110 protein-coding genes, 1 tRNA gene and 2 pseudogenes (2 of these 113 only partly in view) are annotated in these 110,905 nt (G+C 68.8%); 63 read left to right on the plus strand and 50 right to left on the minus strand.

Translation table 11 applies throughout. The features are described 5' to 3' along the window. From ACMGFH_RS15980 to ACMGFH_RS15995, 4 genes are all read right to left on the minus strand, one after another. On the minus strand, positions 1–353 hold the start of the coding sequence (locus tag ACMGFH_RS15980; protein ID WP_415379441.1) for an ATP-binding protein. It extends 1,318 nt beyond the left edge of the window; only the first 353 of its 1,671 coding nucleotides appear in the window; it begins with the start codon at positions 351–353; its stop codon lies beyond the left edge, outside the window. Positions 354–473: 120 nt separating this feature from the next. Beyond that, positions 474–932 (minus strand): RDD family protein, encoded by a 459-nt coding sequence (locus ACMGFH_RS15985; RefSeq protein ID WP_415379442.1) that lies wholly within the window; start codon positions 930–932, stop codon positions 474–476. Positions 933–1,119: 187 nt separating this feature from the next. Continuing rightward, positions 1,120–1,518 carry an ArsR/SmtB family transcription factor gene (locus ACMGFH_RS15990; protein WP_415379443.1) on the minus strand — a complete coding sequence of 133 codons (399 nt, stop codon included), beginning with the start codon at positions 1,516–1,518 and terminating at the stop codon, positions 1,120–1,122. 109 nt (positions 1,519–1,627) lie between these two features. Then, entirely contained in the window at positions 1,628–2,068 is a 441-nt protein-coding gene (locus ACMGFH_RS15995) for a winged helix-turn-helix domain-containing protein (RefSeq protein ID WP_415379444.1), read from the minus strand. Between the two features lie 211 nt (positions 2,069–2,279). Here ACMGFH_RS15995 and ACMGFH_RS16000 point away from each other — a divergent pair, with 211 nt between their 5' ends. Continuing rightward, positions 2,280–2,846 (plus strand): response regulator, encoded by a 567-nt coding sequence (locus tag ACMGFH_RS16000; RefSeq protein ID WP_415379445.1) that lies wholly within the window; start codon positions 2,280–2,282, stop codon positions 2,844–2,846. A gap of 67 nt (positions 2,847–2,913) precedes the next feature. Here the strand turns inward: ACMGFH_RS16000 and ACMGFH_RS16005 are convergent, their stop codons facing one another. The 3 genes from ACMGFH_RS16005 to ACMGFH_RS16015 all read right to left on the minus strand — a co-directional run bounded on the left by ACMGFH_RS16005 (position 2,914) and on the right by ACMGFH_RS16015 (position 6,920). After that, positions 2,914–4,464, minus strand: coding sequence for a bacterio-opsin activator domain-containing protein (locus tag ACMGFH_RS16005; RefSeq protein ID WP_415379446.1), 1,551 nt, complete (start codon positions 4,462–4,464; stop codon positions 2,914–2,916). 24 nt (positions 4,465–4,488) lie between these two features. Beyond that, positions 4,489–5,691 carry a sensor histidine kinase gene (locus ACMGFH_RS16010; protein WP_415379447.1) on the minus strand — a complete coding sequence of 401 codons (1,203 nt, stop codon included), beginning with the start codon at positions 5,689–5,691 and terminating at the stop codon, positions 4,489–4,491. Between the two features lie 191 nt (positions 5,692–5,882). Then, positions 5,883–6,920: a Gfo/Idh/MocA family protein gene (locus ACMGFH_RS16015; RefSeq protein WP_415379448.1), complete on the minus strand. Its 1,038-nt coding sequence runs from the start codon at positions 6,918–6,920 to the stop codon at positions 5,883–5,885. A gap of 126 nt (positions 6,921–7,046) precedes the next feature. Here ACMGFH_RS16015 and ACMGFH_RS16020 point away from each other — a divergent pair, with 126 nt between their 5' ends. Both ACMGFH_RS16020 and ACMGFH_RS16025 read left to right on the plus strand, forming a co-directional pair. Continuing rightward, a complete protein-coding gene (locus ACMGFH_RS16020) occupies positions 7,047–7,565 on the plus strand; it encodes a hypothetical protein (RefSeq protein ID WP_415379449.1) in 519 nt (172 codons plus the stop codon). A 75-nt stretch (positions 7,566–7,640) separates the two neighbouring features. After that, entirely contained in the window at positions 7,641–8,105 is a 465-nt protein-coding gene (locus tag ACMGFH_RS16025; protein WP_415379450.1) for a hypothetical protein, read from the plus strand. Positions 8,106–8,334: 229 nt separating this feature from the next. Here the strand turns inward: ACMGFH_RS16025 and ACMGFH_RS16030 are convergent, their stop codons facing one another. The 3 genes from ACMGFH_RS16030 to melA form a co-directional block, all read right to left on the minus strand. Continuing rightward, a complete protein-coding gene (locus tag ACMGFH_RS16030) occupies positions 8,335–9,672 on the minus strand; it encodes a sulfatase-like hydrolase/transferase (protein ID WP_415379451.1) in 1,338 nt (445 codons plus the stop codon). Between the two features lie 66 nt (positions 9,673–9,738). After that, a complete protein-coding gene (locus ACMGFH_RS16035) occupies positions 9,739–10,518 on the minus strand; it encodes an IclR family transcriptional regulator (protein ID WP_415379452.1) in 780 nt (259 codons plus the stop codon). A 177-nt stretch (positions 10,519–10,695) separates the two neighbouring features. Continuing rightward, positions 10,696–12,042, minus strand: coding sequence for an alpha-galactosidase (gene melA / locus ACMGFH_RS16040; protein WP_415379453.1), 1,347 nt, complete (start codon positions 12,040–12,042; stop codon positions 10,696–10,698). A gap of 258 nt (positions 12,043–12,300) precedes the next feature. Between melA and ACMGFH_RS16045 the strand changes: the two genes are divergently transcribed. From ACMGFH_RS16045 to ACMGFH_RS16075, 7 genes are all read left to right on the plus strand, one after another. Next, a complete protein-coding gene (locus tag ACMGFH_RS16045; RefSeq protein ID WP_415379454.1) occupies positions 12,301–13,482 on the plus strand; it encodes an ABC transporter ATP-binding protein in 1,182 nt (393 codons plus the stop codon). 90 nt (positions 13,483–13,572) lie between these two features. Continuing rightward, complete coding sequence (locus ACMGFH_RS16050) at positions 13,573–14,955, plus strand: ABC transporter substrate-binding protein (protein ID WP_415379455.1); 1,383 nt, start codon at positions 13,573–13,575, stop codon at positions 14,953–14,955. A 21-nt stretch (positions 14,956–14,976) separates the two neighbouring features. Next, the gene (locus ACMGFH_RS16055; RefSeq protein ID WP_415379456.1) at positions 14,977–15,891 is read left to right on the plus strand and encodes a carbohydrate ABC transporter permease; all 915 of its coding nucleotides are present in this window, start codon (positions 14,977–14,979) and stop codon (positions 15,889–15,891) included. Next, positions 15,891–16,799, plus strand: a complete 909-nt coding sequence (locus ACMGFH_RS16060; RefSeq protein WP_415379457.1) for a carbohydrate ABC transporter permease — start codon at positions 15,891–15,893, stop codon at positions 16,797–16,799. Before ACMGFH_RS16055 ends, ACMGFH_RS16060 begins: the two co-directional genes overlap by 1 nt. Positions 16,800–17,581: 782 nt before the next feature. After that, entirely contained in the window at positions 17,582–18,922 is a 1,341-nt protein-coding gene (hemL, locus tag ACMGFH_RS16065) for a glutamate-1-semialdehyde 2,1-aminomutase (RefSeq protein ID WP_415379458.1), read from the plus strand. A gap of 79 nt (positions 18,923–19,001) precedes the next feature. Beyond that, positions 19,002–19,649 carry a hypothetical protein gene (locus ACMGFH_RS16070; protein WP_415379459.1) on the plus strand — a complete coding sequence of 216 codons (648 nt, stop codon included), beginning with the start codon at positions 19,002–19,004 and terminating at the stop codon, positions 19,647–19,649. A 93-nt stretch (positions 19,650–19,742) separates the two neighbouring features. Then, positions 19,743–20,549 (plus strand): hypothetical protein, encoded by an 807-nt coding sequence (locus ACMGFH_RS16075; RefSeq protein ID WP_415379460.1) that lies wholly within the window; start codon positions 19,743–19,745, stop codon positions 20,547–20,549. Between the two features lie 19 nt (positions 20,550–20,568). Here ACMGFH_RS16075 and ACMGFH_RS16080 read toward each other — a convergent pair whose 3' ends face one another. After that, positions 20,569–21,936 carry an endonuclease/exonuclease/phosphatase family protein gene (locus tag ACMGFH_RS16080; protein WP_415379462.1) on the minus strand — a complete coding sequence of 456 codons (1,368 nt, stop codon included), beginning with the start codon at positions 21,934–21,936 and terminating at the stop codon, positions 20,569–20,571. Positions 21,937–22,146: 210 nt separating this feature from the next. On the opposite strand from ACMGFH_RS16080, the gene prs reads away from it, so the two are divergent. Continuing rightward, positions 22,147–22,998 (plus strand): ribose-phosphate diphosphokinase, encoded by an 852-nt coding sequence (gene prs / locus ACMGFH_RS16085; RefSeq protein ID WP_415379463.1) that lies wholly within the window; start codon positions 22,147–22,149, stop codon positions 22,996–22,998. Positions 22,999–23,318: 320 nt separating this feature from the next. On the opposite strand, the gene ACMGFH_RS16090 is transcribed toward prs, so the two are convergent. The 3 genes from ACMGFH_RS16090 to ACMGFH_RS16100 all read right to left on the minus strand — a co-directional run bounded on the left by ACMGFH_RS16090 (position 23,319) and on the right by ACMGFH_RS16100 (position 26,119). Continuing rightward, positions 23,319–23,639: a HalOD1 output domain-containing protein gene (locus ACMGFH_RS16090; RefSeq protein ID WP_415379464.1), complete on the minus strand. Its 321-nt coding sequence runs from the start codon at positions 23,637–23,639 to the stop codon at positions 23,319–23,321. Positions 23,640–24,088: 449 nt separating this feature from the next. Then, entirely contained in the window at positions 24,089–25,840 is a 1,752-nt protein-coding gene (gene ilvD / locus ACMGFH_RS16095; protein ID WP_415379465.1) for a dihydroxy-acid dehydratase, read from the minus strand. 126 nt (positions 25,841–25,966) lie between these two features. Next, positions 25,967–26,119: a hypothetical protein gene (locus ACMGFH_RS16100; protein ID WP_415379466.1), complete on the minus strand. Its 153-nt coding sequence runs from the start codon at positions 26,117–26,119 to the stop codon at positions 25,967–25,969. Between the two features lie 163 nt (positions 26,120–26,282). On the opposite strand from ACMGFH_RS16100, the gene ACMGFH_RS16105 reads away from it, so the two are divergent. Both ACMGFH_RS16105 and priL read left to right on the plus strand, forming a co-directional pair. Further along, the gene (locus tag ACMGFH_RS16105) at positions 26,283–26,894 is read left to right on the plus strand and encodes a hypothetical protein (protein ID WP_415379467.1); all 612 of its coding nucleotides are present in this window, start codon (positions 26,283–26,285) and stop codon (positions 26,892–26,894) included. Between the two features lie 145 nt (positions 26,895–27,039). After that, complete coding sequence (gene priL / locus ACMGFH_RS16110; protein WP_415383270.1) at positions 27,040–28,263, plus strand: DNA primase regulatory subunit PriL; 1,224 nt, start codon at positions 27,040–27,042, stop codon at positions 28,261–28,263. Between the two features lie 54 nt (positions 28,264–28,317). On the opposite strand, the gene ACMGFH_RS16115 is transcribed toward priL, so the two are convergent. Next, positions 28,318–28,566 (minus strand): hypothetical protein, encoded by a 249-nt coding sequence (locus ACMGFH_RS16115; RefSeq protein ID WP_415379468.1) that lies wholly within the window; start codon positions 28,564–28,566, stop codon positions 28,318–28,320. A 234-nt stretch (positions 28,567–28,800) separates the two neighbouring features. On the opposite strand from ACMGFH_RS16115, the gene ACMGFH_RS16120 reads away from it, so the two are divergent. Further along, a complete protein-coding gene (locus tag ACMGFH_RS16120) occupies positions 28,801–29,463 on the plus strand; it encodes an SWIM zinc finger family protein (RefSeq protein ID WP_415379469.1) in 663 nt (220 codons plus the stop codon). 32 nt (positions 29,464–29,495) lie between these two features. Here the strand turns inward: ACMGFH_RS16120 and ACMGFH_RS16125 are convergent, their stop codons facing one another. Beyond that, a complete protein-coding gene (locus ACMGFH_RS16125) occupies positions 29,496–29,678 on the minus strand; it encodes a hypothetical protein (RefSeq protein WP_415379470.1) in 183 nt (60 codons plus the stop codon). A 132-nt stretch (positions 29,679–29,810) separates the two neighbouring features. Here ACMGFH_RS16125 and ACMGFH_RS16130 point away from each other — a divergent pair, with 132 nt between their 5' ends. Then, positions 29,811–30,704, plus strand: a complete 894-nt coding sequence (locus tag ACMGFH_RS16130) for a polysaccharide deacetylase family protein (RefSeq protein ID WP_415379471.1) — start codon at positions 29,811–29,813, stop codon at positions 30,702–30,704. Between the two features lie 41 nt (positions 30,705–30,745). On the opposite strand, the gene hjc is transcribed toward ACMGFH_RS16130, so the two are convergent. Continuing rightward, the gene (gene hjc, locus ACMGFH_RS16135; RefSeq protein ID WP_415379472.1) at positions 30,746–31,267 is read right to left on the minus strand and encodes a Holliday junction resolvase Hjc; all 522 of its coding nucleotides are present in this window, start codon (positions 31,265–31,267) and stop codon (positions 30,746–30,748) included. Positions 31,268–31,462: 195 nt separating this feature from the next. On the opposite strand from hjc, the gene ACMGFH_RS16140 reads away from it, so the two are divergent. From ACMGFH_RS16140 to ACMGFH_RS16170, 7 genes are all read left to right on the plus strand, one after another. Then, positions 31,463–32,101: a TetR/AcrR family transcriptional regulator gene (locus tag ACMGFH_RS16140; protein WP_415379473.1), complete on the plus strand. Its 639-nt coding sequence runs from the start codon at positions 31,463–31,465 to the stop codon at positions 32,099–32,101. Between the two features lie 122 nt (positions 32,102–32,223). Then, entirely contained in the window at positions 32,224–33,792 is a 1,569-nt protein-coding gene (locus ACMGFH_RS16145; RefSeq protein WP_415379474.1) for an MATE family efflux transporter, read from the plus strand. Between the two features lie 89 nt (positions 33,793–33,881). After that, the gene (locus ACMGFH_RS16150; RefSeq protein WP_415379475.1) at positions 33,882–34,529 is read left to right on the plus strand and encodes a TetR/AcrR family transcriptional regulator; all 648 of its coding nucleotides are present in this window, start codon (positions 33,882–33,884) and stop codon (positions 34,527–34,529) included. Positions 34,530–34,661: 132 nt separating this feature from the next. Further along, a complete protein-coding gene (locus tag ACMGFH_RS16155; protein WP_415379476.1) occupies positions 34,662–36,665 on the plus strand; it encodes an ABC transporter ATP-binding protein in 2,004 nt (667 codons plus the stop codon). Continuing rightward, positions 36,662–38,614 carry an ABC transporter ATP-binding protein gene (locus ACMGFH_RS16160; RefSeq protein WP_415379477.1) on the plus strand — a complete coding sequence of 651 codons (1,953 nt, stop codon included), beginning with the start codon at positions 36,662–36,664 and terminating at the stop codon, positions 38,612–38,614. The genes ACMGFH_RS16155 and ACMGFH_RS16160 overlap by 4 nt, the downstream gene beginning before the upstream one ends. A gap of 192 nt (positions 38,615–38,806) precedes the next feature. Next, positions 38,807–39,391 carry a homing endonuclease associated repeat-containing protein gene (locus tag ACMGFH_RS16165; RefSeq protein WP_415379479.1) on the plus strand — a complete coding sequence of 195 codons (585 nt, stop codon included), beginning with the start codon at positions 38,807–38,809 and terminating at the stop codon, positions 39,389–39,391. Positions 39,392–39,505: 114 nt separating this feature from the next. Further along, positions 39,506–39,578, plus strand: a tRNA-Gln gene (locus ACMGFH_RS16170). Positions 39,579–39,626: 48 nt separating this feature from the next. On the opposite strand, the gene ACMGFH_RS16175 is transcribed toward ACMGFH_RS16170, so the two are convergent. Next, positions 39,627–40,634 (minus strand): alcohol dehydrogenase catalytic domain-containing protein, encoded by a 1,008-nt coding sequence (locus ACMGFH_RS16175; RefSeq protein ID WP_415379481.1) that lies wholly within the window; start codon positions 40,632–40,634, stop codon positions 39,627–39,629. Between the two features lie 142 nt (positions 40,635–40,776). Here ACMGFH_RS16175 and ACMGFH_RS16180 point away from each other — a divergent pair, with 142 nt between their 5' ends. Then, positions 40,777–41,208 carry a universal stress protein gene (locus ACMGFH_RS16180; protein WP_415379482.1) on the plus strand — a complete coding sequence of 144 codons (432 nt, stop codon included), beginning with the start codon at positions 40,777–40,779 and terminating at the stop codon, positions 41,206–41,208. 93 nt (positions 41,209–41,301) lie between these two features. Here the strand turns inward: ACMGFH_RS16180 and glmM are convergent, their stop codons facing one another. Then, positions 41,302–42,681 carry a phosphoglucosamine mutase gene (glmM, locus tag ACMGFH_RS16185; RefSeq protein ID WP_415379483.1) on the minus strand — a complete coding sequence of 460 codons (1,380 nt, stop codon included), beginning with the start codon at positions 42,679–42,681 and terminating at the stop codon, positions 41,302–41,304. A 153-nt stretch (positions 42,682–42,834) separates the two neighbouring features. Here glmM and pyrE point away from each other — a divergent pair, with 153 nt between their 5' ends. The 5 genes from pyrE (at position 42,835) to ACMGFH_RS16210 (ending at position 47,980) form a co-directional block, all read left to right on the plus strand. After that, positions 42,835–43,374: an orotate phosphoribosyltransferase gene (gene pyrE / locus ACMGFH_RS16190; RefSeq protein ID WP_415379484.1), complete on the plus strand. Its 540-nt coding sequence runs from the start codon at positions 42,835–42,837 to the stop codon at positions 43,372–43,374. A 210-nt stretch (positions 43,375–43,584) separates the two neighbouring features. Next, a complete protein-coding gene (gene thrS / locus ACMGFH_RS16195) occupies positions 43,585–45,576 on the plus strand; it encodes a threonine--tRNA ligase (RefSeq protein WP_415379485.1) in 1,992 nt (663 codons plus the stop codon). 67 nt (positions 45,577–45,643) lie between these two features. Then, on the plus strand, positions 45,644–45,925 hold the full coding sequence (locus ACMGFH_RS16200) for a hypothetical protein (RefSeq protein ID WP_415379486.1): 282 nt from the start codon (positions 45,644–45,646) through the stop codon (positions 45,923–45,925). A gap of 53 nt (positions 45,926–45,978) precedes the next feature. Continuing rightward, positions 45,979–47,262, plus strand: coding sequence for a S8 family serine peptidase (locus ACMGFH_RS16205; protein ID WP_415379487.1), 1,284 nt, complete (start codon positions 45,979–45,981; stop codon positions 47,260–47,262). 109 nt (positions 47,263–47,371) lie between these two features. After that, positions 47,372–47,980: an ArsR/SmtB family transcription factor gene (locus ACMGFH_RS16210; RefSeq protein WP_415379488.1), complete on the plus strand. Its 609-nt coding sequence runs from the start codon at positions 47,372–47,374 to the stop codon at positions 47,978–47,980. Positions 47,981–48,235: 255 nt separating this feature from the next. Here the strand turns inward: ACMGFH_RS16210 and ACMGFH_RS16215 are convergent, their stop codons facing one another. Further along, complete coding sequence (locus ACMGFH_RS16215) at positions 48,236–49,693, minus strand: BGTF surface domain-containing protein (protein ID WP_415379489.1); 1,458 nt, start codon at positions 49,691–49,693, stop codon at positions 48,236–48,238. Positions 49,694–49,957: 264 nt separating this feature from the next. Here ACMGFH_RS16215 and ACMGFH_RS16220 point away from each other — a divergent pair, with 264 nt between their 5' ends. After that, positions 49,958–50,206, plus strand: a complete 249-nt coding sequence (locus ACMGFH_RS16220; RefSeq protein WP_415379490.1) for a glutathione S-transferase N-terminal domain-containing protein — start codon at positions 49,958–49,960, stop codon at positions 50,204–50,206. Positions 50,207–50,368: 162 nt separating this feature from the next. On the opposite strand, the gene ACMGFH_RS16225 is transcribed toward ACMGFH_RS16220, so the two are convergent. After that, on the minus strand, positions 50,369–51,796 hold the full coding sequence (locus ACMGFH_RS16225) for a UDP-N-acetyl glucosamine 2-epimerase (RefSeq protein ID WP_415379491.1): 1,428 nt from the start codon (positions 51,794–51,796) through the stop codon (positions 50,369–50,371). A gap of 554 nt (positions 51,797–52,350) precedes the next feature. Further along, positions 52,351–53,439, minus strand: coding sequence for a copper-containing nitrite reductase (gene nirK, locus ACMGFH_RS16230; protein ID WP_415379492.1), 1,089 nt, complete (start codon positions 53,437–53,439; stop codon positions 52,351–52,353). 157 nt (positions 53,440–53,596) lie between these two features. Here nirK and ACMGFH_RS16235 point away from each other — a divergent pair, with 157 nt between their 5' ends. Next, positions 53,597–54,706: a halocyanin domain-containing protein gene (locus ACMGFH_RS16235; RefSeq protein ID WP_415379493.1), complete on the plus strand. Its 1,110-nt coding sequence runs from the start codon at positions 53,597–53,599 to the stop codon at positions 54,704–54,706. A gap of 215 nt (positions 54,707–54,921) precedes the next feature. Here the strand turns inward: ACMGFH_RS16235 and ACMGFH_RS16240 are convergent, their stop codons facing one another. Next, positions 54,922–55,515, minus strand: a complete 594-nt coding sequence (locus ACMGFH_RS16240; RefSeq protein WP_415379494.1) for a hypothetical protein — start codon at positions 55,513–55,515, stop codon at positions 54,922–54,924. Positions 55,516–55,526: 11 nt separating this feature from the next. Further along, positions 55,527–58,082, minus strand: coding sequence for a hypothetical protein (locus ACMGFH_RS16245; RefSeq protein WP_415379495.1), 2,556 nt, complete (start codon positions 58,080–58,082; stop codon positions 55,527–55,529). A gap of 766 nt (positions 58,083–58,848) precedes the next feature. On the opposite strand from ACMGFH_RS16245, the gene ACMGFH_RS16250 reads away from it, so the two are divergent. Further along, complete coding sequence (locus ACMGFH_RS16250; protein WP_415379496.1) at positions 58,849–60,186, plus strand: BNR repeat-containing protein; 1,338 nt, start codon at positions 58,849–58,851, stop codon at positions 60,184–60,186. Between the two features lie 31 nt (positions 60,187–60,217). On the opposite strand, the gene ACMGFH_RS16255 is transcribed toward ACMGFH_RS16250, so the two are convergent. Continuing rightward, positions 60,218–61,186, minus strand: coding sequence for a transcriptional regulator (locus tag ACMGFH_RS16255; protein ID WP_415379497.1), 969 nt, complete (start codon positions 61,184–61,186; stop codon positions 60,218–60,220). Between the two features lie 144 nt (positions 61,187–61,330). Between ACMGFH_RS16255 and ACMGFH_RS16260 the strand changes: the two genes are divergently transcribed. Beyond that, a complete protein-coding gene (locus ACMGFH_RS16260; RefSeq protein WP_415383271.1) occupies positions 61,331–62,602 on the plus strand; it encodes a DUF1743 domain-containing protein in 1,272 nt (423 codons plus the stop codon). 63 nt (positions 62,603–62,665) lie between these two features. Here the strand turns inward: ACMGFH_RS16260 and ACMGFH_RS16265 are convergent, their stop codons facing one another. Continuing rightward, positions 62,666–63,082: a VOC family protein gene (locus ACMGFH_RS16265; RefSeq protein ID WP_415379499.1), complete on the minus strand. Its 417-nt coding sequence runs from the start codon at positions 63,080–63,082 to the stop codon at positions 62,666–62,668. 167 nt (positions 63,083–63,249) lie between these two features. Between ACMGFH_RS16265 and ACMGFH_RS16270 the strand changes: the two genes are divergently transcribed. Continuing rightward, positions 63,250–63,474, plus strand: coding sequence for a hypothetical protein (locus tag ACMGFH_RS16270; protein WP_415379500.1), 225 nt, complete (start codon positions 63,250–63,252; stop codon positions 63,472–63,474). Between the two features lie 4 nt (positions 63,475–63,478). Here ACMGFH_RS16270 and ACMGFH_RS16275 read toward each other — a convergent pair whose 3' ends face one another. The 4 genes from ACMGFH_RS16275 to ACMGFH_RS16290 all read right to left on the minus strand — a co-directional run bounded on the left by ACMGFH_RS16275 (position 63,479) and on the right by ACMGFH_RS16290 (position 67,292). Next, a complete protein-coding gene (locus ACMGFH_RS16275) occupies positions 63,479–64,033 on the minus strand; it encodes an NUDIX domain-containing protein (protein WP_415379501.1) in 555 nt (184 codons plus the stop codon). Continuing rightward, positions 64,030–65,112 carry a threonine synthase gene (locus tag ACMGFH_RS16280; protein WP_415379502.1) on the minus strand — a complete coding sequence of 361 codons (1,083 nt, stop codon included), beginning with the start codon at positions 65,110–65,112 and terminating at the stop codon, positions 64,030–64,032. The genes ACMGFH_RS16275 and ACMGFH_RS16280 overlap by 4 nt, the downstream gene beginning before the upstream one ends. 375 nt (positions 65,113–65,487) lie before the next feature. Continuing rightward, the gene (gene citZ / locus ACMGFH_RS16285) at positions 65,488–66,624 is read right to left on the minus strand and encodes a citrate synthase (protein ID WP_415379503.1); all 1,137 of its coding nucleotides are present in this window, start codon (positions 66,622–66,624) and stop codon (positions 65,488–65,490) included. Positions 66,625–66,983: 359 nt separating this feature from the next. After that, positions 66,984–67,292, minus strand: coding sequence for a hypothetical protein (locus ACMGFH_RS16290; RefSeq protein ID WP_415379504.1), 309 nt, complete (start codon positions 67,290–67,292; stop codon positions 66,984–66,986). Between the two features lie 167 nt (positions 67,293–67,459). On the opposite strand from ACMGFH_RS16290, the gene ACMGFH_RS16295 reads away from it, so the two are divergent. Next, a complete protein-coding gene (locus tag ACMGFH_RS16295) occupies positions 67,460–68,416 on the plus strand; it encodes a succinylglutamate desuccinylase/aspartoacylase family protein (RefSeq protein ID WP_415379505.1) in 957 nt (318 codons plus the stop codon). An 11-nt stretch (positions 68,417–68,427) separates the two neighbouring features. Here ACMGFH_RS16295 and ACMGFH_RS16300 read toward each other — a convergent pair whose 3' ends face one another. Both ACMGFH_RS16300 and ACMGFH_RS16305 read right to left on the minus strand, forming a co-directional pair. After that, complete coding sequence (locus tag ACMGFH_RS16300; RefSeq protein ID WP_415379506.1) at positions 68,428–68,913, minus strand: dihydrofolate reductase; 486 nt, start codon at positions 68,911–68,913, stop codon at positions 68,428–68,430. Positions 68,914–68,982: 69 nt separating this feature from the next. Then, positions 68,983–70,401, minus strand: coding sequence for an MATE family efflux transporter (locus ACMGFH_RS16305; protein ID WP_415379508.1), 1,419 nt, complete (start codon positions 70,399–70,401; stop codon positions 68,983–68,985). A gap of 439 nt (positions 70,402–70,840) precedes the next feature. Here ACMGFH_RS16305 and ilvA point away from each other — a divergent pair, with 439 nt between their 5' ends. Beyond that, entirely contained in the window at positions 70,841–72,052 is a 1,212-nt protein-coding gene (gene ilvA / locus ACMGFH_RS16310; protein WP_415379510.1) for a threonine ammonia-lyase, read from the plus strand. Between the two features lie 21 nt (positions 72,053–72,073). On the opposite strand, the gene ACMGFH_RS16315 is transcribed toward ilvA, so the two are convergent. Next, positions 72,074–72,292: a hypothetical protein gene (locus tag ACMGFH_RS16315; RefSeq protein ID WP_415379511.1), complete on the minus strand. Its 219-nt coding sequence runs from the start codon at positions 72,290–72,292 to the stop codon at positions 72,074–72,076. A gap of 281 nt (positions 72,293–72,573) precedes the next feature. Between ACMGFH_RS16315 and ACMGFH_RS16320 the strand changes: the two genes are divergently transcribed. Continuing rightward, positions 72,574–72,819 carry a BolA family protein gene (locus tag ACMGFH_RS16320; protein WP_415379512.1) on the plus strand — a complete coding sequence of 82 codons (246 nt, stop codon included), beginning with the start codon at positions 72,574–72,576 and terminating at the stop codon, positions 72,817–72,819. A 147-nt stretch (positions 72,820–72,966) separates the two neighbouring features. Here ACMGFH_RS16320 and ACMGFH_RS16325 read toward each other — a convergent pair whose 3' ends face one another. Further along, entirely contained in the window at positions 72,967–74,142 is a 1,176-nt protein-coding gene (locus tag ACMGFH_RS16325) for a hypothetical protein (RefSeq protein ID WP_415379513.1), read from the minus strand. Positions 74,143–74,146: 4 nt separating this feature from the next. Beyond that, the gene (gene hisI, locus ACMGFH_RS16330) at positions 74,147–74,515 is read right to left on the minus strand and encodes a phosphoribosyl-AMP cyclohydrolase (protein WP_415379514.1); all 369 of its coding nucleotides are present in this window, start codon (positions 74,513–74,515) and stop codon (positions 74,147–74,149) included. Positions 74,516–74,718: 203 nt separating this feature from the next. On the opposite strand from hisI, the gene ACMGFH_RS16335 reads away from it, so the two are divergent. Continuing rightward, entirely contained in the window at positions 74,719–74,982 is a 264-nt protein-coding gene (locus tag ACMGFH_RS16335; protein WP_415379515.1) for a hypothetical protein, read from the plus strand. Positions 74,983–75,006: 24 nt separating this feature from the next. Here ACMGFH_RS16335 and ACMGFH_RS16340 read toward each other — a convergent pair whose 3' ends face one another. The 5 genes from ACMGFH_RS16340 to ACMGFH_RS16360 form a co-directional block, all read right to left on the minus strand. Beyond that, positions 75,007–76,095: a prepilin peptidase gene (locus ACMGFH_RS16340; protein ID WP_415379516.1), complete on the minus strand. Its 1,089-nt coding sequence runs from the start codon at positions 76,093–76,095 to the stop codon at positions 75,007–75,009. Between the two features lie 172 nt (positions 76,096–76,267). Further along, positions 76,268–76,657: a ferredoxin Fer gene (fer, locus tag ACMGFH_RS16345; protein ID WP_415379517.1), complete on the minus strand. Its 390-nt coding sequence runs from the start codon at positions 76,655–76,657 to the stop codon at positions 76,268–76,270. Positions 76,658–76,802: 145 nt separating this feature from the next. Beyond that, positions 76,803–78,002 (minus strand): inorganic phosphate transporter, encoded by a 1,200-nt coding sequence (locus ACMGFH_RS16350; protein WP_415379518.1) that lies wholly within the window; start codon positions 78,000–78,002, stop codon positions 76,803–76,805. A 93-nt stretch (positions 78,003–78,095) separates the two neighbouring features. Further along, the gene (locus ACMGFH_RS16355; RefSeq protein WP_415379519.1) at positions 78,096–78,401 is read right to left on the minus strand and encodes a hypothetical protein; all 306 of its coding nucleotides are present in this window, start codon (positions 78,399–78,401) and stop codon (positions 78,096–78,098) included. Between the two features lie 51 nt (positions 78,402–78,452). Continuing rightward, positions 78,453–80,087, minus strand: coding sequence for a globin-coupled sensor protein (locus ACMGFH_RS16360; RefSeq protein WP_415379520.1), 1,635 nt, complete (start codon positions 80,085–80,087; stop codon positions 78,453–78,455). A gap of 149 nt (positions 80,088–80,236) precedes the next feature. Between ACMGFH_RS16360 and hisA the strand changes: the two genes are divergently transcribed. Together hisA and ACMGFH_RS16370 are read left to right on the plus strand one after the other, a co-directional pair. Further along, the gene (gene hisA, locus ACMGFH_RS16365) at positions 80,237–80,956 is read left to right on the plus strand and encodes a 1-(5-phosphoribosyl)-5-[(5-phosphoribosylamino)methylideneamino]imidazole-4-carboxamide isomerase (RefSeq protein ID WP_415379521.1); all 720 of its coding nucleotides are present in this window, start codon (positions 80,237–80,239) and stop codon (positions 80,954–80,956) included. Positions 80,957–81,225: 269 nt separating this feature from the next. After that, positions 81,226–81,528, plus strand: a complete 303-nt coding sequence (locus ACMGFH_RS16370; protein WP_415379522.1) for a hypothetical protein — start codon at positions 81,226–81,228, stop codon at positions 81,526–81,528. Between the two features lie 12 nt (positions 81,529–81,540). On the opposite strand, the gene ACMGFH_RS16375 is transcribed toward ACMGFH_RS16370, so the two are convergent. After that, positions 81,541–82,614 carry a TrmB family transcriptional regulator gene (locus ACMGFH_RS16375; RefSeq protein ID WP_415379523.1) on the minus strand — a complete coding sequence of 358 codons (1,074 nt, stop codon included), beginning with the start codon at positions 82,612–82,614 and terminating at the stop codon, positions 81,541–81,543. 137 nt (positions 82,615–82,751) lie between these two features. On the opposite strand from ACMGFH_RS16375, the gene ACMGFH_RS16380 reads away from it, so the two are divergent. Next, the gene (locus ACMGFH_RS16380) at positions 82,752–83,996 is read left to right on the plus strand and encodes an MFS transporter (protein ID WP_415379525.1); all 1,245 of its coding nucleotides are present in this window, start codon (positions 82,752–82,754) and stop codon (positions 83,994–83,996) included. Between the two features lie 87 nt (positions 83,997–84,083). On the opposite strand, the gene ACMGFH_RS16385 is transcribed toward ACMGFH_RS16380, so the two are convergent. After that, positions 84,084–84,257, minus strand: a complete 174-nt coding sequence (locus ACMGFH_RS16385) for a hypothetical protein (protein WP_415379526.1) — start codon at positions 84,255–84,257, stop codon at positions 84,084–84,086. Between the two features lie 171 nt (positions 84,258–84,428). Here ACMGFH_RS16385 and hisB point away from each other — a divergent pair, with 171 nt between their 5' ends. From hisB to ACMGFH_RS16410, 5 genes and pseudogenes are all read left to right on the plus strand, one after another. Then, the gene (hisB, locus tag ACMGFH_RS16390) at positions 84,429–85,016 is read left to right on the plus strand and encodes an imidazoleglycerol-phosphate dehydratase HisB (protein WP_415379527.1); all 588 of its coding nucleotides are present in this window, start codon (positions 84,429–84,431) and stop codon (positions 85,014–85,016) included. A gap of 77 nt (positions 85,017–85,093) precedes the next feature. Beyond that, the gene (locus tag ACMGFH_RS16395; protein WP_415383272.1) at positions 85,094–85,582 is read left to right on the plus strand and encodes an amino acid-binding protein; all 489 of its coding nucleotides are present in this window, start codon (positions 85,094–85,096) and stop codon (positions 85,580–85,582) included. Positions 85,583–85,649: 67 nt separating this feature from the next. Further along, positions 85,650–85,799: pseudogene (locus ACMGFH_RS16400) on the plus strand (YihY/virulence factor BrkB family protein); the annotation flags it as partial. A 29-nt stretch (positions 85,800–85,828) separates the two neighbouring features. Further along, complete coding sequence (locus ACMGFH_RS16405; protein WP_415383273.1) at positions 85,829–86,143, plus strand: amphi-Trp domain-containing protein; 315 nt, start codon at positions 85,829–85,831, stop codon at positions 86,141–86,143. Between the two features lie 25 nt (positions 86,144–86,168). Then, complete coding sequence (locus ACMGFH_RS16410; protein ID WP_415379529.1) at positions 86,169–86,789, plus strand: IMPACT family protein; 621 nt, start codon at positions 86,169–86,171, stop codon at positions 86,787–86,789. Between the two features lie 204 nt (positions 86,790–86,993). On the opposite strand, the gene ACMGFH_RS16415 is transcribed toward ACMGFH_RS16410, so the two are convergent. Then, positions 86,994–88,400 (minus strand): hemolysin family protein, encoded by a 1,407-nt coding sequence (locus tag ACMGFH_RS16415; protein WP_415379530.1) that lies wholly within the window; start codon positions 88,398–88,400, stop codon positions 86,994–86,996. Between the two features lie 117 nt (positions 88,401–88,517). Beyond that, the gene (locus tag ACMGFH_RS16420; protein WP_415379531.1) at positions 88,518–89,108 is read right to left on the minus strand and encodes a type IV pilin; all 591 of its coding nucleotides are present in this window, start codon (positions 89,106–89,108) and stop codon (positions 88,518–88,520) included. 89 nt (positions 89,109–89,197) lie between these two features. Between ACMGFH_RS16420 and ACMGFH_RS16425 the strand changes: the two genes are divergently transcribed. The 5 genes from ACMGFH_RS16425 (at position 89,198) to ACMGFH_RS16445 (ending at position 92,341) form a co-directional block, all read left to right on the plus strand. Further along, positions 89,198–89,467, plus strand: a complete 270-nt coding sequence (locus tag ACMGFH_RS16425; RefSeq protein ID WP_415379532.1) for a glutathione S-transferase N-terminal domain-containing protein — start codon at positions 89,198–89,200, stop codon at positions 89,465–89,467. Then, on the plus strand, positions 89,467–89,982 hold the full coding sequence (locus tag ACMGFH_RS16430) for a redoxin domain-containing protein (protein ID WP_415379534.1): 516 nt from the start codon (positions 89,467–89,469) through the stop codon (positions 89,980–89,982). Before ACMGFH_RS16425 ends, ACMGFH_RS16430 begins: the two co-directional genes overlap by 1 nt. A 554-nt stretch (positions 89,983–90,536) precedes the next feature. After that, complete coding sequence (locus tag ACMGFH_RS16435; protein ID WP_415379535.1) at positions 90,537–91,529, plus strand: ring-cleaving dioxygenase; 993 nt, start codon at positions 90,537–90,539, stop codon at positions 91,527–91,529. A gap of 75 nt (positions 91,530–91,604) precedes the next feature. Then, positions 91,605–92,192 carry an L-threonylcarbamoyladenylate synthase gene (locus tag ACMGFH_RS16440; RefSeq protein WP_415379536.1) on the plus strand — a complete coding sequence of 196 codons (588 nt, stop codon included), beginning with the start codon at positions 91,605–91,607 and terminating at the stop codon, positions 92,190–92,192. Beyond that, positions 92,189–92,341 carry a hypothetical protein gene (locus ACMGFH_RS16445; protein ID WP_415379537.1) on the plus strand — a complete coding sequence of 51 codons (153 nt, stop codon included), beginning with the start codon at positions 92,189–92,191 and terminating at the stop codon, positions 92,339–92,341. Before ACMGFH_RS16440 ends, ACMGFH_RS16445 begins: the two co-directional genes overlap by 4 nt. Positions 92,342–92,495: 154 nt before the next feature. Here ACMGFH_RS16445 and ACMGFH_RS16450 read toward each other — a convergent pair whose 3' ends face one another. The 3 genes from ACMGFH_RS16450 to ACMGFH_RS16460 form a co-directional block, all read right to left on the minus strand. Next, complete coding sequence (locus ACMGFH_RS16450) at positions 92,496–92,720, minus strand: hypothetical protein (RefSeq protein ID WP_415379538.1); 225 nt, start codon at positions 92,718–92,720, stop codon at positions 92,496–92,498. Positions 92,721–92,884: 164 nt separating this feature from the next. Then, a complete protein-coding gene (locus ACMGFH_RS16455; protein ID WP_415379539.1) occupies positions 92,885–93,538 on the minus strand; it encodes a hypothetical protein in 654 nt (217 codons plus the stop codon). 96 nt (positions 93,539–93,634) lie between these two features. Further along, positions 93,635–94,234 (minus strand): conditioned medium-induced protein 4, encoded by a 600-nt coding sequence (locus ACMGFH_RS16460; protein WP_415379540.1) that lies wholly within the window; start codon positions 94,232–94,234, stop codon positions 93,635–93,637. A gap of 175 nt (positions 94,235–94,409) precedes the next feature. Here ACMGFH_RS16460 and ACMGFH_RS16465 point away from each other — a divergent pair, with 175 nt between their 5' ends. Together ACMGFH_RS16465 and ACMGFH_RS16470 are read left to right on the plus strand one after the other, a co-directional pair. Continuing rightward, positions 94,410–96,575, plus strand: a complete 2,166-nt coding sequence (locus ACMGFH_RS16465; protein ID WP_415379541.1) for a heterodisulfide reductase-related iron-sulfur binding cluster — start codon at positions 94,410–94,412, stop codon at positions 96,573–96,575. A 155-nt stretch (positions 96,576–96,730) separates the two neighbouring features. Continuing rightward, the gene (locus ACMGFH_RS16470; RefSeq protein ID WP_415379543.1) at positions 96,731–97,477 is read left to right on the plus strand and encodes a competence/damage-inducible protein A; all 747 of its coding nucleotides are present in this window, start codon (positions 96,731–96,733) and stop codon (positions 97,475–97,477) included. Positions 97,478–97,523: 46 nt separating this feature from the next. On the opposite strand, the gene ACMGFH_RS16475 is transcribed toward ACMGFH_RS16470, so the two are convergent. The 3 genes from ACMGFH_RS16475 to ACMGFH_RS16485 form a co-directional block, all read right to left on the minus strand. Next, complete coding sequence (locus ACMGFH_RS16475; protein WP_415379544.1) at positions 97,524–98,096, minus strand: GNAT family N-acetyltransferase; 573 nt, start codon at positions 98,094–98,096, stop codon at positions 97,524–97,526. Then, positions 98,096–98,704 carry a GNAT family N-acetyltransferase gene (locus ACMGFH_RS16480; protein WP_415379545.1) on the minus strand — a complete coding sequence of 203 codons (609 nt, stop codon included), beginning with the start codon at positions 98,702–98,704 and terminating at the stop codon, positions 98,096–98,098. Before ACMGFH_RS16480 ends, ACMGFH_RS16475 begins: the two co-directional genes overlap by 1 nt. 63 nt (positions 98,705–98,767) lie before the next feature. After that, positions 98,768–99,415: a DedA family protein gene (locus ACMGFH_RS16485; protein ID WP_415379546.1), complete on the minus strand. Its 648-nt coding sequence runs from the start codon at positions 99,413–99,415 to the stop codon at positions 98,768–98,770. Positions 99,416–99,525: 110 nt separating this feature from the next. On the opposite strand from ACMGFH_RS16485, the gene ACMGFH_RS16490 reads away from it, so the two are divergent. The 11 genes and pseudogenes from ACMGFH_RS16490 to glyS form a co-directional block, all read left to right on the plus strand. Next, positions 99,526–100,275 (plus strand): helix-turn-helix domain-containing protein, encoded by a 750-nt coding sequence (locus tag ACMGFH_RS16490; protein ID WP_415379547.1) that lies wholly within the window; start codon positions 99,526–99,528, stop codon positions 100,273–100,275. 92 nt (positions 100,276–100,367) lie between these two features. Then, positions 100,368–102,782: a heavy metal translocating P-type ATPase gene (locus ACMGFH_RS16495; protein WP_415379548.1), complete on the plus strand. Its 2,415-nt coding sequence runs from the start codon at positions 100,368–100,370 to the stop codon at positions 102,780–102,782. Between the two features lie 63 nt (positions 102,783–102,845). After that, positions 102,846–103,826, plus strand: a complete 981-nt coding sequence (gene hemB / locus ACMGFH_RS16500) for a porphobilinogen synthase (protein ID WP_415379549.1) — start codon at positions 102,846–102,848, stop codon at positions 103,824–103,826. 545 nt (positions 103,827–104,371) lie between these two features. Further along, positions 104,372–105,898 carry an ammonium transporter gene (locus ACMGFH_RS16505; RefSeq protein WP_415383274.1) on the plus strand — a complete coding sequence of 509 codons (1,527 nt, stop codon included), beginning with the start codon at positions 104,372–104,374 and terminating at the stop codon, positions 105,896–105,898. After that, the gene (locus ACMGFH_RS16510; RefSeq protein ID WP_415379550.1) at positions 105,891–106,244 is read left to right on the plus strand and encodes a P-II family nitrogen regulator; all 354 of its coding nucleotides are present in this window, start codon (positions 105,891–105,893) and stop codon (positions 106,242–106,244) included. Before ACMGFH_RS16505 ends, ACMGFH_RS16510 begins: the two co-directional genes overlap by 8 nt. Before the next feature lie 6 nt (positions 106,245–106,250). Then, positions 106,251–106,721 carry a winged helix-turn-helix transcriptional regulator gene (locus tag ACMGFH_RS16515; RefSeq protein WP_415379551.1) on the plus strand — a complete coding sequence of 157 codons (471 nt, stop codon included), beginning with the start codon at positions 106,251–106,253 and terminating at the stop codon, positions 106,719–106,721. 398 nt (positions 106,722–107,119) lie between these two features. Next, positions 107,120–108,547: an ammonium transporter gene (locus tag ACMGFH_RS16520; protein WP_415379552.1), complete on the plus strand. Its 1,428-nt coding sequence runs from the start codon at positions 107,120–107,122 to the stop codon at positions 108,545–108,547. Positions 108,548–108,607: 60 nt separating this feature from the next. Continuing rightward, positions 108,608–109,060, plus strand: a pseudogene (locus ACMGFH_RS16525) (P-II family nitrogen regulator); the annotation flags it as partial. Positions 109,061–109,097: 37 nt separating this feature from the next. Beyond that, on the plus strand, positions 109,098–109,559 hold the full coding sequence (locus tag ACMGFH_RS16530) for a winged helix-turn-helix transcriptional regulator (protein ID WP_415379553.1): 462 nt from the start codon (positions 109,098–109,100) through the stop codon (positions 109,557–109,559). 132 nt (positions 109,560–109,691) lie between these two features. Then, positions 109,692–110,540: a CBS domain-containing protein gene (locus ACMGFH_RS16535; protein ID WP_415379554.1), complete on the plus strand. Its 849-nt coding sequence runs from the start codon at positions 109,692–109,694 to the stop codon at positions 110,538–110,540. Then, positions 110,537–110,905, plus strand: the start of a protein-coding gene (gene glyS / locus ACMGFH_RS16540) for a glycine--tRNA ligase (RefSeq protein WP_415379555.1). 1,425 nt of this gene lie beyond the right edge of the window; the window shows 369 of its 1,794 coding nt (coding positions 1–369); it begins with the start codon at positions 110,537–110,539; the stop codon falls past the right edge of the window. The genes ACMGFH_RS16535 and glyS overlap by 4 nt, the downstream gene beginning before the upstream one ends.

The following is a 110,905-nucleotide window of genomic DNA, read 5'->3' on the forward strand; positions in this document are numbered from 1 at the left end:
GCGCCGACGACCGGGAGCGCGATACCGACGAACATGAGGACCCGCCACCGGGTCAGGCCGGTCCCGCGACCGGTGTAACTGAGCACGTACACCGTCCACACCCCGGGCAGGAGCAGAACGATGCCGATCTGCGTGAAGACGACCGCCGTGGAGACCGGCGACACGTCCGAGATCACCGGTAGTTCCGACACGACCAGACAGCCCGCCCAGAGCGTCAGCCCGGCGAGCAGGGCGACGAACGGTCGCGCGCTGGGCCGGTCGCGGGCCTGTGCGGCGCCCCACGTCGTCCGGCCGAGAAGCGCGACTGCTGTGACGTCGAGGCCGACGGCGGCGATCGTCCCGACGAGTGTCATCGTGCTGTGCCTCTCAGTCCCCGGTACTCGGTCGGACGTAAAGAACGCGGTGGAGTCCGTACCGGCTGATCGCAGTGCCGTGCGGGGGTCGCCGCGACGTCGGAGAGGGGGACACGGGTGTCACGGTCGGACGACTGCCGTCCCGCCCAGTCGGTCACCGATCCGCCGCTGTTCGTCCGAGACGACGATCGCGGCGATGCCCACGAGGTAGACGAACGGGAGCCAGTCGACGAGGCGCGCGACGTTGCGGATCAGCGACGCCCCCAGCGACAGCGGCGCGCCGTCGTCGGCTACGACGCGGACGCTCACGAGCGCTTTCCCGATCGTCCTGCCGAACTGCCACTCCAGGAGCGTGTGATAGCCGATCCCGATCGCCAGCCACAGCGTCATCGACGCCAGCGCGGCCCCGCCTTCGAGGTCGGAGGTCACGCTCCCGGCGGTGGCCTCGATCTGTCCGGTCGCAGCGGCCACCGCGAACGCCGCGACGAACGACCCCGCGAGCCAGACGACCGAGTCGATCGCCATCGCGACGCCGCGGATACCGACCCCGCAGCGGTCGAGTCCGTCTGTATCTTGCATCTGTACGCCAAACTCCGCCGGGGACGGGCAAAGAGCCGCGTGCGGTGTTTCCGGCGCTGAGATCCCTTCGAACTGGGTTTCCGGCGTCGGTTCGGTCCGCGCTTCACTGCGCGCCCCTGCCGGCCGGCCCGGGCCCGGTGGCCGGTCCCTCGCCTCCGGGTTCGACTGTCGGGCGATCCGCGTCCGTCTATTCGGTCGCGCTCGCCGCCGAGCGGTCGACGCCGTCGGTCGCGCCGTCGGTCTCGCCGGACGTCTCGTCCGGGAGGGAGATTTCGACCTCGTCGAGGACGACCCGGAACTCCTTGCGGTGCTGGCCGTCGGGGTGGATCGCCATCGACGCCGAGACGATCCCGGCCCGTTCGAGGCGGTCCAGCCGCCGGTACACCGTCGGTCGGGAGACGCCCGACCGCTCGGCGATCGCGCGGGCCGGGAGCGACTCGTCACCCAGCGCCGACAGGACCCCTCTCGCGTACTCGTCGCCCAGTATCGAGAGGAGTCGGTCGCCGTCGACGGCCGGTTCGGTGTCTGATCCGCTCTCGGAAGGGTCGCTCGCGCGTGCCTGCTCGGAACGTCGGTGTTCTCGCATGGTGGGACGGGTCGACGTCCCCGCCGGCCCTGTACTGCGGTGCTATCACTCGCAACCGAAGCGGATCGACCGCTCTAGTAATACAGAGGGCGGTCGGCGAGGAGTCGGATCACGAGCGCGGACCGACCCGGACCGAGACGCCGTCCCGCCCGAACCGGAGGCGGAGCCGATCGGCGACTACTCGGAACCGTCGGCGGTGGTGGCCCTCGGCGCCGATCGACAGGCGACCCTCGACGAGGCCGGCCGATTCGAGCGCGTCGAGCCGTCGGTAGACGGTCGCTCTCGACGCGTCGACCCGCTCGACGAGTTGCCCCGCGGCCAGCGGCCCGTCGTCGAGGGCGCGCAGGACCGCTCGCGTGTGATCGTCGCTCAGAAGCGAGAGCACCGTGCCAGTTTCAGCCGTCGGACCGGACGCCGATCCGTCTCTGCGCTCGCCGCTCGTCGCACGTCGCGCGTCGCATCCGTCCCGTCTCTGCTCGTCCGAGACGGTCTCGGCGTCGCGTTCGACGGGCGATCGGTCGGGAGCGCGGAGGAGCTCTGACTTCGACATCGGTATCCCTGGGTTGTGACGGCGCGACTCTGTAGGTGGACGCTGCTATCCGGCATCGGAGGCGGATTGCGGCTCTAGTAATCGGCAGACTCCCGGAGCGGACCCGGCTCTCCCGGGTCGGGTCTCGCCGTCCACGTTCGCATCGCTTCACCGTGGCGTCGCGCCGTCGATGTATCGGGATATTAGTGCGACGGGCGGATCACACGGAGGTATGGGCGACGACATGCGCGTGGAGGACCCGCGGGTGCTGATGGTCGACGACGAGAAGCGGGTCGCCGACGCGTACGCGCTCCGGCTGGAAGACGTCGCCGACGTGGCCGTCGCGTACGGCGGTGAGGAGGCGCTGGCGGTCCTCGACGAGCAGCGGGTGCCGGACGTGGTCCTGCTCGATCGTCACATGCCGGGGCTGTCCGGCGACGAGGTCCTCGAACGCGTCCGCGAGCGCGACCTCACGACGCGCGTCGTCATGGTGACCGCGATCGATCCGGACCTGGGGGTCCTCGACATGCCGTTCGACGACTACCTCTCGAAGCCGGTCGAGCGCGAGGACCTCTGCGCCGCCGTCGACCAGCAGTGTCAGGTGCTGTCCTACGAGCTGCTCGGCGAGTACTTCAGCCTCGAATCGACGCGAGCGGTCTTCGAATCGGACGTCTCCACCGACGACCGGGAGCGAGTCGCCGAGATCGAGCGGCGGTGCGCGGAAGTCGAACAGCGGGTGCGCTCCCTGCTGCCCGAGGCCGACGAGCTGCTGTCGACGTTCTCGCGTATCGACCGGTAGCGGGGGTACCGGTCCGCGAACTCGGCCGTGCGGCCGACGGATCCGGCCAATCCAGTAGGGGCACGTATCAGGAGTCGGGCGCCGGCTGCGGCCCGTCGGCGGCGTCGTAGAAGGCCTCGGCCAGGTGTTGCTGCGCGCGGCGGAGGTGATAGAGCATCGTCGACCCGGCGATGTCGAGCGTCTCGGCCACCTCCTCGGACGTGCTCCCGCGGGGCGACTCGAAGTAGTCCGACAGGTACGCGGTCCGCAGGACCGTCCGCTGTCTGTCGGTCAGTCGCTCGTCCAGCGCGTCCCGGAACGCCTCGGCGGACTCCGGGGTGCGACGCTTCTCCGCTTTGGCAGCCAGGGACGTCTCTTCGACCGTGGCGTCGACGGCCTCGACGGTCCGGCGGACGTCGCCGTCCGGCGGCACCTCGACGACGAGTCGCGCCGACCGGGGACCGTACTCCGCCGCGCCGACCGCCCCACCCCGGGCGGCCAGTGTCGTGACCGGCGTCTCGCCGTCGACCGTCACCTGGACGAGCGGATCCTCCTCCCGCCGGATCCACCGCAGGTCCGCGACGGCCTCCGCCCCGGCCAGCGCCTCTCCGAACGCCCCGCTCGTCCCGTCCGGACTGAGGTAGCAGACGACGGCGCCGTCCCCGCGGGGGACGGCCCCGTCGAGGGACACCTCGCAGTCCGCCTCGCGGGCGGCCCGGACGAACGGCACTGTGCTGTCCCGGACATCGACGGTCACCTCGGTGACCGTGTCGGCGACCAGCAGGCCTTCCTGGCGGATCGCCCTGATCGCGAATCCGGCGACGCGGCCCAGGGTTTCGAGACCGGCCCGCTCCTCCTCGCCGAACCCGTCTTCCTGTCCCGAGTACACCGAGACGACGCCGTAGGTCGTCCCCTGGTAGGCCATCGGGACGACGAGACACGACTGGAGGCCGCGGCCGAACGCCGCGCGTCGGACCCGGCGAGGAACCCGCTCGTCGCCCGCGATGGCCTCGACGAGCCGCGACTCCCCGTCGGTGAGCGCCCGCTCTTCCGGGAGCGTCGCTCCGTCTGCCAGGGCGTCTTCGACCCGGTCGAGCACGTCCGGCGCCGACCCCGCCGAGGCGAGGACGCGCAGGCGGTCCGCGGAGAAGTCCCGCTCGCCGACCCAGACGAACCGGTAGAGGTCGGTCTCGCCCAGTCGGTCGCAGACCGTCTCCCCGACGTCGGCCCGCCCGGACGCGCCGAGGACGCGACGCAGGACCATCGTGACGAGCGCGTGAATCCGCTGGACGCGGTCGAGGCGCCGCCGGAGCCGGTCGACCGCCTCCTCCGTCTCGCGTCGTTGCGTCCGGTCCCGGACGTAGACGGTGACGGTCTCCTCGACCGCGACGTCGACCGCGAGCCACCGCTCGATCCGCGGGTAGTACTCCTCGAACGACCGGGGGGCCGGTGACCCCTCGAACGTATCGCGGAGCGTCCCGCTGGCCGACTTCGGGAAGCACTCGCGGACGTCCGCACCGTCGAGCGCGTCCGGGTCGGCCCCGATCGCCGCCGCCGCGGTCTCGTTGCTGTCTACGATCCGACCCTCGGTCGTCGTTTCGATGACGCCGAGGGGGGCCTGGCGCAGTTGTTCGTTCATAGCTGTGTGATTCCGTCGCTCCATTCAGGTCTCGCAGTCGGTCGCCGACCGGGGCCGAAACTCGAACCTGGCGCCGCCGGCCCGTCCGTCGGTGAGCGAGACGCACCAGCCGTGCGCCTCGGCGATCCGTTCGACGATCGTCAGCCCGAGCCCGGTCCCCTCGCCGTCCGCGGCGGAGTAGCCCGGCTCGAAGACGCGCTCGCGCTCGTCCGGCGGGACGCCGACCCCGTCGTCGGCCACAAAGAAGCCGCCGTCGACGCCCCCGACGGTGACGCGGAGGTCGCGGTCGCGCTCCCGACCCGCGGCGTCGCTGCGGTCCGTCGAGCACGGCTCGACGGCGTCCTCCGGAGCGTCAGCGACGGAGGGCTCGACGGAACTTGTTCCGTCGGCGTCCTGGCGAGCCTGCGAGCCAGGGCTCGTGGAACCGTGTTCCACGGCGTCCTCCGGAGCGTGCGACGGAGGGTTCGTCGAGCCGTGCTCGACGGCATTCCGGAAGAGGTTCTCGAACAGCCGCTGCAGGCGGTCGGCGTCGGCCGCGACGGTCGAGAGGTCGTCGGCGACCGCGAGCGACGCGTCGTCGGTCTCGACGGTCGCCCAGGCGTCGGTCGCCACGGACTCGACGGCGACGTCGGCGACGGTGTCGAGCGCCTCCGGGCCGCGGGCGAGCGCGAGGACGTCCCGGACGATCCGCTCCATCCGGTCGTGGGACCGCCGGACCTGGTCGAAGTGCTCCGGGTCACCCGTCTCGCGCGCCGCCCGGAGGTGAGCGTTCGCGACGTCGAGCGGGTTCCGGAGGTCGTGCCCGATGACGCTCGCGATGCGGTCGCTCCCCGTCCCGCGGGCGTCTCCCGACGGCGCGGTCAGCAACACGTATCCGTCGACCGCCCCGGTTGCGGCTCCGTCGAGGGTTCGGAGTCGGTGGTCGGCCGGACCGGCCGCCGACGCGTCCGCTCGACCGGTGCCGAGTTCGACGTCGACCGACCGACCCTCGGCGAGCGACGAACAGACGGCCGTCGCCGTCGCGTCCGTCGCGGCCGTCTCGCGCGGTAACCACCGCTCCAGCGGTTCGCCGGCGGCCTCGCCCCCGAACGACGCGTCGAAGGCCTCGTTGGTCACCGCGACGACCGGGTCCCCTTCGGGGCAGTCGTACCCTGCGACCGGGTCGGGGATCGAGTCGATCGGAACGGTGAGAGCGGCGGAATCGCCGTCCGCGCCGTCACTCGCCATCGGTATCAACGGCCCCCTGTGCGCGGGCGGGCGCGTCGGCGCGGCCCGCCGGACGGACCGGGCCGGTTCGCGATCGGCCGGGTCCGCGGTCACTCGTCTGTATCACAGTCGGGTGGTGCCGCTCCGAACCCATAGGTGCGTCCTCTAGCTATACCGAGAACCGGGGTGAAAATGTTGCGACCGAGAGGCGTTTAGACGCCGCGGACCGCGTCGAGCGGGACGCGGTCGCCGGTCTCCGACGAGCGGTACGCCGCGAGGATGATGTCGACGGCCGTGCGGGCCTCTCGCCCGGGGACCTCGGGTTCCCGGCCCTCCCGGACCGCGGTCACGAAGTCCTGGACGACGCCCGTGTGGTTCGCGCCGGCGTGGTGGGGGTCGCCCTCCACGGTTTGCTGTTCGGTCTCTGCGTGGAACCGCGACTCCTCGCCGGTGCCGACCTGAAAGTCGGTGATGTCGGTCTCGTCGAGCGCGATGGTCCCCTCGGTGCCGTTGATCTCGGTCCGGTCGGTGCCGCCCTTGGTGGCCGTGGTGACCGCGACGGTGCCGACGGCCCCGTTCTCGAAGCGCAGGACGAGCGCGCCGGTGTCCTCGCACTCCAGATCGCGGTCGAGCGCGTCCATCTCGGCCTGGACGGACTCGACGCCCCCCATGATCCACTGGAGCGCGTCGAGCGAGTGGATCCCCTGGTTCATGAACGCGCCGCCGTCCATCTCGCGGGTGCCTCGCCAGGCCGCGTCGTCGTAGTAGAACTGCGGCCGGAACCACTTGACGTGTGTGTCGCCCAGCACGGGCCGGCCGATCTCACCGTCGTCGACGGCCCGCTTCGCCCGGCGGAGCCCCGGTTCGAAGCGCCGCTGGAAGACGCCCGCGAGCGTGACGTCCGCGTCCTCGCACGCCGCGATCATCCGGTCGACGCGCTCGGCGGTCACGTCCAGCGGTTTCTCGCAGAGGACGTGCGCGCCCGCGTCGGCGACGGACGTCGTCACGTCGGCGTGGGTCCCGCTCGGCGTGCAGACGCTCACGGCGTCGATGTCCCCGTCGTCGACCATCGTCGCCGGGTCCTCGTAGGTCTCGGGCACGTCGTGGTCGTCTGCGAACGTCTCGGCGGCGTCGGCGTCGAGGTCGGCGCAGGCCGCGAGCGTGGCGCCCGACGCGTCGCGGACTGCCTCGGCGTGTGTGTTCCCGATTCCTGCGCATCCGACGATCCCGTATCTGAGCGGATCAGCCATGCACACGTGGCCCACGGCCAGCCGCAAGTATCTGCCGTCGCCGGAGAGAACGGCTGAGATCGCACGCCCCCTCCGGTGGTGTCGAACCACCAACACTTAAACCGGAGAGGGGCGAAGTCGCCGGCAATGGGGCTGTCGGACATCGCCGCGGGGATCGAGGTGGTCGACGAGCAGCGCGACTCGGGGGTCGCGACGGTCGACCGGACCGCCGATCCGCTCGCCGACCGGCTGGAGCCGTTCGCCGACGACCTCCCCTGCACGCCCGGGGGAGCCGCGACGCTCGTCGACGCCTACGCCGAGGGCAAGAGCGTCGGCGCGAGTTCGCGCGTCGCCGGGATCGCCCCCACCGACGGCGCGAAGGCGCTACACCTGTTCGGGGAGTCGGTCTCGCCGGTCGGCCCGATGGGTCGGGAGATCGTCGGCGACTGGCTCGCCGGGGAGCTGGCCCGGACCGAAGCCGTCGAACTCGCCGGCGTCTCCGACCAGGAGTTCGCGCTGGCGGCGTACGTCGAGACCCACGACCCGATCGATGGCGCGATGGAAGCCGTCGAGGGAGCCCTCTCCCTGGACGGCGACGGCTCGGTGGCCAAACGCGACGAACTGGGTGAGACGATGGACGGCCTCGGCGACCTGGGGAACTTCTGAGCGAGCTCCGTTCGATCCCAGTATCAGACAGAAGTAACCGTAACTTTCTATCCAGTCCGTGAAAAAGACGGGGCAATGGCGCGGCTGGAGAACGTCCCCGTGGAAGCGCTAGAGACCGCGCTGGACGGATCGAGCGGGGCGACGGAAGCCGAGCGGCTGGTGATGGCGGTCATCTACAAGCGAGGGCCGTCCGTGCCGATGATCGCGGAGTGGCTCGACGTCCGCGAACAGTCGATCTACCGGTGGTTCGGCCGGCTCGGAGCCGTCGTCGGCGTCGAATACACCCGCCGCCACGTCCGCAGACTGCTGAAAGACGCCGGCCTCAGCCGGGCCGAGCGGTCGAGGACCGAGGCAGTCGGCGCCGACGGCCGTGCCGAGTTCTGGAGCGCGACCGACGAGTGGCCCGACCGCTGCCGGTACGTCGGAACGCCCCCCGTTTCACCGAGAGATCCAGGTGAGCCGAGAGGGCCGGGAGAGCCGAGAAAGCCGGGAGAAACGGTACGATTCTGGCAGTGCCCGACACAGCGAGATCCGGTCTAGATCGGGGCGAAGAACCATATATTTTCACATATATCTATCCGATTATTTCTGTCTGGATCTGTTACACTGCGTCCCCTGTGTCCAGTGAGCGTCGCGCTGTCTCGGGATCGACACCTCCGAATAACAGACATATGGATGTAATCACAGATGGAGAGTCGGAGCAGCGGCGTCCACTCGTCACGTTCCCGGTGCCCGAAGGAACGGTGGTGCGACGACGGACGGCAGCTGACTACGGAAACCCCCTGTCTTGGGGTTTGATCCGCGGAGTTTCGCCCTCCACGTCGGCGATGTAGTCGAGCAGTCGCTCCCGGAGGCGGTCGGCCACGTTGCGATAAGACGGGCGGCCGGCGAGGTTCACGGACTCTTCGGGGTCCCGGCGGAGGTCGTACAGGTAGCGCTCGACGTACACGTCGCTGGACTGCTCGCTGCTCCCGCCGCGCCAGCCGGTCGTCGACGGGGCGGCGACGGCGTACTTCCACTGGTCGGTCCGGAGCGCTCGGCCGACCTGTGATTCGCTGATCTGGACGAACGCGTCGCCGTCGGCGTCGGGTTCCTCCCGGCGGACGACCGGGAGCAGGCTATCGCCGCGCATCTCCTCGGGGACGTCGATACCGGCGGCGTCGAGCAGCGTCGGCGGCAGGTCGAGGAGGCTGGTCACCCGCTCGACGGTCCCGCCGTTCCGGAATCCGGGGCCCGAGAGGATGGCGGGGACGCGGACGGCCGACTCGTGGGGCGTCCGCTTGTACTCGCCGGGTCGCGTGCGGAAGTGACAGCCGTGGTCGGCGGTGTACGCGAAGACCGTGTCGTCGCGGAGCCCGCGTTCGTCGAGGGCGTCCACGAGATCTGCGATGCACTCGTCGAGCCGTTCGACGATCCCGTAGTAATCGGGTAGCTCGCGGAACCACTCGCCGGGCCGGCCCTGCAGGTCGGGCGGGACGTACGGGTCGGTCTCGTGGTGTTCGGCGTAGCCGTCGGGCGCGACGAACGTCCAGAGCTCGTTCTGGTCGTGCGGTTCCAGGTACGAGACCATCAGGAAGAACGGCTCGGAGAGCTCGTCGAGCCCCTCGATGGCGTAGTCGGTGAACGCGTCGGCGCGGTAGCCGTTGAACTCGACGGCGTTCCCGTCGGCGTCGTAGAGGTGGCCCTCGTCGGGGCCGGTCGTGAACTCCGGGACGTCCGCGGCGACCCAGAAGTCGTCGTAGCCGCCGCGTTCCTCCGGGGGCACGGGCTCGTCGAACGTGCTGGCGAGCTGCCAGTTGCCGACGTAGCCGACGTCGTAGCCCACCTCCGCGAACCGGTCCGCGAGGGTCCGCTCGTCGGCGGGAAGCGGCGTGGAGCCGGTCCAGACCCCGGTCTCGGTGGCGTACTTGCCGGTCTGGAAGGCCGCGCGGAACGGCCCGCAGATCGGCTGGGGCGAGATGGCGCGCTCGACCCGCGTCCCCGTGGCGGCGAGGTCGTCGAGCGTCGGCGTCAGGTCCATCGGGTTGCCGTACGCGCCGACCGTGTCCCACCGCTGCTGGTCGGTCACTACGACCAGCACGTTCGGCGGGACGCCGTCGTTGTCCATACGTGCCCGCTGGCTCCGCAAGACCTTGTATGTAGCCCTACCCCGCCGGAGACTCCACAGTCGACGCTACAGCCGGCTCTCGATCGACGCGACGGTGCTGCCGACCAGACTGGCGAAATCGGCCTCGATGGACTTCTCGGTCATCCGGTCGGCCGGCCCGGAGACGGTCACCGCGCCGATGGCGACGTCGTCGGCGTCGACGATCGGGTTGGCGACGCAGTGCTGGTCCGAGCGGTACTCGCCCGTGTCGTTCGCCAGTCGGCGGTCGCGGATCCGGCGGAGCTCCTCGTCCAGCGCCTCGCGGTCGGTGATCGTCGCGTCGGTCATCTCCGGCAAGCCGTGCTGTTCGATGATGCGCTCGCGCTTTTCCTCAGGCGTGTACGAGAGGATCGCCTTCCCGCCGGCGGTCGCCGTGAGGGGGACGCTCTCGCCCTCGCGGATGTCCACGTCGGGTCGCCCCTCGTTGCTGACCCGGAGGACGTAGACGCCGTAGCCGTGTTCCGGGACCATGACGCTCGCGACCTCGCCCGTCGCGTCGGCGAGTTTCTCCAGGGGGTCGTAGGCGATCTCGTACAGGTCGAGATTCAGTCGCGCGCTCGTGCCGAGACCGAGAAAGCGGACGCCGAGCCGGTACTCGTCGCCCGCTTTGACCACGTAGTTCACCTCGCGGAGCGTCGAGAGGTGCTTGTGGACGGTCCCCTTCGCGAGATCGAGCTCGTCGGCTAAATCGCTCAGCCGCGCGCGTTCCCGGCGGTCCAGCGCCTCGATGATCCGGAAGCTCGTCACGGCCGTCTTGGCCGTCCGCTCGTCGAACGCCGAGGCCGGCGGGATGGGCGTCTCGTCCATGCCTCGAACTACGTCGTCCAGCGCCATAATCGTTCATATATTATGAACGCCCTCGCGAGGGAGCCCGACCGCGGCGGCCGCATCGGTCGATTTCCGCCGTCTCGCGAGCGAGTCGGCACTGGGCGGCGAGCGTGCGTTCATACATCGTGAAAAGGAGTGGGCGCCCGGTCGGTCGGCTCAGTCGTCGGCGGCCGCGGGCGGGTGGGCCCGTCCGCCGCCGTCGAGGTCCGGGATGTACGCCTCGTTGGCCTCGATGAGTTCCTCGGTCATCTCGTGGATCTCGTCGAGCGTGCAGGAGGCGGCGGTGAGCGGGTCGAGCTTGAGCGCCTGGTGGATCTTCTCGCGGTCGCCCTCCAGGGCGCCCTCGACGGCGAGTTCGTACACCGTCGTGTGCTGGCGGTCCAGGGCGGCGACTTCCGCGGGGAGTTCGCCGACCGAACAGGGGTGGATGCCGGCGCCGTCGGCGAAGACGGGGACCTCGACGCAGGCGTCGTTCGGCAGGTTCTCGATGGCGTCGTCGTGGTTCGGGACGTTGAGGTTGAACCGCCGCGGCGTGTCGGTCTCCAGCGAGTGGATGAGTCGCGCGGCGTACTCCTCGGAGCGCTCGACGGCGACCTCGTCGAGGTCGACGTCGAGGTCGGGGCTGTCGCGCTCGTCGGAGCGCTCCTGCCAGCCCTCGAGGTACGTCGCCGTCGCCATCCGCTCGGCGTAGTCCGTGCCCGCCATCTCCTCGATGGCGTCCTCGTCGGTCCGGAAGTACGGGACGTACTCGCTCATGTGGTGACTGGACTCGGTCGGGAAGTAGCCGAAGTGGCGCATCATCTCGAAGCGGACCGTGTCCTTCCGGTAGGTCTCCTCGTCCTCGTAGGCCGCTTCGAGCGCCGGGTAGACCGACTCCCCCTCGTGCTCGGCGGTGAGGAACCAGGCCATGTGGTTGATGCCCGCGACCCAGTAGTCCAGTTCCTCCTGGGGGACGTCGACGTACTCCGCGATGGCTTCGGCCGTGTGCGGGACGGAGTGACAGAGGCCGACGACCTCGACGTCGGTCGCCTCGTAGACGGCCTTGCAGACGATGGCCATCGGGTTCGTGTAGTTGAGCAGAAGCGCGTCGGGGCACAGCTCCTCCATGTCCGCGGCGATGTCGAGCATCGTCGGGATGGTCCGGAGACCGCGGAACACGCCCCCGGGACCGGTCGTGTCGCCGATGGCCTGCTCGACGCCGTACTTCTCCGGGATGCGGATCTCGTTCTCGAAGGGCTCCGTCCCGCCGACGTTGATCATGTTGAGGACGTAGTCGGCGTCCTCCAGCGCTTCGCGGCGGTCGGTCGTCGCCTCCACGGTCGCGTCGAGCCCCTCGTTCTCGACCATCGACTCGGCGATCCGGCGCGTCTGTTCCAGTCGGTGTTCGTCGATGTCCATCAGCCGGATCCGGCTGTCGGACAGCGCCTCGTAGGAGAGGATGTCCCCGACGAGATTGGTGGCGAACACCATACTCCCGGCTCCGATGAACGTGATAGTTGGCACAGGTAGGTATGAAGAACAGCAGTATATAAATTCTTCCGTGGTTCGAAGTGAGACCGGGCGCTCCGGTCCCGAGGGCGCGGAACGGCGGACGCCGCGTCCGTGACGAGACTGTCGATGCGGCGAGCCGGTCGCTGCAGCGGGACCGCCGATGCGGCGGTGCGACGACCGCGTAGAGGGGGCGCTCCGGTGTCCGTCCCCGGCGGACCGAAGCGGCGAATCCGGACAAGGTTTAAGTACCTGTATAGGGAGTATCCGGTCATGGGTGACCTCGAGATCGAGAAGCTGCAGAAGGTGTTCCACGACGACGGCGGCGACATCGTCGCCGTGGACGACTTCGACGTCGACGTCGAGGACGGCGAACTGATCGTCCTGGTCGGCCCCTCCGGCTGCGGGAAGTCGACCACGCTCCGGTGCGTAGCCGGGCTCGAATCGCCGACGAGCGGCCGTATCGTCCTCGACGGCGAGGACGTGACCGACAGGAGGCCGAAGGAGCGCGACATGGCGATGGTGTTCCAGTCCTACGCGCTGTACCCGCACATGACCTCGCGGGAGAACATGGCCTTCGGCCTGAAGATGACCACCGACCTCTCGAAGGCGGAGATCGACGAGCGGATCGACGAGACGGCGGAGATGCTCGGCATCCGCGACCTGCTGAACAAGAAGCCGGACGCGCTCTCGGGCGGGCAGCAACAGCGGGTCGCGCTCGGGCGGGCCATCGTCCGGGAGCCCGAGGTGTTCCTGATGGACGAGCCGCTCAGCAATCTCGACGCGAAGTTGCGGACGCAGATGCGGACGGAACTCCAGGCGCTCCAGCAGGAACTCGGGGTCACGACGCTGTACGTCACGCACGACCAGACCGAGGCGATGACCATGAGCGACCGCATCGCGGTCCTCGACGACGGCACGCTCCAGCAGATCGGCACCCCGCTGGAGTGTTACCACGAGCCGGCCAACCGGTTCGTCGGCGGGTTCATCGGCTCGCCGTCGATGAACTTCTTCGAGGTCGAACTGGACGAGTCCGGGGAGGTCCCCACCCTGGTCCACGACGGGTTCACGTACGAGGTCGACGAGGCCGTCCACGCGGACATCCGCGGCCACGGCGACCGGTTCACGCTGGGCATCCGCCCGGAGGACATCGAGGTCGTCGCGGCCGAGGAGCACAACGCCGTCTCGACGACGGTCGAGGTGACCGAACCCCTCGGCGAGGTCACCTACGTCTACATCGACATCGCGGGCCAGCAGTACACGGCGACCCTCGAAGGCGACCTGGTCATCGACCCCGGGCGGACGCTCACCGTCCGGTTCCCGCAGGACCGGATCCACGTCTTCGACGGGGAGACCGGCGAGGCGCTCCGGAACCGGGCGCCGCCGGAGGAAGACGAGTTCGACGCGCTCGTCGGCATCGAAGACGCCGGCGGCGCGGAAGTCGGCGCGGAGTGATCCGGGACCGCCCCCCTCTGCCGGATCACATAAACGAGGCGAAGAAAAGTATAAATACCAATAACATCACGTGGACGATAGGCGTTAATTATGCACGACTCAGACACACCAGGGAGGACGAGGCGGTCGATAGTCAAGACGCTCGGCGTCGGTGCCGCAGTGGGGCTCGCCGGGTGTAGCGGTGGCGGCGGCGACGGTGGTAGTGGTGACGGCGGCGACGGTGGCGACGGCGACAGCGGCACCACGGAGAGCGGCGAGAAGGCGCTCATGTGGGAGTACGCGTTCCCGAACGAGCAGGGCGCCGAGCCCGTCTGGAAGAACGCGTTCGAGGCGAACTACGAGGAGCGCGTCGGGCAGGAGATCGAGATCGGGCGGTTCTCCTACGAGGACCTGCGCCAGAAGTACCTGACCGGCGCGCGGACCGGCGACCCCGACGCCATCGAGGGCGTCCTGAGCCACCTGACGGAGTACGTCAAGGCGGGCCACCTCGAATCGCTCGACGGCTGGGCCGAGGAGCTCGACCACTACGACGGGTTCGTCGAGAGCGCGCTCGACGCCTGCCGCTACAAGGGCGAGCTGTACGGCCTCCCCTACGAGGGCAACGGTCGCGCGTTCATCGTCCGCAAGGACATCCTCGACGAGCTGGGCCAGGACGTCCCCCAGACGACGAGCGAGCTGCACGAAGTCGGCCGGATGATCAACGAGGAGGTCGACGGCGTCACGGCCTTCCACAACTGCACGAAAGACGGCAGCGTCCGGGCCTTCCAGGAGTTCATGAGCAGCGTCTACCAGTTCACGGACAGCCTCTACGTCCCGGACGGCGACTCGTGGTCGCTCGACGTCGAGGCGGAGGCGCTCGGAAAGATCTTCGACGACTACTACTACCAGATCTACGCGGCCGACAACCCGGTCGGCGACCCCGACGACCTGGGGACGGGCTGGCAGACGAACGACCCCGGCTACATCAACGGGAACTACGCGTTCATCGAGTGCGGGACGTGGCTGCAGGGCTGGACGAGCGGCGAGAACATCAACGACACCGAGACGGCCGAGGACATCCTGAACAACAAGACCCGGGTCGCCCACATCCCGCGCAGCGAGGGCGGCGAGAAGGGGACCTTCCTCGAGATCAAGCCGGTGATGGTCAACAGCCACTCCGAGCAGAAACAGAAGGCCAAAAGCGCCGTCGCCGCCTGGACGGAGCCGGACACGCTGGAGGCGATGGCCGAAGACTCGCCCGGCAAGGCGATGACCCCGGTTCACGACGGCATCGAGTCCACGATCGACGACGACGACTGGGCGCCGTTCACCGAGGTGTTCGAGACCGGCAGCGCGCTGGCCAAGATCACCTGGGGCCCGGTCCGCCAGGAGTTCTACCCGCTCATGCAGGAGGTCGCCTACGGCCGAACCGACCCCTACAAGGCCGGCGACCAGTTCCACTCCGCGCTCACGGGCCTCGAGAGCGAGGTGTAGGCCCCCGTAAACCTTCGAATAATGGCTACACCCACGAAATCACGATTCCGCCGCTACGGGACCGAGTTCAAGGCCTTCCTCTCGGAGACGTGGCTGGGCTACGCGTTCGTCATCCCGGCGACGCTGATACTGGCGGTCATCATCGCCTACCCCACGCTCCGGGGGATCCAGCTCGCGTTCTACCAGGCGTCGCTGCTCAACCCCGGACAGATGCAGTTCGTGGGTTTAGAGAACTTCGCCCGGCTCCTCCGCGACACGACGTTCCACGAGGCGCTGTGGCACACCGTCGTGCTGACCGGCGTCGCCGTCTCGCTCCAGTACCTCCTGGGGCTCGGGCTGGCGCTGGTGCTCAAGGAGAAGGTGCCCGGCGCGGGCGTGTTCCGGAGCCTGTCGATGGTCACCTGGGTGATGCCCGTCATCGTCATGGTCATCATCTTCCGCTTTCTGGTCCAGAACGGCTTCGGCCCGGTGAACATCATCCTCGGCAACCTGGGAATGGAGACGACCTACTGGTTCGGCGAACCGGGCGTCGCGTTCCCGCTGGTCGTGTTGATGCACGTCTGGCGGAACGTCCCGTTCTACGGCATCGCCCTGCTCGCCGCGATGAAGTCCATCCCGGCCGAGCAGTACGAAGCCGCGCGACTGGACGGCGCCGGACCCCTGCAGCGGTTCCGCTACATCACGCTGCCCCAGATCTCGTACGTCTCGATGATCATGATCATCTTGCACGTGACGTTCACGTTCAAGAACTTCGACATCGTGTTCCTGTCCACGGGGGGCGGCCCGCTGGGTAACACCGAGGTCCTGGCGACGTACGTCTACAAGCAGGCGTTCCAGCAGTACGCGCTCGGCTACGGCGCGAGCATCGGCGTCGTGATGCTGATCATCATGCTGGTGTTCACCGTCGTCTACGTCCACATGGAGGAGACCGACTGATGGCCACCGAAACCGACGATCGAGACCGAACCGGAGGGCTGAACGTCGTCCAGCGACTCGACGCGTGGCTGGACGAGGACATGTCGCCCCGACGCGCGCTCGCCGTCTACTTCGTGCTCGGGCTGTACTTCACGTTCCTGCTCCTGCCGGTGGTGTACATGGTGCTGGTGTCGTTCACCACCCAGGAGTTCCTGTTCTCCCCGGCGCTCATCCCGTCGCTAAGCGACCTCTCGCTGGACAACTACGCGTCGGTCCTGTCGCGCGCGCAGTTCCAGCAGTACTTCGTCAACTCCGCCATCGTGGCGACGTCGACGACGCTGACGGTGCTGGTCGTCGGCATCTTCGCCGGCTACTCGATGAGCCGCTTCGAGTACCCCGGCCGCGGCGGGCTGCTGTACGCGTTCCTGTCGACGCAGATGCTGCCCATCGTGCTCATCCTGATCCCGTTCTACCTGCTGATGTTCAACCTGGGCCTCATCGACTCGCTGCTGGGGATCATCGTCGCCCACTCGGTCATCGGCATCCCGCTGGGCACGTGGCTCCTGAAGGGCTACTTCGACGACATCCCCGAGTCGCTCGACGAGGCCGCCAAGATGGACGGCTGCTCGGAGTTCGGCCTGCTGTGGCGCATCCTCGTGCCGCTGGCGATGCCCGGCATCGCCGTCGCCGGCTTCTACACGTTCATCCTCTCGTGGAACGACTTCCTGCTGGTGTCCGTGCTGTCGCAGACGGCCGCCACCCGGACGCTGCCGTTCGGGCTGCAGCTGTTCCAGTCACAGAACGCCGTGGCCTGGAACCTGCTCATCACCGCGGCGGTCATCACGATGATCCCCGTCATCCTGCTGTTCGCCGTCGCCCAGAAGTGGGTCGTCGAAGGCCTGGCCAGCGGCGGCATGAAGGGGACCTGAGCGGCGCGCGTTCTCCGTTTCTCTCTATTGTCCGAACGAAGATATGTTCCGCGGCGACCCCGTGACGTTCGATCCGATAGCCGACGTATAATTCTACGTTTACTTATGCTTTCTTACTATATTCGATAGATATCCTATCGCGGCTTCCGCCGCGACTGCGCCGGCGGTCGAGGGGCGACAGCAGGAAGTGACGTCTCTGTCCCGGAAATCCCCCGTTTCATCGACTGCTCACCGAAATCGCATGCCGTCGCCGAACGACGGAGGGATCGCGGGGATCATTCGCCTCGCGTTCGAACTGCGGGTCCGTTGTGGGCGGTCGGTCGCTGCTGATTCCCCATATCTTGTTCCGCACGCGTGCGGTACGTCCGGTCCGACTGGGCACGGATACCGTCGGGCCGTCTCCACTCGATCACGGACGGTCTGCCGGCCGAATTCTCGGACCTATAAAGAAAAACTACAGTTAATAGAATAGAGTTGATAGCGCTATCGATCGAATATCTCCCCCTCGAATCTGGTCGGTCGAGACGTGTCGGAAATGCTGTTTGACTGCCGCCAGCGGTCGGCAGCACGAGCCGACCGGCGGCGAAGTGACCGACGATCGGACTGGATCGAACGCGGCGAGCGGTCGCTCGGTCCGCGATCCCTCGGCCGCTCCCGGTGTCGGAACAGAGGGGCGGAGACGTGTCGGCGAGGCGAACCCGTTCGGGCCGCACAGTGGGGAGAAACCGGCAGGCGCGTCCCACCTCGGTACGCCTTTGGGCGACGAGCGAGAAGGCGCGGACATGAACCACGACCGGTCACGGGACCTCTACGATCGCGCGCTGTCGGTCATGCCGGGCGGCGTCAACTCCGCCGTGCGGGCGGCCATCGAGCCCTATCCGTTCTTCGTCGAGCGGGGCGACGGCGGCCACGTCATCGACGCCGACGGCAACCGCTACGTCGACTGGGTGATGGGCCTGGGTCCGCTGCTGTACGGCCACGACCTGCCCCAGCCCGTCGAGTCCGCGATCCAGTCCCGGGTCAGCGAGGGGCCGATGTTCGGCGCGCCCACGGAGATCGAGGTCGAACACGCCGAGTTCGTCACCCGGCACGTCCCCAGCGTCGAGATGATCCGGTTCGTCAACTCGGGGACCGAGGCCACGGTGTCGGCTTGCCGACTCGCCCGCGCCGCGACCGGCCGCGACAAGATCGTCGTCATGCAGGGCGGCTACCACGGCGCCCAGGAGACCACGCTCGTCCAGGGCGAGTACGACGACGTCGAGCCCTCCAGCCCGGGCATCCCACAGGAGTTCGCAGAGCACACGCTCGCGGTGCCGTTCAACGACGAGGCGGCCGCCCAGCGGGTCTTCGAGGACCACGGCGACGACATCGCGGCCGTCCTCGTCGAGCCGATCCTCGCGAACATGGGCGTCGTCGCGCCCGTCGACGGCTACCACGAGACGCTGCGCGACCTGACCGAGGACAACGGCGCGCTGCTGGTCTTCGACGAGGTCATCACCGGCTTCCGCGTCGGCGGCCTCCAGTGCGCCCAGGGGAAGTTCGACATCGAACCCGACCTGACGACGTTCGGCAAACTCATCGGCGGCGGGTTCCCGGTCGGCGCCATCGGCGGCCGCTCTGACCTCGTCGAGCAGTTCACCCCCTCCGGCGACGTGTTCCAGGCCGGCACGTTCTCGGGTCACCCCGTCACGATGGCGGCCGGCCTCGAATCGCTGCGCTACGCCGCCGAACACGACGTCTACGAGCACATCAACGACCTCGGCGAGCAGTTACGGACCGGTCTGCAGGAGATCGTGCGCGACCAGGCGCCCGAGTACACGGTCGCCGGCACCGAGGGGATCTTCAAGGTGCTGTTCACCCGTGAGGCGCCCGACACCTTCGAGGACCACTGCGAGGGCGGCTGTTCCCAGCGGCCGGACTGCCCGCGGTACGACGTCTGCCCGAAGAACGCCGCGGACGTCGCCGCCGGCCAGACCGACCGCTGGCGGCGCGTCTTCTGGCAGGAGATGAAAGAGCGGGGCGTCTTCCTCTCGCAGAACCAGTTCGAGGCGCAGTTCGTCACCTACGCCCACACGGAAGACGACGTCGAGGAGACGCTCGAAGCGTATAAAGCCGCGCTGTGACCGCGACCGGATCCGCCAGAATCAGACGGTGAAATCCGTCGACTCAGTTTATAAGGGTCGGACGCGCAGTACGTGGCGCATGGACATCCCGACGGCGTCGCCGACCGCGCTGGACGCGCTGTCGGTGGCAGTCCGACGGGTCGCGTTCGCCGTCCTCACCGAGCGCGACAGCGCGACGACGGTCGACGCCCTTGCGTCCGCCGTGGCCAGTCGGGCGTCCCGACCGGCCGCTTCCGGTCACGCCGCCGACGAGGCGCGGCGGTCGCTCTATCACGTCCACCTCCCGATGCTCGGGGAGACAGGTGCCGTCACGTTCGACCCGAAATCGGGGCTGGTCGCCGCCGCGGACGACCCCCCGTTCGACGAAGCGTGGATCCGACGGCTGGTCATCGACCACCCCGACCCGGAGTACGACCCGATCCTCGACGCGCTGGCGAGCGCGCGCCGGCAGGCCGTCCTCTACGAACTGTTTACCGGCGGCGCGGCGACGCCGGAGGACCTGGCGGCCGCGGTGGCCGCTCACGAGCGCGGCGGTGCCGACACACTGGAGACCGTCAGGCGCGTCGTCGGGCTCTCGCTTGCGCACACCCACCTGCCACTGCTCGCCGACGTCGGGTTAGTCGCCGGCGACTCGACGGCCGGGACGATGCGGGCGGGGCAGACGTCCTGGCGGTCGGACCCGTGGGTCGGACTGAGTCCGATCGGCGAGTGGGCCGCCGTCGAGTGAGCCGCCGAACCGGCCGCCGACGAGTGGGAGTCGCCGGCGGCCGCCGAACCGGTACGGCGGCAGGTTTTCACGCCGGGGCCACCCAGCGGAGGTATGAGCGCGCTCGAGGAGAAGCGGATGTACGGCGAGCACCGCGAGGAGACGGTCGCGTACCTCGCGACGGGACAGGGGGTCGCCACGGTGCGGATCTCCGGCGACCAGGTCGGCCGGTTCGGCCTCGCGTCCCGCTGTCGGGCCCGCGACGTCGCGACGACCGGCGGGGCGGTCCTCGTCGCCACCGACGAGGACGTCCTCGTCGGCCCGGAGCCGTTCGAGTCACTCGGGTTCGGCCCGGCCGTCGCGGTCGCCGCAGACGCCGACGGGACGGTCTTCGCGGCAGGCGAGGACGGCCGCGTCTCGCGGTACGGCGACGGCGAGTGGGCCGCGCTGGGCGCGGTCGAGGAGGTGCGCGCCCTCTCGGGTCGCTTCGTCGCCGCCGCCGACGGCGTCTTCCGGATCGACGGTGACGAACTCGCGAGCGTCGGCCTCGACGACGCTCGCGACGTGGCGAACGCGGACGGGGCGCCGCTCGCGGCGACCGGCGACGGGCTCTACAGGCTGGGAAACGGCTGGCTCCGCGAGTCCGAGGGGCCTTTCACCGCCGTCGCCGCCGGCGACGGGAAATCACACGCGGCGACGACTGACGCGCTGTACGCGCGCGAGGGCGACGCCTGGGAGACGGTCGACCTGCCGGTGGACGGCCCCGTCGTCGACGTCGCGTACGGAGAGTGCGTCTACGCCGTGACGGAGGCCGGGACCGTCCTCGTCGAGGCCGAGCCCGAACAGACCGCCGACGGCACCGGCGGGTGGCGGTCCCGCTCGCTCGGCCTCCCAGACGTCGCGGCGCTGGCCGTGGCCTGAGTGCGGTTCTCCCCCCAGTTCAGTCTCTCCCACGTGCGAACGCGGCCGCGGCGAGCGCGACAGCCGCTGCGAGGACACCGAATCCCGTACCCGCCCCGCGCGTCGTCCCGGACGAGCCGTCGATCGACGGGGAAGACCCGGACGCGGCAGACCGGTCGTCGCCCGTCCCCGTCTGGTTCGGCGTTCCGGTCCCCGCCGTCTCGGCTGCTCGCGTCCGCGTCGGCACGGGCGTCTCCGTCGACGCGGGCGTTTCCGTCGGCGTGGAGGTGGGGATTTCGAACGTCCCGACGACGCCGGCGTGGTCGGACGGCCACACCGAGACGGTCTCCCCCTCGACCGTCGCTTCGAGGCGGTCGGCCGGGTCCGCGCCGAGACGCTCGACTTCGGTCGGTCGCGCCGCGCCGCGGGCGAGGAGCCCGTCGACTCGCTTCGCGAGTCCGGCCCCGCCGTCGCCGACGATGGACGCCCGACAGCACGTGTCCCCGTCGTCGTCGGGCCGAAGCCGCTCGTGGGCGTCCGTGAGTGAGTCCGTTAGCACCTCGTGGGCGCGGGTCGTCGTCCCCGGGCCGCTGTTGAGGTCACCGCCGACCACGACCGGCCCCTTGGCCGGGAGCGCGTCGAGCAGTTCCGTCGCCTGCCGGCGTCTCGCCGACGCCGAGACGGACTCCAGATGCGTCGAGACGGTGGTGAACGCGCCCTCCCTCGGACCGACGTCGGCCCGGCAGTACCCCCGCCGGAGCGTCGCGGTCTGGTCGGTCCCCGGGACGGGGAACGACAGGCGCTCGTCGTAGGTGTCACCCCGCGCGTTCCGCACGTCGGTCCCCGGTCTGACGAGCAGCGCGACCCTGTCGGTCAGTCGGACCGTCTCCTCGCCGGACTCGCTCTCGATCGGCAGTTCGACGTCGGTCGTGACCGTCGAGGCCGCGACCTCGAACGGTCGGCCCCGGGCCTCCAGCGCCGATCGGACGGAGTCGAGCAGGTCGACCACCGTCTCGCCGTCCGCGTCGCTCCCGGCGGAACCCGTGCGGATACGCGCCGCCTCCTGGAGCGCCACCACGTCGGCATCGGCGGCGACCAGCGCGTCCGCGACGGCGACGGCGCGGGCCTCGTAGGGGTGTCGCCGGGCGTTGTCGAGCAGGTCACCGGCGGTCTCGCGCACGTCGGCGGCCGAGCGGGCGTCGAACAGGTCGAACAGATCGACGCCGAGCGCGACGTTCCAGGTGGCGACAGTCGTGTCCCGCGCCCGCGACGCGGGCGGGCTGGCGGCCGAGTGCAGTCGGCGTCGGGGCCGGCGGCCGGCGAACGCGACCGGAAGCCCCGCGACGCCGGCGAGGACGGCGCGGCGCGAACACGTCGAGTCGGTGGACTCGCGGGACCCGGAGGGCATCGTTGGCGCCCCTTGCGAGTGCAGCCCCTTGAGGATGTCGCGCGATTCTCGGCGGTGACACTGCGAGCCGACGAATCGGCGGAACCGCGACCGGCGAGTCGGTGACCGCCGCCCCGCTGCGGACTCCGGCGGCTCGCGGCGGATCCGGATGACCCCGCGTCGGCCGCTCCAACCGAAACGGTGTTTACCGGTGAAAGCGACCACCCGCACATGATCGTCAGCGGGTCCACGTCACAGGCGTTCGCGGCCGCACTCGCCGAGGCGACGGGTCGGGACCTGGCCGCCGTCGAGTACGACCGCTTCCCCGACGGGGAGCTCCAGGCGGCGGTCCCCGGGTTCGCGGCCGACGAGGCCGTCGTCGTCGGCTCGACCGTCTCCAGCGACGCCCACCTCGAACTGCTCCAGCTCCAGGACGCCGTCCGGGAGGCCGGCGCCGGCGCGGTCACGACCGTCTTGCCCTACATGGGCTACGCCCGCCAGGACCGGGCGTTCTCCGCGGGCGAGCCCGTCTCGGCACGCGCCGTCGCCCGCGCCGTCTCGACGGGGACCGACCGCGTCCTCACCGTCAACCCCCACGAGACCGCCGTCTGCGACTTCTTCACCGTCCCCGCCGAGCCTGTCGACGCCGCCGGCCGCCTCGCCGAGCCCCTCCCCTCCGACCTGGCCGACCCGCTGTTCCTCTCGCCAGACGAGGGCGCCATCGACCTCGCGGCGACGGCCCGCGACGCCTACGGCCGCGGCGCGACCGACTACTTCGAGAAGGAGCGCGACTACGACACCGGCGACATCGAGATCGAACCGAGCGACGCCGCCGTCGCCGACCGCGACGTCGTGCTCGTCGACGACATCGTCGCCACCGGATCGACGATGAGCGAGTCCATCGACGTGCTCACCGACCGCGACGCCGCCCGCGTGTTCGTCACCTGCGTCCACCCCATGCTGGCCGAGAACGCCCGGACGAAGCTCGAACGCGCCGGGACGACGGCCATCTACGGCACCGACACCATCGAGCGACAGGTCAGCGCCGTCAGCGCCGCCCCCGCCGTCGCCGAACACCTCTGAGAGACGTCCCGAGCGACCGTCTCACCGCGCGGCGGCTCGCCGTGCAGCGACCCGCCGCGTCCCGCTCGCCACTGCGGACAGGTGTCAATACCATAACCTATAAAGTAGCGGTGATCGAGGTATCCACTACCACGGACGATGACCGGGAAAACGCACGGGCAGTCGGGTTCGGGGGAGGTTACGCTCGGGACGCTGGATCCGGATTCGATCGATCGGATCGACGTTCACTTACAGCGAGCGCTGGGTGCGGAGGACACCGAGGAGAAGGATTTCCACGTCCGGCACGCGAGACAGTTGCTCGAGGCCTGTCGGGAGTAGGGTTACGCCGGGCCGGTCGCGATCTCGATCCGACCGTCGCCGGTGATCGTCACCTCGGTCCCCGCGTACGCGAACGAGACTCGGACAGACGACGGGTCGCCCGATCGGACCATCACGTCCAGCGCGTCTGCGTCGATCGCCTTCTGTAGCGGCGGAACCGCGGTCACGCTCCGGTTCGTGACGGCCGCGACCGCCTCCGGGACCGCGATGCTCGGCGTGTCGCCCCCGTGCCAGTCGTAATGGTCGAACGAGACAGTCTCCGCCGCCACGGTGCTGTTCCTCTCGGCCTCGTCGCGATCGTCCCCCCGTTTTCGATCACTCATCTCTCGCTCCCCCGGTGAGCCCGCCGCGTCCGCGGCCAGTTCACCAGCAATAGTTGCTCGTAAGTAGTCGTGCCGCATATGCCTTGTGACAGGAATATCGCTCGTGAAATTAACGCGCGATCGCCAAGCACACACTATTCGGGCGCTCCCGGCGTTGTATCGCCATCTCTCGATCGAATAGTACCGTTCGGCGGTGCGTCTTCTCAGTACCGAAAATCTCACTCCGCTCGGTTTTCGACCTTCGCGATAGCAGCGATATCGCTCAGTCCCACTGCGCGCCGGTATTCGTGACGGCGCCGTTGGACGCCGACCCGAAGTCGCGGTGATAGGCTTCCACCTTTTTCCGCTCGGGGCCGCTTCGCGACCCACTCGCGCAAAAAGATGGGGCAAAAAGCCGGCCGCTCACTTCGCTCGCGGCCGGGGAACCGCCTCCCTCCGCTCGGCGGATATCACTCCCACTTGGCGCCGGGGTTGGTGACCGCGCCGTTGGCGGCCGAGCCGAAGTCCCGATGGTACTTCGCGAGCACGCCGCTGTCGTAGTTGCGTTCGGGGTCGTGGTCGTCGAGGCGCTCTTCGATCTCCTCGTCGGTCAGGTCGACCGAGAGTTCGAGTTCGTCGATGTCGATGGTGATCGTGTCGCCGTCTTCCAGCGCCGCGATGGGGCCGCCGACGAACGCCTCGGGAGCGACGTGGCCGATGGAGAACCCACGGGTCGCACCGGAGAAGCGACCGTCGGTGAACAGCGCCACGTCGTCGGCGTGGCCCTGTCCGGCGACGGCTGAAGTGACACCGAGCATCTCACGCATGCCGGGGCCGCCACGGGGGCCCTCGTTGCGGATGCCGATGACGTCGCCCGACTCGATGCGGCCCTCCTGGACGTACTTCATCGCCTCGCTCTCCTCGTCGAAGATGCGGACCGGTCCCTCGTGGCGCCGGTACTCCTCGCCGGAGATCTTGATGACGGCGCCGTCGGGCGCGAGGTTGCCCGTGAGGATGCGGATGGCGCCCTGTTCGTTCTTCGGCTCGTCGACGGTGTAGAGGAAGTCGACGTCGAGGTCCTCGATGGCGGGCGGGTCGTACGCTTCGAGCTCCTCGCCCAGGGTCTTCCCCGTGACGGTCAGCGCGTCGCCGTGTAGCAGGTCCGCCTCATAGAGGGCGTTCAGCACCACGGGGACGCCGCCGACCTCATGGAGGTCGTTCATCACCCGCTGGCCGCCGGGCTGGAGGTCGGCGATCTTCGGGGTGCGCTTGCTGATCTCGTTGAAGTCCTCGATGTCCAGCTCGACGCCGGCCTCGGCGGCCATCGCGAGCAGGTGGAGGACGGCGTTGGTCGAGCCACCGATCGCGGCCTGCAGCGCGATGGCGTTCTCGAAGGACTCGCGGGTGAGGAAATCAGAGGGACGGCGACGCGCTTCGACGACCTCGGTGGCGAGTTCGCCGGCGCGTCGGGCCTCCTCGTAGCGCCCCTCGTGTTCGGCGGGCGCCGAGGCCGACCCGAGCGGCGCGAAGCCCATCGTCTCGGAGATCGAGGCCATCGTGTTGGCGGTGAACATCCCGCCGCACGAACCCGCGCCGGGGCAGGCCTGCCGTTCCATCTCGAAGAGTTCGTCCTCGGACATCTCGCCCTGGGCGACGGCGCCGACGCCCTCGAAGACGTTCTGGATGGTGATCTCCCGACCGTCGTGCTCGCCGGGCATGATCGACCCGCCGTAGAGGAACACAGAGGGGAGGTCCGTCCGGATGGCCGCCATCATCATACCGGGCATGTTCTTGTCGCAACCGCCGATGGTGACCAGCCCGTCCATGCGCTCGCCGAAGGAGACGAGCTCGACGGAGTCGGCGATGATCTCTCGGGAGATGAGCGAGGCCTTCATCCCCTCGGTACCCATGGAGATAGCGTCGGAGATGGTGATCGTACCGAACTCGATGGGCATGCCGCCCGACTCGTCGATGCCGTCGTAGGCGGCCTCCGCCAGGTCGTCGAGGTGGACGTTGCAGGGCGTGATGTCCGCCGCCGGGTTGGCGACGCCGACCATCGGGGAGGAGAGATCCTCGTCGTCGTAGCCCATCGCGCGGAACATCGCTCGGTGGGGCGCCTTGTCGGCCCCCTCCGTGACTTCGCTACTCGGCAGGTCGTCGGGTTTCCCGCCGGGAACGCCCTCGCGCTCGTCGTCGCGGGGTTCGGGTTCCTGTTGGCTCATACCCCTGAATCGTCGCGTGGCCCCTAAACCGTTTACTAACCCGTGCTGGTGATTGTCGTGCGACAGACGAACCAGTTCGGCGAGACGCGTCGGAGCGGTCCCCGTCCGCGTCCGGCCGACGCGGGCTCACTCCGCGGACGGCTCGCCCAGCGAGACGCCACAGCGGAGTTCGGCGAGCGTCACCGCGTCCGCTTCGAGAATCGCGTCCGCCCGGTCGTCACTCCGCCCGCCCCCCTCTTCGGAACGCCCGCCCTCGGTCGACTCGGAACCCGACACCATGAGAATTACAACCACGATACTCGCACTTAAGCGTTGTTACCGTCCCCCTACCGACCGGTACGGGCGGCGTCCCGGTCGAGCCTGACGGCGGCCGTCCCTCCTCGTCCGCCGTCTTGCGCGCGTCTGACGGGTAGTTTTGTAGGTCGCGTGTCAACGGATATCCATGCCCAGTCTCTCGGAGGCCTACGACCGCGGGGAGTGGACCGGCAGGGACCCGCGGCGCGTGTCCGCCGGCGGGAGCCTGTTCGTCGTCGGCGCGCTCGCGGTGGTGACCGCTATCCTCGTGTTGACCACGGGGCTGGCCGCCGTCTTCGACGCGACCACGACCACCGAGACGCGCCGCGTCGCCGGCGTCCTCGCGGGGCTGGGGATCCCCGCGATGTTCCTCGGCGTCGTCGCGGTCCTGCCCGCGAGCCGCCGCGAGCGCCTCGGCGTCCTCGTCGGCGCGGCGCTGAACGTCGGCGGCGTCGCCCTGTTCCACCGCGCCTACCCGAGCCAGTGGGTCGAGGCCAGCGAGTCGCTCGCCTTCCCCACCGCGATGGTCTACTTCGTCGGCGGCTCGGTCGCGCTGTGGTTCGTCCTCTCGGCCGTCGCATCGTTCAAGCTCCGCAACAACCCCCAGGGGACGGTGCGCCTGGAAGTAACCCGCCAGGGCGAGACCGAGGAGATCCACGTCTCCCGCAGCCAGTACCGCCGCTACAAGCGCGCCGTCCAGGGGAACGACGAACACAGCGAGGCCGTCGCCGAGGAACTGCGCGCGCTCCACGAGGACTGAAGCGACGAGTACCGAAGCGACGAGTCTGATTCCTGGCCCTCACGCCGACTCGCGACGACCCCGTCGGCGGTGACGGAGCGGCGTCCCGCGTCCCCGTGACCGTCGGGTTTATTCGACGGTAGTCACAACAGAGCGCTCGATGACGATCCAGCCCATCCACGCGCGCTATCCGTTCCGGCAGGTCTCCCGTCAGGCGGTCGGCGAGGCCGAGGTCGACCTCGCGGCGGTGATCGCCGAGGAGCCGGAGGTCGTCGCGCGCGGCGTCGAGCGCGTGGTCTGGGCGCTGGAAGACGGCACCGTCGGCGAGGCCCACGACGTCGACCGCGTCGAACTCCTCTCGTACCCGGTCGCCCGCGTCCTCGTCTCGCTCGTCGACGAGCACATCCTCACGCGCCGGTACGCCCAGGCGGAGGCGGCGACGGCTTACGAGCGGTTCACCGCCGACTTCGCCGACACCTCCGAGTTGAAATACGCCAACACCGACCGGCTCACGCTCCCGGACCTGCTCGCCGAGTTCGACCTCTCGGGGGCGGTGCGGGCCGCCGACGGGACCGTCGGCGACGGGTCGGCCGCCGTCAGCGACGGGCAGTCCCGCGAGTTCCTGATCGGCGTCGGGACCTACCTCGAGTTGGCCTCCGACCAGCGCGGCGACGAGTGGCGGCTGGTCAACCGCGCGCTCGCCGACGGCGAGGTGGTCGTCGACGGCGAGGAACTGCTCGTCCTCTGCCGCCAGGCCGTCCGCCACCGCGTCGACGACGGCCTCCCCCTGTCGGTCCCCGAGGCCATCGAGACCGAGGTGACCGACGAGGTCGCGGACCTCCGGGAGCGGCTCTCGGAACTCGACCTCACGCGCGAGATCGACACCGTCGTCCCGGAGCTGTTCCCGCCCTGTATGAAGTCGCTGCTCGACCGCGTCCAGAAGGGCGAGCACCTCGAACACCACTCGCGGTTCGCCATCGCGTCGTTCCTGACGAGCATCGGCATGACGACCGACGAGATCGTCGACATCTTCCAGGTCAACCCCGGCTTCGGCGAGGAGGCGACGCGCTACCAGGTCGACCACATCCGCGGGGCGACCAGCCCGACCGACTACTCGCCGCCGTCCTGCGCGACGATGCAGTCCTACGGCGACTGCGTCAACAAGGACGACATCTGCGAGGACGTCATCGACGAGTCCCACCCGCTGAACTACTACGAACACCGCCTCGACCAGGAGGACGAGGACGAACTGACCGACTGGCGTGACGAGCAGGAAGAGGGAGACGGTGGCGAGGACGACGAAGGTGGGGACGGTGGCGCAACCGATGGAGAGACGGAGAGCACCACCGCGGAGTCGGGAGCGGAACCGGAAGCCGACTCGGGAGCCTGAGCGGTCGACGGTCACAGGCGTCGAGAAGAGACGAACGCGAGACCGGGCGGACGACTACTCTTCGTCGAAGTCGGCGCGGTACATGATCAGGCCGGCGACGGCCATCACGAGGACGAACAGGCCGATGACGCCGACCATCGCGAGGCCGCCCTCGGGCTGGAGGACCGGCGAGGCGGACCCGTTGTTCGTCGCGTTGCCCGGCGTGGTGTAGTTGGAACTGACGTAGTACGCGGCACCGACGAACACGACGACCGAAACCGCCGACACGGCGAGTTCGGCGGCCAACTTCCGGTCGATTTCCATGACCATCCGTTTCCCCGGCCTCGGCAAAAGCGCTTCGAAGCCCCGCCTTCCCGCATCGGCGATCCGGAACCGCACCGCTCGGCGGCACCTCGCGTCGATCTCCGGGGGCTCGCTTCGCTCAACGGCGACCGATCGAGGTGATCACGGGGCGCTGGCCCCCGACGGACTTAGGTTCGTTCGGGACCTACGTTTCGTGTGGACGCAGTAGCAGAAATCACCAGCGTCCGAGCTCCTATGCCCGAAACACACACCCCTACCCACCCGCGGAAGACCGCACTCGCACCGGACGTTCGCCGGCTCGACGAGCGGGCCGCGCGCGCCTGGACCGAGCGCATGGCCGTTCGCCCCCTGGGCGACGGCCGCTACGCCGTCGACAGCCAGAGCGGCGCGACCTACGTCGTCGACCTCCCCGAGGGCAGCTGCACGTGCCCCGACAGCCAGCTCCGCCACCAGCGGTGCAAACACCTCCGCCGCGTCGGCATCGAGATCACCACCCGACGCGTCCCCGCCCCCGGGAAGCGGGCCGCGACCTGTGCCGCCTGCGGCATCGAGACGTTCGTCCCCGAGGACGACGACGAGCCCCAGCTCTGTGCGGCCTGCCGGCTGGAAAACGGCGACGTCGTCCGCGACCGCGAGGCCGACGACCGCCTCGTGGTCGTCCGGGTCACGCCCGAGCGCGCCCACGAGGTCGTCATCGAGGGCGTCGGCGAGACGGTCGCCGACTACGCGACCAACGCCGGCTACCCCCGCGACGACCTCGTCGTCGAGGTCGTCTACCTGAGCGACCTCACCCGGTCGGCGTCACCGCGGCGCTACTCGTTCCCGCTGTCACGGCTGGAACGCGTCGACGACGCCGAGATCGTAGACCGGAACCTGCGCGACCGAGTTCCGGTCTGAACGGGGGCGAGCGATGCGGCGGTTCTCTCCGCTCACGCGGACGCCTCGCGCGCCTGCCTCGCGGACAGCGCACCGATACCCAGCACGAAGAGCGGCGCTATCACGCCGATGACGCCCATCTGCGGATATCTGAAGAACAGCCACAGCACCAGCACGGCGGCCGCAATTGATTCCAGTGCGCCGAGCGCGTACAGCGCCCGTTCGACGGTGACCATGTGGTCCCATGTTCGACTGGTTATCGAACCGTCATAAATACTGTCGGACGCGAACGGTCGCCGATACGGGTCGGCTCACCGCTCAGCGGCGACTGCCGAACACTTATCGGCGGTCGGCGAAACCGTCGGGGCATGAGCGACGGCAGGCTCGCGCTGACGTTCGACGACGGCTACGCGACGGACTACGAGGACATCTACCCGGTACTCGACGACCGCGACGCGCCGGCCTCGCTGGCTATCGTCGCCGACTGGCTCGGCGAGGAGGGACGCCTCTCGGTCGAACAGCTCCGCGACCTCGCCGACGAGGGCTGGGAAGTCGTGGCCCACGGACGCAGGCATCGCTACATGCAGGCCCACGGCCTCGCTGTCGACGCCGCCCCCGGCGACGAGCGCCTCGTCCTCGACAGCGACCACGTCTTCCCCGAGGCGGACCACGGGCTCTACCCCGAGGACACCTTCGAGGTGACCGACGGCGACCGGACGGAGACCGTCACGCTCGCCGAGAAGGGACGGCTGGGAGACGACACGGAGAGCGGCGGCGCCGACGCCGGCGACCCGTTCGTCCGGTTCGAGGCCCCGCTCGGGTCGGGCTTCGACGCGGAGGAGGCCGTCCTCCGGCCGACGCGCGAGCAGATTCGAGACGAAATCGAGGGGTCCAAGCGCGACCTGCAGGAACTCGGGTTCGAGCCGACGACGTTCGCGCTCCCCTACGACGCCGCGGACGCGCGGGTCTGGAGCGTCGTCGCCGAGCACTTCGACGCGCTGGCCGACGCGGCGGTGCGCTCGCTGCCGAACCCCCCGGGTCGGTCGCCGCTGGACCTACAGCGCTACTACCTGGAGACCGACGCGATGCGGCTGGTCGAGATCGAGACCTACCTCGATAGCGTGGCCGAGCGGGGCGGGCTGGGAATCCTGGCCGGCCACACCGCCTGGGACACGGTTCCCCCGGAGCGGGTCGCCGCGGTCATCGACGCCGCTCGCGAGCGGGGGATCGAGGTGGCGACCGTACGTGGGGCGATCGAGTGACGTCCGTCCGCGATCCGGTGCGAGCGGCCTGAGTCGAGCGGCTACAGCATCTCGGCGACTTCCTCTTTCGTGAGGTCACCTCGTTCGAACGCCGAGAGCACGTCGAGCGTCCCCTGGTCGGGGCCGTCGTCGGCGACCTCCTCCAGGGTGACCTTCTCGGAGTGGCCGACGAGTTCGTCGAAGTCGGTGCCGTGGGCGAGCGCGGTCTCTTTCTTGACGCGGTAGTTGCCGCCGTCGGTGACGTGAACGGCCTCGTCGCCGGGGTGGAAGAAGTACCAGTCCTCGCGGTCGTACCGGACGCCGATGCGGGGTTTGGCGCCGAAGTTCCGCGCGAAGAACAGCAGCGCCTCGATCTCTTCGCCGTCGAGGTAGATGGGGTCGCCCGACGAGGACTTGGCCTCGATGGCGTAGAAGTCCTCGCCGTCGCCGGCCAGCACGTCGGGGAGTTCGCGCTCGGTGGCGCTCCCGCTGGCGGGGGCGCGCATCACCGCGAAACCGGCCGCGTCGAGTTCGTTGACGAGCTCTCGCTCGCGGCGGTCGCCTTTCGCGTTCGAGTTCGCCATCTGGCGAGTAGTTGCCGGTCGACGGCTAAAGGGTATCGGGACCGGATCGAAAGTGATCGCCCGACCGTACCGGCGTCTCCCGCAGTTCGCCCGCGGGCGAACGGTGTTCGCCGTCGACGCACGCGTCCACGTCCCCAGCGCCTCGCAGCCTCCGCGATCCGTTTCCTTAAGTCCTGACTGGACGTTCGAACAGATATGACCGGGGAGGACTCCACGCGCGAGGCGATCATGGAGGCGACGTTCCGGGCGCTCGCGACGCACGGCTACGCCGACCTGACGGTCCAGGCCATCGCCGACGAGTTCGACAAGAGCAAGTCGCTCATCCACTACCACTTCGACTCCAAGGCCGACCTGATGGTGGCGTTCATGGCCCACCTCCTCGAGGGATTCATCGAGGAGGTCGAGGGCTCCGAAGCCGCTGACCCCCGGGACCGGCTCCTGCGGATGGCCGAGATCGTCGTCCGCGGGATGGGCGACGAGGACGCGACCCGGGACTTCCACAGCGCACTGCTCGGGATGCGCGCACAGGCGCCCTTCGACGCCGACCTGCAGGGCCAACTCGTCGAGAACGACCAGCTTATCCGCGGCGTGATCGCCGACATCGTCCGCGAGGGGGTCGAGTCGGGCCAGTTCCGCGAGGTCGACCCCGACCACTACGCCGCGCTCTTCCGCTCGGCCATCGAGGGCGCCCAGTCCCACGACGTGATCCTCGGCGAGGACGCACCAACCGACGAGGCGTTCGCCGGCGTCGAGTCGTACCTGATCGACGACCTGCTGGTCGCCGGCGACCCGGCCGACGCGGAGGACGCGGCGAACGCGGAGGACGACCGGTGAGTCGGGGGCGAGCCGGCGTGCGAACGGAACGCACGGTACCCCCGACACTGAAGCTGACGCGCGGGCACAGCAACGACGAACGCACCGGACCGCCCGCGGACCCCGGTCGGGAGTGACGAGCAATGCACGAGGGAGACGAGTCAGACGGGACGGCGCACGAGGCCGACGGAGCGGACGCCCAGGAGGCCGACGAATCGGACACTCAGGAGGCCGACAAACTCGACGACCGCGGCGGCGACAGCGACTACGACCTGACCGAGGGGTCGCTGTTCCGGCCGCTGCTCGCGCTGTCGACGCCGATCGTCCTCACCCAGTTGCTCCAGGTGGTCTACAACCTCGTCGACACCTTCTGGGTCGGTCGGCTCGGCGGCGACGCCGTGAGCGCGCTCTCTTTCTCCTGGCCGCCGGTGTTCGTCCTCATCTCGCTGGGCGGCGGGCTGACCCTCGCCGGGAGCGTCCTCGTCGCCCAGCACAAGGGCGCCGACAACGTCGAACGCGTCAACGAGGTGGCCGGCCAGACCCTGGCGTTCGTGACGCTCTTCTCGCTCGTCCTGGGCGGGGTCGGATACCTGCTCGCGCCCACGTTCCTGCGGCTCATCGGCGCCGAACCCGGTTCGACCGTGTTCGCCTACTCGCTGGAGTACATGCGGGTGATCTTCCTCGGCGTCTGGTTCATGTTCGGCTTCTTCGTCTTCCAGTCACTGCTGCGCGGGTGGGGCGACACTCGCACCCCGATGTACCTGATGGCTGTCAGCGTCGCCGTCAACGTCGTCCTCGACCCCGTGTTCATCTTCGGCTTCGTCGACAACCCGCTGTTCGACATCCTCGGCGCGCGCGGCCTCGAAGCCACCCTGCTGGACGCCACCGGCTTCACCGGCCACGGCGTCCGCGGCGCGGCGATGGCGACCGTCTTCTCGCGGGCGCTCGCGACCGTCCCCGGCGTCACGCTCCTGTTCACCGGACGGCTCGGGCTCTCGCTGTCGCTCGCGGACCTGCGACTCGAACGCGAGACGGTCCGGAAGATCGTCGAGGTCGGCTACCCCGCGAGCATCGAGCAGAGCTCCGGGGCGCTCTCCTACAGCGCGATGACGGCCATCGTCGCCCTCGTCGGGCCGACCGCCGTCGCCGCGTTCGGGATCTGCGCCCGGCTGACCTCCTTCGTGTTCCTGCCCGCCGTCGGGCTCGGGATGGGCGTCGAGACGGCCGTCGGCCAGAACCTCGGCGCGAAGCGCGCCGACCGCGCCAGGCGGGCGGTCTACCTCGCGCTCGGGATGCTCGCCGCGGCGTACGTCGTCGTCAGCGCCGTCGGCGTGGTCTGGGCCCGCGAGATCGTCGGCGTCTTCATCGCCGGCGCGGAAGCGGGGACCATCGTCGACATCGGCGATGAGTTCATGCGGATCGTCGCGCCGACGTTCGCCTTCATGGGCGCGTTCCACGTCGTCAAGGGCTGTTTCAACGGCGCCGGGAACACCCGCGCCGCGATGATCATGTCCGTCACGTCGGTGTGGGGACTGCAGGTGATCCCCGCCTACGTCCTCGTGACCGCGTTCGACACGGGCACCACCGGCGTCTGGTGGGCGCTGGCCATCATGCACGTCGGTTCCGCGCTGATTGTCGGGTCGTGGTTCCTCCGGGGCACCTGGACCGACAGCGTCGTCGAGGACGACCCCGTCCCGACACCTGCGGACTGACTCCGCCAACCGCGGTCAACCCCGACGAGTCGCGGAACTCCGCGCCCGATCCATCAGATATTTGTTTGATTGAGTGCTCAATCAGCGACATGAGTGATAGTTCGGGCGGCGCGGACGGCGGCGGCGACGACGGAGGATCCGACGACGAGCCGTCGACGGCGGACGAGATCCGGTGGGCCGCCTTCGACGTGCTGGTCGAGCGCGGCTTCGACGATTTCACGACGCAGGCGGTCGCGGACGCGGCCGGCGTGAGCCAGTCGCTGGTCCACCACTACTACGACACCAAGGAGGACCTCGTCTACTCGCTGTTCACGAACGGACTGGACCACCTCACCGACGAGGTCCGCGAGCGCGCCGACAGCGACGACCCCCGCGAGCGGCTGCTCGAACTCGCCCGATTCATGCTCAGAGAGGGCGAAGGCGACGAAGACGCCGTCGAGTTCTCGCGGATGCTCCTGGAGATCGAGTCCCAGGCGCCCTACGACGATCGCCTGCGCGAGGCCGTCGAGTACGACTCCGACTTCCTGGGGGCGTTCGTCGCCGACGCCGTCGCGGAGGGGATCGAGTCCGGGCAGTTCCGCGACGTCGACCCCGAAGCGTTCGCGGTCACCTTCGTCGCGGCCATCCGCTCGGGGCAGAACCGCCGCGCCATCTTCGCCGACGACGAGCGCGTCGAACCGGTCCGCGACGGACTGGAGGCGATGGTCGACGACTACCTCGCGGGGGGCGGCGCGTGAACCGGCGGCCGCGCCGGTTCCGACCCGCCGCGCCACCGGTTGGCACACCACCGGTAGCGATATCCGGGCCCCGCCGGCAGATCGCTGTACGCGGCGGAGCGGGTCCCCGAATCTCCGCCGAGGTGTTCGAACGTGAGTGAGTCACCCGAGTCCCCCGAGTCCTCCAAATTCGCGGTGCCCGACGGCGTCGGCAATCCGCTCTGGCATCTGGCCCGCCGGTACGCCCGTCCCTACGCCCCCCGGTACGTCGTCGCGATCCTGGGGACGGCGCTGGCGCAGGTCCCCCAGCGGGTGCCGGCGCTCGTCGTCGGCGTCGCGCTGGACGCCATCCTCCTGTCGAGCACGCCCTACGCGCTCCCGGGCGTCCCGACCGGGTGGATCCCGGCGACGACCGAGGGCCAGGTCGCCTTCACCGTCGGGCTGCTCGCGGCGGCGTACCTCCTCGACGGCGGGCTGAGCTGGATATCCGGCAGGATCGCCGGGACGGCGCGCCTGCGGACGCTCCACGACATCCGCGTCGACGCGTTCGACGCGCTGGTCGGGCGCGACCTGGGTTTCTTCGACGAGCGCCAGACGGGCGACGTGATGAGCGTCCTCAACAACGACGTGAGCAACCTGAACGGCTTCGCCGACAACGCCGTCCAGGGGCTGCGCTTCGTCACGCAGATCGCCGTCGCCTTCGCGTTCATGGCGACGCTGCACCTCCGGCTGGCGGCCCTGCTCCTCGTGGTGCCCGTCGGCCTCGCGCTGCTCGGCCACTGGTACACGACGCGCGTCGAGACGATCTACGAGCACGTCCGCGAGAGCGTCGGCGCCCTCAACTCGCGGCTGGAGGACAGCATCGACGGCATCGCGACGGTCAAGAGCTTCGCCCGCGAGGACCGCGAGCGCGACGCCGTCGCCGACGCCTCTCGGGAGTACCGCGACCGCAACTGGTCGGTCATCCGCCTGCGCCTCGCGTTCAACTTCAGCAGCTGGTCCGTGGCCTCCTTCTCGTTCGTCGGGCTGTTCGCCGTCGGCGCGTACATCAACCTCAACGGCGCGCCGCCCGTCCTCGGCCACTCGCTGACCGCCGGGACGCTCCTTACCTTCCTGCTGTACAGCAAGTCCTTCTACGGCCCGATCCGCCAACTCATGCTCGACGTGCTCGACAGCTACGAGAACGCGCTGGCCTCCAGCAAGCGGATCGTCTCCGTCCTCGAGACGGACCGCGACGCCACCGAGACCGGCGAGTATCTGGACGTTCGCGAGGGCCGCATCGAGTACGACGATGTGGACTTCAGCTATCGGGGCGCCGACGAGCAGATCCTCTCGGACGTGAGCTTCACGGCCGAGCCCGGCTCGCTCGTCGGCATCGTCGGCCCGACCGGCGCGGGCAAGTCGACGATCACGAAGCTGCTCTTCCGGTTCTACGAGCCCGACGACGGGTCCGTCCGCATCGATGGGGCGGACGTGGCCGAGGTCTCCCCGCGCAGCCTGCGCGAACACCTCGGCTACGTCTCCCAGGACCCGTTCCTGTTCTACGGGACGATCCGCGAGAACATCGGGTACGGAGTGAGCGAGGGCGACCCCCGGGAGCCCTCGGACGGCGAGCGGCGGAGCCGCGAGCACGGGGACCCGACGGACGAGGAGATCGTCGAGGCCGCGAAACTGGCGGGCGCCCACGAGTTCGTCACCGGCCTCGACGACGGCTACGACACGCAGGTCGGCGAGCGCGGCGAGAGCCTCTCCGGCGGCCAGCGCCAGCGAATCGCCATCGCCCGCGCGCTGCTGCGCGACCCCGAGGTCCTCGTCCTCGACGAGGCGACCAGCCACGTCGACAACGAGACCGAGCGACAGATCCAGGAGAGCATCGACGCGCTCGCCGGCGAGCGAACGACGCTCGCCATCGCCCACCGCCTCTCGACGGTCAGGAACGCCGACACCATCGTCGTCGTCGACGACGGTCGTATCGTCGAGCAGGGGACTCACGAGGAGCTCGTCGACCGTGATGGGCTGTACGCCGACCTCTGGAAGGTACAGGTCGGCGACCTCGACGCCGTTTCCGAGGCGTTTCTGGAACGGGCGCGCGGCCGCGAGCAGGCCAGCGAAACCGGCAGCCCCGAACCGGTCGCCGACGGGGAGGTGTCACGATGAGCGATAGCGAGGACGAGCGAAGCGAGTCCTCGGAAGACGCGAGCGGTGAAACCGCGGGCCGCGAGGACGAGCGAAGCGAGTCCTCGGAAAACGCGAACGGTGAAACCGCGAGCCGCGAACGCGGGCGGATCGCGGCGGCGGCGGAAGACGAGCGCTGGCCGCTGCTCTCGCTGCTCCGCGACGGCGGTCGCGGCGACCTGCGCTGGGTCGGGCTGGGCGGCGCGTCGTCGGTCTGCGCGCAGTTCATCTCGAACCTCGACATGTTCATCATCGGACTGGCGTTCGACGCGATGTTCAACGACCGGGCCTACGCCCTGCCGCTGGTCCCCAGCGGGTGGATCCCCACGGACCCGACGCCGCAGCTCGCGTTCACCGTCGCGCTCCTGCTCGGGTTGAAAGTCGTCGACATGAGCCTGGGCGTCCTCGCCGAGTACTCGTTTTTCCTCTTCGCCCAGCGGACGCTCCACCGCGTCCGCGTCGACGCGTTCGACACCGTCCAGCGCCTCGACATGGGCTTTTTCGACACGCAGCAGACCGGCGAGGTGATGAGCGTCCTCAACAACGACGTCAACTCCCTGGAGCGGTTCCTCGAGATCGCCCCGAACCTCGGGGTCGTCTCCGTCTCCCTGATCGCGAGTTCGCTCGTCTACATGGCGCTGCTCAACTGGCGCCTGGCGCTCATCTCGCTGGCGGTCGCGCCGGTGCTCATCGCCGTCAACCACTGGTTCGGGACGCGCCACGAGGCCAGGAACGACGACGTCCGCGAGGAGACGGGCGTCCTCAACGCGCTGCTGGAGACGAACATCAGCGGCATCCAGACGGTCAAGGCGTTCGGCGGCGAGGGCCACGAGACCGACCGCGTCGAGCGCCAGTCGGCCGCCCACCGGACCGCGAGCTGGCGGGCCCACCTCGTCGGCGTCCGCCACCAGCCCTCGCTGCGCATGCTGGCCGGCGTCGCGTTCGTCGCGACGCTGTTCGTCGGCACGGAGTGGGCGATCAACAGCCGTTTCTGGTTCCTCCCGGGGGCGATCACCGCCGGCGAGCTCGTTCCGTTCATGTACTACACGCAGAACCTCGTGCTCCCGGTGCGCTTCGCCGCCTGGGTGACCGGCCTCTACAAGGGCGCGAACTCCTCGGCCAAGCGCATCCTCGGCGTCCAGCGCATCGAACCGCCCCGCGACGACGGCCGAACGGTCCTCGACGACCCCGAGGGCCGCGTCGAGTACGACGACGTGAGCTTCTCGTACCCCGGCACCGACGAACGCGTCCTGCGAGACGTCGATCTGGCCGTCGAACCCGGTGAAACGGTCGGCCTCGTCGGCGAGACCGGTGCCGGCAAGTCGACCCTGCTGAAGCTCCTCCAGGCGTACTACGACCCAGACGAGGGGAGCGTTCGCGTCGACGGCTACGACGTTCGGGACCTCACGCGGGAGTCCCTCCGCCGGTCGATCGGCTACGTCGCACAGGACCCGTTCCTGTTCACCGGGACGATCCGGGAGAACGTCGCATATGCGGTCGACAGCGCCACGGACGCCGAGATCGAGGCCGCCGCGCGGGCCGCCGGCGCCCACGAGTTCATCAGCGACCTGGAGGCGGGCTACGACGCTGAGGTCGGCGAGCGGGGCGTCATGCTCTCTGGCGGCCAGCGCCAGCGCATCGCCATCGCCCGCGTCCTGCTGGCGGACCCGCCGATGGTGGTCCTCGACGAGGCGACCAGCCACGTCGACAACCGCACCGAGGTGCTGATCCAGCGCTCGCTCGACGAGGTGACCGCCGACCGAACCACCTTCGTCGTCGCCCACCGACTCTCGACGGTCAGGAATGCCGACCGCATCGTCGTCGTCGACGACGGCCGGATCGTCGAGCAGGGGACCCACGACGAACTCCTCGACCGCGACGGAACGTACGCCGACCTCTGGAAGGTGCAGGTCGGCGCAATCGGGTCGTGAGCGCGTCGGTGAATTCGACGAGGACTCGTCACGGGGCCGTGATCGGACTGTACGAGTCGTTCGGCTATCGGGAGATCCGCCGTGGAGAGACCCCAGTCGGGGGGCTAATCGTCTCCGAGAAGGGACTGTAGACTCAGTTTCACTTTCGCTCCGTGGCTACCCATTAATATATTGAGGCTAGTCGGCGGAATTATGGAGAGGACGGAACAGGAATGCATCGAATCGCTCCATAGAGCGGCGGAACTTCTGGACGAAGCTCCTACGAAGAAGCAGTACGTCGACCTCGAGCTGACGCCGGCGGCCTCGACAATTATGCGGATCATGGGAGGCTGGAACGAAGCGAAGGAGAAGGCAGGGTTGGAGACGTACGCACAGGGGGAAAACGGCGGGTTTCCCGTTCAACCGAAACCCGACGACGTCGAACTACCCGAGGGCAAAGAGTGGGAAGAACTGTCGGGATACCAGCGCTGGTACTACAAGAACCGAGAGAAGGAGATTCAGAAGAAGGAAGACCGGAGGGAGATGCTGCGCGCCTGGCTCCACGAATTGAAGCGTGACCAGTACAAGTGTGAGCGGTGTGGAGCCGGCCACCCTGCGTATCTCGACTTCCATCACACGAACTCCGCAGAGAAAGATCTTGGCGTCGGAGAGATGGTCAGTTACGGCTACGCGAAAGAGAGCATCCGCGAGGAGATAGAGAACTGCGAAGTGCTCTGTGCCAACTGTCATCGAAGAGAACATTACGACGTCCCGTCTCCCATCGAAGAAGAAGCCTAATTCAGCAGAGACGTTACCGTTTCACAGGCGCTCTCTGCTCCGCAACACTCAAGTATAACTCCACCCAACCTACGGGTGTAACGTTGCCCAAAACACGGTAGGGCAACATGTCAGAGTCCCGTGGGGTAGCGGCCAATCCTGTCAGCTTCTGGGGCTGACGACGGAAGTTCGAATCTTCCCGGGACTATCTTACCAATTCTTTTTCACACTGATCAGCGTCAGGTTTTGATTCGTTCTACGGCACCACCACGAGTTTCCCGACGCTCTCGCGGTCCTGCATCGCGGCGAACGCCGCGCGGGTCTCCTCCAGCGGGTAAGTCTCGTCGATCACCGGCGAGAACGCGCCGTCGGCGACGAACTCGACCAGTCGCCGTAGGTCGGGCTGGGTGCCCATCGTCGAGCCGACGATCTGTTTGTGCCCGAGGAAGAGATCAGCGACGTCGAACTCCGAGGTGTTCCCGGCCGTCCGTCCGCAGACGACCATGCGGCCGCCGCGCCGGAGGACGGACTGGCCGAGTTCCGAGAACTGGCCGCCGAGGTGGTTGATCACGGCGTCGACGGGTTCGTCGACGGACTCGCGGATCTCGTCGATATCGGCGGATTCGATCCCGCGGTCCAGCCCGACTTCGCGGACGCGGTCGAGTTTCGCCGCCGAGCGCGAGGTCCCGACAGACTCCAGGCCCAGCACGTCACAGAGCTGGACGGTCGCGACGCCGACGCCGCCAGTGGCGCCGGGGACGAAGACGGTGTCGCCGGCCTCGACGTCGGCGCGCTGGAGCATCCGGGAGGCGGTCATGTACGCCGTCGGGAGCGCAGCGGCGGTGGTCGCGTCCACGCCGTCGGGTAGCGGGACGAGCCGGTCGGCCGTCACGCGGGCCTGTTCGGCGAGCCCGCCGTGGTACAGCGAGAAGTTCTCGCACAGATTTTCCGGCCCCTCGCGGCAAAAGCGACAGGTCCCGCAGGTCTCGTTCGGGCAGAGGACCACTCGGTCGCCCGTGTCGAGGTCGGTGACGTCCGATCCGACCTCCCGGACGGTGCCCGCGACGTCGAGGCCGGTGACGAACGGCAGGTCGTCGGCGTCGACCATCGCGGAGTCGCCCTCCAGGATCCACAGGTCGTGGCGGTTGATCGCGCAGGCGTCGACGTCGACGATCGCGTCCCCGGGGCCGGGTTCCGCGTCGAGTCGGTCGATCACGTCGACGCCGTCGGGGCCGGTGAGTTCAGTGAAGGCTGCGGCGCGCATTACCGGGGATTCGGTGAGCGAGCGCAAAGAGTGCGGCGTCGGCGGCGATATCGTACCGTTCCGACGAACGGGGTGGGAGGGACGGAGCAGGGCCCTCTCGTCCTCGCCGGGGTTACTTGGGACTCGACATGCAAGGTCCGCCATGGCACCCTCGCACGTGCTCGTCCCGCTGGACGGGTCGCCGCTCGCCGACGACGCGCTCGCCCACGCGCTGGAGACCTTCCACTGCCGCGTCACCGTGCTCAACGTCGTGACGCCGCTCGACGCCTCGATGAGCGAGGGCGGCGTCCTCGAACCCGACGACGAGCGCGAGGCCGAAGCCCGCGAGCGAGCGGAACGACTGGTCGAGCGAGCGCGGGAACGGACCGCCGAGGCCGACCGGCGCATCGAGGCGGTGGTCGAGACCGGTGACCCCGCCGAGACGATCCTGGAAGCCGTCGACGAACGCGACGTCGACCACGTCGTGATGGGGGGCCACGGTGGCGAACGGTCCGACCTCGGTCGACGGCTGCTCGGGACCGTCGCGACGACCGTCGTCGGCGAGGCCCCAATTACCGTGACTGTGGTCCGGTGACTATGGTCCGGTGACTGTTGCCGCCGCTCGACGACGGCGAGAGATGTCAACCGATTTTCTCCACCTGAAACGAAGGGGGTTTGGGGACCGTTCTCAATCGACGCGAATGCCGGAGAGGGCGCCGTAGAGCTGGTCGGCCAGATCCTCGGCGCGGTCGGTCGAGCGGGCCTCGGCGTAGATGCGAACGACGGGTTCGGTGCCGGAGGGACGGGCGAGCACCCAGCCGTCGCCGTAGTCGAGGCGGTAGCCGTCGGTGGTGTCGAGGTCGGCGACGGACTCGCGGGCCGTCCGCTCGATGGCGTCGAGCATCGCCTGGCGCTGGTGGTCGTCGTCGTACTCGACGTCGCGGCGGACGTTCACGTAGTCGTCGTAGCGGGCGATCACCTCGCTGGCGGGCTCGTTTCGGTGGGCGAGCAGTTCGCAGAAGCGCGCGGCGGTGTAGGCGCCGTCGCGGGCGATCCGGTAGCCCGGGAAGAGGATGCCGCCGTTGCCCTCGCCGGCGACGGGGACGGACTCGCCGGTCGCCTGCAGGTCGCGGATGCGCGAGACGATGTAGGTGCTCCCGATTGGCGTCAGCGTGAGGTCCGCGCCGGCCTCGGCGGCCACGTCCACCAGCCGCTGGGAGGCGTTGACGGCGGAGACGACGGTGTCGCCCTCACCGATGGCCGCGGCGGCGAGCGCGGCGAGGGTGGCGCTGCCCTCGACGTACTCGCCGCGCTCGTCGACGAAGATGGCGCGGTCGGCGTCGCCGTCGTGGGCGACCCCGAGGTCGGCGTCGGTCGCGCGGACGAACCGCTTGAGGTCACCGAGGTTGTCGTCGACGGGTTCGGGGTCACGACCGGGGAAGTGCCCGTCGGGCTGGGCGTGGATCGTCTTGACCGAGCAGCCGAGGCGGCGGAAGAAGTCGGGGCTCGTGAGCGAGCCCGCGCCGTGTCCGGGATCGACGGCGACGGTCAGGTCCGCGGCGGCGACGGCCTCGCGGTCGACGGCCGCGAGGAGTTCCTCGATGTAGGCCCGGCGGGCGCCGTCGACGCGGCGATTGTCGCCGGTCTCGTGCCAGGCGACGCGCTCGACGGTCTCGTCGAGCAGGCGCCGCTCGATGGCTTCGAGGCGCTCGCGGGGGAGTTCGACCCCGTCGGCGCCGACGAGTTTGATGCCGTTGTACTCCGGGGGGTTGTGCGAGGCGGTGACCATCACGCCGGGCACCCCCTCGCGCTCGGCGTAGGCCTGCAGGCCGGGCGTGGCGAGGACGCCCAGGCGGTCGACGTCGAGACCGACGCTGGCGAGGCCGCTGGCGACGGCGTCGGCGAGCATCGCGCCGGTCGCACGCGTGTCGCGCGCGATGGCCGCGCGGTCGCCCTCGCCGTCCCCTCCCCAGACCGAACCGGCCGCCTGTGCCACGTCCGTGGCGTACTCGGGGGTGAGGTCGTCGTTGACCACCCCTCGCACGCCGCTCGACCCGAAGACCCTCATTGGGGGGTACTCGGCGGTCTGGCCGCATAGTGGTTCCGGACGCACGTCGAGGCGGCCGGCGGGGGGCGTCGCCCCGTGGGCGAGGGCCAGGGCGGTCACCGGGCGCCGGCGGACACCGAATCGGATAAACGCCGGGACGCCGACGGACTGCGTATGGACAAGCAGGGACTCATCGACGCGCTCCGCGACGCCGAGGCCGTCAAGTTCGGCGAGTTCGAGCTCTCCCACGGCGGCACCTCGAACTACTACGTCGACAAGTACATCTTCGAGACCGACCCGCACTGCCTCGAACTGATCGCGGAAGCGTTCGCAGAGCGGGTCGGCGACACGAAGCTGGCCGGCGTCGCCCTCGGCGCCGTCCCGCTGGTCGCCGTCACGAGCGTCGAGTCGGGCAATCCCTACGTCATCGTCCGCAAGCAGAAAAAGGAGTACGGCACCGCGAACCTCGTCGAGGGCGAACTCGCCGACGGGGAGGAGGTCGTCGTCCTCGAAGATATCGCGACGACCGGCCAGAGCGCCGTCGACGCCGCCGAAGCCCTGCGCGACGCGGGCGCCGTCGTCGACCGCGTGATCGTCGTCGTCGACCGCCAGGAGGGCGCCGCCGAGAACCTCGCCGACCACGACCTCGAACTGGAGTCGCTGCTGACTGCCGACGACCTGCTCGCCGACGCGCCCGACGACGTGGACGTCTGATTGCCCGATATCTGGCGTGTCATTCACTCCCACGGCAGTTCGACGGTCGGCACACGTCACAACCCTTTTATCCGATTGCGCGTTAGCGGAGTTCAAGATGGCAGGTGACTGCTTTACACGCGGGCCTCGCGCCCCATAACCAGTCACTGCCACGTTCTCACGCTCGCACTCAGCCGGCAAGCGACGCGTGGCGGTCCGGAGGTCGATGACATGTCACGACAGGAATCCTCAGTAACGGTCGAACTGCCCGATGGAAACACGCTCGACGTTCCGTCGGGCACCACAGTCGAGGGTGTGGCCTACGAGATCGGCCCCGGCCTCGGCGACGACACGGTCGCGGGGAAGCTCGACGGCGAACTCGTCGACAAGGCCGACCCCGTCTACGACGGCGCGACCATCGAGATCGTCACCCCCTCGGCCGACGAGTACCTGCAGGTGCTTCGCCACTCGGCGGCCCACGTCCTCGCCCAGGCCGTCCTACGTCACTACCCCGACGCCAAGCTCGCCACCGGCCCGCCCACCGAGGAGGGCTTTTACTACGACTTCGACGGCGTCGACATCGACGAGGGCGACCTCGACGACCTGGTCGCCGAGATGGAGTCCATCGTCGCGGACGACCTCGACATCGAGCGCGAGGAGGTCTCCATCGACGAGGCCCGCGAGCGCGTCGCGGGCGACCCCTACAAGGAGGAGATCCTCGAAGACCTGGCCGCCGGCGACCGCGGCGCCGCCGACGACATCGAGACGGTGTCGTTCTACAGCCAGGGCGACTTCGCGGACCTCTGTGCCGGTCCGCACGTCGCCTCCACCGGGGAGATCGGCGCGCTCGACCTGCGTGAGATCGCCGCCACCAACTGGCGCGGCGACGAGGACGAGGCGCGGCTCACCCGCGTCTACGGCACCGCCTTCGAGTCCGAGTCCGACCTGGAGGACTACTGGGAGCGCAAGGAGGAGGCCGAGCGTCGCGACCACCGCCGCATCGGCCAGGAGATGGATCTGTTCTCCATCCCCGAGCACTCGCCCGGCTGCGTCCACTTCCACCCCGACGGGATGGCCATCCGCCGCGAACTGGAGGACTACATCCGCGCGAAGAACGACGAACTCGGCTACGAGGAGGTCTGGACGCCGGAACTGAACAAGACGGACCTGTGGAAGACCTCGGGCCACTACGAGCACTTCTGCGAGGAGGACGAGATGTTCCACTGGGAGCAGGCCAGCGCCCGCACCGACGACGACGAGGGCGACGAATACGGCCTGAAGCCGATGAACTGCGCCAACCACGTCCACCTCTACCAGCGCCAGCGCCGCTCCTATCGGGAACTCCCGAAGCGCTACTCCGAGTTCGGCACCTGCTACCGTAACGAGCGCTCGGGCGAGCTCTCGGGGATGCTCCGCGTCCGCGGGTTCACCCAGGACGACGGCCACGCGTTCGTCCGCCGCGACCAGATCCAGGGCGAGGTCACCCGCACGCTGGAGGTCATCGACGAGGTGCTGGACGACTTCGGCCTCGACGTGACCTTCAAACTCGAAACGCAGCCCGACGAGGCCTTCGGCGACGACGCCCTCTGGGAGCGCGCCGAGGACGACCTCCGCAGTTCGCTCGACTCCCTCGGCGAGGGCTACGAGGTCGAGCCCGGCGAGGGCGCCTTCTACGGGCCGAAGATCGCCGCCGACGCCGAGGACGCCATCGGTCGCGAGTGGACCGTCGGCACGGTCCAGCTCGACTTCGTCCAGCCCGAGCGCTTCGACCTGAACTACGTCGGCGAGGACAACGAGGAGCACACGCCGGTGATGATCCACCGAGCCTTGCTGGGCACGTTCGAGCGCTTCATGGGCGTCATGATCGAGCACTTCGCCGGGCGGTTCCCGCTGTGGCTCGCGCCAGAGCAAGTCCGCGTCCTCCCCCTCAACGAGGACGTCCTCGGCTACGCGCATCGCCTCAAGAACGACTTCGACGACGGCGGCTTCCGCGTCTCCGTCGCCGACGGCGACGACACGCTCCAGCGGAAGATCCGCCGCGCCCACGACGAGAACGTCCCCTACATGCTGATCGTCGGCCCCGACGAGGAAGAGTCGGGCACCGTCTCGGTCCGCGACCGCGCCGAGCGCGAGGCCCGCGACGTCGACCCCGACGACTTCCGCGAACACCTGCGCGCCGAGCGCGCCGAGAAGCGTCTCGAACCGGACTTCCTCGACGAATAACGCGGCTGACACCGGTTCGACCCCGCGACCCGACCGCTTTTCACTCGCCGCTTCGCACGCACCGTCCATGGCAGACGACGCCCTCCAGCGGACGATCCGTCGCTGCGTCGCGTTGGTCCTGATCCCCCCCTCCGTTCTCGTGATACAGTTCGACCGGTTCATGCAAGCGGAAGCCTACGGCTACCAGTTACACCCCGTCCTGTCCGTACTGGTCCCCGGGACGCTCGTGGTCGGCGCGGCAGGGTATCTCGTCCTCTCGACGCTCCAGATCGACCGGCCGGAGTCGGCCGACAGACAGTCCGGCGACCCTGACGAGGGAGATGCCGACAGCGCCGCGGAGAGCGCGTAATCACACCGGTATCGTTTTTTCGATGCCGTCCGGACTTCCCGTCAGTCCCCCGCATGACCGCCCGCATACGAGCGCTCGGGGCCGTGGCGGCCGCCCTCCTCTGCCTGACGGCCGCTATCGGCGCCCTCGCGCTGACGGTCCCTGGCGCACCGGCAACCGCCGGCCAGGAGCCTCGGCCGACCGATACCGACCTCCAGAGCCTCCACGCCGCCGGGGTCGACGGCGACAACGTCACCGTCGGCGTCGTCGGCGTCACCGGCTTCGACACCGACCACCCGACGTTCGCCGACCGGGTCGTCGAGGCACGCGCGTTCGGTGACGGGACCACGGTGTCCAACGGCGGCCGCAACCGCCACGGCACCGCGACGGCGGCCGTGCTCTCGCGGACCGCCCCCGGCGCGGACCTGTACCTCGCCACCTTCGACGAGACGCGGGACTTCCGGCGCGCGGTGACCTGGCTCGTCACGACCGACGTGGACGTCATCGTCACGCCGGTGTCGTTCTACGGGACGCCCGGCGACGGGAGCGCGGCCGTCGCGCGACTCGGCGAGTGGGCGCGCCGCCAGGGCGTCGTCTTCGTCGCGCCGACCGGGAACCTCGCGCGCGGGCACTGGCACGGCCGCTACGACGACGTGGCGAACGGCACGCTCCGCTTCGGCGAGACGACGCGCAACTACGTCGCCGGTCGCGGCAGTCGGACGCAGATCTGGCTCTCCTGGGACCGTGCCCACGAGAACGAGACCTACACCGCGGAACTGTACCGCGCCGCTGGCAACGAGTCGCGACTCGTCGCCCGCTCGCAGCCCTACGCGGGCGACGACGTGCCCAACGCGCGCATTAACGCCCGGCTGGAAGGCGGGACCTACTACGTCGTCGTCCGCGGTCCCGAGAACGCGACCGACGCGCACCTCCGTCTCGCCTCGCCGACCCATCGCTTCCAGCGGGCGAAGCCGGAGGGGAGCCTGGCCGCGCCCGCGACCGGCAGGGGCGTGATCGGCGTCGGCGCATACGACCTCGCAGACGGCGGTATCGAGCCGTTCAGCTCCCGCGGACCGACGCTCGACGGCCGCCTCGGTGTCGACGTGGTCGCGCCCGCTCGACACGAAATAAGGGGGTACGACGAGCCCCTGGTCGGCTCGTCGGCGGCGACACCCTACGTCGGCGGCGCCGCCGCGCTGGTCCTCGACGCTCGCCCCGGGCTCGCGCCCGAGCGGGTCGAACACCTGCTCGAACGGACGGCCGTCGACGTGGGACCGAACGGGACCGACGCTGTCGCCGGGAACGGCCTAGTCGCGCCGCGGCGGGCGGTCGGTCGACCGGTGAACGAGACGGGATGAGGCGGTCCGCGACGAGTCGGCGATGACGGGACCGCGACGGCGTTCAAAGCGCGATTTAACCTACGGACAGGGCTATAGTACCGGCGGGTGGATCGACGGGTACGGACAGATGTCGGGGCTCATCGACCGCATTCAGGACCGGACGGCGACGAGTGACGAGCAGTTGCGGGTGCTCGACGTCGAGGGCGAGGAAACTGACGACGTCCTCGACGCACTCGCGACGGACACGCGCCGGGCGGTCTATCGCGCGCTCTTCGAACGGCCCCGCACCGCCTCGGAGATCGCCGACCGCATCGACACCTCCGTTCAGAACGTCCACTACCACGTCTCGAACCTCGAAGAGGCGGGGCTCGTCGAGGCCATCGACTCCCGGTACTCCGAGAAGGGCAACGAGATGACCGTCTACGGCCCCGCGAGCGACCCGCTCGTCATCGTCGGCAACCGCGAGATGCGCCCGCGCGTCCAGCGGTCGCTGACCGACGTGGTCGGCGGCCTCGGCCTGCTGTCGGTCGCCGCCCTCCTCGTCCAGTGGGGCGCCGAGCGGATCGCCCGCCCCGCTATCGACGGCGCTAGCGCCGGCCCCGCCAGCCCGAACGCCACCGTCGGCGAACCCGGCTCGCTCGCCTGGCTCGTCTTCGACGTCGTCGAGCCCGGCGTCCTCTTTTTCTTCGCCTGCCTCGCCGTCGCCTCCGTCGTCGCCCTCGCGCTCGATCGGTAGCCGACCCGTCGAGGCGTGATTTCGCTCCGCAGGACTGCCGAGGCAGCCACCACCACGGACAGAAGTTGCGCCACGTCCGTCGATTTCCCGGAGGACGCCCGGTGGTGAGAGCGTGGACAGCTGAAAAGCAACAGCGAGAGCCCGGAAGAGGCGCGGTAGGAGAGGAAACGCGGCGACAGGAAAACGGAGAATCGGGAAACGAAGAAGGGGAACGAGAACAGCGGGAGTGGCGTGTGACTCCGGTCGGCGTCGCGATCAGCTCCTGACGAAGCCGAGGAACATCGCGATGGCGCCGAAGGCGAGCAGGCCGCCGAGCGCGAGTGCGCCGACACCGGTGAGGAAGGAGTCGGAGCCGCCGTCGGCGGCGACGGTCGCGTCGCCGGGTCCGGGCGGCTCGTCGTCGGTCGCTGTCTCGTCGCCGTCGGGGGCGCTCTCGGCGCTCTGGTCACCGGAAGTCACGGAGATCGCCCCGATCGCCTCGGGGTCGTCCGTGTCCGCCCCTGCGAAGACGTCGATCGAGTACGGCGCGGGGTCGAGTACCGAGTCGAGCGTCGTCTCGCTCGTCACGTTCGCCGGGCGAGTCTCGCCGGCCTCGGCGACCGCGAGCGCGGGCCGGTCGGGGTCGTCGGTCGCGTTCGTCCGGAAGACCACGACCGCGCGGCCGTCGCCGTTGGTGTCGCGGATCGTGGCGGTCGTCTCGTAGTTGGCGGCCTCCTCGTCGCCGACGGTGATCGTCAGCGCGTCGGCGTCGCCGAACGTGACCGGGATCCGGGCGACCGCGCCCTGTTCGACCTCGACGACGCTCTCGACGTCGATTTCCTCGGCGTCGAGCGACGCCGACGTGGGCGTGCCGTCGTCGCCGCCGGACGCCGTTCTCGTCGGGCAGTCGCTCTCACAGTCCGTGACCGTCCCCGTCCCGCGAGCGAGGACGCGGTCATCGCCGCGAACGATCACCTCGAACGGCGTCCCGTTCGACATCCCGCTGAAGTCGAAGGCGCCGGCGAACGTGCCGTTCTCCGTGATCGTCGTCTCGACGGACATCAGGAACGGCGACGAGACCTGAGTCGATTGCACACGGACGGAGACGGTCGTTCCGGGGTCGAGCGTCGTCTCCCCGGAGATAGTCTGACCGGCCGCCGGCGCGACGTAGATGTCGCCGTCGGTGGTGTCGAGCGTCGTGCCGTCGTGCGTGGGCTTCGGCGTCGCGGTGCCGTCGCTCGGCGTCCCGTCTCCCTCCTCGGACTGGTCGCCGTCGCCGCCCAGCAGCGCCAGCGCGGCGATCGATGGCGGATCGGCCGGATCGCCCAGCGAGAGGTCGTAGGGGGCCGGATCGAGCGGTTCGTCGACGCCGGCGACCTCGGTCCGGTTGTCGATCGCGTCGTCGCCGGCGACGGTGAGGTACGACGCGGGCCCGGACTCGTGGACCGCGCCCGTGTCGAACTCGACCGTCACGGTGCCGTCGCCGTCGGCGTCGGTGACCGTCGCCTGTACCTCGAAGTTCGTCTCCGCGGCGTCGCCGACGGTGAGCAGCGCGGTGTCGTCGGCGCCGGTCGTGTTGATCGCGATCTCCGCCGTCTCGCCCTGATCGGCGGTGTAGATCGACTCCTGGAAAGAGGGGGTCGTGGCCGCGTTCCCGGCCGTGACGGCGCCGGTCACGGGTGCGGTGAGCAGCGCTGCTACCGCGAGCGCGGCGAGGAGGCGCCGGGCAGTCACGCGACCACCCCCGATGGCGGTCCGCGAGAGTCGCGCGGCTGTCTGCGAGCGGTGCGTCGGTCGGTACGGTGGTCCGGAGGGGACCGATCAGGGCGTCTGGATGCCATGCACTCCTCCGATCGTCCGGTATACAAATACCACTCCCGTAAGCTTCAAACTGGCTTTGAACGCGGGCCGACATCGGGCTGGCGGGGTCCCGGCGACCGTGCGCGGTCGGTACACGCGACCGTTGGCCTCTTGCCCGTCGGTTCCTAACTCCCGGCGATGGCAAACCTCGAACTGTACGAACTCGAAGGCTGTCCCTACTGCGCGAAGGTCACGAGCAAGCTCGACGAACTCGACATGGAGTACGAGTCGCACATGGTCCCGCGCTCGCACGACGAGCGGACCGAGGTCGAGGAAGTGAGCGGCCAGACCGGCGTCCCCGTCCTCGTCGACCCCGAGAACGGCGTCGAGGGGATGCCCGAGAGCGACGATATCGTGGAGTACCTCGAAGAGGAGTACGGGAGCTAGCTCGCTCTCCGCGAGCGCGACCGTCGGGAGCGCTCGCGCTTTTTCGCCCACGGTTTTGGCCGAGCGGGTCGCGAGCGCGAGGCTCGAACGGAGTGAGAGCCTCGAAGGCGAGCGGGGAGCGCAGTGACCCGCGAGCGAGCGACCCCGAGGCGAAAACGGTGGTCAGAGGTAGTCGACGGTCTCGCCGCCGACGCCGTCGAACCCCTGGCGTTCGTGCGACCACTCGAAGACGCCCTCGTCGCGACGCTCTGCGAGGAAGTCCACGATGCGCTCGCCGACGTTCTCGCCGTAGAGATCGGGACCGGACTGCAGTCGCTCGCGAACGTCCGGCGATTCGAGGACGTGCGTGACCATCTCGTGGACGAACTCCCCTGAGATGGGCGGGACGAGCAGGTTCGTGTTCGCCTCGAAGACTGTCTCCGGTCGGTCGGTGTTGAACCGCGCGGTGAGACAGCACGCCTCGTCGATGTGGTTGAGCTCTTCCTGCATGCTCCCCGAGTCGGTCAGCTCGGCGAGGCACTGCCCGGATTCGAGGAACTCGTAGACGTGGGCGTGTTTCTTCCAGAGCCCGGTGAACAGGAAGTTCTCGCGCTCGTCGGCCAATTGCTGGAGGCGGTCGCGGTAGCCGTGGCGTTCGAGCGCGTGGCGCGTCGCCGTCAGTTCGACGAAGTTGACGTTGTGCCCGTCCTCGACGAGCGCGAGGACCCCCTCGACGAGCGCCTCGAAACGACCGGGCAGGAGGTTCGCCCGGCGGTGGATGTCGACGCGGATCCAGTCGTCGCGGGCTTCGAGGACGGGGTAGACGTCGAAGACGCTCTCGCCGTCGTGGCCCTCCTTCATCTGAATCGCGTCGACGACGGAGTTCCCGACGACGGGCATCCGCTCGCGCCCGTCGACGGTCCGCGGGTAGCCCTCGGCTTCGAGGTGTTCGCGATTGAGGTCGACCGGCGCGAAGTGGTAGCGGGCGGCCGCCGAGCCGATGAACGTGTCGTACTGCTCGGGGAACGGCTCGGTCCGGTCGACGGACCACTCGCCGTTCCACTGCTTGTCGACGAAGGCCTCGGGGTGGGGGTAGTCGTCGTCGGCGTCCGGGGCGGTGGCGGTCCCAGCCTCCGCGGCGGTCGGGACCGCGTCGTAATCGGGCGCCATCCCGCGGAGCCCGGCCTCGTTGTGCGCGACCTGCTGATTCGTGGCGAACAGCCACGCCTGCGGGAAGATGGCGGCGGCGTGGGTGTCGCCGTGGACCAGCGGCAGGACCGTCGTGTCGGGCCACTCGTCCAGTCGGTCGGCGAACTCCCGCACGGCGAGCATCGTCTGGGCGGTCTTCTCGCTCAAGTCGCCGCGGATGCCCAGGTCGACCGCGATCGAGTCTTCGAGGTCGTACTCTTCGAGACCGTGTCCGAGCAGGTCGTCGTAGTGCTGGCCCGTGTGGATCACGAAGCAGGGCAGTCCGCGCTCGCGCGCGGCGGCGACGACCGGCGCCTGCTTGTAGAAGTCCGGTTTCGTGGCGGTGACGACCGCGAGCACGAACTCGCCGCGGTCCATCTCCGCCGCGAGTCGCTCGTCGTAGAACGTCGGGTCGGCGTCCATTGTGTCAACCGTCGTGACGGCTGGACGGATGTTTACAGTTCCGGAGGGAAGTGGGGTTCGTGTCTGTGAACTCGGGTTGAGTGCCGACGACAGCACGCGATAGAAGTTCTCGACCCGCTCGCTAGCAGTCGGAGTAACCGCAGGAACCAACAGGTGATGAAAGCCCTCGATCCGCTCGCTAGGAGCCGACATCACTCCAGACAACAGCAAGCATCGAAAGCCCTCGTCCTGCTCCGGTCGAGGGGCTCGCTGCGCTCCTCGTCACTCGCTTCGCTCGTTCCTGCGGTGCTTTCGTCGCCCGTCTTCCCGGAGCGGGCCTCGCCCTTTCAATCCACCAGGGACAGCCACGGCACAGCACCGCGCCACACACCTCCCCAACCGATTCCCTCGGTCGCTGCGCTCCCTCAGTCATCCCTCGCACGGCATCGTCTCGCGGCCCTCGCAGTGCTCGGGCACGCTCGACAGCGCGCGCCACGGTACAAAAACGAGAGCCCCTGCTACGCCGAACGGAGATCCGTGCCGAAACGCCCACCCCGACGGCCCGTCGACGCTCCTCAGGCGTCGGGGTCGGGGTCGAAGATTTCGTGGTTCTCCTCGCCCTGGACGTCGATCACGGCCAGTGCGCCCTTGCGGGCGACCCGCGAGAGCGAGTGGTCGACGAGTTTGACCGGGCCGGGGACCGGGTAGTGCATCGTCGCGATGGCGGTGCTGCCGGGCTGGACGGGCGTCGTCTGGATGTTCTGCTGGGGCCGGCCGCCCAGGCCGCCCTGGGGGTACACCTCGTCCCAGACGCTCCCGATGGGGTGGAACGAGCTGGCGAGGTTCGGCCCGCCGACGCAGTAGTACACGCGGGCGGTCTCGCCGGTCTCGGCGGTCATGTCGGCGTAGTTGTCCGGCGTGATGGCGAACTTCTCGCCGTTGATGAGGACGTAGCTGGGGTCCTCGCGGGCCATCGCGCCCATGTCGAAGGTGTGGTGACCCTCCTGGCCCGTCTCGCCGTCGGTGTACACCTCGTGCTGGCCGAGGTAGAACTCGTGGTCCACCGCGGGCAGGCCCTCCTCGGGTTCGACGAGGATGATGCCGAACATCCCCGAGGAGATGTGGTAGTCGAGGTTGGCGACGGCGCAGTGGTAGATGAACGCGCCGGGGTAGGTGACCTTGAAGCGAACGCGCGTGGACTCACCTGGCGCGACCATCGTCGCCTCGGCGCCGCCGCCCGGCCCGCGCACCGCGTGCAGGTCGACGTTGTGGGGCATCCGGTTTTCCTCGTCGCTGTGGACGGTCAGGTCGACCGTGTCGCCGACGCGAGCGCGGATCATCGGCCCCGGAATCCGCCCGTCGAAGGTCATGTACTCGAAGGTGACGCCGGGTTCGATCTCGGCGGTGGCCTCCTTCGTGGTGAGTTCCGCCTCGACGGTAGCGGGCTCGTCGCGGTCGATGGGCGCGGGGATGTCCGTCGGGTCCGCGGCGACGCGGTCGGCGGTCGTCGCCTTCGGGGCGTCGAGCGACCGGGGCTCGCTGTTGGCCTCCGTGTAGGTGACCTTGTCCTCGGGGATCTCGCCGGCACAGCCGGCGACCGCGGCGGCGCCCGCCGCAGCGCTGGTCTTCAGGAACGTTCGACGGGTGGCCGTGGATTGGGTCATGGCTTCACCTGAATCTCGGTCGAGAGCACGGATATACGGGCCGCGAATTCCCGACAGTAGGAGATCGGGGCGAACATGTTCAGAAAACTCGCCGGCCCTTCTCAGTTCCCGGGAACGCCCCGGGGTGGTTTTTTGTACGAAGTGGGAACGGACAGGTATGAACGCCGACGACCGGATCGACGAGGGGCGGCGCACCGTCATGAAGACCCTCGCTATCGGGGCGACCGCGGGCGGACTCGCGACGGTCGGGTCCGCACCGGCAACCGCGCAGTCGACCGACCTGAGCGACTGGTTCTCGAACGTCAGCAACGTCGACGGCGTGGTCGACGAGACCGGCAAGAGCGAGGTGAGCGTCGAGGTGGGCACCCAGGCCAACAACGGCGCGTTCGGCTTCGGTCCCGCGGCCGTCCGGGTCGACCCCGGCACGAAAGTCGTCTGGGAGTGGACCGGCGAGGGCACCCCGCACAACGTCGTCGCCGAGGACGGTAGCTTCGAGAGCGAGATGATCTCCGAGGCGGGCGCCACCTTCTCCCACACTTTCGAGAGCGCAGGCGCCACGAAGTACGCCTGCGTCCCGCACAGGGCGATGGGGATGAAAGGCGCCGTCATCGTCGGGGACGCCGAGGTGACCGTCCCGAGCGCGAGCGGGGGCGAGTCGGGTGGCTCGGGCGGTTCGGACGGCGACGGTGCGAGCGGCACCGACACCAGCGGCGGTGACGGTACCGCTGCGAGCGGCGAGTTCGTCGAACCCGACTACGACGACTGGTTCGAGAACGTCGGCAACTTCGACGGGACGGTCGACAAGACCGGCCAGGACGAGGTGACGATCGAAGTCGGCGCCGAGGCCAACGGCGGCCCATTCGCCTTCAGCCCCGCGGCGGTCCGAGTCGACCCCGGCACGAAAGTCGTCTGGGAGTGGACCGGCAAGGGCGGCCAGCACAACGTCGCCGGCGACACCCACGACTTCGAGAGCCCGATGCAGGGCTCGGAGGGAGACACCTACGCGCTCGAACTCGACGGCCAGGGCGTGGTGAAGTACGCCTGTACGCCCCACCAGGCCGCCGGGATGAAAGGCGCCGTCGTCGTCGGGAACCCCGCCGGCGCAGCGTCCGGCGCCACCGGGATCGACCTGTTCGAGACCTCGCTGTGGGGCCTCGCCGGCGCCATCGTCGCCGCGCCGTTCGTCGCCAGCGAGATCGTATCCCGCCGCCGTCGCAAGGAAGAGGACGATGGGTCGCGCCGCGGCCCCCGCCAGCCCGCGGACTGAGGGGGGCGACTCGGTCGCCGGCCCGGTTCGGGCACCTTCTGGGGAATCACGAGCGCGTACCCGACCGGATGTACACCGGCTACAAGAATCGAAGGGCTATATTGATGCTACGACTTCGCTTCTTCGACGAATTCTCTCTCTTTGGCCCTCATACTGGTGACACCGACCTAGCATCCAATCTCACATTTTATATTTTAGGTCCAGAAACTGGAGAATTAATCAACATTTTCTCCAAGAAGCATCGATAACGTTTCCTCTTTCAGTTCGACCCGCTTTTCGAACGAATCCAGTACTTCGAGCTGCTCCGATTGATCGATGCTCTCGCCGATATCACTCGCCCATGAGAGAAGAAAATGGAGCGTCGACTGGAAGATCGGTTCAGATTGCCACTGTACTGCTTCATCAACGTCTTGGTAATATGAGACAGCATCCTCATAGGTTGCAGTGGGGTCACCGATTCCGGCGATCAGTTCAAAGTCAGCGATACACTCCGTAAGCACCCCGTCGATAGCTCGGTAGGTAGAGCGATTCTCTCTGAAGTCTCTACAGACGAGAATCCCCTGTCGGCAGCGGTTTTCGGCGCGGTCCTGCAAGCCGGCTCTGTAGTAATTAGTTGCTGCGGACTGGAGACAGTATATCGCATCACCCAGAGATATTGCACTGGAGAGTCCGCGCCCTCCGGGATATTCGCAGTCGCCGAGGTATTCGTATGCCGCCAGGGTAAAGTATTGACTCGCCTCTTTCAGTTCCCCCTCTGTTTGTAGATCCTCGGCACGATCTCGGTATTCTGAGCCAGCTTTCGAAGTCATTATCTAGTCAGTCAGCAGTCCGGTGTATTATCGATTCGCTCCGGATCGTCTTGACGATCTTCGATCGCGTCTTTCGCATCTTCTTTACTCTTGAAGAAGTTTCCGTGTCCATCACCGGAAAGAACCGTACTGAACACCCATTCAGCGATCGGATTCTTCCCTTTCGGGCCGATTTTTATCACCGTCCATCCTTTGCCTTCGATGTTGACGAGATAGTACAACCAAGTCGGCGTATCAGAGTTTGACGAGCGCCAAATCTGGTCTACGTCTTCCTTGATTGCTTTCTCCACGCGTTCCCATTCGTTAATCGGCTTGTCATCCCGAAGCCCATGTTGATCATCTGTCTTCTCGATATTGACTGTATGACCACACTCGTCTTCGAAATCGTCGTACCCGGGTGAGGACTCCGCCGCCATCAGCGTCCCGCCGACGATCGTCAGGATGATCGCCCGCTCGCCGGCCTGCCCGATGACGTAGTCGACAGCACCTTCGCCGGGAACATGCTCGCCGTTCTGAAGGATATCGCCGATCTGGTCCTGCGTGACGCCGGAAGTAGCCTGGATGTACGCCCAGCCGTAGCCGAGTGTCTGTCCTCCGGCCGTCTTCGCGAATCCGGGTGGGAGGGAAACGTCTCCAACAGGCGTATTCTCGTAGGTGCGAATACTTTCGGTCGCGAGCGAAGCTGCGGTGCCGGTTTCGTCCGCTTCAGAAACCGTCAATTGCCAGCTGCTCGCGATGAGCGTCGCGCTCACTAACACCGCTCCGGTGGTAATCACGGCTGTAGGCGGGGATTTGTATCCCTGTTTCGCCGGTGTCGCCAGGACCAGGGTGACTGCAACTTGGGTGGTCGATTGGTCGTTACGCCGGAAATTGACCAGATAGCTCGCTTGATTCCCGTTCTGATCGGTTACGTTCACCCAGTACTTGTCCGGTTTGTCGCCTTCGAAATCGTATCCGTAGCGGTCCGGATACTCTGGGCGGTCGCCGAGGTCGCTGGGCCTCGGCCGCCAGATGACGGTAGACTGGTCTGGTTTCCACCCTTCACCCTCGAAATACGGTTTCACTTCGATGTCGTCGACCTGAATCTTCGAGTCGTCTTTCACCGTAATGTACCCGGTACTGCGAAGCGCTTCGAGCGATATCTTGGGCGGCGTATCGTCGGTGAGGGGCCGTTCATCCCGGAAATCCCTGATCCCGTCCCCGTCAGTGTCCGCCGAGAGTGGGTCGGTCCCCAGTTCGACTTCTGCCCGATCGACGACTTGATCCTCGTCGGAATCGATTTCAGTCGGATCACTGATCAACGGGAAAATAGTCCTCTGTACCTCGGTTGGTCCGACGTCACGACCGATCACTTCTCTCGACCGGAACTCCTCGGCCTCGTGGAGGTCGTCGCCGTCCGTATCGGGATCTAGCAGGTCGGTCTCGATCCGGGTGAACTCACCGTCGGCCCGCGTCGGGATACCGCTGAGTTCCAGTTCGTCGGGGAAGCCGTCCTGGTCGTGGTCCAGCGTATCGGCGTACTCGCTGACGACCAGTGTGCCTGCGATCGCGTAGCGCACGTCTCCGCTGGGGTCGGTGTGAGTCTGGAACTTCTCGGCTCGGTCGGTGACTCCGTCGCTATCAGAGTCCGCGTCACTCGGATCCGACGACACCGTTATCGAACCGTTGGCATCGTGGGGCGCGTACCGATAGGCCGTTCCGCTCCGATTGATCGTCGGGACCGTCCAGCCGTCGAGTTCCGTCGAATCGGTGAGTCCATCCCCGTCGGTATCGACGTTGCCCGCTTCGGGGTTGCTCGACCAGCGATAGCCGGTTTCCAGCGCCTGGCTGTTCGGCGGTTCCTGCGTCACCCGTGCGTCGAGATTGATTTCTTCACCGTCTGGGATCCCGTCACCGTCGGTATCGTTGTCGAAGGGGTCGAGCGTGACGACGGGCCCGTTCGCCAGCGGGATACCCTTCACTTCGCGGAAGTCGGGGATGCCGTCGCCGTCCGAATCACGTGTGACGACACCGTCGGTGGCCTGCTCGAAGTCGATGAAGTGGGCACGCAGCCAGGAGTTGTCGCCGCCAGTGTGGCGTGCGTCGGCGCGCAGTGAGACGGTCACCGTCTCGCCGGCGTACTCGGTGATATTCACGCGCCGGACGACCGTCCTGGTCTTCGAACTGCTGTCGTAGTCACTTTCCAGCCGGTAGATGTCGGTCTCGCCGTTCCCGGAGTCAATCGAGAGGACCGCCGCCGCGTGCGACCAGCTGCTCTGGATGTGGGCGGTGACTTTTACCTTCACGAACAGCGGACCTTCTTCGGGGAGCGTCGTCGTCCGGTTGAGGAACCGTTCGCGGTTGGTCTTCTCCCAGACGCGGATCGCATCCTTGTCGGATTCGATCTCACAGCCGCCGTTTGCGGGTTGGTCCTTGTAGCCGTCGCCGCGCGACTCGACGCGACAGGTCCAGTTGCTCTCGGCGATCGACGACGGCATCGACTCGAACGTCCAGTTGGCGATCCGCTCGGTCGTCGAGCCGTTGGGCCGGAGTGAGAGGATATCGTTCCGGTGCTGGAGGTAGTTCAACCACTGCTGGTCGTCGAAGACGGTGTACGTCGAGAAGTGCTCGGTCGTCGCGGTGACCGTGTTCGACTCGGGATCGACCGTCGAGTCGACGTGCTCGTAGCGCTGGGCGCTCTCGTTGAACCGATACACCGAGAGATTCGACTCAGTACTCCCGACGCGCGATTCGTTGTAGGCGATGGTGATATTCGCCCGCGAGAAGTCCGCCCGCGACTCGAACTCGACGAACGGTGCGACCGATGCGTTCGGTGCGTACTCGTCCTGATAGCGCACGTGCGTCGGCGCTTCGACGGTCGTCTGCCCGGCGACGTTGCCCTCGCCGGTGATAGCGACGGTCGCACCGAGCGACTCGTTGCCCGTCGTCGTCGTGTACGTCTCGTTGCCGTCGAGGACGCCATCACCGTCCGTGTCGGGGTCGAGCGGGTCGGTGTCGAACGGCTCGGTGCCTTCGACGCCGTCGAGCAGGCCGTCGTCGTCGGTGTCGGGGTCGGTGACGTCCGTCTCGCCCGCCACTTCGACCGGGTCACCGAGCCCGTCTCCGTTCGTGTCGGCGAGGAACGGCGAACTCCCGGCCTCGATCTCTTCGGCCGTGGTCAGCGTGTCACCGTCCGGGTCCTCGGCACCGTCGAGGACGCCATCACCGTCCGTGTCCGTTTCAGGATCGCAGTGATATCACGAACCGCCGCTCGCACCGAACCACGGAGCCCGCCCGACAGATCCGACGGAGTTACCATAGCGCAACGGAATACCGGGAGACGTGCGACCACCGGTGAAGCGACAAGTCGCGTCCGCGTTCGACGTCGACGAAGTGTGGGCGGGCCACCCGGTCGGGTTCGACCTGCTGACGGTCGAGGACCGGCAGTTCGTCGCCTACTACGACGCCGAGCGGCGGCTGACCGTCGCTCAGCGCGACCTCGGCGACGACGAGTGGACGCGGACGACCCTGGACGAGCGAGTCGGGTGGGACAGCCACAACGATATCGTGGCGGCCGTCGATTCCGCCGGCCACCTCCACGTCAGCGGGAACATGCACGTCGACCCGCTGGTGTACTTCCGGAGCGGGGAACCGCTCGACGCGACGACGCTCGAACGAATCGGCGCGCTCGTCGGCCGCGACGAGGCCGCGGTCACGTACCCGACCTTCCTCGACGGTCCCGACGGCGACCTCGTTTTCATGTACCGCGACGGCGGGAGCGGCGACGGCCGCCGCCTGCTGAACGCCTACGACCCCGAGACGGAGACGTGGCGCCGGCTCCTCGACGAGCCCCTGCTCGACGGACGGGGGGAGATGAACGCCTATCCGACCGGGCCGGTCCGCGGCCCCGACGGCGACTACCACCTCGCGTGGGTGTGGCGCGACACGCCCGACGCCGCCACGAACCACGACCTCTCGTACGCCCGGAGTTCGGATCTCGTCGACTGGGAGCGAGCGGACGGACGGCCGCTCGACCTGCCGATCACCGACGACGACGGCGCGGTCGTCGATCCCGTCCCCGCCGGTGAGGGACTGCTCAACAGCAACGTCGCCGTGGGGTTCGACGCGGAGGACCGACCCGTCCTCTCGTATCACAAGTTCGACTCCGACGGGAACACGCAGGTCTACGACGCGCGACTCGACGGCGGCGATTCGGACGCCGGAGCCGACGGCGGCGGTTCGGACGCCGACTCCGACAGCGGGACTGGCGCCGCGAGCGCCGGCGAGTGGACCGTCTCGCAGGTCAGTGACTGGGACTACCGCTGGGAGTTCGGCGGCCACGGGACGCTGGACGACGAGGTCCTGGTCGACCCCGTCCGCGTCGTCGACGACCGCCTCGTCCAGACGTTCTGGCACGCCGAGTACGGTCCCGGCCGATGGGTCCTGGATCCGGAGACGCTCGCCGTCGAGGGTGCTGACGTGCCCTGGCACGGCCTCTCCGAAGAACTCCGCCGGCCGACAGCGGGTGGTGAGTGCGAAGTGCAGTGGGTCGCGGATTCGGCGACTGGCACCGAACAGGGCGAAGACACTCGCACGTACGCTCTGCGGTGGGAGACGCTCCCGGCCAATCGAGACAGGGCACGCGAGGAGACGCCCGCGCCGACGGCGCTACGGCTCTACGCCTTCGAGTAGCGGAAAACCGAACGCCAGGGCCGCGACGCGCTTACGCCGAGCTGCCTTCGATGTCGGCGCGCTCGCGGATGATGTCGCGGAGTTCGTCGGCCTCTTCGAGGTTCTCCATCTCCGATTCCTCGATGATAGCGGTGCCCTCGACGGACTCGCGGGTGGCGCGCTCGACGACGTACACCGAGCGGGTCCGCGTGACCTTGCCGACCGAGGACATGATGCGGGCGCGCTTCTCCGCAGTCTTCGTGAGTTCGGAGTGGCCCGTCAGCATCTCCTCCTCGCGGCGCTCGTTCTCGCTGACGGTTTTGAATGGCGCGCGGTCCGTCGGGTGGACGTCGAAGCCGACGCGGGTGAGGACGGCGACGATGGGCTCGTCCTCGGGGTCGACCTCGGGGTCTTCGGGCGTCGGTTCGTCCTCGCGGACCTCCTCGGCGCCGTCGAGGACGTCGACGGGCGCCGTGAGCGGCTCGTCGAACAGCTCTTCGAGCTGGCTCGCCACCTCGACGGAAGCGTCCATGCCGTCCTCGTACTTCGAGACGGTGCGCCGGGAGACGCCGAGTTCGTTGGCCAGCCGACCGAGCGACCAGTCGCGGTCCTCGCGGGCGTCCGCGAGGACGTCGCTTTCGATGTTGACGTAGAGGCCGCCCGGCGCGGCGTAGATGAGCGGTGGGACCTGCTCGACGAAGAGATCCATCGCCGTGTCGGGCGAGAGGACCGGGACGCCGTGGCGGAAGTACGTGACGCCCGGTTTGAGCTCCTCGTCGCGTGTCCGGAGACCGATAACCATCGGGGTGGCACCGAGGTAGGTGCCCAGCCGGCGCATCTCGGCGCCGGTGTGGCCGTCGAACGCGTCGATGTTGCCGAGGATCTTCACGAGGAGGACCTCCTCCCCGCGGCGGGCGGCGACGTCGAAGCTCTTGGGCCGGATGGCACAGCGCTCGCTCACCACGAAGCCCGCGTCCTCCAACATCGCGGTGACGTTGCCGACCAGTGCCGACCGTGACATACCCGGAGGTAAGTACGTCACCGCATATATGCGTTGTGCCGCCCGTAGAACTTCCGTGCGTCCAGTTCTTTCGGACCAACCGGTAGATTGATATAGAGAAACCGAGTCGAAACCCGTTTGCCCGCGACCGCGCTACGGGCGTTCGTGACGGTCATCGGCCTCGACGACACCGATTCTCGCGAGCGCGGGATGTGCACGACCTACGTCGCCGCTACCCTCGCCGAGCGCATCAGCGAGGCCGGGGGAAGCGTCGAGCGGCGTCTGCTGGTGCGCCTGAACCCGGGCGTCGAACACAAGACTCGCGGAAACGCCGCGCTCGCCGTCCACACGGACCTCGACGCGGGGCGCGCACTCGACCTCGCGCGCGAGCACCTCGACCTGGCCGAGACCGACGACCCGCGAACGAATCCCGGCGTCGTCGTCGCACCCGGTGCTCCCGACGAGGTGTCCGACAGCGTCGTCGAGTTCTCCCGCGCGGCCGTCCGCGACTACCACGAGGTCGCCGACGCGGTCGATCTGGCCGCCGACGCGGGCTACGAGACCGCCCACACGGGCAACGGCCGCGGCCGCATCGGCGCGCTCGCGGCCGTCGGTTCCTGGCGCGCGTTCGACGACTGGACGTACGAGTGCATCTCATACCGCGAACGCGACCGCTGGGGGACCGACCGCGAGGTCGACTGGGAGTCGATCCGTTCGGCGGCCGAACGGGCGTATCCGGACGCCTGGGACACCGTCGACCGCGGCGAGGGCTACCCCGTCTGCGCCCCGCGGACGCCCTGCCCCATCCTCCACGGCATCCGCGGCGACGACCCCGAGACCGTGCGGTCGGTGGCCGACGCCGTCGGGGGTGAGCCCGTGTCCCGGCGGGCGCTGTTCGTGACCAACCAGGGGACGGACGCGCACTTGCGGCCGGTCGACGGGTTCGCGGCCGTCGGCGACGGGCGAGCGTATCGCGTCGACGCCGAAGTAGTCGAACCCCCGGAGACCCGCGAGGGCGGACACGTGTTCTGTACGGTGCGCAGCGACGACGGCGCGGAACTCGCGGTCGCCGCCTTCGAGCCCACGAAGCGGTTTCGGGATCGGGTGCGAGCGCTGCGCGTCGGCGACCGCCTGACCGTCTGCGGGGAAGTGAGCGACGGGACGCTCAAGCTGGAGAAGTTCGCCGTCCGCGACCTGGTGACGACCGAACCGACGAATCCAGCGTGTCCCGAGTGCGGTCGGTCGATGAGTTCCGCCGGCGCCGGGCAGGGCTACCGGTGCCGGGACTGCGGGACGAGCGCCGACGGGAAGGTGGAGCGGCCGATCGAACGGGAGCTGGAACCGGGGTGGTACGAGGTGCCGCCCTGTGCCCGCCGCCACGTCGCTAAACCGCTCGTGCGCGGCGGCTTCGACGCACCGACGCATCCCGAGCGATAGCGAGACCCCTCGCGGCAGGACGGACTTCGCGACAGCGGGCCAGAACCGCCGATTAGTCGGTGCCTACGCGTCGAGCACTTCGATCAGGTTGCCGTCGGGGTCGCGGAGGAAGAGGATGGTCGTCCCCGTCCCGGTCGTCTGCGGTTCGCTGACCGTCTCCACGTCGTCTGAGAGGTCCGCGTAGAAGGCCTCGACGTCGTCGACGCCGAAGCCGAGGTGCTTGGCACCGCGGTCGTTGACGCTGTCGGCGACGGCCTCGTCGCCTTCAGGCTCGTACTCGACCAGTTCGACGCGAGTGCCGTCGCCGTCGAGGTGGGCGAACTGACCGGTCGCGTTCTCGACGCCGACGCCGGTCGAGAAGGCCTCCCCGCCGGACTCGAACTCGGCGAGGACCTCCAGATCGAAGACCTCGGTGTAGAACTCGATTGCGCGGTCCAGGTCGGCGACGGTCGTCCCGGTGTGGTGGACGCTTCCGGACATGTCCGGACGGGCGACTGCCGGCGGGTAAACGGTGTCGGTCGGCGGCCGGGCAGGTCGGCGTTCCCGGTCTGAAACGGCGTCGAGGGAGTGCCTAATTCGCGGTTAGGCGGGCCCCCATCGCGGGTAGCTAACTCGTAACAATGATCGGTGGGCCCGTCCGGGCGGGTATGGCAGAGAAATCCTCGGAGACTCGCGACGGGCGCGTCGTGATCGGGCCGCCGCCGCCGCCCACCGCCGCGCCCGAGGACGTCCTGCCGGCGGTCGTCAGGACCCGCACCGACGACAGCCGACGCTACATCCTCTACTCCGACGCCCCCGAGTGCGACGGCGTCGCCGAGTCCCGTCTCTCCGTCGACGCCGACGTGGTCATCGACCGCGAACTCTGGCGATAGCGACTCACTCCGCCGCGAACTCGATTCCCTCGCCGCGCAGTCGCTCGACCGCCGCCTCGATCCGTCGACAGTCGACCGACCGCGTCAGGACGCCGCTGTCCCGGAGGTCCGCGAACGACCAGAAGCGCGCGTCGGTCGTCTCCGCTCCGGCCCGGACGGCCCCCGCCGTGTCCGCGCGCTCGACGGCGAACGTGACGGAGAGGTAGGAGCCCTCGTCGGGGTCGTCCACGTCGAGGCCGGTCCGAGCGAGTTCGAGCGCGTCGGGGTCGACCGACAGTCCGGCCTCCTCTTCGAGTTCCCGCGCGGCGCCGAGCGCCGCCGGCTCGTCGACCTCCAGGATACCGCCGGGGACGGCCCAGGCGCCCAGATCCGGTTCGATGCCGCGCTCGATGAGCAGCGCCGACTCCCCGTCGAGGACGACGACGTGCCCGCCCGGCGTCGGGTTCTGGAAGACGAACTCCCGACACTCGGGGCAGAACCGCCGGTCGCGCCCCTCGAACCCCTTCGTTTCGAGTGCGGTCCCGCAGTACGGGCAGTAGCTGGCTCGGCGCTTGGTCATCCCTTCAACCCCGTCCCCGTGAGCGCGACGACCACGTCGTCGTCCGGCGAAACGGTTCCCCGCTCGCGGAACTCGGCGAGCGCCGCCGTCGCCGTCGCGCAGGTCGGTTCGACGTGGAACCCCGCCCGGGCGAGGCGGTCGTGCTCGCGCTCGGTCGCGTCGGGCCCGACCGCTATCGCGTCGCCGTCCGACTCCCGGATCGCCGAGAGGATCTGGTCTTCGCGTGCCGGCTCGCGGATCTGGACGCCGTCGGCGGCCGTATTGCTCGGCTCCGCGGAACCGGTTCCGTCGAGCGCGTCGGCGATAGGTGCTGCGCCGGTGGCCTGGGCGCCCAGCAGTTTCGGCATCCCGTCCGTCCAGCCGGCGTCGCGCAGCGCCCGGAAGCCGCGGTAGGCGCCGAGCAGCAGGGTGCCGTGGCCCAGCGGCGTGACGAACGCGTCTGGCACCGTCCAGTCGCGCTGGGCGGCGAGTTCGAACGCGATCGTGGCGGTTCCGCGGAAGAACGCGGGGTTCCAGGCGTGGCTGGCGTACCAGCCTTCACCGCCTTCTACCGCGTCGACGCAGGCGTCGGTCACGTCGCCACGGGTCCCCTCGACCCGTACCACGTCTGCGCCCGTCCGCTCGATCGCCCGGAGCTTGCCCGCTTTGACGTCCGCCGGGACGTAGATTTCCGCGTCGATGCCCGCGCGGGCCGCGTAGGTGGCGATGGCGAGTCCCGCGTTGCCCGATGAGTCTTCCAGCACGCGGTCGACGCCGAACTCGGCCGCCCGCGATATCGTCAGCGCCGCGCCGCGGTCCTTGAAGCTCCCCGTCGGGAAGATCGATTCGAGTTTGAACGCGACGTCCCACTCGGACGCGTCGACGACCGGCGTCCACCCCTCGCCGAGCGTCACCGCCCGTTCGGTATCGAGAAACGGCTCGAACGCCCACAGCCCGCGGTCGCGGTCGAGGTGCGCGGGCGGATCGCTCGCGTCGGGGAGCGGTTGGTCCGCGTAATCGAGCGCGTGGTCGCACTCGCAACGCCAGGGGGCGTTGGCGTCGTCGGGGTAGGTCCGGCCGCAGTCGCCGCAGGTGAGCATGGATGTGTCGTGGTGCGGTACGCTCCTGTAGGTGTTGATCGACGGGTCGCGACGGATCCAGAAAGAGCGTGCTGGCGGCGTTCCCTTATCGCTCGTCGACGTCGACGAACTCCAGGTCCTGCGGGCCGGTGTAGCGGGCCCGCGGGCGGATGAGCCGGTCGTTCCACCACTTTTTCTTCGACGGGTTTCCTCGCTCGCTTCGCTCCCGGCGCTTCGCACCGTTCGCATCGAGGCCCTCACTTCGTTCGAGCCTCGCGCTCGTTGCGGGAACCCGCCTCGAAAAAGATGGGGCAAAAAACGGCCGCTCACACCGGAAGAGCGAGCACTTCCGAGCCCTCGCTCGCTTCGCTCACGAGGACTCCGTTCGCGGCCGTGCTATCGCTCGTCGACGTCGACGAACTCCAGGCCCTGCGGCCCGGTGTAGCGGGCCCGCGGGCGGATGAGCCGGTTGTCCTCGACGTACTCGACGGCGTGGGCGATCCAGCCGGCCGAGCGGCTCATGGCGAAGATGGGGGTGTAGATGTCGATGGGGATGCCCATCTGGTAGTACGTCGACGCCGAGTAGAAGTCGACGTTCGGGGCCAGTCCCTTCTCATCGGCCATGTACTCCTCGACCTTCGTGGAGTACTCGTACCACTTCGGCGTGCCGGCGGCCTCGCCGAGCTCCTGAGAGCGCTCGCCGAGGATCCGAGCGCGCGGGTCCTTGACGTTGTAGACGCGGTGGCCGAACCCGGAGATGCGCCGACCCTCGTCCAGGGCTTTCTCGACCCAGCCGATGGGGTCGCGGTCGCTCTCGTCGACCTCCTTGAGCATCTCCATGACGTCCTGGTTGGCGCCGCCGTGGAGCGGGCCCTTCAGGGTGCCGATGGCCGAGGTGACCGAGCTGTGCAGGTCGGAGAGGGTCGAGGCGGTGGTGATGGCGGAGAACGTCGAGGCGTTGAGGCCGTGGTCTGCGTGGAGCACCAGCGCCATGTCGAACGTCTCGGCGAGGACGTCGTCGGGCGCCTCCCCGTTGAGCATGTAGAGGAAGTTGGCGGCGTGACCCAGGTCCTCGCGGGGCTCGACGGGGTCCTCGCCGTCGCGCATGCGAGTGAAGGCCGCGAGAATGGTCGGGATCTTGGCGACGATGCGCCGGCCCTTGCGGAGGGTCGCCTCCTCGTCCGTAGCGGGGGCGTCGGCGTCGGGGTCGTACGCCGAGAGCATCGAGACCGCCGTACGGAGGGCGGCCATCGGGTTCTCGTCGGCGGCGGCGAGGCGGCCCACGGTGTCGAGGACGTCCTCGTCGACCGCCCGCTCGGCGACCATCGAATCGGTGAACGAGTCGAGCTCGCCGGCGTCGGGGAGGTCGCCGTGCCAGAGGAGGTAGATGACCTCCTCGTAGCTCGCGTGTTTCGCGAGGTCCTCGATGCCGTACCCGCGATAGATGAGGCGGCCCTCGTCGCCGTCGATTTCGCTGAGATCGGACTCGGCGACGAGCACTCCCTCGAGGCCTTTCCGAAGCTCGTCAGTCATACCTCGGTTTTTGTTCTGGCCCGGGCAAAAGGGTTACCGTTCGTAGGTGGACGCGTACGGAATCACCGAACGCCTTTCTGGACGAACGTCTATCGACTCCCCGGCCGCCCCGCCGGCGAATCCCACGTCTCTGCACCCGACACTCCGCCACGGAGGGGTTTCAGTCGTCGATGATTGTTTCGACGTTCGTCGTTATCACCGTGCCGGATTTCCGATTCGTTCGATTCTCCCGAACGAGGCGTCGATCGGCATGGACTCGGCAACGTCGGGACTCCGGAGCGCTCCTGCCGGGGAATCACGGGACAGAACGAGCGACGCGATCGAAGGGAGACGGCGATTGAGAGCGGCGCCCGTCGACGTCAGAGTTCGCGCGCGAGTCGGACGGCGCGGCCGAGCGTCAGGAGGAAGGCGACGAGGCCAGCGGTCGACATGGCGAGGGTGAACCCCAGCGCGACGTACCACAGCGGCGAGCGGCGCACGCCGGAGAGGACGACGAAGCGGACGACGAAGGCGGCGAGCGCGAGGGCGACGCCGACGGCCAGGCCCCACTTGGCGTTGCGCCGGACGCGGAGCGCGGCCACGAAGGCCGCGCGGCCGCTCTCGGGTCGCTCGGCCTCCCGGTTCCCGCTCGGCGTCGACTCGCCGTCCTCGGGTCGTTGGCCGACCATGGCGGGGCTTCGGCCACGACCGGCAAAGACGCGTCGATCGGCGGCCGGGGACGGCGGCGAGGGCGGCGGCCGTCGTGGGTCGACGCCAACCGAGAGCCGACCGTCGAATGCCCGCAAAGCGAGACACACCGAATCGCTAAAGAGACGCGGGTTCTGCAGTTGTGGTAATGACGACGCTCGGTACGGCCCAGGCGGCGCCCGGGGAGCTGGACACGGGCCGTCTGCCGGTCGGCGAGACGCGGGACGGGACGCAGGTCGGCCTCCCAGTGGCGGTCATCAACGGCGCTGCGGACGGCGACACCCTCTATATGCAGGCCGCGAGCGACGGCGACGAACTCAACGGCGTCGGCGTGATCCAGCGGGTCGTCCCCCAGCTCGACCCCCAGGAGATCGCCGGGACGATCCTCGTCGTCGGGATCGTCAACTACCACGCCTTCCAGGTCGCCGAGCACCGCAACCCCATCGACGACACGAAGACCAACCGCGCCTACCCCGGCGACGAGACGGGCACCTCCACCGAACGCATCGCCGCCGCCACCTTCCAGGCCGCCCGCCGCGCCGACCTCATCCTCGACCTCCACCAGGGGTCGACCTCCCGCATGATCGACGAGTGCCGCGTCCGCTGTGGCCCCCGCCACCGTCTCCACGACGCCTGCCTCGAACTCGCGAAGGTGTTCGACTGCGGCTACGTCCTCGACCAGAAGGGTCCCGACGGCCAGCTCGCCCGCGCCGCCCCCGACGAGGGCGTCCCCACCATCGACCCCGAGTTAGGGGGCTGTGTGGGCTGGGACGAGCAGTCGATCCAGGCCGGCGTGGAGGGCGTGTTCAACGTCCTCTCGTACTACGGCTTCACCGACGGCCAGGTCGACCTGAACCCCCAGACCCGCGCCAACGGCTTCGAGCAGTACGGCGCCCCCGCCGGCGGCCTCGTCTCGCTCCGCGCGGGCCTGGGCGAACGCGTCTCCCGCGGCGACGTGCTCTTCGAGGTCACCGACACCTTCGGCGGCATCAAAGAGACCGTCACCGCCGACTCCAGCGGCGTCTTCTGGCGCGCTCGCCGCCTCCCGCAGGTCGCCACCGGTGAGTACGTCTGTTCCGTGGGGACCGACGTGGACTCGTATTGAGACTGGCTGCGTTACTGCTCGCGCCCCGTTCTCCGCTCCCACGTCTCCACGGTGAAGCCCTCGTACGCCTCGGTCTCGACTAGCGTCCAGTCGTTCTCGTCCCAGGCGGGATAGAACGTGTCGCCCCCGTACTCGCCGGGGACGCGCGTCAGGACCATCCAGTCCAGATGGGGCTGGAACAGGTCGTAAATCGCGCCGCCGCCGAGGACGTACGCGCAGTCGGTGCCGAGCGACTCCGCGATTTCGACGGCCTCCCCGACGCTCGAAGCGTGATGTGCGTTCTCGCGGTCGTACTCCCGCTCGGTGCGGCTGAGGACGATGAACGCGGTTCCGGGCGGGTCGGCGAACATCTCGTAGGTGCGCCGACCGAATATCGTGGGGTGGCCGGCCACGCGCTCGCGGTACTGCTTCTTGTCCTCGGGGAGGTTCCAGGGGACCTCGTCGCCCTCCCCGATGACGCGGTTCTCGGCGACGGCGGCGACCGAGACGAGTTCCATACCCCCGGTTCGGGCGGGTAGACAATAACGAGCGGTGTCTCCCCGGGCGGGCGGTCAGATCGCTTGCGCTCAGTCGGTCGGGTCCGGGTCGGTGTCGGACTCGCCGTCGCCGCCGCCCGCGCTCCCGCGCTCGTCCATCATCGCCGCGGCCTTCTCCGCCCAGCCGCCGTAGGCGAACCCCCAGGCGACCACGACGAGCGCCCAGAACTGCTGGAGCGCGATGGCGGTGTAGATGCCGGCCACGCCCCATCCCAGGATCACGCTCGCCAGGTAGCCGAACCCGAGGAGGACGCCGAACATCCCGGTCGTCCGGGCGACGAAGGGGGTTCGCGTGTCGCTGCCGCCCTGGAGCGAGCCCGAGATGGCGAGGTACGCACCGATGGCCGGTGCGGCGACCGCGTAGGCGCGGGCGAACCCGACGGCGTAGCCGGCGGTCGGCGGGTCGCTCGTGAACAGCGAGACGAACCAGTCGGCGCCGAAAAAGAGCACGACGCCGACGACGCCCATCGTGCACACGGCCAGAGCGGTCGTCGCCCACCCCTGGAAGCGCGCGGCCGCCACGTCGCCCTCGCCGAGCGACTGGCCGACCACGACGCTGGCGGCGGTGTGGTAGGCCCGCCCCAGCGGCGAGGTGACCTGCTGGTACATCCGCCGACCGATCTGGTAGGCGGCGTTCACGTCCGTCCCGAACGTGAGGAGGAGCGCGTTGAACGGGAACTCCGCCAGCGTCGTCACCAGGCCCTCGCCGATGCGGGGCGCGCTCACCGCCAGCAGTTGCTTCGCGATGACCAGATCCCGCGGGCGCGTGAACGACGCTTCCGTCCGAGAACTCCAGATAGCGAGCGTGAGCGCGCCGGCGGTGAAGCAGTTCCCGACCGCCGTCGCGATGCCCACGCCGACGATCGCCAGCCTCGGCGCGCCGAACAGACCGAGCCCGAGAACGAGCGACCCGACGATGTTGAGGATCGAGGAGGTCACGTCGACGTACATCGGCGTCCGGGTGTCGCCGGTGCCCTGGAGCGCGCGGGCACCGACCAGCGCGACGTGTCGCGCCGGCGCGCTCGCGAAGACGACGGCGAGGTACGTGCCGCCCATCTCCGCGACGTCGTCGGGCGCGCCCAGCAGCGCGATGGCCTGCTGGCCGAACAGGAACCCGAACGCGACGAACGGGATCCCCGAGAGCAGGCCGACGAGGATCGCCTGCGTGACCGCCTGATCGCGGTTCTCGATGGCCTCGCCGCCCGTGTCCTGACTCGAGAGCGCGATGGCGCCGCTCCCGAGGCCCAGGCCGATGCGCAGGGGGAAGCGGGCGTACAGATCCGCGAGGCCGACCGCGGCGACCGCCGCCGGCGAGAACAGGCCAGTGACGATCACGTCCGTCGTCCGCATGAGCGTGCGGAAGACGTGCTGGATCATCATCGGCCACGACAGCGAGAGCACTCGCCGCCAGACCGACAGCCCGCGCTCCCGCACGCTCGCCGTCGACATTGCTCCGGCATCCGGACTCGCCACGATTGAAGCTACCGATGCCGGCGGAACGGACGACGACCGCGCGGCGCTCGACCGCTACGAGGGCGTCGAGAGCGGGCTGTAGGTCCGGGTATCGGCGTCGCTCGCGCGGACGGTGCCGACGAAATCGGAGGCGACGAACGGACGGTCGAAACCCACGTCGGCGAACCCGACCGGCTGGACGGACCCGTCGAGCGGCCGGGCGACGATGGGGTCCCGGATCGCGCGCAGTCGTGTATCGATCGGGGAGGCGTCGTCGTTCGGGCAGAAGCGGGCCGTCCGCAGTGACCAGCTCGACGTCCCCCGGTTTCACTTTCACTCCGGATGGCTCGGGTTCAAGTACCATCGCGCTGCAATATCTGTTGTCACACGCTTCTCTCCCCCCTACATCTAACACGCCGCGAGCGGTAGCTATGGCATGATCGAACTCGCGGACGTGCTGGACGCGCGCGAGCGAGTCGCGGAGACCGCCCGGCATACGCCGCTCGACTACTCCCACACATTCTCGGCGATGACCGGCGCCGACGTCCACCTGAAACTGGAGACGTTCCAGCGGACGGGGTCGTTCAAGATCCGCGGCGCCACCAACAAGATCGCGACCCTCTCCGACGCGGAACAGGCGTCGGGCGTCGTCACCGCCTCCGCCGGCAACCACGCCCAGGGGGTCGCGCTCGCCGCCACGCGTATCGGCGTCGATTCGAAGATCGTCATGCCCGAGCACGCCCCCGTCTCGAAGGTCCAGGCCACGCGCAACTACGGCGCCGAGGTCGTCCTCCACGGCGCCGACTACGACGAGGCCGCCGAGCGCGCTCACGAGATCGAGCGCGACGAGGGCCGCGTCTACGTCCACGCCTTCGACGACCCGATGGTGATGGCCGGGCAGGGCACCATCGGCCTCGAGATCCTCGAAGACTTGCCCGAGGCCGAGACCGTCGTCGTCCCCATCGGCGGCGGCGGCCTCATCAGCGGCATCGCCACCGCCGTCAAGGCCAAGAACCCCGACTCGCGGGTCGTCGGCGTCCAGGCCGAGGGCGCCTCCAGCGTCGCCGACTCCCTGCAGAAGGGCCAGATCGTCGAGCGCGACAGCGTCGACACCATCGCCGACGGCATCGCCACCAGAAAAGTCGGCTCGCAGACCTTCGACGTGATTCGCGAGCGCGTCGACGAGGTCGTCACCGTCAGCGACGACGAGATCGCCGTCGCGCTGACGACCCTGCTCGAACGCGGGAAGACCCTCGTCGAGGGGGCCGGCGCCGTCCCGCTGGCCGCGCTCCTCGAAGGCCGCTTCGACTACGACGAGGACGAGGTGATCGTCCCCTGTCTCTGCGGCGGCAACATCGACCTGAACGTCCTCACGACGGTCATCATGCGCGGGCTCGTCGAGACCGGGCGCTACCTCCGCGTCCGCACGACGCTCAAGGACCGCCCGGGCGAACTCGAACGCCTCGTCGAAGTCATCAGCGAGTCGCGCGCCAACATCCACGCCATCGAGCACGACCGCGCCGGCAAGGACGTCGCGATGAACGCCGCCGAGGTCGAACTCGACCTGGAGACCCGCGGCCCCGACCACGCCGAGGACCTGCTCGACGCGCTGCGGTCCGAGGGCTACGACGTCGACGTGCTCGTCTGAATCGACTCCGTCGACCGGACCTCAGTCGTCGGCGTCGAACCGGTAGCCGACCTCGAACCGCCGGTCGCAACTCGGGCACTTCGTCGTCGACGAGCCCTCGACCGGTTCGTCGGCGTGTACGAGCGTGCTCCCGTTCGGAACCGGAACATCCGTCGCGCGCCCGCAGTCCGGACAGAGAACCATCTGCCCGGTGATCGCGGTGTCGGTCTCCCCGAACTGCCCTCCGGGTGAACGAGTCATCTACCGGAACGTATCACGCCGTCCGCAAGAACGTCGTCTCAAACACGTTTGGTCCGCCGTCGTCCGACCGCGAGAGCCGTCAGTCACCGCTCGCCGGTCGGAATCGAGGCGGCTCGGAGTCCCGTGTCGTCACAAGGGGCTCGGAGGGGTAACTAATCGTCATCGCCGCCGGTCGGAGGGAGACGCCGCGGGCGTATGAATCCCCCGTCATTCCGGCCGCGGTCCTGAGGGCGGTGACGCCAGTGGCAAGCGTTTTTCCGCTCGCCCGCCTCGACCCGGGCATGAACCTCGACGACATCGAGCGTCTCATCGAGGAGTCCATCCCGGACTCGGAGGCGACCGTCACCCGCGCCCGCGGCGCCGACGACGACGACCACCTCGCCGCCACCGTCGTCTCGCCCGCCTTCGCCGACGAGTCGCTCGTCGACCGCCACCAGCTGGTCTACGACGCCCTCGGCGACCGCATGACCACCGACATCCACGCGCTGGAAGTCGAGACCTACACGCCCGAGGAGCGCGAGGAGTAGGGGACGAAGGGTTACGCAGAGACGACAGTACCACGACCGCTCACGAGACCGGCGTACGAAACAGCGTGAAAGCCCCGGCCGTCTCGGCTGATCAGCGGTTCTGTGCAGGCAGGGCAATCGCGGTCTTCGGTCCGCAGGAAGTCCGGACTACAGCGGCGGATACTCGTCCAGCGCGTCCTCAAGTCGTTCTTTCGCGTCGCGGCAGGCGGCCAGTTCCTCGTCGACCTCGCCGCTGGCAAGCCGCTCGCGCTCCTCGGAACCCAACTGCGCACGGGCCTGCGCGCTGTCACGGAGCCGCTCGTAGTCCGTCTCGCGTGGCAGGTCACGCACTCGCCGCAACGCGACGAGCGCGCCGTCGCCGTCCTCCACGTCGTCGGCGAACCGGGCGACGACGCTCGTCAGCTCCCGCGCCCGGAATCGGAGCGTCTCCGCCTCCGGCGGCGGCCAGTCCACCGTCAGCGGCTCGCCGTCGAGCCGTCGCAGGTAGGTCCGTCTGGTCGAGACGTTGCGCTTCAGCCCGTCGGGATCGTTCACGTAGTGGTCGAGTTTCGATTTCGAGTAGTCGGCGTACTCCAGGAGCTGCCCGATCGGCTCCGTCCCGGCCTCGTGGGCCTCGACGTACTCCCGCAGGTCGTCGGGCGGCGACTCGAAGCCGACGAGGGGATACGACCGGGTCTTCGCGACGAACTCCAGGAGTTCGCGGGCGCCGGCGGACCGTCGGAACTCGGCGAAGGCGTCGGTCACGCGGTCGTTGTAGGACTCGATGGGGTCCCGCAGGCGCTCTGTGGGCGCATCCAGGTCGGCGTCGCCCAGCCGCTGGAGGTCTTCGAGGTCGGCGATTCGGTCGGCGAGGGCGGCGAGGCGGCGCTCGACGGTGAACCGGACGTCCTCGTATCGCTCGCGGGCCTCGCGCCGGTCCTCGATCCTGTCGACGTCGTCGCGGACGGGGTCGAGCGCGGAGCGGACCTTCCGCCAGTCCGACTCGGTGAGCCGCCGCTGCTGGAGGAGTTCGTCGACGCGCTCGAACACGTCGCGGTGGCGGATATCCTCGGGCAGCTCCTCGGTGATCGCGGCGATCTGGCTCTGGAACTCGATGAACGTCTGGAAGTCGCCGTCGCCGGTCACCTCCTCCTCGTAGCGGTCGAACAGCGTCGTCAGGTCGTCGTAGGTGTCGGCGACGGCCCGAAGGTCGGACTCGCCGATAGCGTCGACGCGGTCGCGGGCGCGGTCGAGGGCCTCGCTGGCCTCGCGGAGGTCGGTGACGAGGGCGTCCGCGGCGGCGCGGGGGTCGTCGGTCGCGGGGTCGAAGGCGGCGTCGCTCATCGCGTTACTCGTAGACGTCGTCGGGGTCGAACACCTGCTCGCCGACGACGTCGCCGTCGATGGTGCGGTGGAAACACGACTCGTACCCGGTGTGGCAGGCCCCGACTTCCTGGTCGACGAGATAGAGGAGGGCGTCGCCGTCGCAGTCGACGCGGATCTCTTCCACCTCCTGGACGTGGCCGCTGGACCCGCCCTTCTTCCAGAGCTCCTCGCGACTGCGCGAGTAGTAATGCGCCAATCCCGTCTCGCGGGTGCGCTCGACGGCCTCGCTGGTCACGTACGCGAGCATCAGCACCTCGCCGGAGTCGGCGTCCTGGGCGACAGCGGGGATGCGCTCGGACTCGCCGAACGCCAGGTCCACGTCGTCGGTCATACCCCCACTGGGAGCGACCGGCGAATAGGTCTTTTGTCGCGGTCCCCGGGCTCTCCCGGGCGACGGAGTCCCCTCGCGGGGCTCGCGGCGGCCGCCTCGCGGGGCTCGCCGGGACCGCCACCGCTCGTTCCCGGCGGCCAGCGCCCTTCGTGTCCGGTGGCGGTCGCCCACACTTATGTCCGGCGGCGCACAACCACCGGTCGATGATCGGCTACCGGATCCGGCAGTTCCTCGCCGCCTGGCGCGAGGAGAGCCGCGCGATGCAGGCGTTTCTCCTCTGGAACGCCGGGAACACGGTCGTCGCCGTCGGCCTCCTCGTCGGCGCGTTCGCCCTGCTCGTCGTGACGAGCGCGCCCGGGTTCCAGCGCGCCGTCCTCCTCTCGTACATCGCCGTCGCCGTCGTCTGGCTCGTCTCCATCTTCGCCATCGGCCCGGCGTACGACCGGGTCGAACCCGCCGAGTCGTAGCGGGTTCGGACCGGGCTCGAGCGCTCAGACGAGCAGGGTGACGAGTTCGAAGAACAGGTCGCCGTAGACGAGGGTGACCACCAGCCCGACGAACATCGGGACGATGAACGGCATCCCGGGCGAGATCCACACCACGTCCTCGGCCGCGAGCACGTCCAGTCCGTCGCGCAGCCCCGCGGCGGTGGTCCCGTAGGCCGACCCCTCGATGTCGTCGAGGAACGTCTCGGCGCCCCAGGGGTCGTCGTACGCCGCCGCGTCGACCGCTTCGGTGTCGGCATCGGTCTCTTCCGCGTTCGCGGCGTCGCCGTCGTCGACCGTGCCACCGTCGGTCGCCGCGTCGACCTGGCGAGAGCCGACGAGGTCGTCGCCGTCGGGGATCGACCCGTCGCCCGGCGGGTTGGGTTCGTCGGGGAGGCTGGCGGGATCGCGATAGCGCTCGGGCTCGGCGCGGACGGCCGCGAGCGTCGTCCCGCGCCAGCGCAGGTACATCCGGAGGGCGTCGAGGTCGAGGCCGCCGCGGGAGAACCCGTCGGGGTTCTGGAGGAGCGAGCCGTACTCGGTGACCGCGTCGGCGGCCCGGATCGGTTTGCCGATGAACATGATCGGCGCGCGGTGGCCCGAGAGCGCGTTGCGGAGGGTGACGAAGACGGGGTAGGCCGCGCCGACCAGCACCGTGTTCGAGAGGACGCTCAGCGAGAAGACGCCGACGGTGGTGCGGGTCAGCGGCAGCGCCGTATTCGGAAACATGTACGACGGAAACGTCGGGAAGAGCACGGCGAGGACGATCAGCGCCTTCGCGTCGGCGCCGCCGAAGCCGCCGAACCAGTAGAACAGATAGCCGATGGATCCGACCATGCCGAGCGAGAGCGCGACGCGGAGGTAGAACCGCTCGCGCGCGATGAGGCCGCCGACCATGTCGCCCGTGGAGGCCCGGTAGATGTCCCACGCGAGCAGCGCGATTCCGAGGAGGGCGAGGGGGAGCCACGTCCGGTTGGGCACCCGACGCGTGCGGATGTCCCGATAGGCCGCCCAGGCGAAGACAGGCACGGCGACCAGGCGCAGCAGGTCCGGCGTCGGCGAACTCGTCAGGAACGTCGCCAGCCACTCGATCACGACCGGATGAGTGCGATGGAGTCAGTTAGTGGTTTCGGCGCGGACGCCGGCGTGGGAACGGTCACGGACGAGCGTGCGCTCCACCGGGAGGCGACGCCGTCGCTCACGGAGTCGGCGCGGAAAATCGGGCGGGTCCCGATAGTTGAATAGTACGTGTGCGTCGACGAGACGCTTATATGACGCGGTTCTGCAGGTAGTCGAGGTGCTTTGCGTTGTAGACGATCTTGACCTCGTCCTCGGCGGCGCTGCCGATGCAGGTCAGGCGGACGTTCTTCTCTTCGACCTCTTCGTCGGAGAGGATCTGCTGCATGTCCATGTCGATCTCGCCCTCGACGACGATGGCTGCGCAGTTCGCGCAGGCGCCGGCGCGGCACGAGAAGGGCCAGTCGTAGCCCTGGGCCTCGGCGGCCTCGAGGATGTACTCCCCTTCGTTGACCTCCAGCGTGCCGTAGTCCTCGTCCGAGAGGTCGGCGTCGGCGGCCTTGTCGAAGGTCGCGTCGTCGTACATGTCCCAACCCTGGTCGTCCAGTACTTCGTAATTCAGGTACTCTACGGTGGGCATCACCTGCGATGTTCGCCTTCCTGACTGTTAGACCTTGCTGTTTCCGCTACCATCTCGACCGTGCGATGGCAGATTTTGCCGATCGACTGCCCCGATCAGTGGACGTACGTCCGCACGCGTTCGGCCGGCGCGTCGCTCGCGACGGTTACAGCGAGACGAACCGGAAGAGGAGGAACGAGGCGACCGTCGCGATGGCCGGGACGACGTTCTGGAGGACGATCACGCGCGCCGTCGTCTCCGGTTCGAACAGGTCGTCGGCGCGGGGGATGTCCTCGCGGGCCTCGTCGCCGATCGGCGGGGCGTCGGCCGACTCCGGCGTTCCGCCCTCGCCACCGACGGTCGGCGCGTCCTGCGCCTCGGCCGCCAGCGCACCGACCGACACCTCCGGCGCGTCGCCCCGCCGGGCGTCCGAGAGCGTCACCGTCCGCGTCGCGCGGCCCCAGCCGAGGCCGACGATGCTCATCGTCGCGATGATGACGAAACTCGCGGGGACCCCGAGCGCCGACAGTCCCGTGACGATGGTCGAACTGACGGCGGCGACGACAAGCGCCGCCAGCAGCGGCAGCTCGGTGAGGTCGTTGCCGACAGTGTCCATCGTCCGTCGGGCGATGGTGAACGCGCCCAGCCCGATCGCCCCGCCGCCGAGCAGGATGGCCGGGTCCATCCCCAGCGACTCGCTGCCGACCAGCGGCGCGACGGCGTTGGCGACGTTCGACGCGCCGGCCGAGAACGCCATGTAACAGCCGATGCCGACGACCGAGAGCGTCCCGACGAGCTCCCTCCTCGTCGTGTTCGGACCGAGTTCCAGACGGGGCAGGGTCCCCGACCGGTCGAGGACAAGGAGCGATCCCTCGGTCTGGGTGACCGCGAACCACTCGACGAGTCGGGGGTAGTAGTAGCGGCCGACGACGGCGCTGACCCAGAACGCGAGCACGGGCGAGACGAGCCACCAGGTGACGATCTGGCCCATCTCGGCCCAGTTGAGCGTCCCGCGGGCCAGCCCGAGTCCGGCCATCGACCCGACGGCGGTCATCGACGTCGAGGCGGGGACGCCGAAGAGGTTCGAGAGGAACAGCGCGAGGCCGATGAAAAAGAGGACGCCGATGCTGATCTCCAGCGTGAACGTCGTCGTGACGATGTCGCTCCCGAGCGTGTCGACGACCTCGCGGCCGACCGTCCACCCGCCGAGCAGCGCGAAGACGGTCATCAGCGCCGCCGCGGTGACCTTCGAGACGGTGTCACTCCCGACGGCAGGGCCGAACGCGACCCCCGTCGACGAGCCGCCGATGTTGAAGCCGACGAACACCGCGACGGCGACGCCGACGACGAGCAGCACTGCGACCATACCGAGACGGTCGTCCACCGACAGGTAAAGCCTACCGACAGCGGCTCCCGGTCCCGGCGACGGCGTCTCCGACCGAACGGCATCGCCCGTCGCTCAGACGATCGGGAGGTACTGGAAGACGAGATACGAGGCGACGGCCGAGAGTGATGGCGTGAGGACCCACAGGAGGACGACGCGGCCGGTCGCCGCGGGGTCGAACAGGTCGGCGACGGTGACCGCTTCGGGGTCTTCCTCGCCGATCGTCGCCACGTCGCCCGCGCCGGACGGGCCGTCCCCCGTTCCGGCGTCGCCCTCGGCGATGGCGTCGATCGAGACGGCGCTGTCGTCGGCGTCGGGCGGCCCGGCGACGTCCTCGGCGGCCGCGACGGCGATCCCGGCCACGAGTAACGGGGAGACCATGTCCGCTCACTCGCCCGACGGCGAGTAAAACGTGGTGGAACGGTCGATCACCTACGGCGCGTCGGTCCGATCGACGTCGAGGCGGCCGACCGTCCGGTCTATCTCGCGGACCATCTCGACCTGCTGTTCGCTGGCGGCGGCCACGTCCGCGACCTCGGCAGAGACCTCCTCCGCCCGGTCGACGAGGTCGTCGAGCATGCTCGCGACCTCCTCGGCGCTGGCCGCCTGGTCGTCGGTCGCCGCAGCGACCTCGGCGATCCCCTGTGCGGCCTCGGCGACGGCGTCGACGATATCGTCGAGATTGGCCATCGCCGTCTCGACGCGGTCGATCCCCTCGTCGACCCGCTCGGTCGTCGTCGCGAGGCTGGCGACCGTCTCGCCGGCGTCGCTCTGGATCTCGCCGACCATCTCCTCGATCTCCCCGGCGCGCTCCTGGGACTCCGTGGCCAGCGACTTCACCTCGTCGGCGACGACGGCGAACCCGGATCCCGCTTCCCCCGCCCGGGCCGCTTCGATCGAGGCGTTCAGCGCGAGGATGTTCGTCTGGTCGGCGATGTCGTTGATCACCTCGACGACCTCGTCGATCTCGCCGATCCGGGACTGCAACGAGTCGACGTCCTCGGCCACGTCGTCGATGGCCGCGCCGACGGTGTCCATCACGTCGACCGCACCGTCGGCTTCGCCGCGGCCCTCCTCCGCCAGCGACCGCGCCCGACGACTGGTGGTCTCGACCTCGTCGGCGGTCGCCGCGACCTCCTCGACCGTCGCGCTCATCCGGGAGACCTCGCCCGCGATCTCGTCGATCCGGTCGACCTGTTCGTCGGTGAGTTCGGACATCTCGCCGGCGCTGTCGGCGATGTCCTCCGACGCGTCGAGCAACTGGTCGACCGGGCGCTCGATGTCGGCCCTGACCTGCTCCTGGAGGCGCTCGCGCTCGGCAGCGACCGCCTCGCGCCGTTCGACCTCGTCCTGAAGCCGCTCGTTGTACGAGTGGATGTAGGTGTCCGCGACGACCTGCATGTCGAGATTGATCACTCGCAACACCGACAGCACCTCGTCCATCCCCGCCTCGACTTCCGACTCGACGACGCGTTCGACCGCACCCATATCGACTTCTGAGCCGTCTCCCGTGGCCTCGACACCGGACCCGGTTGACCCAGCCGGTTCGAGACCGCCGTCGGTCGCGGGGCCGACGAGTTCGGCCCGGAGCGAGTCGACGAGATTCTCCTGCAGTCGCTCGCGGAGCAGTTCGAGCACGAGGTCGTAGTAGACGCCGTACTGACCGATGTAGTGTTTCATCGGCATCTCCAGCACGTCGTGGAGCTTGCCGATGCGCGCGCGGTCGGCGAAGTACCCCTCGTCGTACTCTCCGGCCGCGAGGGTCGCGAAGTACGCCGACTGCGTGCGCTTGAGCTGTTCGACCGTCTTCGGCGAGCGACCGAACACGTCGGTGGTCTCCTCGTGGCTCGTGAGGTTCTCGTAGAAGTCGTCGGCGATCCGGTCGGCGTTGTCGGCGAACAGGGCTTCGAGCCCCGACAGCCGCTCTGCGTCGGCCTCGTCGAAGCCGAGGAAATCCTTTCGCTTCGCGATCTCTTCGCCGTCGAGACCGATATCCCGAACGAGCGCGTCGAGATCGATCTCGGAGTTCAGTCCGCCACGGCCGAATTCGTCAGCGTAGTCTCTCATAAGTGGACACCCGAATATGTACCTCGGCGTTCTTCGGTCGCGCTCTTAACAGTACTCGCCGAGTTTTCGCGCGTGATACTGTCGTCGGGCGATTTGACCGGCTCCCATCGACCGACACGCTTTCCGCCCCCGCTCACCCAACGGCAGGTATGTTCCCCGAGTTCGAAGTCGTGCCCGCCGTGGACGTGCAAGACGGGCAGGTCGTTCAGTTGGTCGGCGGCGAGCGCGGCACCGGCAAGGAGTACGGCGACCCCGTCGCCGCCGCCGAGCGATGGGTCGACCAGGGCGCGCGCACGCTCCACCTCGTCGACCTCGACGGCGCCTTCGAGGGCGAGCGGGCCAACGCCGACGCGATCGAGGCCGTCGTCGACGCCGTCGACGTCGAGACGCAACTCGGTGGCGGCATCCGCACCGTCGGCGACGCGACCGCGCTCCTCGACGCCGGCGTCGACCGCGTCATCCTCGGCACCGCCGCGGTCGAGAACCCCGAAATCGTCGCCGAGATCAGCGACAAGTACCCCGGGAGCGTCCTCGTAAGCCTCGACGCGAAAGGCGGCGAGGTCGTCGTCTCCGGGTGGACCGAGGGCACGGGACTGGACCCCGCCGAGGCCGCTGGTCGCTACGAGGACCTGGGCGCCGGCGGGATCCTCTTCACCGACGTCGACGTGGAGGGCCAGCTGGAGGGCGTGCGGACCGACCCCGTCGAGCGCGTGGTCGACGCGGTCGACATCCCGGTCGTCGCGAGCGGCGGCGTGGCGACGCTCGACGACGTGCGCGCGCTGGAAGCGGCCGGCGCCAGCGCCGTCGTCGTCGGGAGTGCCCTCTACGAGGGCGCGTTCACCCTCGAAGAAGCGATCGACGCGGTGTGAGCGCGCCGGCCGGTCGTCGGCGGCACCCTCGTTTCGCGATGGAATCAGACTTTTTGCGGTTACTCAGCGGATATCTACCAACTGGCGGCCGCGTACCGACCGCTTCGTCGAGAATACACCGGAGTAGGAGCGAATTTTGAGATCGGTAGGCCGTAGTTCGGCTACAGTTGACGACAAATACTGATCTATTTTTACGTTTTGGCTGCGTTTACGCTACATTCTACAACGAAAGACGAGCTATTATTGTGGACTGTGGAAGTGATAGCGTCATGGGTTGGAAGCCGACACTGCCGACGGACACCACTGCTGAGCAACTCGCCGGGATCACGGGGTTGGGATGGACGACGTCGACGCTCGGGTTTCTCAGTACCGTGCTGGGGTACGGGAACAGCATCGTGGGCCGTCTGGTGACGGACCCGCAGTCGCTGCTCTACGTCGGAAGTGTCTGCTTCCTGGCGACGCTCGGCCTCGACCGGCTCGCGAAGCTCCCGGGCAACTGCGACGCGGACGAGAACGGAGCCGAGAGTGCGGACGCCCGCGACGACGCCCGCCTGGTCGAGGCGAGCGACTGATCGCTCTCGCGGTCAGGCGTCCCGCAGCGTGACGCGGCGAGCGGCGAAGTCCTCGAAGTAGGGGTCGAAGCCGGGGGAGTCGCCGCCGATGCTGGCCGGGCCGCTCTCGGTCTCGACGACGAGCGCGTTCTCCACGGGGAAGGAACTCGTGACCGGCGGGACGAGGCTCTGTTTGGCCTCGCGGACAGACACGCCGTCGAGGTCGAGCTGGTGGTCGGAGCCCGTCCCGGCGACGGTCACGTCGGCGACGATGTCGCGCCCGGCGTCGAGGTGCTGGGCGGCGGCCGTGACGCCGTTGCGGAAGTACTCGAAGGTCGCCGGGAGGGCGGGCGGCGCCGAGACGTGGCGCGGTTCGCCCATCGGCCAGACGTTGCTGACCATGTTGCCGTAGAAGCCGTTGGCGACCTCCGGCTGGCCGAACGAGACGGCGTACTCGTCGCCGTGGCGACCGGTGAGGACGCCGTGGGACCCCACCAGTCCCGCGCGGGCGTCCCGGAGGACGATCACCTGCGGGCGGGCTTCCCAGGTACGGACGACGTGGGCGTACGCGCCGAAGCCGTCGACGGCGTCGGCGACGACGCCGGTGTCGGGCGCGACGAGCATGCAGTAGACGGTGACGCCGCGGTCGACCGCGGCGGCCATCGCCCCCTTCAGATCGGCGAAGGAGGTGGCCGGAACGACGACGAACGCCTCGTGGACCGCGTCGTCGAGGAAGCGGTTCGCCCGGCGTTCGACCGTCTGGCGCGAGCGCACCACCTCGAACCCCACGTCGGTCGCCGCCGGCTCGCTGTACACGTCCTCGATGGCCGACTGCAGGTCAGAGAGGCGCGTCGACAGCTCCGCGACCGCCTCGGTCGCCGGCCGCGCCCGCAGGACCGTCGGGCTGGCGCTCTCGTCGACGGCCACCAGCCCCCTGTCGACCAGCGTCTCCGCCACCTCGTAGACGTACCCCTGTGAGACGTCCGCCGCGGCCGCCACGTCACCCGTCGTCGCCTCGCCGCGGCGGACGATCGCAAGGTACGTCTCGACCTCCGTCGTCGAGAGTCCGAACGCCCCCAGGTGTTCCCTGATGCGCGACTCGCTCATTGGGGCAGATTCTTTGACTATCTACAAAAACGTTTTCCGACGGCACTCGGTACGGCACCCTATGCGCGATACGAGCGAGCGGAACGAGCGCCGAGCGCCGGCGAGTCGCCCCGGGGGCCGCGGCGGGAGGGCTGGCGGTGAGTGAGGAGGCCGCCGGCCCCGCTGAGGCGACGGGCTCCGACGACGCCGCCGACCCGAGGAACCGCCGGCTGTGGACGGCCGCGATCTTCCTGACGATGGCGTTCACGGGCGCCGTGATGCAGGTCCGCGGCGCCGTGCTCCCGACGCTGGAGGGGTATTTCACCGTGCCCGAGTGGCAGCTCGGGCTCGTCGCGCCGGCGGGGACCGTCGGCTACCTGCTGGTCATCCTCGTCGTCGGGTCGAGCGCGGGGCGCGTCGACGTGCGGCGACTCATCGCGGTCGGCGCGTTCGTGACCGGCACCGCGCTCCTCGCGATGGGACTGGCCCCGTCGTTTCTCGTGTTCCTCGGCGCGCTCACCGTTCAGGGGGCGGCGGTCGGGCTCTTCCGCGCGCTCGACAGACCGCTCCTGAGTCACTTCTACCCGAGCGTCCGCGGACGCGTCTACAACCTCTACGACGGGACCTGGGCGGTCGGCGCCGCCCTCGGCCCGCTAGCGGTCGTCCTCGCGTTGCGATTGGGGTCGTGGCGGTTCGTCTACGGCGCGCTCGGGGTCTGCGTGCTCGCGCTCGCGGTCGCGTTCCGCTCGCTCCGGGCGCCCGCGGTCGAATCGAGCGAGGAACCGCTGACGCGCGAGGACCTCGCCGAGCTGGTCCGCCGGCCCGAGGTGCTGGCGCTGCTCGCCATGCTCTTTTTCGTGACCGGCGTCGAGGGCGGCCTGTTCACCTGGCTCCCCTACTACGCGCGCGCCGAGCTCCCCGCCGGGTGGGCGGAGGCGACCCTGACCGCGATGCTCGTCGCCTACGTCCCCGGGCGGTTCGCCTGCGGTGCCCTCAGCGACCGGCTCGGCCCGCTCACCCTGCTCGTGGGCGTCCTCGGCCTGCTCGTCCCGGCGTTCGCGTTCACGTTCTTCCTCGCCGACGGCCTGTGGGTGCTCGCCGGGGTGGTCGCCATCGGCCTGCTCGTCTCGGGCGTGTTCCCGACGATGATGGCCTACGCGACCGACGCCGCTCCCGAGTACAGCGGGCCGGTCAACGCGCTCGCGTCGGCGGTGTCCGCCGTCTCGGTCGGCGGCGTGCCCGCGCTCATGGGCTTCGTCGTCGGCGACGCCGGCGCGGCGACGGCCATGCGACTGCTCCTCGCCCCGCTCGTGGCCGCGCTGACGGTGGTCGTCGTCGCACGCGTCGCGGAGGGACGACGGGAGGCCCGCGAGGCAGGCGAGACGGCCGCCGTCGACAACTGAACGCGACGTCCTCGCGACGAGCGGGGCGGCGGAAGAATCCGCGACCGCCGGGACCAGCGGGGCGGCAGTCGCGGTCGGTGGGAGGGGTCAGCGGGGACTGGCCCGTCGGCTGGACGCGACGAACTCGGGGAGGACGAGCGCGTACGCGCTGGCGGCGGCCACGACGCCGGCGAGGACGGCCGACTCGCCGGCCGCGAAGAGGACGAACCCGGCGGCGATGCCCGACAGCGCCACGAGGTCGAGCGTCCAGTGACGGTCCATACTCGTGTCATCGATGCAACCGGACGTAAAGCCCGGGCAGACGCGCGTCTGACGGCCGGCTGACGCCGCGCCGTCGGGCGACGGACGCAGGTGATGGACGCCCGTCAGCGCCCCGTGACCACGGCTCGAACGAACACAACGGCCAAATAGACGGGTGCGCTTGGTCGTGACATGACTCAGCGGACGGCGGCGGTATCCCGCGAGACCGCCGAGACGGCGATAGAAGTCACGCTCGACGTCGACGGCGACGGCGACGCCACCGTCGACACGGGGATCGGCTTTCTCGACCACATGCTCGGGTCGTTCGCCACCCACGGCCTGTTCGACCTCACCGTCCAGTGCGACGGCGACCTGGAGGTCGACGACCACCACACCGTCGAGGACGTGGCGATCACCCTCGGCGAAGCGTTCACCGACGCGCTGGGCGACAAGCGCGGCATCCGTCGCTTCGCCGACCGGAAGGTCCCCCTCGACGAGGCCGTGGCGTCGGTCGTCGTCGACGTGAGCGGGCGCCCGTACTTCGACTTCGACGGCGAGTTCTCGCAGGACTCGGTGGGCGAGATGACCAGTCACATGGCCCAGCACTTCCTGCGCTCGCTGGCGATGAACGCCGGGCTCACGCTCCACGCCGGCGTCGAGGGCGAGAACGCCCACCACGAGGTCGAGGCGCTGTTCAAGTGCCTCGCCCGCGCGCTCGACGACGCCACGCGGATCGACGAGCGCCGCGGCGACGTGGCGAGCACGAAAGGCGAGCTATAATGAGCGACGAGCGCGCGGACGACGTCGACAGGGGCGCAGACGACGTCGACGCCGAGACGGCGACCTTCGACGCGATCATGGAGAAGTTCGCCGATTCGCCCAGCCAGCAGGCGGTCATCCGTCTCATCCTCGAACGCGGCTTCTCCGTCAACGACGAGGGGCGGGTCGTCTCCGGCGGCATCGAGATCCCCAATACCGGCATCGCCCGCGAGATCGACGTGGACCGCCGGGTCGTCGACGCCACCACCGACGCCATCCTCGCCGACGACCAGCTCCGCCGGATCTTCCAGAACATCTCCGCGATCCCGAGCCTGATGGACCTCGCACCCGTCCTCGACCTGACGGCGCTGGCGATCACCGTCCGCGACGCCGAGGAGTCGGGCATCGTCTCGACCGTCACGGGCGCCATCGCCGACCGCGGCATCTCCATCCGCCAGACCATCAGCGAGGACCCCGAGTTCACCGACGAACCGAAGCTCTACGTCATCACCGACGGCGAGATCCCCGGCGACCTCCTGAACGAGATCCGCGGGATGGCGTTCGTCCACAAGATCGAGTTGCGCTGAGAGGTGTAGCCGCGGCCCCTGCGTCCGTCGGCCCCCTCGTTTTCAAACTCCAGCCCGTAAGCGGTTCATGTCCGCGTTCCGACGAGCGGCGACGCTGGCTCGCGCGGTCGTCCGTGAGGCGCGCGCCGAGCGGCTGACGTTCATGGCGGGAAGCATCGCCTACCACGCGTTCGTCTCCCTGCTTCCGTTCTGCTCGTCGTGCTGTTGCTGGTCTCCTCGATCGAGGACCAGGCGACGGCCGTCGACGTGCTCGGCGGTGCGCTGAACGCCGTCCTCGGCGGTCAGTCGGCGGACGTCGCAGAGTACGGCTGGGGAGAGAACGACGCGGCGAAGGCGCGGTCGGCCTTCGGGGAGGAACTGGAGGCCGTCGAGAGGCTGGCGACCGGCCACTCGTTCACGCTTCGCGTCGGCGACGCCGAAGTGACGCTCCCGCCGCCGGACGAGTACGAGGCGGAGGTGTCGGCTCCGAACCGCCCGGAGAGTCTCGGCGGCGAAGAGGTCGAGGGTCACCTCGACCTGACGTGGGTCCGCGGGCGGTCGGGCGGCGACGATGAGGTCTAAGAGCCACCGGCGCGAACGGCGAGTCGTGACAGACGAGCCCGGCACGAGCGACGAGCCCTATCGGACCGTTGCCGGCCGTGGAGCGGCACGCTTCGAAGTGCGCGGCTCGGAGTTCATCGGCCATGTCGCTCCCGCTCGCACGGTCGAGGCGGCCGAGTCGTTCGTCGCCGCGATCCGCGAGGAGTACGACGACGCTACGCACAACGTTCCCGCCTACCGCGTGCGGGCCGACCCCTTCCGCGAGTGGGCCAGCGACGACGGCGAACCGTCGGGTTCGGCCGGCGACCCCGCGCTGAACGTCCTCCAGCAGGAGGCCGTCGAGAACGTCGTCGCCGTCGTCACCCGCTACTACGGCGGCACGAACCTCGGCGTGGGCGGGCTCGCGCGGTCGTACTCCAGGGCGGTCAAAGACGGTCTCGATGCCGCCGGCACGACGACCGAACGCCCCCACGAGAACTTCTCGGTCGCCGTCGACTACGACGACTCCGGCACCGTCCGGGGCATCTTAGAGAGCGTCGGCGTCGAGTTCGACGCCGACTACGCCGAGCGGGCTTCCTTCGACGTGCGCGTCCCCGTCGACGACGGCGACGGCCTCCGCGACCGACTCCTGAGCGCCACGAGCGGGCGCGCCGACATCGACTCGTGACCGGGATCCCGACCGCGCCGGAGGGATGCCGTCGTCGACCAGATGTCGTCCTGTCGAGTCGCCTCCCGTCGCTACGCAGTGTAGTTCCAGGTGAAACGATGGCGTTCCGGACGGTGACCGGACGAGCGTCCCTCTCAGTCGGTCGCGCGGTCCGAGTTCGGATCCGGGGAAAAGCGGGCGGTCGACGCGGGCTGGTCGCGCCGATCACTCGGGCTGGGCTTCGCTGGTGTCGGCTTCGAGTTCCTCCTCGCTGGAGGTGTCGTCGGGGTCGTACTCCGGGGTGCGAGTGACGCGGGCCTTCATGATCCGGGTGTTCTCGACGCCTTCGACGGTGATCTCGACGCCGTCGTAGTCGACCACTTCGCCCTCCTCGACGAGGCGGCCGGCGAGGTTGAAGATGAACCCGGCGATGGTCTCGAACTCCTCGCCCTCCGGGATGTCGATCTCCAGCGCCTCGTTGACCTCCTCGATGTTGACCTCGCCCTTGACGACGACGGTGTCGTCGCCGACGTGCTCGATCGGTTCGTCCTCGCCGCCTTCGAGGATCTCGCCGACGATCTCCTCGGTGAGGTCCTCCATCGTCACGAGCCCCTCGGTCGTCCCGAACTCGTCGATGACGATGACCATGTGCAGGCGCTCGTCGCGCATCTCCGTCAGGAGTTCGTCGACGTTCTTCGACTCGGGGACGTGCAGCGTCGGTTCGATGAGGTCCTCGAGGTCGAGGTCGCCGTTCTCGCCGTAGTTCTGGTCGCGGACCAGATCGCGGATGTTGACGACGCCGATGACGTTGTCCAGGCTACCCTCGTAGACGGGTAGGCGTGCGTGGCCGCTGTGGATGCACTGCTCGATGGCCTCGGAAACGGAGGCGTCCGTCGAGATGGCATCCATGTCGAGGCGCGGCGTCATGACCTCCTTGGCGATGGTGTTGTTGAATCGCAGGGTACGCTGGAGCATCTCGCGCTCCTCCTGGTCGAGGACGCCCTCGCGCTCGCCGGTCTCGATCATGTCCTGGATCTCCTCGCGAGTGACGTACGAGGACTCGATCGCCGAGCGCCCGCCGGTCACCTTGTTGACGATCCGGGTGAGGTAGTCGAACAGGACGATGAGCGGCAGGAGGACGTACTCGGACATCTTCAGCGGGCGCGAGACCCGCAACGCCCACGATTCGGTGTTCTCGACGGCGTAGGACTTTGGTGCGCTCTCGCCGAACAGCAGGACGATAGCGGTGATGCCGAAGGTGGCGGCCGCGACGGCCTGGCCCTGGCTCAGGTAGAGGCCGAACAGCCCCGTCGCGATAGAGGACATCGCGATGTTGACGAGGTTGTTCCCGACGAGGATCGTCACCAGGAGTCGGTGCGGGTCCGCCTTGAGGCCCTTGAGGGTGTTCGATCCGCGGCGCCCCTCCTCGACGAGCCCCTCGATGCGGTGAGAGGGGAGTGAGAACATCGCGATCTCCGACGAGGAGAAAAACGCCGAGAGCCCGATCAGGACGGCGATCAGGAGCACTCCGGCTGTGGCAACGGCGCTCTTCGGGACGACGTATCCGTAGACGTTGATCGTCTGCTGTGCGGCGGGCGCCACGCTCGGCCACGCCACTGCGGGTATACCCATCGACGGCGAGACTTGTCGTGGGGCGAAATTAAGGCTTGTCATACCGGACCCCCCATTTCGGGCGACAAACAGGCCGCAACGGTCTGTTTCTGGTGGAGATTCGGTGAATCCGACCGATCACGAGGCGGCCACCTCGACGTTCGTGATGGTCGCACCGCTCGGCCGGTGGACGACGCGGATCACGGCGCTGTCGCCGGGGCGTACGTCGAATTCGTGCTGTGCGATCCGGAGCGACGCGGTCTCCCCGCTCTCCCATCGGCCGTCGCCGTGGGCGGCGTCGAGTTCCCCGTCGACGCCGGCGTACGTCCGGTCGAACAGGGCCGCCCCCTCGACGTGTTCGTCCGTGAGTCGCCGCGTGGGGAAGTCGGTCAGTCTGGCGCGCTCGCCCGTCCGCACCAGTTCGACGACCAGCGTCAGGTCCTCCACTGCGAGCGTCTCGCCGGCCTCGTGGACGAGTCGGAGTCGCTGGCCGTCCGGCCAGCCGTCGGTCGCCGACAGCTCCGCGCTCAGGTGGGCCTGGGGCGCGGCCGCGGGACGGGCGTGGTCCAGTCCGACGGCCGCCAGCGAGAGCGACGCCAGCAGCGCCGTTATCCCGACGAGGACCACCACGCCGACGACAGGACTCGTCGCTCGATCGGTGTGGGCGCCACCGGTCGGGGATCGGACGCCGGTCCGTCGACGAACGCCGGACGAGCCGTAGTCGGTCACGCGCCGGGTTGGTCGCCCGTTCGCACTTAAATATCTGGGTGGCTGACGGCGAAGCGCTTACCCGGCCGTTGGCCGTACTTCACGTCGAGATGAGCGAGCCAGCCATCACGTTCTATCGGTTGCAGGCCTGTCCGTTCTGCGAGCGGGTGACCAGGAAGCTTCAGGAGTACGACCTGGACTACCGCTCGCGGTTCGTCGAACCGATGCACAGTGACCGCGACGTGGTCCAGCGCCTGACGGGCAAGCGCACCGTCCCCGCCATCGTCGACGAGTCCACCGGCGTCACGATGTCCGAGAGCGCCAATATCGTCGAGTACCTCGACGCCACCTACGGCGAACGCGGGATGGGGGTCGCCTGATGGAACTCGACTTCGACGTCGTCGACCTCCCCGAGACCGACCACCCCGAGGAGGGCGACCGCGTCCCCGACTTCGAGCGCCCGCTCGTCAACGAGGAGTACTGGGAGGACGTCTCCCTCTCGGAACTGACCGACGAGCAGCCCGTCGTCCTCGTGTTCCACCCGATGGACGGCGCGTTCCCGGCGACGTACGTCTGGAACGAGATCCGCGACCGCGGGTGGCTCGACCGCGACAACTGCGAGGTCGTCGGTCTGTCCATCTCCTCGCCGTACGAGCACGCCGACCTGCTGGAGTCGCGGGGCGTCGACGCGCGGCTCTACTCAGACCCCGGCAACGACGTCGCCGAGCGCTTCGACATCGTCAACGACCTCGACGGCATGGCCGGCATCGAGGAACCCCGCCCCGCCGTCTTCGCGCTCGACGAGGAGCGGGTCGTCCAGTACGCCTGGGTCGCGTCCCAGTGGCCCGAGTTCCCCGACTACGACGAAGTCGGCGAAGTCATCGAGGAGTTGTGACCCGCGGCGTCGGTTTGGCGTTTCTGTAACCGGAGATGAGGTGCGGTGGCGCGCGCTGTCGCGGCCTCCGTGCCGCGACGTAGCCGCGCGAGGGATGAGGAGCGCAGCGAAGCGAGCACCGCAGTCGGTTGGGGAGGTGTGAGGCGCGGGGCTGTGCGGTGGTTTGGCCGTTTTCCTGGCGTCCTGCCGAGTGGAGCGAGGCAGGGCTCAGGAGAGCTTGCTCTCCTGGTGGATTGAAAGGGCGAGGCGCGCGTGGCGCGACCGTAGGGAGCGCCACGGTTGGCCGAACGGCGACCAACGGGAGCCGTGAGGCCCGCTCGCGGTGAGCGAAGCGAACGGAGTCGCCTGAGCGGGCACTATCCGAACGGAGTGAGGATATCCCGCTCAGCGGCCGCGAGCGGGTCGAGGGCTTTCAACTCCTATCGTCGAGTCCGGTCCAGAGTACTGCTAGCGAGCGGACCGAAGACCTTCGATCCGGGGCACTCACACCATGATATCCCGGTTACACTGATGTCAGCGCCTACTGAAGTAGGAGCAGTCCATACGGGAGACCAATGACAGACGACACGAAGACGCCGGGCGTCCACCACGTAACCTGCATCGCGAGCGACCCGCAGCAGAACCTCGACTTCTGGGTCGAGACGCTCGGACTCAGACTCGTCAAGCGGTCGATCAACCAGGACGATCCGAGCGCGTACCACTTCTTCTTCGCGGACGCCGAGGGGAACCCGGGGACGAGCATGACGTTCTTCCCCTGGGGAGAACAGACGGGCAAGGGGAAGGTCGGCTCCGGCCAGGTCTCCCGGACGGCGTTCCGCGTCCCCGAGGGGAGCCTCGACTACTGGGAGGAGCGGTTCGACGACTACGGCGTCGACTACGACGAACGCGTCGAGCGGTTCGGCGAAACAGTGCTTCCCTTCCGCGACCCCGACGGGCTCCCGGTCGAACTGGTCGAGGTCGAGATCCACGACGACGACCCGACCGAGCCGTGGACGGAGTTCGTGCCGGAGAGCGCAGCCATCCGCGGATTCCACTCGGTGACCCTCTGGCTCGTCGACGCCGAGCCGACCGAGGGACTGCTCCGGCGGATGGGCTTCGAGGAGGTCGGCACCGAGCAGTCACCGGGCGACACGCCGGGCGACGAGCGGACGCGCTTCGCCGCGCCGGGGACGGTCGGGAAGTACGTCGACGTGCTGCCGACCGTCGAGTCGGGGCGACAGGGTCGCGGGACGGTCCACCACGTCGCGTTCCAGACGCCGACCGACGCGGACCAGGAGGCGATCCGGAAGGTCGCCCGCTCGGAGGGGCTGAGCCCGACGACGCAGATCGACCGCCACTGGTTCCGATCGGTGTACTTCCGAGAGCACGGCGGCGTCCTCTTCGAACTCGCCACCAACGGCCCGGGCTACGACAGCGACGAACCGCTCGACGACCTGGGCGGCCGGCTCGTCCTCCCCGGGAAGTTCGAGGACCGACGCGAGCAGATCGAGGCGAACCTGCCCGACGTGACGATCCCGCGAGCGGAGACCGCGGACGCCGACGACTGAGCGCGGGACGGGTTCCGGGGCCAAAGCGGGTTCCGTCGCGTCACGCTTTTCCCGACCGTCGTCGGATCCTCGGATATGAACGACGTAGCGCAGGCTGCGCGGGCGATCGAGGACGGCGAGTCGGTGGTCTACCCGACGGAGACGGTCTACGGGCTCGGCGCGAACGCTATCGACGCCGACGCCGTCGAGCGGGTGTTCGCGGTGAAAGGCCGGCCGCGGGACAAGCCCGTCTCGCTGGGCGTCCCGAGCGTCGAGCGCGCGCGGGAGTACACCGACCCGACGGAGCGCGAACTGGCCTTCATGCGGGAGTTTCTGCCGGGACCGGTCACCGTCGTCGTCGAGCGCAAGGAGGTGGTGCCGGACGTGCTGACCGCCGGGCGCGACCGCGTGGGTGTTCGAGTGCCGGACCACGAGCTGGCGCTCGAACTCCTCGGTGCCTGTGACGTCCCAGTGACCGCGACGAGCGCGAATCTCAGCGGGACCGGGAGCGTCCGCGAGGTCACCGAGTTGAGCGACGAGGTTCGCGAGGCGGTGAGCGTCGTGCTCGACGGCGGCCGGACTGGGGGTGCGGAGAGCACCGTCGTCGACGTCCAGGCGGGCGAGATCCACCGCCGCGGCGCGATGAGCGCGGAGATCGAGGCGTGGCTCGACAGGCACGAATGAGTCGTCCGTCGCTACGTCGAAGCCTGTGGCTTCCGTACGACTATGAGTTTGAAGTCGACGTGGGGAACGAGCGCGCCCTGGCGTTCTACGAATCGCTCGGGTTCGAGTCCTCGCGTCACGCGATGACTGTCAGCGTCGCGGAGACGTGACTACTTCCGAAGAGAGCCCCGTTCAGGTGCGAGACAGACGCTGTGCCGAGCGAAAGACGCGACGGCGAGTGGCGAACGCCGTCGCGGACGGAGCGGACGGTCAACCGCTCCAGCCGCGACAGAACTGTGTCGGTTCACCCTCGAACGCGTCGGCCTACTCCCTCGCCGCTCGGTGGGTTCGGAGTTGGGCCACCAGTGAGATTCCCACGAAGACGGTCCCGACGACGAGGAAGAGCGTGCCGACCCTCCCGTCGAGGCCGACCGGCCACTCCCCGCTCAGGCCGTAGAGCGCGTGGGCGAGAACGCCCGCGATTAGCAGCAAGGAGCCGAGACTCAGAAACGACCCGAGGTTCGGGACCGGTCTGGCAGATTTAGTCATAATTATCCATGAAATATCATACGCTTCGCCTACGGATAACCCTTGGCCGAAAACGCGTGGACGAGTGGGCCGGCTCTCGATCCCGCGCTCGTCGGATCGCGTCGTCGACGGGAGCGACCACCGCTGTCGACTGACCGCGGCCGGATCGAGCGAACAGGGGGTCCCTAGAGCATCGATCTCAGTGACCTGGTGACTACCCCGCACTGTCCCTGGTACTCGCAGGGCGAGCACTTCTGACGGTTCGACGTGCGGGAGGGCGGGCCATCGATCGATTCCGCGGTACGGATCGCGGACCGGTAGGTCGCCTTCCGGCGAGTGGTCAGCGGGACCTCGCGGACGACGCCGTAGGCGGGGTACTCGGCGATGGCGGTCTCGACGGTCGTCTCGTGCTCCCAGGCGAGGGCCTTCGCGGCGGCGACGAGTCTGACGGTCTGTGGCTCCCAGACGCCCTGTTCGGGCGGTGAGCCGGCGAACACCAGCGACGGGCGGGGAGGCCCCTCCAGCACCTTGTGCGCGACGCCGCGGCACTCCCGGCCTTCCAGCACGACCTCGCGGCCGGCGGGGTCGACGAGGTCGTCCCACGCGTCGAGCGTCGCCTGCAAGCGGCCCAGTCGCGAGCGGTACTGCGTCGGTGTCACCTCGATGGGCGCTGCCTGGATCTCGGGGTCCGACTCCAGCAGTTCCCGATAGCGGAAGGCCAGGTCCCGACGCGCGCGGACTTCCTGTGGGATCTCCTCGTCGGCCGCGGGGTCGCGGTGGCGGTAGTAGAGCTTCCGCGGGCAGTACGCCGCCGTCGCCACGTCGCGGAACGTGTGCATAGGGCGCCGTGGCCGCGCTTTCGGACATAAATGCTCGCCAGCCTCAGCGCTACCCGTCGGCGAGAATCGCTCGCGCAAAGAACGGAGCGCCGCCGGTCAGAACGAGACGTCGGTTTCGATGTCCTCGGCGGCCTCGTCGAGGCCGTCCTCCGTTATCTGGTCGGTGAAATGCCCGGAGAGAGCGGCGTCGGTGAGGATCTCGTCGAATTCGGTCTGATAGCGGTGGTTCGCGGCCCGGGCGACGTCCTGAGCGGCGACGACGCGGCGGTAGTGGCGGACCGACGTTTCGTCGACGCCGAACTCGGCCGCGAGCGTCTCGTCGCTCGCGTCGCGGCGCCGTCGCAACTCGCAGACGTCGAACGGCGCGTCGGTGTCGTCCCCCCGGAGCAGGTGCAAATCCATGCGTGCGCGGAACACTTCGTCCTCGGACGCGTCCAGTTCGTCGGCGATCGCCGCGTCGGACTCGTCGTCGTAGAACGCGCGGACGAGCCGGACGTACGTCGCCGTCTCGAAGTCGGTGGCGAGGCCGTAGCGGTCGTCGAGCGACTCGATTACCCCCCGCAGGCGCTCGCGGACCGCCTCCTCGTCGGCCGTCTTCGTGATAGAGCCCCGAGGCTCTTCCTGGCTCTCCGTGACCGTCCCCTCGTCGGAGACGTCCATGAAGATGTCCCGCAGTTCTTCGGTCTTGTCGTCCATCCCCGACCATGAGTCCGGGCCCGTACACATAAATAATTGTTGACACCTGTGTATCGACGTTTTGTCACTTCTCTGGGGCGAGCATCCGCGAGATCGACAAACTCCGCAACGATTGTGAACCATTGTCGTGTGAGTTCGTAGCAAGCTTTAAGCGGGCGGTTGCCCGCCATCTAGTATGTCTGTACTCCAGTCCGGAGCGCCGACGCGCCCCACGTTCTGGGGGATCGGTCCGGTCGGGAAGGCGGCCTTCTACTATCTCGCCGCGGTCGCCATCGTCGTCTTCCTGCTCGGTTCGTACCGCCGGGTCGCCCGCTACGCCGAGGGCGAAGAGGACCCGTTCCCGCGGCTCGACGACCTGCCCCGGCGGATCGTCGACGCCGCGGGGACCGTCCTCTCGAACCGGACGCTCCGCGATCGCGACGTCGTCGCCGGCCTCGCCCACGCGTTCGTCCTCTGGGGCTTTCTCACCCTGCTCATCGCGACCACTATCCTGGGGATCGACATGGACTTCTATCGACCGCTGACCGGCGAGTCCTTTTTCGTCGGCGACTTCTACCTCTCGTACTCCTTCGTCGTAGACGCGATGGGCCTCCTCTTTGTCGTCGGACTCGGCGTGCTCCTCTACCGTCGCTACGCCGCCCGCCAGGGCCGCCTCTGGGGCCGCCACACCAGCGCCGAGGACGATCTCTTCGTCTGGACCCTCTTTCTCCTGGGGGTCGGCGGCTACCTCACCGAGGGCGTTCGCATCCTCGGACAGAATTACCCGGACTTCGAGACGGTGAGCTTCGTCGGGTGGGCGACCGCTCTGGCCCTCGACGGCGCGGGGATGACCCCGGCGATGGCCGAGGCGACGTACCCGGTCGTCTGGTGGAGCCACTCGATTCTCGCGCTCGCCTTCATCGCCGCCATCCCGATGGGCAAGCCCTTCCACATGCTCTCGTCGTACGCCAACGTCGTCACGCGCGACGAGGACGCGGGCAAGCGCCTGCCGGGCGTCCCCGCCGACCTCGACGCCACCAACGCCGAGTCCATCGACGACTTCACCTGGAAGGAGCTGCTCGACCAGGACGCCTGTACCAAGTGCGGCCGCTGTTCGTCGGCCTGTCCCGCGAAGGCGTCCGGGCGCCCGCTCGACCCGCGCGACGTGATCCTCGACCTGAAGAGCTACCGCGACGCCCGCGACGCCGGCGAGGAAGAGGTCCCTATCGTCGCCGACGGCGGCACGTCGGTCATCGACGCCGAGACCATGGAGTCCTGCATGGCCTGCATGGCCTGCATGGACGCCTGTCCCGTCGATATCGAACACCTCACCTCCTTCACCCGGATGAATCGCCAGCTCGTCGACCAGGGCGACCTCGACCGCAACGTCCAGGACACCTTCCAGAACGTCATGCAGCAGGGCAACACCTTCGGCGAGTCCCAGCGCAACCGCGCCGACTGGGCCGACCCGCTGGACGCCGAGCCCGCGGACGCCCGCGAGGAGTCCGTCGAGTACCTCTGGTACGTCGGCGACTACCCGAGCTTCGACGACCGAAACAAGAAGGTCGCCCGCTCGCTCGCTCGCCTGTTCGAGGAGGCCGACGTGGACTACGGCATCCTCTACGACGACGAGGTGTACGACGGCAACGACGTGCGCCGCGTCGGCGAGGAGTTCCTCTTCGTCGAGCAGGCCGCGACGCTCGTCGACGCCTTCGACGACTGTGAGTTCGAGCGGATCGTCTGCACCGACCCCCACGCGTTCAACACCTTCGCCAACGAGTACCCCGAACTCGACTTCCAGGAGTTCGCCGACGACCCGATGATGGAGGTGCCCGACGAGAACTGGGCGGGCGCCCCCGTCTTCCACTGGACGCAGGTCGTCGAGGACCTCGTGGACCAGGGGCGTCTGGGCCTCCGCGGCGACGAACTCGACTACACCGTCACCTACCACGACCCGTGTCACCTCGGCCGGTACAACGGCGAGTACGAGGCGCCGCGCGAGTTGGTCCGAGAAACCGGCTGCGAACTCGCCGAGATGCCGCGCAACCGCGACGATTCGTTCTGCTGTGGTGGGGGCGGCGGCGGCCTCTGGATGGAGTTCGACGAGGACCCCAAGCCCAGCGAAGAACGGCTGCGCGAGGCGCTGGAGGACACGAGCGCCGGCGGGGCCGTCGAGAAGTTCGTCGTCGCCTGCCCGATGTGTACCACGATGTTCGAGGACGGCCGCAAGACCGGCGGTTTCGAGAACGACGTCGAGGTGGTCGACGTGGCCGAGTTGCTGATCGAGGCCGTCGAGGTCCGGGAGAACGAGAGCGTGACCGCCGACGAAGCCGGTGCCGCGGAGTCGCCGGCCGACGACTGACCGCCGTCGAGTCCGACCGCGTCGGTTCCGGGGCGTGGAGCCCCGCGCCGAATACGGGCCGAGCCGAAAGTGGCCGGGTCGAAACGCGCGCCGGGCCGGAGACGGAAAGTCCCCGAGCCGGTAGCGTTTACCCGTCCGATCCCCACGTCTCGTCCATGCAAGTCGCGCTCGTCACGGTCGGCGACGAACTGCTCGCGGGCGACACCGAGAACACGAACGCGACCTGGCTGGCCCGCCAGCTCGCCGAACGCGGCGCCACCGTCACGCGGATGCTCACCATCCCCGACGACCGCGCCCTGATCGCGCGGCGAGTTCGCGAGTACGCCGACGCCTTCGACGCCGTGATCGTCACCGGTGGCCTCGGCGATACGCCCAACGACGTGACCGTCGAGGCCGTCGCGGACGCCTTCGGCCGCGACCTGGAAGTCGACCCCGCGGTCCGCGAGCGAGTCGCCGAGAAGGCCCGGCGCTACCGCGAGGAGAACCCCGAGTACTACGCGGAACACGACTTCGACCTCGACCTGGACGAGACGGCCGCCCTCCCCGCGGACGCCCGCCCCATCCAGACGGAAGAGAGCTTCAACCCGGGCTGCGTCGTCGAGAACGTCTACGTCTTCCCCGGGTTCCCCCAGGAACTGAAGGTGATGTTCGACTCGGTGGCCGACGAGTTCGGCGGCGACGTCGTCTCGGCGTCGGTCGCCACGTCGACGCCGGAGGGCGCGCTGAAACACGTCCTCGACGGCGTCCGCGACCGCTTCGACGTGGCCGTCGGCAGCTACCCCGCTAGCCGCGGCGAGCCCGGCCGGGTGAAGGTGACCGGCACCGACCCCGAGGAGGTCGAGCGGGCCGCCGAGTGGGTGGACGAGCAAGTCGCAGACCCCGAAGCGGACGTCGACGGCTGAGCGCACCGGCCGGGGACGAACAGGTCGCCGGTCGACGGCGTCGCCGCTACGCGCCGTCCCAGTCGGACGCCAGCAGGCCGTACTCGACGCGGTCGACGTACTCACCGCCGACGAAGTAGAAGTCTTCTCGCCGCCCTTCCTCGACGAATCTCAGCCGTTCCAGGAGCGCCGCCGACCGGTCGTTGGTCGCCAGCCGACCCGCGTTCAGCCGGTGGAGCCGCCGCTCGGCGAAGGCGTAGTCGATCAGGAGCGAGAGGGCCTCCGTGGCGTACCCCTGCCCCTCGGCGTCGGGCGCGAGCCACGCGCCGACCTCGGCGCGTCCGGAGTCCGCGTCCATACGGAACAACGCGCAGAAGCCGAGGCGTTCGGGATCTGCCGCTGCCTCTCCCTCTCCTCTTTCACCGTCGTCGTCCGCGCCGTCACAGATCAGTAGGCCGACCGACTCGTCGAACCCCTCGACGTACTCCTCGCGGGTCGCCTCGCGGTTCTGCGGGTGGACCCGCGGCATCGACCGCCGGACGTCCGGGTCGTTGTGAGTCCGCTGGAGGAAGTCGAGGTCCTCGTCCTCCGGAGGCCGGAGCGTGACGCGCTCGCCCCGGAGGAAGGCCGGACCGGGCATCAGCGGTCGCCCTCCTTCGGCCCGGCCTCGCGGTCGGGGTCAGACGCGCCGGCTCGCGGTCCGTCCCACTCGTCCGCGACGATCCCGTACAGCTCGGCGTCGACGTACTCCCCGTCGACGTAGTACTCGTCGCGTCGTCGGCCCTCGGGCTCGAACCCGACTTTCTCCAGGACGCGCCGCGACCCGTCGTTGAACGCCAGGACGCGCGCGTCGACCTTGTGGAGGCGCCGCTCGGCGAAGCAGTACTCGACCAGTCGCTCGGCCGCCGCGGTCGCGTAGCCGTTGCCCTGGTGGTCTGGCGCGATCCAGTAGCCGATCTCGACGCTCCCGCGCTGTTCGTACAGGTCGAAACAGAACGCCTCGCCGACTCGCTGGGCGGACCCCGAGTCGTCCCCGTCGTCGGCGCAGACGAGGAACGTCTCGCTGTCGTCGGACTCGGTCATCGATTCGATCCGGTCGGCGACATCGTCGGCCGAGGCCGGCGAACCGCCGCCGAAGCCGGGACGGACGTCCGGGTGGTTCGCGTGACGGCGGAAGAACTCGCAGTCGGACTCCTCGACGGGTCGGAGCGTGACGCCGTCGCCGCGGAGGAAGACGGGACCGGGCATACCGGCGAGTCGCGCGGCCGGGGCGAAAGCGTTGGGGTGGCCTGAGAGCCGTTCCCGCGCCGCTCAGAAGAAGTTCAGGAGGCCGAGTGAGACGGCGTAGTGGTACGCGACGGCGAGCCACGCCTCGAAGATGACCGTGCCGACCGCCGAGAGCGCGGCGAACTCGCGGACGTCCATCTCGGCGACGCCGGCGGGGACGGTCAGCATGCCGCGGGTGAACAGGAGCGCGTTGCTGACGAGCACCGCCCACTTGCCCCAGCGGTCGAACCAGCCGTCGAAGCGGTCGAGTTTCGACTCCTCGATGCGGAACCACGGCTTCTGGAGCAGCCACTCGCGGCCGCCGCGCTTGGCGAGCAGGAACAGGCAGACCTGACCGACCGTCGCGCCGACCGTCGCGACGACGAAGATGAGGGCGATCGTCCCCCACTCGTAGCCCGAGGGCTCGGTCGCGAGGAACTCGATGGCGCCGGGGACGAGCGCCTCGCTCGGCGCGAAGTACAGCAGCATCGCGCCTTCGAGGACGAAGATCGGGAGCAGCGCAGGGAGACCGTAGTCGTCGATGATCCGCTGGGCGAACGCCTCGTCGCCGAAGACGAACAGGACCACGCCGGCGACGGCGAGCGCGAAGAAGAACCCGGCGACGAGTATCAGGCCGTAGTCCTCGGCGAACCCGCGCAGGCGGGACCGGTCGGCCGTTTCCAGAGACGCCATTCGTCTGACCGGTCGGAGCGTGCGGGTCAAATGTCTTCCGCTACTCCGCGTCCGCCGCCGCCCGCCGATTCACGTGACGACTTTTGTGCGTCTGGTCGCTACGTTCGGGTATGCGCGAACTCGTCTTCTCCCTCGACTACGAACCCGGGTGCAACGAGGTGGCCGACGCCCTCGCCGCCCGTCCCGAGGCGCGGATCCGCTCGCTCTCGCTGCACGCCACCGCCGAGAGCCTCTGGCGCGTCGACCACGTCACCGGCCCGGAGGAGGCACTCGCCGCCGTCGAGGACGCCTTCCTCACCGCCGACTACTACGCGGACTGCCTCGCGACCGAGGACTGCGGCGCCACCCAGGAGACGCAGGTCCTCGACCGCTCGGGCGACACGCTCGTGCTCTACTCCTACTGGGAGCGGACGCCCGCCTGCGCCTCCGTCCCGCACATCGCCCTCGACCACCTCGGCGACGGCCTCCTCTTCGAGACGCGCAACGAGTCGCGGCGATACACCTGGCGGATCGTCCACGCCGGCGACGGGGACGTGCGGGCCTTTTTCGACGCCATCGAGGAGAACGTCGGCGAGTGCGCCGAGTTGGAAGTCGAGCGATTGACGGAGGCGGCGTCGCCCCGGGGTGCGTCTCCCGGCGACGACGGCGACCTGCCGCCCGAACAGGAAGAAGCCCTCCGGGCGGCGGTCGAACACGGCTACTACGAGACGCCCCGTGAGGTCGACGTCGGCGGTCTCGCCGAGGTGCTCGGCGTCCCCCGCTCGACGCTCACCTACAGACTGCGACGCGCCGAGGCGCACATGGCCGAACAGCGCGCGGCCGAGACGCGTCCGACGGCTGGTTCGTCGACTCGACTCTGACCGATTCTGTACCCGGTGTTTGGAACGTTCCAACCGCTCAGTTGGAATATTCCGAGAAACGCGTATCGGGCTCCGACGCCTACGTACTGGTAATGACCGAGAACGCTGACGAGCGGGACGGCGACCCCGGTGGACGGACGGAGGAGCTGACGGCTCGCCTCTCCGTGCCGGAGATGGACTGCCCCTCGTGTGCGGGGAAGGTCGACAAGAGCCTCGGCCGCGTCGACGGCGTGGTCGAGACCGATCTCCGGCCGACGACGGGTTCGGCGACGGTGACCTACGATCCCGACCGGGCCTCCAGAGCAGACGTGGTCGCCGCCGTCGAAGGCGCGGGCTACGAGGTCGTCAACGACGAGGCCGAAGCGGGCGACGAGGACAAACCGGACGACGCCGGCGGCGTCGAGGTCGCCCCCTCGTCGGACATCTGGACGAGTCCGCGGGCGATCAAGACGTGGATCGGTGCGGTGCTAGTCACGCTCGGCCTCCTCGTCGAGTTCGTCCTCACCGGACAGGACGTCGCCGTCGCGAGCGTGCTCGACTACCCGCTGACCCTCGCGGACGTGCTGTTCCTCGGCGCCGTCGCCGTCAGCGGGGCCCCGGTCGTCCGCAGCGGCTACTACTCGGCGAAGAACCTGAGCCTCGATATCGACCTCCTGATGGGGACGGCGATCGTCGCCGCGACCGGCATCGGCTACTTCGTCGAGGCGGCGACGCTGGCCGTCCTCTTCAGCGTCGCCGAACTGCTCGAAGAGTACGCGATGGACCGGGCCCGCGACTCGCTGCGCGAGCTGATGGAACTGTCTCCCGACGAGGCGACCGTCCGGCGAGGCGGGGAGGAACAGACCGTCTCGATCGACGACGTGGAAGTGGGCGAGACTGTCGTCGTCCGGCCCGGCGAGAAGATCCCGCTCGACGGCACCGTCGTCGACGGCGAGAGCGCGGTCGACCAGTCGCCGATCACCGGCGAGAGCGTCCCCGTCGACAAGGCGGCCGGCGACGAGGTGTACGCCGGCGCGATCAACGAGGAGGGATACCTCGAAGTCGAGGTCACGTCGCTGGCCGCCGACTCGACGCTCTCGCGGATCATCGAGATGGTCCAGGGCGCGCAAGCGAACAAGACCGAGACCGAGCAGTTCGTCGACCGCTTCTCGGGCTACTACACGCCGGCGGTCGTCGTGCTGGCGATCCTGACGGCGGCGATTCCGCCGTTCCTGATAGACGCCCCCGTCTCGGTCGACCTCGCGGGGTACGTCGTCACATTCGCCGGCGACTGGCAGACGTGGTTCGTCCGCGGGCTCACGCTGCTCGTCATCGCGTGTCCCTGTGCGTTCGTCATCTCGACACCGGTCTCCGTGGTGTCGGGCGTCACCAACGCCGCGAAGAACGGCGTCCTGATCAAGGGCGGGAACTACCTCGAAGCGATGGGCGAGGTCAACGCCGTCGCCGTCGACAAGACGGGGACGCTCACGAAGGGCGAACTCGCCGTCACCGACGTCGTCCCGGCCGGCGAGACGACCGAGAGCGACCTGCTCAGGTACGCGGCCGGACTGGAGCGACGGAGCGAACACCCCATCGCCGACGCGGTCCTCGCCCGCGCCGCCGCCGACGGCGTCGACGACCTGCCCGAACCCGACGGGTTCGAGAGCCTGACCGGGAAGGGCATCCGAGCCGATTTCGACGGCGAGACGTACTACGCCGGCAAGCCGGCGCTGTTCGCGGAACTCGGCTTCGACCTCGCGGACGCCCGCAGCGCGACCGACGGCGTCTCCGGGAGCGGGACGACCGGAGGCTCGTCGGGAAGTGACCAGCGGACCGACGGCGGTACCGTCACCGGCGAACCGCCGGCGGGCAGCCGCCTCCCCGGAGACGCGCTCGCCGAGCTGGAGCGCGAGGGAAAGACGGTCGTCCTCGTCGGGACGGAATCCGCGCTGCTGGGCGTCATCGCCATCGCCGACGAGGTGCGGCCGGCGTCGAAACGCGCCGTCGAGCGCCTGCACGAACTGGGCGTCTCCCGGGTCGTGATGCTGACCGGCGACAACGAAGGCACCGCGCGGGCCATCGCCGAGCAGGTCGGCGTCGACGACTACCGCGCCGAACTGCTCCCCGACGAGAAAGTGGAGGCCGTGGAGTCGCTCCAGGCGGAGTACGGGAGCGTCGCGATGGTCGGCGACGGTATCAACGACGCGCCGGCGCTCGCGACGGCCGACGTGGGCGTCGCGATGGGTGCGGCCGGGACGGACACGGCGCTCGAAACGGCCGACATCGCCCTGATGGGCGACGACATCGGGAAGCTCCCGTACCTGTACGCGCTGTCGCACAAAGCGAACGGCGTCATCCGGCAGAACATCGTCGCCAGCCTCGGGGTGAAGGCGCTGCTCGCCGTCGGCGTCCCCATCGGCCTCGTCTCCGTGGCGGTCGCGGTGGTCGTCGGCGACATGGGGATGAGCCTCGGCGTCACCGGGAACGCGATGCGCCTCTCACGGATCACGCCGGAGCGGTTCGAGTAGGAGTATTCGGGGCGGCATGACCGAGGCGGTGGTCTCATTACCGAGAGGCGACGACAACGGGGTATGGATCTCACACGTCGCCCGCGTCGGCTCAGAAGCGACGGCGTCCGCCCGCTGGTTCGCGAGACGGACCTGTCGGCGTCGGATCTCGTCGCGCCCGTGTTCGTCGACGCGACGACCGACGAGCGCGTCGCGATCGAGTCGATGCCCGGCCACGAGCGGGTGCCCGTCGACCGGGCCGTCGAGCGCGTCCGCGAAGTCCTGGAGACCGGCGTCGAGGCCGTCATCGTCTTCGGCATCCCCGAGTCGAAGGACGCGGAGGGGTCACGGGCGTGGGCTGAAGACGGCGTCGTCCAGCGGGCCGTCCGGGCGATCACCGACGAAACCGACGCATACGTCATCACCGACGTGTGTCTCTGCGAGTACACCGACCACGGTCACTGCGGCATCGTGGAGGACAATGCGCGCGAGGAGCCGCACATGACCGTCGACAACGACCGGACGCTCGACCTGCTCGGGAAGACGGCCGTCTCTCACGCCGAGGCCGGGGCGGACATGATCGCGCCGTCCAGCATGACCGACGGGATGATCGGGGCGATCCGGGGGGCGCTGGACGAGCGCGGGTTCGAGTCGACGCCGATCATGAGCTACGCGGCGAAGTACGAGTCGGCGTTCTACGGGCCGTTCCGCGACGCCGCCGACGGCGCGCCGGCGTTCGGCGACCGCCGCCACTACCAGATGGACCCCGCGAACGGCCGTGAGGCGATGCGCGAGGTCGCGCTCGACGTCGAGGAGGGCGCGGACGTGCTGATGGTCAAGCCCGCGCTGCCGTACCTCGACGTGGTCGCGGACGTGCGCGAGTCGTTCGATCACCCCGTCGCCGCGTACAACGTCTCCGGCGAGTACGCGATGCTCCACGCGGCCGCCGAGAAGGGATGGCTGGACCTGGAGGCCGTCGCGTACGAATCGCTACTATCGATCAAACGCGCGGGGGCGGACATCATCGTCACGTACTTCGCCGAGGACGTCGCGGAGCGACTCTAGCTGGCGACGCCGGCATCGGCGACGGCCGCCGACACGTAACTCGGCGCGGGCGGGATACCGGCAGGGAATGACGAGCGACGAGGGATCGAACGCGGCGCGGTAGCTCACGTTCGACGCCTACATCGACGATTCGGTACCGGACTACGATGGACTGACAGTCGCGTACGTGACGGCCGACTCCGCCGTCGCCGACACCGCGAGCGAGCCACCGCCGCAACCTGCCGCGCGCGAGCCGTTCGGCCGCGATCCGCCCCGACCGGACCGAATCACGGTCCACGAACGTTCGATTCGATCGGACGAGCGTACACCTATCTGGACGAACGACAACCTTATATCCATAATATCATGGGATAATTCTGACAGCCGTCCTGTTATGAATGCGAAATTGCGATGTTTTCAAGCATACCCTTATGTGATAGGATTCCATGACCCTCAACCGAGATGTACACTACGAACGTATCGATATCGGGTGGAAAGGAATACGATCATCAAGATGGTTCGGCTGTTCGCGGTTCGGGGGTGACCTGCTGATGGCGGGCGCGCTGCTGGCGCCGGCGGTCGACGCAGCGCTGCAGTTGGGGCCCGGGCCGGTCTCGAACAGCGTGAACTACGTCTGGATCCTGGTCGTCTGTTTCCTGATCTTCTTCATGCAGCCGGGCTTCGCGCTGCTGGAGAGCGGGCAGGTCCGCGCGAAGAACGTCGGAAACGTCCTGATGAAGAACATGACCGACTGGACGCTGGGCGTGCTCGTGTTCTTCGTCCTCGGCGCGGGGGTCAGCGCGATCGTCGCCCAGTTGACGTCGGGCGCGGCGCTCGACCTCGCGGGGGCGTTCTCGTACATGTCCGCACCCGGCGAGAGCGGCACCGGCTGGATCGACTGGTTCTTCGGCGCCGTCTTCGCGATGACGGCGGCGACCATCGTCTCCGGCGCCGTCGCCGAGCGGATGGACTACAAGGCGTACGTCTTCGTCGCGGCCGCGATGACCGCTGTCATCTACCCCGTCGTGACCGGCCTGACGTGGGGCGGCGGACTGCTCGCCGGCGGTGACACGCCCGGGTACCTCGCGGACGTCATCGGCGTCGGCTACCTCGACTTCGCCGGAGCGACGGTCGTTCACATGGTCGGCGGCGTCGCCGGACTCGTGGGCGCGAAGATGGTCGGACCGCGCTCCGGCCGCTTCGACGCGAACGGCAACAGCCAACCGATCCCCGGCCACTCGATGCTGCTGGCCGTGCTCGGGACGCTGTTCCTCGCGTTCGGCTGGTACGGGTTCAACGTCGGCACGCAGGCGACGGTGCTGACCTCGGAGGGCGTCTTCATGGGCGGCGCGCTCGGCCGCGTCGTCCTGAACACGACGCTCGGCATGGGTGCCGGCGGCGTCGCCGCCATGCTCGTCTCCTCGGTGTGGCAGGGCAAGCCCGACCCGCTCTGGGCGGCCAACGGCCTGCTCGCCGGCCTCGTCGCGGTCACCGGCGCCGTCCCCCACGTGACGTGGTGGGGCGGCCTCCTGCTTGGCGGCCTCGCCGGCGCGCTCGTCCTGCCGACCTACCGCTGGGTCGTCGACTCCCTGAAGATCGACGACGTCTGTGGCGTCTTCGCGGTCCACGGCAGCGCTGGCGCCATCGGGACGATCCTGATCCCCCTGCTCGCAGCGGGCAGCGGCGGGGTCGCCATCCTCGGTGACCCCTGGACGTTCCTCGGCGTCGACCAGCTGATCATGCAGGTGGCCGGCGTCGCCGTCATCACCGTCTGGACGGTCCTGGCGACCGCGGTCGCGTTCAAGATCGCCGACGTCCTCTTCGGCCTGCGCGTCTCCGAGGAAGAGGAGGAGATCGGTCTCGACGAGAGCGAACACGGCGTCTCGACGTACCCCGAGTTCGTCGCCGGCGGCAGCCGGGAGGGACCGACCGTGAGCGCGGACGGCGGTGTCGTGAGCGCCGAGAACGACGCCTCGTCAGAGCTGCGCTCTGACGGCGGCGAGGTCCGCACCGACGGCGGTTTCGCGAGCGACACGGACGACGCCGCAGTCGACGCGTCCGCCGCGGTCGACGGGGGTGAGACCGATGAGTGACGACGAGATCAAGATGGTCGTCGCGGTCGTCCGCCCCGACAAGCTCGGTGACGTGAAACAGGCGCTGGCCGAAACGGGTGCGCCGTCGCTGACCGTAACGAACGTCTCGGGACGGGGCTCCCAGCCGGCCAAGACCGGCCAGTGGCGCGGCGAGGAGTACGTCGTCGACCTGCATCAGAAGGTCAAAGTCGAGTGCGTCGTCTCGGAGATCCCCGCACAGGACGTCGTCGACGCCATCGCCGACGCCGCCCAGACCGGCGAGCCCGGCGACGGCAAGATCTTCGTCCTCCCGGTCGAGGACGCGGTACAGGTCCGGACGGGCGATTCCGGGCCGGAGGCAGTCTGACGTTCGATGTCCGCCGACATCGACGACACGGACCGGCGGATCCTCGACGCCCTGCTGGACAACGGGCGCGCCAGCGCGAGCGAACTGGCCGAGACCGCCGAGATCGCCACGGCGACCGCGACCAAGCGCCTCCAGCGCCTGGAGGAGTCCGACGTCATCGACGGCTACCAGCCCGAGATCGACTACGGGGCCTTCGGCTACGAGGTGACCGCCGTCTTCCGGCTCGACGTAGAGGGGGCTGGCCTCGGCGACGTCGTCGCGGACCTGCGCGACACCGGTCACATGATCGGCGTCTACGAGGTCACCGGTAGCGACGACGTGGTCGCCATCGGCAAGTTCGAGAGCACCGAGGCGATGAACGCCCAGATCAAGGACCTGCTGACTCACCCGGAGGTGCGCTCGGCCCGGACGAGCATCGCGCTCGACACCGTCTGCGAGTACGACCCGGTCCCGGTCGCGCCCGCCGACGTGGAGTAACCGTCGGTCGTCTCCCGCGGTCGGTCCGCTCGCCCTCCGCACCTGATCACTTTTTCGGCCGTCTCAGATCGGATCGTCACGACGACCGCGCGAGAGGTCGAAACCCCCGTTTTCGCGGTTTTTGCCGGCTCCGGTGGTTGACGGGCGTCCAGATCCGCCGCGAGCAGACGGCCGATTTCTGGACGAAATACAACCTTAAACACGTAATATTCTACTGCAATTTTGACGCTCGTCTACGTATGGCCTGAAATATTCGTCTTTGTAAAGACAACCCTTATGTAGAGTGATTCCGCACAGTTCTCCCGTACTCTCCGAAACATTCGGAGTGAAAATCCGGGTTAGACTGAACGATTCGGAACAATTCGGACGAAGACGCGACACGACCACAGACACAATCCATGCTCGAACTTACCGCGCTACAGACCGACACGCAAACGCTGATCGACGCGATAAACATGACCTGGGTGCTGATAGTCACCTTCCTGATCTTCTTCATGCACGCTGGCTTCGCCATGCTGGAGGCGGGGCAGGTACGCTCGAAGAACGTCTCGAACCAGCTGACGAAGAACCTGCTGACCTGGAGCATCGGCGTGACGGTGTTCTTCCTGATAGGCGCCGGGGTCGACAGCCTCGTCGGCGGCGGCGGATTCTCGCCGGCGTTCGGGTACGAGGCGCCGGCCGACTGGGTCGGCTGGCTCTACGGCGCCGTCTTCGCGATGACGGCGGCCACCATCGTCTCCGGCGCCGTCGCCGGGCGGGCGAAGCTGCGAGCGTACGTCGGCTACACGTTCCTGCTGGCGGCGGTCATCTACCCCGTCGTCTCCGGCATGGCCTGGTACGACGCCGGCCTGCTCGGCATCGACGGCGCGGTCGGCTCCGCCATCGGCGTCGCGTTCGACGACTTCGCCGGCGGGACGGTCGTCCACGCGATGGGCGGCATCGCCGGTCTGACGGCTGCGTGGGTGCTCGGCCCGCGCATCGGCCGGTTCAACGACGACGGGTCGGCGAACGTCATCCCCGGTCACTCGATGACTTTCGCCGTGCTCGGCACGCTGATGCTCGCGTTCGGCTGGTACGGCTTCAACGTCGGCACGTCGGCGATCTTCAGCCCCGAGAACGCCTTCCTCGCCGACCAGCTCGGCCGCGTCGCGATGACTACCACGATCGCGATGGCCTGCGGCGCGATGGGCGCCGGTGCCGTCGCCTGGGCCAAGACCGGGAAGGTCGACACCCTCTACGTCGCCAACGGTCTGCTCGCTGGACTGGTCGGCATCACCGCCATCCCCCACGCCACCAGCTGGGGTGGCGCGTTCGTCGTCGGCGGCGTATGCGGCGCGCAGCTGCCGGTCGTCTTCTCGTTCGTCGAGAAGCGCCTGAACATCGACGACGTCTGCGCGGTCTTCCCCGTTCACGGGAGCGCCGGCGTCATCGGGACGCTCATGCTGCCGCTGGTCGTCGCCCCGAGCTACCTCGGTAGCACGAGTCGCGTCGATATGTTCCTCGCTCAGTTCGCCGGCGTCGCGATCATCGCGACCTGGACGGTCGTCACGACGGGCCTCATCTGGGGCGCGTTCAGGGCGCTCGGCCAGGCGCGCGTCAGCCGCACCCACGAGCAGGAAGGCCTGGACGTCAGCGAGCACGGCGTCGAAACCTACCCCGAGTTCGGCGACGAGGGCGCTGCGGTCGCGGACGGTGGCACGGTGCGGACGGACGGCGGTCTGGCGAACGAAGAGAGCCAGACCTCGTCAGAGCTTCGCTCTGACGGCGGGCTCTTCGACGAGGACTTCGTCCCGGCCGAGCGCGACATGGACGAACGGAGTGACTGACTCGTGAGCGACGACACACACGCTCACGGTATCGAGACGGACGGCCGAGCGAACGCGACTGACAGCGAAATCCGAACCGACGGAGGCTACAACATGAACGACACCGAACACGACAATATGAACGACACCGAACACGAGATTCGAACCGACGGCGGCGAACCGAACGACGGAGAGATCAAGATGGTGGTCGCGATGGTGCGCCCGGACAAGCTGGGCGACGTGAAGCAGGCGCTCGCGGAGATCGGCGCCCCCTCACTGACGGTGACGAACGTCTCCGGCCGCGGCTCCCAGCCGGCGAAGAAGGGCCAGTGGCGCGGCGAGGAGTACGTCGTCGACCTGCACCAGAAGGTCAAGGTCGAGTGCGTCGTCGCCGACATCCCCGCACAGGACGTCGTCGACGCCATCGTCGAGGGCGCCAACACCGGCGAGAAGGGCGACGGCAAGGTGTTCGTCCTGCCGGTCGAGAGCGCTACCCAGATCCGCACGGGCAAGACCGGGCGCGACGCGGTCTGAGGCGTCCGTGTCACGCTCCCAGGGACGAACGCGACCGATGATCGACATCGACGACATCGACAGGCAGCTGGTCGACGGGCTCCTGACCGACGGGCGGGCGAGCGCGAACGAGCTCGCCAACTCGGTCGGGATCGCGACCGCGACGGCGACCAAGCGCATCCGGGCGCTCGAAGACGCCGGAGTCATCGAGGGGTACCGCGCCGACGTCGACTACGCCGGGTTCGGCTACGAGGTGACGGCCGTCTTCCGGCTCGACGTGACCGGCGACGGGCTCAGCGAGGTCGTCGCGGACCTGCGCGACACCGGTCACATGATCGGCGTCTACGAGGTCACCGGCAGCGACGACGTGGTCGCCATCGGCAAGTTCGAGGACACCGACGCGCTGAACGCGCAGATCAAGGAGGTCCTCACCCACTCCCGGGTCGAATCGGTCTCGACGGACGTCGTGCTCGACACCGTCTGCGAGCACGACCCGGTCGCCCTCGCGGCCGAGGAGTGAGGGCGAACCAGGTCGCCCTGGCCACCGGGAAGTGAGGCCGGACCCCACCGTTCTGACGGTCGGAACGTGAGCTGTCCCCGCGAGCGGGGAAGTGTAAGGTCTTAGTATTTGGGACTGGGAGTACGCTGTACTATGAACGTCGCAGACGTAATGACGCCCCGCGAGGACCTCGTCACGGTCGAGCTACCCGGCACCCGCGACGACGTCCTCGAGTACCTCCAGGAGCGTGCCTTCTCCTCGGTCCCCGTCGTGACCGAGGGCGACGATGGCGAGGAGTTCCGCGGGCTCGTCTCCCGCGACGCGCTCATCGACGAGCCCGACGAGGACCAGCTCGCCATGCTCGTCGAGGAGGTTCCCACCACCAGCGCCGACTCGACACTCGAAGAACTCGCGGCGCTGATGCTCGACGAACACGCCCGCCGCGTGCCCGTCGTCGACGGCCGGCTGGAAGGGATCGTCACCATCACCGACGTGGTCCGCGCCATCGCCACGGGCGACGTGAACGGCGACGTGACCGTCGACGGCCTCGCCCAGCGGAACGTGAACTGCGTCTACGAGGAGGCGCCTCTGCCGGTCGCCGAGCGGGAACTGTCCCACGCCAACGACCCCTACGGCGTCGCGCTCGACGAGGTCGGCGAGACGAGCGGGATGATCACCGAGGTCGACATCATCGACGTCGCCCGCGTCGTCGAGGGCGAGGAGGAGACCGGCGACAGCCTCGCCGCCGACGACGACGACTGGAAGTGGGAGAGCGTCAAGGCCGTCGGCAGCCGCTACATGCCCACCCGGAACGTCGAGATCCCGGCCGGACCCGTCTCCGAGTTCATGACCGCCGATCTCGTCACCATCAGCGGCCGCCGCACCGCACAGGACGCCGCGCAGCTGATGATCGAACACGACATCGAGCAGATCCCGCTGGTCTCGGGCGACGAACTCGAAGGTATCGTCCGGGACATGGATCTGCTGGAGGCGCTTCGATGAGCGAGGGCGAGAGCCCCGACCTGACCGAACTCGCCAAGCGCCGGGGCTTCTTCCTCCAGTCGGCGGGCGCCTACGGCGGCGTCTCCGGCTTCTACACTTTCGGCCCGCAGGGCGCCGCCCTCAAGGACAACATCGAGAACACCTGGCGCGACCGATTCACCGTCCAGGAGGGCAACATGGAGATCGACGCGCCGACGATCATGCCCGAACCGGTGTTCGAGGCGTCGGGCCACCTCGACGGCTTCGACGACATGATAGTCGAGTGTCCGGACTGCGGCGAGAGCCACCGGGCGGACCACGTCGTCGAGGACAACACGGACTACGAGGAGGCCGAGGCACTCGGCGCGGAGCGCGTCGGCGAGATC

This window comes from Halosimplex rarum, assembly GCF_047715405.1.
In the GTDB taxonomy this organism is placed as follows: domain Archaea; phylum Halobacteriota; class Halobacteria; order Halobacteriales; family Haloarculaceae; genus Halosimplex; species Halosimplex rarum.

Excerpts from the sequence above, each read along its gene's own strand:
- ACMGFH_RS16305 (WP_415379508.1), bottom strand. The coding sequence starts at position 70,401 with ATGTCGACGGCGAGCGTGCGGGAGCGCGGGCTGTCGGTCTGGCGGCGA.
- ACMGFH_RS16425 (WP_415379532.1), top strand. The coding sequence starts at position 89,198 with ATGAGCGAGCCAGCCATCACGTTCTATCGGTTGCAGGCCTGTCCGTTC.
- ACMGFH_RS16060 (WP_415379457.1), top strand. The coding sequence starts at position 15,891 with ATGGCCACCGAAACCGACGATCGAGACCGAACCGGAGGGCTGAACGTC.
- ACMGFH_RS16290 (WP_415379504.1), bottom strand. The coding sequence starts at position 67,292 with ATGGTCGGCCAACGACCCGAGGACGGCGAGTCGACGCCGAGCGGGAAC.
- ACMGFH_RS16220 (WP_415379490.1), top strand. The coding sequence starts at position 49,958 with ATGGCAAACCTCGAACTGTACGAACTCGAAGGCTGTCCCTACTGCGCG.
- ACMGFH_RS15995 (WP_415379444.1), bottom strand. The coding sequence starts at position 2,068 with ATGTCGAAGTCAGAGCTCCTCCGCGCTCCCGACCGATCGCCCGTCGAA.
- ACMGFH_RS16160 (WP_415379477.1), top strand. The coding sequence starts at position 36,662 with ATGAGCGATAGCGAGGACGAGCGAAGCGAGTCCTCGGAAGACGCGAGC.
- hjc (WP_415379472.1), bottom strand. The coding sequence starts at position 31,267 with ATGGCGAACTCGAACGCGAAAGGCGACCGCCGCGAGCGAGAGCTCGTC.
- ACMGFH_RS16295 (WP_415379505.1), top strand. The coding sequence starts at position 67,460 with ATGACGACGCTCGGTACGGCCCAGGCGGCGCCCGGGGAGCTGGACACG.
- ACMGFH_RS16325 (WP_415379513.1), bottom strand. The coding sequence starts at position 74,142 with ATGAGCGACGCCGCCTTCGACCCCGCGACCGACGACCCCCGCGCCGCC.
- ACMGFH_RS16480 (WP_415379545.1), bottom strand. The coding sequence starts at position 98,704 with ATGCCCGGTCCCGTCTTCCTCCGCGGCGACGGCGTCACGCTCCGACCC.
- ACMGFH_RS16020 (WP_415379449.1), top strand. The coding sequence starts at position 7,047 with ATGGGGCTGTCGGACATCGCCGCGGGGATCGAGGTGGTCGACGAGCAG.
- ACMGFH_RS16515 (WP_415379551.1), top strand. The coding sequence starts at position 106,251 with ATGTCCGCCGACATCGACGACACGGACCGGCGGATCCTCGACGCCCTG.
- ACMGFH_RS16350 (WP_415379518.1), bottom strand. The coding sequence starts at position 78,002 with ATGGTCGCAGTGCTGCTCGTCGTCGGCGTCGCCGTCGCGGTGTTCGTC.
- ACMGFH_RS16070 (WP_415379459.1), top strand. The coding sequence starts at position 19,002 with ATGGACATCCCGACGGCGTCGCCGACCGCGCTGGACGCGCTGTCGGTG.
- ACMGFH_RS16090 (WP_415379464.1), bottom strand. The coding sequence starts at position 23,639 with ATGAGTGATCGAAAACGGGGGGACGATCGCGACGAGGCCGAGAGGAAC.
- ACMGFH_RS16510 (WP_415379550.1), top strand. The coding sequence starts at position 105,891 with ATGAGTGACGACGAGATCAAGATGGTCGTCGCGGTCGTCCGCCCCGAC.
- ACMGFH_RS16535 (WP_415379554.1), top strand. The coding sequence starts at position 109,692 with ATGAACGTCGCAGACGTAATGACGCCCCGCGAGGACCTCGTCACGGTC.
- hisA (WP_415379521.1), top strand. The coding sequence starts at position 80,237 with ATGTTCCCCGAGTTCGAAGTCGTGCCCGCCGTGGACGTGCAAGACGGG.
- ACMGFH_RS16270 (WP_415379500.1), top strand. The coding sequence starts at position 63,250 with ATGGCAGAGAAATCCTCGGAGACTCGCGACGGGCGCGTCGTGATCGGG.
- ACMGFH_RS16375 (WP_415379523.1), bottom strand. The coding sequence starts at position 82,614 with ATGAGCGAGTCGCGCATCAGGGAACACCTGGGGGCGTTCGGACTCTCG.
- ACMGFH_RS16495 (WP_415379548.1), top strand. The coding sequence starts at position 100,368 with ATGACCGAGAACGCTGACGAGCGGGACGGCGACCCCGGTGGACGGACG.
- ACMGFH_RS16140 (WP_415379473.1), top strand. The coding sequence starts at position 31,463 with ATGACCGGGGAGGACTCCACGCGCGAGGCGATCATGGAGGCGACGTTC.
- ACMGFH_RS16125 (WP_415379470.1), bottom strand. The coding sequence starts at position 29,678 with ATGGTCACCGTCGAACGGGCGCTGTACGCGCTCGGCGCACTGGAATCA.
- ACMGFH_RS16460 (WP_415379540.1), bottom strand. The coding sequence starts at position 94,234 with ATGGACGACAAGACCGAAGAACTGCGGGACATCTTCATGGACGTCTCC.
- ACMGFH_RS16465 (WP_415379541.1), top strand. The coding sequence starts at position 94,410 with ATGTCTGTACTCCAGTCCGGAGCGCCGACGCGCCCCACGTTCTGGGGG.
- ACMGFH_RS16415 (WP_415379530.1), bottom strand. The coding sequence starts at position 88,400 with ATGGGTATACCCGCAGTGGCGTGGCCGAGCGTGGCGCCCGCCGCACAG.
- ACMGFH_RS16005 (WP_415379446.1), bottom strand. The coding sequence starts at position 4,464 with ATGAACGAACAACTGCGCCAGGCCCCCCTCGGCGTCATCGAAACGACG.
- ACMGFH_RS16200 (WP_415379486.1), top strand. The coding sequence starts at position 45,644 with ATGGCAGACGACGCCCTCCAGCGGACGATCCGTCGCTGCGTCGCGTTG.
- citZ (WP_415379503.1), bottom strand. The coding sequence starts at position 66,624 with ATGACTGACGAGCTTCGGAAAGGCCTCGAGGGAGTGCTCGTCGCCGAG.
- ACMGFH_RS16470 (WP_415379543.1), top strand. The coding sequence starts at position 96,731 with ATGCAAGTCGCGCTCGTCACGGTCGGCGACGAACTGCTCGCGGGCGAC.
- ACMGFH_RS16035 (WP_415379452.1), bottom strand. The coding sequence starts at position 10,518 with ATGGACGAGACGCCCATCCCGCCGGCCTCGGCGTTCGACGAGCGGACG.
- ilvA (WP_415379510.1), top strand. The coding sequence starts at position 70,841 with ATGATCGAACTCGCGGACGTGCTGGACGCGCGCGAGCGAGTCGCGGAG.
- ACMGFH_RS16025 (WP_415379450.1), top strand. The coding sequence starts at position 7,641 with ATGGCGCGGCTGGAGAACGTCCCCGTGGAAGCGCTAGAGACCGCGCTG.
- ACMGFH_RS16275 (WP_415379501.1), bottom strand. The coding sequence starts at position 64,033 with ATGACCAAGCGCCGAGCCAGCTACTGCCCGTACTGCGGGACCGCACTC.
- hemL (WP_415379458.1), top strand. The coding sequence starts at position 17,582 with ATGAACCACGACCGGTCACGGGACCTCTACGATCGCGCGCTGTCGGTC.
- ACMGFH_RS16520 (WP_415379552.1), top strand. The coding sequence starts at position 107,120 with ATGCTCGAACTTACCGCGCTACAGACCGACACGCAAACGCTGATCGAC.
- ACMGFH_RS16030 (WP_415379451.1), bottom strand. The coding sequence starts at position 9,672 with ATGGACAACGACGGCGTCCCGCCGAACGTGCTGGTCGTAGTGACCGAC.
- ACMGFH_RS16320 (WP_415379512.1), top strand. The coding sequence starts at position 72,574 with ATGAACCTCGACGACATCGAGCGTCTCATCGAGGAGTCCATCCCGGAC.
- ACMGFH_RS16075 (WP_415379460.1), top strand. The coding sequence starts at position 19,743 with ATGAGCGCGCTCGAGGAGAAGCGGATGTACGGCGAGCACCGCGAGGAG.
- ACMGFH_RS16130 (WP_415379471.1), top strand. The coding sequence starts at position 29,811 with ATGAGCGACGGCAGGCTCGCGCTGACGTTCGACGACGGCTACGCGACG.
- ACMGFH_RS16280 (WP_415379502.1), bottom strand. The coding sequence starts at position 65,112 with ATGCTCACCTGCGGCGACTGCGGCCGGACCTACCCCGACGACGCCAAC.
- ACMGFH_RS16255 (WP_415379497.1), bottom strand. The coding sequence starts at position 61,186 with ATGTCACGGTCGGCACTGGTCGGCAACGTCACCGCGATGTTGGAGGAC.
- ACMGFH_RS16485 (WP_415379546.1), bottom strand. The coding sequence starts at position 99,415 with ATGGCGTCTCTGGAAACGGCCGACCGGTCCCGCCTGCGCGGGTTCGCC.
- glmM (WP_415379483.1), bottom strand. The coding sequence starts at position 42,681 with ATGAGGGTCTTCGGGTCGAGCGGCGTGCGAGGGGTGGTCAACGACGAC.
- prs (WP_415379463.1), top strand. The coding sequence starts at position 22,147 with ATGATCGTCAGCGGGTCCACGTCACAGGCGTTCGCGGCCGCACTCGCC.
- ACMGFH_RS16300 (WP_415379506.1), bottom strand. The coding sequence starts at position 68,913 with ATGGAACTCGTCTCGGTCGCCGCCGTCGCCGAGAACCGCGTCATCGGG.
- ACMGFH_RS16335 (WP_415379515.1), top strand. The coding sequence starts at position 74,719 with ATGATCGGCTACCGGATCCGGCAGTTCCTCGCCGCCTGGCGCGAGGAG.
- ACMGFH_RS16055 (WP_415379456.1), top strand. The coding sequence starts at position 14,977 with ATGGCTACACCCACGAAATCACGATTCCGCCGCTACGGGACCGAGTTC.
- ACMGFH_RS16455 (WP_415379539.1), bottom strand. The coding sequence starts at position 93,538 with ATGCACACGTTCCGCGACGTGGCGACGGCGGCGTACTGCCCGCGGAAG.
- ACMGFH_RS16150 (WP_415379475.1), top strand. The coding sequence starts at position 33,882 with ATGAGTGATAGTTCGGGCGGCGCGGACGGCGGCGGCGACGACGGAGGA.
- ACMGFH_RS16240 (WP_415379494.1), bottom strand. The coding sequence starts at position 55,515 with ATGACTTCGAAAGCTGGCTCAGAATACCGAGATCGTGCCGAGGATCTA.
- ACMGFH_RS16435 (WP_415379535.1), top strand. The coding sequence starts at position 90,537 with ATGACAGACGACACGAAGACGCCGGGCGTCCACCACGTAACCTGCATC.
- ACMGFH_RS15985 (WP_415379442.1), bottom strand. The coding sequence starts at position 932 with ATGCAAGATACAGACGGACTCGACCGCTGCGGGGTCGGTATCCGCGGC.
- fer (WP_415379517.1), bottom strand. The coding sequence starts at position 76,657 with ATGCCCACCGTAGAGTACCTGAATTACGAAGTACTGGACGACCAGGGT.
- ACMGFH_RS16120 (WP_415379469.1), top strand. The coding sequence starts at position 28,801 with ATGCCCGAAACACACACCCCTACCCACCCGCGGAAGACCGCACTCGCA.
- thrS (WP_415379485.1), top strand. The coding sequence starts at position 43,585 with ATGTCACGACAGGAATCCTCAGTAACGGTCGAACTGCCCGATGGAAAC.
- ACMGFH_RS15990 (WP_415379443.1), bottom strand. The coding sequence starts at position 1,518 with ATGCGAGAACACCGACGTTCCGAGCAGGCACGCGCGAGCGACCCTTCC.
- ACMGFH_RS16395 (WP_415383272.1), top strand. The coding sequence starts at position 85,094 with ATGGAGAAGTTCGCCGATTCGCCCAGCCAGCAGGCGGTCATCCGTCTC.
- ilvD (WP_415379465.1), bottom strand. The coding sequence starts at position 25,840 with ATGAGCCAACAGGAACCCGAACCCCGCGACGACGAGCGCGAGGGCGTT.
- ACMGFH_RS16165 (WP_415379479.1), top strand. The coding sequence starts at position 38,807 with ATGGAGAGGACGGAACAGGAATGCATCGAATCGCTCCATAGAGCGGCG.
- ACMGFH_RS16265 (WP_415379499.1), bottom strand. The coding sequence starts at position 63,082 with ATGTCCGGAAGCGTCCACCACACCGGGACGACCGTCGCCGACCTGGAC.
- ACMGFH_RS16475 (WP_415379544.1), bottom strand. The coding sequence starts at position 98,096 with ATGCCCGGTCCGGCCTTCCTCCGGGGCGAGCGCGTCACGCTCCGGCCT.
- ACMGFH_RS16385 (WP_415379526.1), bottom strand. The coding sequence starts at position 84,257 with ATGGACCGTCACTGGACGCTCGACCTCGTGGCGCTGTCGGGCATCGCC.
- ACMGFH_RS16175 (WP_415379481.1), bottom strand. The coding sequence starts at position 40,634 with ATGCGCGCCGCAGCCTTCACTGAACTCACCGGCCCCGACGGCGTCGAC.
- ACMGFH_RS16105 (WP_415379467.1), top strand. The coding sequence starts at position 26,283 with ATGCCCAGTCTCTCGGAGGCCTACGACCGCGGGGAGTGGACCGGCAGG.
- ACMGFH_RS16445 (WP_415379537.1), top strand. The coding sequence starts at position 92,189 with ATGAGTCGTCCGTCGCTACGTCGAAGCCTGTGGCTTCCGTACGACTAT.
- ACMGFH_RS16050 (WP_415379455.1), top strand. The coding sequence starts at position 13,573 with ATGCACGACTCAGACACACCAGGGAGGACGAGGCGGTCGATAGTCAAG.
- ACMGFH_RS16360 (WP_415379520.1), bottom strand. The coding sequence starts at position 80,087 with ATGAGAGACTACGCTGACGAATTCGGCCGTGGCGGACTGAACTCCGAG.
- ACMGFH_RS16235 (WP_415379493.1), top strand. The coding sequence starts at position 53,597 with ATGAACGCCGACGACCGGATCGACGAGGGGCGGCGCACCGTCATGAAG.
- nirK (WP_415379492.1), bottom strand. The coding sequence starts at position 53,439 with ATGACCCAATCCACGGCCACCCGTCGAACGTTCCTGAAGACCAGCGCT.
- ACMGFH_RS16355 (WP_415379519.1), bottom strand. The coding sequence starts at position 78,401 with ATGGTCTCCCCGTTACTCGTGGCCGGGATCGCCGTCGCGGCCGCCGAG.
- hisB (WP_415379527.1), top strand. The coding sequence starts at position 84,429 with ATGACTCAGCGGACGGCGGCGGTATCCCGCGAGACCGCCGAGACGGCG.
- ACMGFH_RS16210 (WP_415379488.1), top strand. The coding sequence starts at position 47,372 with ATGTCGGGGCTCATCGACCGCATTCAGGACCGGACGGCGACGAGTGAC.
- ACMGFH_RS16015 (WP_415379448.1), bottom strand. The coding sequence starts at position 6,920 with ATGGCTGATCCGCTCAGATACGGGATCGTCGGATGCGCAGGAATCGGG.
- ACMGFH_RS16490 (WP_415379547.1), top strand. The coding sequence starts at position 99,526 with ATGCGCGAACTCGTCTTCTCCCTCGACTACGAACCCGGGTGCAACGAG.
- ACMGFH_RS16315 (WP_415379511.1), bottom strand. The coding sequence starts at position 72,292 with ATGACTCGTTCACCCGGAGGGCAGTTCGGGGAGACCGACACCGCGATC.
- ACMGFH_RS16080 (WP_415379462.1), bottom strand. The coding sequence starts at position 21,936 with ATGCCCTCCGGGTCCCGCGAGTCCACCGACTCGACGTGTTCGCGCCGC.
- ACMGFH_RS16000 (WP_415379445.1), top strand. The coding sequence starts at position 2,280 with ATGGGCGACGACATGCGCGTGGAGGACCCGCGGGTGCTGATGGTCGAC.
- ACMGFH_RS16180 (WP_415379482.1), top strand. The coding sequence starts at position 40,777 with ATGGCACCCTCGCACGTGCTCGTCCCGCTGGACGGGTCGCCGCTCGCC.
- hemB (WP_415379549.1), top strand. The coding sequence starts at position 102,846 with ATGGATCTCACACGTCGCCCGCGTCGGCTCAGAAGCGACGGCGTCCGC.
- hisI (WP_415379514.1), bottom strand. The coding sequence starts at position 74,515 with ATGACCGACGACGTGGACCTGGCGTTCGGCGAGTCCGAGCGCATCCCC.
- ACMGFH_RS16440 (WP_415379536.1), top strand. The coding sequence starts at position 91,605 with ATGAACGACGTAGCGCAGGCTGCGCGGGCGATCGAGGACGGCGAGTCG.
- ACMGFH_RS16225 (WP_415379491.1), bottom strand. The coding sequence starts at position 51,796 with ATGGACGCCGACCCGACGTTCTACGACGAGCGACTCGCGGCGGAGATG.
- ACMGFH_RS16370 (WP_415379522.1), top strand. The coding sequence starts at position 81,226 with ATGGGTTGGAAGCCGACACTGCCGACGGACACCACTGCTGAGCAACTC.
- ACMGFH_RS16205 (WP_415379487.1), top strand. The coding sequence starts at position 45,979 with ATGACCGCCCGCATACGAGCGCTCGGGGCCGTGGCGGCCGCCCTCCTC.
- ACMGFH_RS16045 (WP_415379454.1), top strand. The coding sequence starts at position 12,301 with ATGGGTGACCTCGAGATCGAGAAGCTGCAGAAGGTGTTCCACGACGAC.
- ACMGFH_RS16115 (WP_415379468.1), bottom strand. The coding sequence starts at position 28,566 with ATGGAAATCGACCGGAAGTTGGCCGCCGAACTCGCCGTGTCGGCGGTT.
- pyrE (WP_415379484.1), top strand. The coding sequence starts at position 42,835 with ATGGACAAGCAGGGACTCATCGACGCGCTCCGCGACGCCGAGGCCGTC.
- ACMGFH_RS16100 (WP_415379466.1), bottom strand. The coding sequence starts at position 26,119 with ATGGTGTCGGGTTCCGAGTCGACCGAGGGCGGGCGTTCCGAAGAGGGG.
- ACMGFH_RS16530 (WP_415379553.1), top strand. The coding sequence starts at position 109,098 with ATGATCGACATCGACGACATCGACAGGCAGCTGGTCGACGGGCTCCTG.
- ACMGFH_RS16450 (WP_415379538.1), bottom strand. The coding sequence starts at position 92,720 with ATGACTAAATCTGCCAGACCGGTCCCGAACCTCGGGTCGTTTCTGAGT.
- ACMGFH_RS16010 (WP_415379447.1), bottom strand. The coding sequence starts at position 5,691 with ATGGCGAGTGACGGCGCGGACGGCGATTCCGCCGCTCTCACCGTTCCG.
- ACMGFH_RS16145 (WP_415379474.1), top strand. The coding sequence starts at position 32,224 with ATGCACGAGGGAGACGAGTCAGACGGGACGGCGCACGAGGCCGACGGA.
- ACMGFH_RS16430 (WP_415379534.1), top strand. The coding sequence starts at position 89,467 with ATGGAACTCGACTTCGACGTCGTCGACCTCCCCGAGACCGACCACCCC.